Origin of the sequence: Nonomuraea sp. NPDC050680 (assembly GCF_040654555.1) — a bacterium.
In the GTDB taxonomy this organism is placed as follows: Bacteria; Actinomycetota; Actinomycetes; order Streptosporangiales; family Streptosporangiaceae; genus Nonomuraea.
This window is the reverse complement of record NZ_JBFAIF010000025.1, coordinates 24,090-128,276: the sequence shown is the minus strand read 5'-3', so window position 1 is coordinate 128,276 and position 104,187 is coordinate 24,090. Positions and strand designations below refer to the sequence as shown.

Annotated in this window: 106 protein-coding genes, 3 tRNA genes and 1 other RNA gene; 52 read left to right on the top strand and 58 right to left on the bottom strand. The window is 67.8% G+C overall.

The genetic code is table 11. The features are described 5' to 3' along the window. Both AB0H88_RS45660 and AB0H88_RS45655 read left to right on the top strand, forming a co-directional pair. Positions 1 to 178, top strand: a 178-nt coding sequence (locus AB0H88_RS45660) for a universal stress protein (protein WP_357655410.1), incomplete at its 5' end; no start/stop codon positions are given. Between the two features lie 200 nt (positions 179 to 378). Further along, positions 379 to 993, top strand: coding sequence for a DUF305 domain-containing protein (locus AB0H88_RS45655; RefSeq protein ID WP_357655391.1), 615 nt, complete (start codon positions 379 to 381; stop codon positions 991 to 993). Between the two features lie 257 nt (positions 994 to 1,250). On the opposite strand, the gene AB0H88_RS45650 is transcribed toward AB0H88_RS45655, so the two are convergent. The 9 genes from AB0H88_RS45650 to dnaA all read right to left on the bottom strand — a co-directional run bounded on the left by AB0H88_RS45650 (position 1,251) and on the right by dnaA (position 13,163). Further along, a tRNA-Ile gene (locus AB0H88_RS45650) sits at positions 1,251 to 1,324 on the bottom strand. A gap of 172 nt (positions 1,325 to 1,496) precedes the next feature. Continuing rightward, positions 1,497 to 2,153: a DUF3566 domain-containing protein gene (locus AB0H88_RS45645; RefSeq protein ID WP_357655388.1), complete on the bottom strand. Its 657-nt coding sequence runs from the start codon at positions 2,151 to 2,153 to the stop codon at positions 1,497 to 1,499. A gap of 3 nt (positions 2,154 to 2,156) precedes the next feature. Then, positions 2,157 to 4,664: a DNA gyrase subunit A gene (gyrA, locus tag AB0H88_RS45640; protein ID WP_357655385.1), complete on the bottom strand. Its 2,508-nt coding sequence runs from the start codon at positions 4,662 to 4,664 to the stop codon at positions 2,157 to 2,159. A 34-nt stretch (positions 4,665 to 4,698) separates the two neighbouring features. Further along, positions 4,699 to 6,642 (bottom strand): DNA topoisomerase (ATP-hydrolyzing) subunit B, encoded by a 1,944-nt coding sequence (gene gyrB / locus AB0H88_RS45635; RefSeq protein WP_357655383.1) that lies wholly within the window; start codon positions 6,640 to 6,642, stop codon positions 4,699 to 4,701. Positions 6,643 to 6,983: 341 nt separating this feature from the next. Next, positions 6,984 to 7,577, bottom strand: coding sequence for a DUF721 domain-containing protein (locus AB0H88_RS45630; RefSeq protein ID WP_357655380.1), 594 nt, complete (start codon positions 7,575 to 7,577; stop codon positions 6,984 to 6,986). Continuing rightward, a complete protein-coding gene (recF, locus tag AB0H88_RS45625) occupies positions 7,567 to 8,799 on the bottom strand; it encodes a DNA replication/repair protein RecF (RefSeq protein WP_357655377.1) in 1,233 nt (410 codons plus the stop codon). The genes AB0H88_RS45630 and recF overlap by 11 nt, the downstream gene beginning before the upstream one ends. A 143-nt stretch (positions 8,800 to 8,942) precedes the next feature. Next, positions 8,943 to 9,881, bottom strand: a complete 939-nt coding sequence (gene gnd, locus AB0H88_RS45620) for a phosphogluconate dehydrogenase (NAD(+)-dependent, decarboxylating) (RefSeq protein WP_357655374.1) — start codon at positions 9,879 to 9,881, stop codon at positions 8,943 to 8,945. 48 nt (positions 9,882 to 9,929) lie between these two features. Continuing rightward, positions 9,930 to 11,069 carry a DNA polymerase III subunit beta gene (gene dnaN, locus AB0H88_RS45615; protein ID WP_357655407.1) on the bottom strand — a complete coding sequence of 380 codons (1,140 nt, stop codon included), beginning with the start codon at positions 11,067 to 11,069 and terminating at the stop codon, positions 9,930 to 9,932. A gap of 522 nt (positions 11,070 to 11,591) precedes the next feature. Beyond that, positions 11,592 to 13,163 (bottom strand): chromosomal replication initiator protein DnaA, encoded by a 1,572-nt coding sequence (gene dnaA / locus AB0H88_RS45610; protein WP_357655371.1) that lies wholly within the window; start codon positions 13,161 to 13,163, stop codon positions 11,592 to 11,594. 571 nt (positions 13,164 to 13,734) lie between these two features. Between dnaA and rpmH the strand changes: the two genes are divergently transcribed. The 8 genes from rpmH (at position 13,735) to AB0H88_RS45570 (ending at position 20,514) form a co-directional block, all read left to right on the top strand. Further along, positions 13,735 to 13,872 carry a 50S ribosomal protein L34 gene (rpmH, locus tag AB0H88_RS45605; protein ID WP_093172456.1) on the top strand — a complete coding sequence of 46 codons (138 nt, stop codon included), beginning with the start codon at positions 13,735 to 13,737 and terminating at the stop codon, positions 13,870 to 13,872. A 59-nt stretch (positions 13,873 to 13,931) separates the two neighbouring features. Further along, on the top strand, positions 13,932 to 14,297 hold the full coding sequence (gene rnpA / locus AB0H88_RS45600; protein ID WP_357655368.1) for a ribonuclease P protein component: 366 nt from the start codon (positions 13,932 to 13,934) through the stop codon (positions 14,295 to 14,297). 17 nt (positions 14,298 to 14,314) lie between these two features. Then, positions 14,315 to 14,572 carry a membrane protein insertion efficiency factor YidD gene (yidD, locus tag AB0H88_RS45595; RefSeq protein WP_357655404.1) on the top strand — a complete coding sequence of 86 codons (258 nt, stop codon included), beginning with the start codon at positions 14,315 to 14,317 and terminating at the stop codon, positions 14,570 to 14,572. Positions 14,573 to 14,576: 4 nt separating this feature from the next. Then, a complete protein-coding gene (gene yidC / locus AB0H88_RS45590) occupies positions 14,577 to 15,533 on the top strand; it encodes a membrane protein insertase YidC (protein WP_357655366.1) in 957 nt (318 codons plus the stop codon). A 20-nt stretch (positions 15,534 to 15,553) separates the two neighbouring features. Further along, positions 15,554 to 16,045 (top strand): R3H domain-containing nucleic acid-binding protein, encoded by a 492-nt coding sequence (locus AB0H88_RS45585; protein ID WP_357655363.1) that lies wholly within the window; start codon positions 15,554 to 15,556, stop codon positions 16,043 to 16,045. Positions 16,046 to 16,359: 314 nt separating this feature from the next. Continuing rightward, the gene (gene rsmG, locus AB0H88_RS45580) at positions 16,360 to 17,061 is read left to right on the top strand and encodes a 16S rRNA (guanine(527)-N(7))-methyltransferase RsmG (RefSeq protein ID WP_357655361.1); all 702 of its coding nucleotides are present in this window, start codon (positions 16,360 to 16,362) and stop codon (positions 17,059 to 17,061) included. Positions 17,062 to 17,198: 137 nt separating this feature from the next. Beyond that, positions 17,199 to 18,134, top strand: a complete 936-nt coding sequence (locus AB0H88_RS45575) for a ParA family protein (RefSeq protein WP_357655359.1) — start codon at positions 17,199 to 17,201, stop codon at positions 18,132 to 18,134. Positions 18,135 to 19,551: 1,417 nt separating this feature from the next. After that, positions 19,552 to 20,514, top strand: coding sequence for a ParB/RepB/Spo0J family partition protein (locus tag AB0H88_RS45570; protein WP_357655357.1), 963 nt, complete (start codon positions 19,552 to 19,554; stop codon positions 20,512 to 20,514). Between the two features lie 1,550 nt (positions 20,515 to 22,064). Here the strand turns inward: AB0H88_RS45570 and AB0H88_RS45565 are convergent. The 3 genes from AB0H88_RS45565 to AB0H88_RS45555 all read right to left on the bottom strand — a co-directional run bounded on the left by AB0H88_RS45565 (position 22,065) and on the right by AB0H88_RS45555 (position 25,919). Next, positions 22,065 to 23,117: an aminotransferase class V-fold PLP-dependent enzyme gene (locus AB0H88_RS45565; protein ID WP_357655355.1), complete on the bottom strand. Its 1,053-nt coding sequence runs from the start codon at positions 23,115 to 23,117 to the stop codon at positions 22,065 to 22,067. Between the two features lie 433 nt (positions 23,118 to 23,550). Next, on the bottom strand, positions 23,551 to 24,507 hold the full coding sequence (locus tag AB0H88_RS45560; RefSeq protein ID WP_357655352.1) for a D-alanine--D-alanine ligase: 957 nt from the start codon (positions 24,505 to 24,507) through the stop codon (positions 23,551 to 23,553). 179 nt (positions 24,508 to 24,686) lie between these two features. Continuing rightward, positions 24,687 to 25,919: a PLP-dependent aminotransferase family protein gene (locus tag AB0H88_RS45555; protein ID WP_357655401.1), complete on the bottom strand. Its 1,233-nt coding sequence runs from the start codon at positions 25,917 to 25,919 to the stop codon at positions 24,687 to 24,689. Positions 25,920 to 26,187: 268 nt separating this feature from the next. On the opposite strand from AB0H88_RS45555, the gene AB0H88_RS45550 reads away from it, so the two are divergent. Beyond that, positions 26,188 to 26,805, top strand: a complete 618-nt coding sequence (locus AB0H88_RS45550) for a GNAT family N-acetyltransferase (RefSeq protein WP_357655351.1) — start codon at positions 26,188 to 26,190, stop codon at positions 26,803 to 26,805. 134 nt (positions 26,806 to 26,939) lie between these two features. On the opposite strand, the gene trxA is transcribed toward AB0H88_RS45550, so the two are convergent. The 8 genes from trxA to AB0H88_RS45510 all read right to left on the bottom strand — a co-directional run bounded on the left by trxA (position 26,940) and on the right by AB0H88_RS45510 (position 35,888). Continuing rightward, positions 26,940 to 27,254, bottom strand: a complete 315-nt coding sequence (gene trxA / locus AB0H88_RS45545) for a thioredoxin (RefSeq protein ID WP_357655348.1) — start codon at positions 27,252 to 27,254, stop codon at positions 26,940 to 26,942. Positions 27,255 to 27,264: 10 nt separating this feature from the next. Then, positions 27,265 to 28,197 carry a thioredoxin-disulfide reductase gene (trxB, locus tag AB0H88_RS45540; protein WP_357655399.1) on the bottom strand — a complete coding sequence of 311 codons (933 nt, stop codon included), beginning with the start codon at positions 28,195 to 28,197 and terminating at the stop codon, positions 27,265 to 27,267. A gap of 160 nt (positions 28,198 to 28,357) precedes the next feature. Continuing rightward, positions 28,358 to 29,260 carry a zf-HC2 domain-containing protein gene (locus AB0H88_RS45535; protein WP_357655346.1) on the bottom strand — a complete coding sequence of 301 codons (903 nt, stop codon included), beginning with the start codon at positions 29,258 to 29,260 and terminating at the stop codon, positions 28,358 to 28,360. Continuing rightward, a complete protein-coding gene (gene sigM / locus AB0H88_RS45530; protein ID WP_357655344.1) occupies positions 29,250 to 29,885 on the bottom strand; it encodes an RNA polymerase sigma factor SigM in 636 nt (211 codons plus the stop codon). The genes AB0H88_RS45535 and sigM overlap by 11 nt, the downstream gene beginning before the upstream one ends. A gap of 16 nt (positions 29,886 to 29,901) precedes the next feature. Further along, a complete protein-coding gene (locus AB0H88_RS45525; protein ID WP_357655341.1) occupies positions 29,902 to 31,416 on the bottom strand; it encodes a protein kinase family protein in 1,515 nt (504 codons plus the stop codon). A 166-nt stretch (positions 31,417 to 31,582) separates the two neighbouring features. Next, a complete protein-coding gene (gene murJ, locus AB0H88_RS45520) occupies positions 31,583 to 33,196 on the bottom strand; it encodes a murein biosynthesis integral membrane protein MurJ (RefSeq protein ID WP_357655338.1) in 1,614 nt (537 codons plus the stop codon). After that, positions 33,193 to 35,316, bottom strand: coding sequence for a DUF6049 family protein (locus tag AB0H88_RS45515; protein ID WP_357655335.1), 2,124 nt, complete (start codon positions 35,314 to 35,316; stop codon positions 33,193 to 33,195). The genes murJ and AB0H88_RS45515 overlap by 4 nt, the downstream gene beginning before the upstream one ends. A gap of 47 nt (positions 35,317 to 35,363) precedes the next feature. After that, positions 35,364 to 35,888: a YbaK/EbsC family protein gene (locus tag AB0H88_RS45510; protein ID WP_357655332.1), complete on the bottom strand. Its 525-nt coding sequence runs from the start codon at positions 35,886 to 35,888 to the stop codon at positions 35,364 to 35,366. 149 nt (positions 35,889 to 36,037) lie between these two features. On the opposite strand from AB0H88_RS45510, the gene AB0H88_RS45505 reads away from it, so the two are divergent. Then, positions 36,038 to 37,459, top strand: a complete 1,422-nt coding sequence (locus AB0H88_RS45505) for a CCA tRNA nucleotidyltransferase (RefSeq protein ID WP_357655396.1) — start codon at positions 36,038 to 36,040, stop codon at positions 37,457 to 37,459. A 10-nt stretch (positions 37,460 to 37,469) separates the two neighbouring features. Here AB0H88_RS45505 and AB0H88_RS45500 read toward each other — a convergent pair whose 3' ends face one another. Next, entirely contained in the window at positions 37,470 to 38,759 is a 1,290-nt protein-coding gene (locus AB0H88_RS45500) for an MFS transporter (RefSeq protein WP_357655330.1), read from the bottom strand. Positions 38,760 to 38,850: 91 nt separating this feature from the next. Here AB0H88_RS45500 and idi point away from each other — a divergent pair, with 91 nt between their 5' ends. Beyond that, positions 38,851 to 39,453 (top strand): isopentenyl-diphosphate Delta-isomerase, encoded by a 603-nt coding sequence (gene idi, locus AB0H88_RS45495; protein WP_357655329.1) that lies wholly within the window; start codon positions 38,851 to 38,853, stop codon positions 39,451 to 39,453. Between the two features lie 51 nt (positions 39,454 to 39,504). Here the strand turns inward: idi and AB0H88_RS45490 are convergent, their stop codons facing one another. Further along, positions 39,505 to 40,584 (bottom strand): inositol-3-phosphate synthase, encoded by a 1,080-nt coding sequence (locus tag AB0H88_RS45490; protein ID WP_357655327.1) that lies wholly within the window; start codon positions 40,582 to 40,584, stop codon positions 39,505 to 39,507. 13 nt (positions 40,585 to 40,597) lie between these two features. After that, positions 40,598 to 41,179 (bottom strand): PadR family transcriptional regulator, encoded by a 582-nt coding sequence (locus AB0H88_RS45485; RefSeq protein WP_357655325.1) that lies wholly within the window; start codon positions 41,177 to 41,179, stop codon positions 40,598 to 40,600. 133 nt (positions 41,180 to 41,312) lie between these two features. On the opposite strand from AB0H88_RS45485, the gene AB0H88_RS45480 reads away from it, so the two are divergent. From AB0H88_RS45480 to AB0H88_RS45465, 4 genes are all read left to right on the top strand, one after another. Further along, a complete protein-coding gene (locus tag AB0H88_RS45480; protein ID WP_357655322.1) occupies positions 41,313 to 41,699 on the top strand; it encodes a DUF5318 family protein in 387 nt (128 codons plus the stop codon). Between the two features lie 231 nt (positions 41,700 to 41,930). Further along, on the top strand, positions 41,931 to 44,480 hold the full coding sequence (locus AB0H88_RS45475) for a transglycosylase domain-containing protein (protein ID WP_357655319.1): 2,550 nt from the start codon (positions 41,931 to 41,933) through the stop codon (positions 44,478 to 44,480). Continuing rightward, positions 44,477 to 45,796 carry a glycosyltransferase 87 family protein gene (locus AB0H88_RS45470; RefSeq protein WP_357655317.1) on the top strand — a complete coding sequence of 440 codons (1,320 nt, stop codon included), beginning with the start codon at positions 44,477 to 44,479 and terminating at the stop codon, positions 45,794 to 45,796. Before AB0H88_RS45475 ends, AB0H88_RS45470 begins: the two co-directional genes overlap by 4 nt. A gap of 2 nt (positions 45,797 to 45,798) precedes the next feature. After that, on the top strand, positions 45,799 to 46,863 hold the full coding sequence (locus AB0H88_RS45465; protein WP_357655315.1) for a mannosyltransferase family protein: 1,065 nt from the start codon (positions 45,799 to 45,801) through the stop codon (positions 46,861 to 46,863). Between the two features lie 63 nt (positions 46,864 to 46,926). Here AB0H88_RS45465 and AB0H88_RS45460 read toward each other — a convergent pair whose 3' ends face one another. Then, complete coding sequence (locus AB0H88_RS45460) at positions 46,927 to 47,670, bottom strand: deoxyribonuclease IV (protein ID WP_225300942.1); 744 nt, start codon at positions 47,668 to 47,670, stop codon at positions 46,927 to 46,929. A gap of 72 nt (positions 47,671 to 47,742) precedes the next feature. Here AB0H88_RS45460 and AB0H88_RS45455 point away from each other — a divergent pair, with 72 nt between their 5' ends. Then, positions 47,743 to 47,922 (top strand): hypothetical protein, encoded by a 180-nt coding sequence (locus AB0H88_RS45455; RefSeq protein WP_357655312.1) that lies wholly within the window; start codon positions 47,743 to 47,745, stop codon positions 47,920 to 47,922. An 81-nt stretch (positions 47,923 to 48,003) separates the two neighbouring features. On the opposite strand, the gene AB0H88_RS45450 is transcribed toward AB0H88_RS45455, so the two are convergent. Then, complete coding sequence (locus tag AB0H88_RS45450; protein ID WP_357655309.1) at positions 48,004 to 48,330, bottom strand: hypothetical protein; 327 nt, start codon at positions 48,328 to 48,330, stop codon at positions 48,004 to 48,006. Between the two features lie 177 nt (positions 48,331 to 48,507). Between AB0H88_RS45450 and rpsF the strand changes: the two genes are divergently transcribed. From rpsF to AB0H88_RS45415, 7 genes are all read left to right on the top strand, one after another. Then, positions 48,508 to 48,798: a 30S ribosomal protein S6 gene (gene rpsF, locus AB0H88_RS45445; RefSeq protein WP_026214314.1), complete on the top strand. Its 291-nt coding sequence runs from the start codon at positions 48,508 to 48,510 to the stop codon at positions 48,796 to 48,798. Positions 48,799 to 48,885: 87 nt separating this feature from the next. After that, positions 48,886 to 49,464 (top strand): single-stranded DNA-binding protein, encoded by a 579-nt coding sequence (locus AB0H88_RS45440; protein ID WP_357655307.1) that lies wholly within the window; start codon positions 48,886 to 48,888, stop codon positions 49,462 to 49,464. Positions 49,465 to 49,526: 62 nt separating this feature from the next. Then, a complete protein-coding gene (gene rpsR / locus AB0H88_RS45435) occupies positions 49,527 to 49,763 on the top strand; it encodes a 30S ribosomal protein S18 (protein WP_020543048.1) in 237 nt (78 codons plus the stop codon). Between the two features lie 15 nt (positions 49,764 to 49,778). Then, the gene (gene rplI / locus AB0H88_RS45430) at positions 49,779 to 50,225 is read left to right on the top strand and encodes a 50S ribosomal protein L9 (protein ID WP_357655304.1); all 447 of its coding nucleotides are present in this window, start codon (positions 49,779 to 49,781) and stop codon (positions 50,223 to 50,225) included. A 155-nt stretch (positions 50,226 to 50,380) separates the two neighbouring features. After that, a complete protein-coding gene (locus tag AB0H88_RS45425; RefSeq protein ID WP_357655303.1) occupies positions 50,381 to 51,247 on the top strand; it encodes an ABC transporter substrate-binding protein in 867 nt (288 codons plus the stop codon). A gap of 85 nt (positions 51,248 to 51,332) precedes the next feature. Next, entirely contained in the window at positions 51,333 to 52,181 is an 849-nt protein-coding gene (locus AB0H88_RS45420) for an amino acid ABC transporter permease (protein WP_357655300.1), read from the top strand. After that, positions 52,178 to 52,921 carry an amino acid ABC transporter ATP-binding protein gene (locus tag AB0H88_RS45415; protein WP_357655298.1) on the top strand — a complete coding sequence of 248 codons (744 nt, stop codon included), beginning with the start codon at positions 52,178 to 52,180 and terminating at the stop codon, positions 52,919 to 52,921. Before AB0H88_RS45420 ends, AB0H88_RS45415 begins: the two co-directional genes overlap by 4 nt. Before the next feature lie 270 nt (positions 52,922 to 53,191). Here AB0H88_RS45415 and AB0H88_RS45410 read toward each other — a convergent pair whose 3' ends face one another. Then, positions 53,192 to 54,673, bottom strand: a complete 1,482-nt coding sequence (locus AB0H88_RS45410) for an amino acid permease (RefSeq protein ID WP_357655295.1) — start codon at positions 54,671 to 54,673, stop codon at positions 53,192 to 53,194. Positions 54,674 to 54,735: 62 nt separating this feature from the next. Then, on the bottom strand, positions 54,736 to 56,037 hold the full coding sequence (locus tag AB0H88_RS45405; RefSeq protein WP_357655293.1) for an MATE family efflux transporter: 1,302 nt from the start codon (positions 56,035 to 56,037) through the stop codon (positions 54,736 to 54,738). 282 nt (positions 56,038 to 56,319) lie between these two features. On the opposite strand from AB0H88_RS45405, the gene dnaB reads away from it, so the two are divergent. The 4 genes from dnaB (at position 56,320) to AB0H88_RS45385 (ending at position 60,512) form a co-directional block, all read left to right on the top strand. Further along, positions 56,320 to 57,675: a replicative DNA helicase gene (gene dnaB, locus AB0H88_RS45400; protein WP_357655291.1), complete on the top strand. Its 1,356-nt coding sequence runs from the start codon at positions 56,320 to 56,322 to the stop codon at positions 57,673 to 57,675. 604 nt (positions 57,676 to 58,279) lie between these two features. Next, positions 58,280 to 59,200: an alpha/beta fold hydrolase gene (locus AB0H88_RS45395; protein WP_357655288.1), complete on the top strand. Its 921-nt coding sequence runs from the start codon at positions 58,280 to 58,282 to the stop codon at positions 59,198 to 59,200. A 32-nt stretch (positions 59,201 to 59,232) separates the two neighbouring features. Beyond that, positions 59,233 to 59,688 carry a transcriptional regulator gene (locus tag AB0H88_RS45390; RefSeq protein ID WP_357655286.1) on the top strand — a complete coding sequence of 152 codons (456 nt, stop codon included), beginning with the start codon at positions 59,233 to 59,235 and terminating at the stop codon, positions 59,686 to 59,688. 11 nt (positions 59,689 to 59,699) lie between these two features. After that, positions 59,700 to 60,512, top strand: coding sequence for a class I SAM-dependent methyltransferase (locus AB0H88_RS45385; RefSeq protein ID WP_357655284.1), 813 nt, complete (start codon positions 59,700 to 59,702; stop codon positions 60,510 to 60,512). Between the two features lie 260 nt (positions 60,513 to 60,772). Here AB0H88_RS45385 and AB0H88_RS45380 read toward each other — a convergent pair whose 3' ends face one another. Then, on the bottom strand, positions 60,773 to 61,576 hold the full coding sequence (locus AB0H88_RS45380) for a phosphotransferase (RefSeq protein ID WP_357655281.1): 804 nt from the start codon (positions 61,574 to 61,576) through the stop codon (positions 60,773 to 60,775). 146 nt (positions 61,577 to 61,722) lie between these two features. Here AB0H88_RS45380 and AB0H88_RS45375 point away from each other — a divergent pair, with 146 nt between their 5' ends. Further along, complete coding sequence (locus AB0H88_RS45375) at positions 61,723 to 62,169, top strand: universal stress protein (RefSeq protein WP_357655279.1); 447 nt, start codon at positions 61,723 to 61,725, stop codon at positions 62,167 to 62,169. On the opposite strand, the gene soxR is transcribed toward AB0H88_RS45375, so the two are convergent. The 3 genes from soxR to AB0H88_RS45360 are packed head-to-tail and all read right to left on the bottom strand — an operon-like array spanning position 62,166 to position 63,843. Beyond that, positions 62,166 to 62,666: a redox-sensitive transcriptional activator SoxR gene (gene soxR, locus AB0H88_RS45370; protein ID WP_357655277.1), complete on the bottom strand. Its 501-nt coding sequence runs from the start codon at positions 62,664 to 62,666 to the stop codon at positions 62,166 to 62,168. The two genes, AB0H88_RS45375 and soxR, sit on opposite strands and share 4 nt — an antisense overlap. 10 nt (positions 62,667 to 62,676) lie before the next feature. Continuing rightward, a complete protein-coding gene (locus tag AB0H88_RS45365) occupies positions 62,677 to 63,396 on the bottom strand; it encodes a metallophosphoesterase (RefSeq protein ID WP_357655274.1) in 720 nt (239 codons plus the stop codon). Positions 63,397 to 63,405: 9 nt separating this feature from the next. Next, positions 63,406 to 63,843: an Lrp/AsnC family transcriptional regulator gene (locus tag AB0H88_RS45360; protein WP_225300965.1), complete on the bottom strand. Its 438-nt coding sequence runs from the start codon at positions 63,841 to 63,843 to the stop codon at positions 63,406 to 63,408. A 19-nt stretch (positions 63,844 to 63,862) separates the two neighbouring features. Between AB0H88_RS45360 and AB0H88_RS45355 the strand changes: the two genes are divergently transcribed. Then, positions 63,863 to 64,792 carry an SMP-30/gluconolactonase/LRE family protein gene (locus AB0H88_RS45355; protein ID WP_357655271.1) on the top strand — a complete coding sequence of 310 codons (930 nt, stop codon included), beginning with the start codon at positions 63,863 to 63,865 and terminating at the stop codon, positions 64,790 to 64,792. A gap of 65 nt (positions 64,793 to 64,857) precedes the next feature. Here AB0H88_RS45355 and AB0H88_RS45350 read toward each other — a convergent pair whose 3' ends face one another. Together AB0H88_RS45350 and AB0H88_RS45345 are read right to left on the bottom strand one after the other, a co-directional pair. Then, positions 64,858 to 65,592 (bottom strand): ABC transporter permease, encoded by a 735-nt coding sequence (locus AB0H88_RS45350; RefSeq protein WP_357655268.1) that lies wholly within the window; start codon positions 65,590 to 65,592, stop codon positions 64,858 to 64,860. Next, positions 65,589 to 66,494 (bottom strand): ABC transporter ATP-binding protein, encoded by a 906-nt coding sequence (locus AB0H88_RS45345; RefSeq protein ID WP_357655266.1) that lies wholly within the window; start codon positions 66,492 to 66,494, stop codon positions 65,589 to 65,591. Before AB0H88_RS45345 ends, AB0H88_RS45350 begins: the two co-directional genes overlap by 4 nt. 109 nt (positions 66,495 to 66,603) lie before the next feature. Here AB0H88_RS45345 and AB0H88_RS45340 point away from each other — a divergent pair, with 109 nt between their 5' ends. The 3 genes from AB0H88_RS45340 (at position 66,604) to dnaN (AB0H88_RS45330) (ending at position 69,844) form a co-directional block, all read left to right on the top strand. After that, a complete protein-coding gene (locus tag AB0H88_RS45340; RefSeq protein WP_357655263.1) occupies positions 66,604 to 68,037 on the top strand; it encodes a histidine kinase in 1,434 nt (477 codons plus the stop codon). After that, on the top strand, positions 68,034 to 68,684 hold the full coding sequence (locus AB0H88_RS45335) for a response regulator transcription factor (protein WP_225300970.1): 651 nt from the start codon (positions 68,034 to 68,036) through the stop codon (positions 68,682 to 68,684). The genes AB0H88_RS45340 and AB0H88_RS45335 overlap by 4 nt, the downstream gene beginning before the upstream one ends. A 62-nt stretch (positions 68,685 to 68,746) precedes the next feature. Continuing rightward, on the top strand, positions 68,747 to 69,844 hold the full coding sequence (gene dnaN / locus AB0H88_RS45330; protein WP_357655259.1) for a DNA polymerase III subunit beta: 1,098 nt from the start codon (positions 68,747 to 68,749) through the stop codon (positions 69,842 to 69,844). Positions 69,845 to 69,914: 70 nt separating this feature from the next. On the opposite strand, the gene AB0H88_RS45325 is transcribed toward dnaN (AB0H88_RS45330), so the two are convergent. The 5 genes from AB0H88_RS45325 to upp form a co-directional block, all read right to left on the bottom strand. Continuing rightward, the gene (locus AB0H88_RS45325) at positions 69,915 to 70,592 is read right to left on the bottom strand and encodes a FadR/GntR family transcriptional regulator (protein WP_357655257.1); all 678 of its coding nucleotides are present in this window, start codon (positions 70,590 to 70,592) and stop codon (positions 69,915 to 69,917) included. Positions 70,593 to 70,691: 99 nt separating this feature from the next. Beyond that, positions 70,692 to 72,035: a helix-turn-helix transcriptional regulator gene (locus tag AB0H88_RS45320; RefSeq protein ID WP_357655254.1), complete on the bottom strand. Its 1,344-nt coding sequence runs from the start codon at positions 72,033 to 72,035 to the stop codon at positions 70,692 to 70,694. A 96-nt stretch (positions 72,036 to 72,131) separates the two neighbouring features. Then, positions 72,132 to 72,662 carry a PH domain-containing protein gene (locus tag AB0H88_RS45315; protein ID WP_225300974.1) on the bottom strand — a complete coding sequence of 177 codons (531 nt, stop codon included), beginning with the start codon at positions 72,660 to 72,662 and terminating at the stop codon, positions 72,132 to 72,134. A gap of 252 nt (positions 72,663 to 72,914) precedes the next feature. Beyond that, the gene (locus AB0H88_RS45310; protein WP_357655252.1) at positions 72,915 to 73,139 is read right to left on the bottom strand and encodes a hypothetical protein; all 225 of its coding nucleotides are present in this window, start codon (positions 73,137 to 73,139) and stop codon (positions 72,915 to 72,917) included. 128 nt (positions 73,140 to 73,267) lie between these two features. Further along, positions 73,268 to 73,906: a uracil phosphoribosyltransferase gene (gene upp / locus AB0H88_RS45305; protein WP_357655249.1), complete on the bottom strand. Its 639-nt coding sequence runs from the start codon at positions 73,904 to 73,906 to the stop codon at positions 73,268 to 73,270. Positions 73,907 to 74,046: 140 nt separating this feature from the next. Here upp and AB0H88_RS45300 point away from each other — a divergent pair, with 140 nt between their 5' ends. The 4 genes from AB0H88_RS45300 (at position 74,047) to AB0H88_RS45285 (ending at position 75,602) form a co-directional block, all read left to right on the top strand. Further along, on the top strand, positions 74,047 to 74,556 hold the full coding sequence (locus tag AB0H88_RS45300; protein WP_357655246.1) for a tRNA adenosine deaminase-associated protein: 510 nt from the start codon (positions 74,047 to 74,049) through the stop codon (positions 74,554 to 74,556). Between the two features lie 17 nt (positions 74,557 to 74,573). Then, positions 74,574 to 75,050, top strand: coding sequence for a tRNA adenosine deaminase-associated protein (locus AB0H88_RS45295; RefSeq protein WP_357655243.1), 477 nt, complete (start codon positions 74,574 to 74,576; stop codon positions 75,048 to 75,050). After that, positions 75,047 to 75,502, top strand: a complete 456-nt coding sequence (gene tadA, locus AB0H88_RS45290) for a tRNA adenosine(34) deaminase TadA (protein ID WP_357655240.1) — start codon at positions 75,047 to 75,049, stop codon at positions 75,500 to 75,502. Before AB0H88_RS45295 ends, tadA begins: the two co-directional genes overlap by 4 nt. 10 nt (positions 75,503 to 75,512) lie before the next feature. Continuing rightward, positions 75,513 to 75,602, top strand: a tRNA-Ser gene (locus tag AB0H88_RS45285). 129 nt (positions 75,603 to 75,731) lie between these two features. Here the strand turns inward: AB0H88_RS45285 and AB0H88_RS45280 are convergent. Continuing rightward, on the bottom strand, positions 75,732 to 76,196 hold the full coding sequence (locus tag AB0H88_RS45280) for a PASTA domain-containing protein (protein ID WP_357655238.1): 465 nt from the start codon (positions 76,194 to 76,196) through the stop codon (positions 75,732 to 75,734). A gap of 289 nt (positions 76,197 to 76,485) precedes the next feature. After that, the gene (locus AB0H88_RS45275) at positions 76,486 to 76,815 is read right to left on the bottom strand and encodes a hypothetical protein (RefSeq protein ID WP_357655236.1); all 330 of its coding nucleotides are present in this window, start codon (positions 76,813 to 76,815) and stop codon (positions 76,486 to 76,488) included. Between the two features lie 210 nt (positions 76,816 to 77,025). Here AB0H88_RS45275 and AB0H88_RS45270 point away from each other — a divergent pair, with 210 nt between their 5' ends. Further along, positions 77,026 to 77,523, top strand: a complete 498-nt coding sequence (locus AB0H88_RS45270) for a SigE family RNA polymerase sigma factor (RefSeq protein WP_357655235.1) — start codon at positions 77,026 to 77,028, stop codon at positions 77,521 to 77,523. After that, the gene (locus AB0H88_RS45265) at positions 77,520 to 78,680 is read left to right on the top strand and encodes a CU044_5270 family protein (protein WP_357655232.1); all 1,161 of its coding nucleotides are present in this window, start codon (positions 77,520 to 77,522) and stop codon (positions 78,678 to 78,680) included. Before AB0H88_RS45270 ends, AB0H88_RS45265 begins: the two co-directional genes overlap by 4 nt. Positions 78,681 to 78,715: 35 nt before the next feature. On the opposite strand, the gene AB0H88_RS45260 is transcribed toward AB0H88_RS45265, so the two are convergent. From AB0H88_RS45260 to AB0H88_RS45240, 5 genes are all read right to left on the bottom strand, one after another. Then, positions 78,716 to 79,813 (bottom strand): ABC transporter substrate-binding protein, encoded by a 1,098-nt coding sequence (locus tag AB0H88_RS45260; RefSeq protein WP_357655229.1) that lies wholly within the window; start codon positions 79,811 to 79,813, stop codon positions 78,716 to 78,718. 8 nt (positions 79,814 to 79,821) lie between these two features. After that, positions 79,822 to 80,235, bottom strand: a complete 414-nt coding sequence (locus tag AB0H88_RS45255; RefSeq protein WP_357655227.1) for a TIGR03668 family PPOX class F420-dependent oxidoreductase — start codon at positions 80,233 to 80,235, stop codon at positions 79,822 to 79,824. 40 nt (positions 80,236 to 80,275) lie between these two features. After that, positions 80,276 to 80,725 carry a VOC family protein gene (locus AB0H88_RS45250; protein ID WP_357655226.1) on the bottom strand — a complete coding sequence of 150 codons (450 nt, stop codon included), beginning with the start codon at positions 80,723 to 80,725 and terminating at the stop codon, positions 80,276 to 80,278. 61 nt (positions 80,726 to 80,786) lie between these two features. Next, positions 80,787 to 81,083 (bottom strand): type II toxin-antitoxin system VapB family antitoxin, encoded by a 297-nt coding sequence (locus tag AB0H88_RS45245; RefSeq protein ID WP_357655224.1) that lies wholly within the window; start codon positions 81,081 to 81,083, stop codon positions 80,787 to 80,789. Between the two features lie 48 nt (positions 81,084 to 81,131). Continuing rightward, positions 81,132 to 81,977 (bottom strand): neutral zinc metallopeptidase, encoded by an 846-nt coding sequence (locus AB0H88_RS45240; RefSeq protein ID WP_357655222.1) that lies wholly within the window; start codon positions 81,975 to 81,977, stop codon positions 81,132 to 81,134. Positions 81,978 to 82,118: 141 nt separating this feature from the next. Here AB0H88_RS45240 and AB0H88_RS45235 point away from each other — a divergent pair, with 141 nt between their 5' ends. The 3 genes from AB0H88_RS45235 (at position 82,119) to AB0H88_RS45225 (ending at position 84,447) form a co-directional block, all read left to right on the top strand. Then, entirely contained in the window at positions 82,119 to 82,760 is a 642-nt protein-coding gene (locus AB0H88_RS45235) for a LysE family translocator (RefSeq protein WP_357655219.1), read from the top strand. 167 nt (positions 82,761 to 82,927) lie between these two features. After that, the gene (locus tag AB0H88_RS45230; RefSeq protein ID WP_357655217.1) at positions 82,928 to 83,551 is read left to right on the top strand and encodes an RNA polymerase sigma factor; all 624 of its coding nucleotides are present in this window, start codon (positions 82,928 to 82,930) and stop codon (positions 83,549 to 83,551) included. Further along, positions 83,548 to 84,447 carry a CU044_5270 family protein gene (locus AB0H88_RS45225; protein ID WP_357655215.1) on the top strand — a complete coding sequence of 300 codons (900 nt, stop codon included), beginning with the start codon at positions 83,548 to 83,550 and terminating at the stop codon, positions 84,445 to 84,447. The genes AB0H88_RS45230 and AB0H88_RS45225 overlap by 4 nt, the downstream gene beginning before the upstream one ends. Here the strand turns inward: AB0H88_RS45225 and AB0H88_RS45220 are convergent, their stop codons facing one another. The 7 genes from AB0H88_RS45220 to AB0H88_RS45190 all read right to left on the bottom strand — a co-directional run bounded on the left by AB0H88_RS45220 (position 84,448) and on the right by AB0H88_RS45190 (position 90,299). Further along, on the bottom strand, positions 84,448 to 85,206 hold the full coding sequence (locus AB0H88_RS45220) for a MauE/DoxX family redox-associated membrane protein (protein WP_357655212.1): 759 nt from the start codon (positions 85,204 to 85,206) through the stop codon (positions 84,448 to 84,450). Positions 85,207 to 85,215: 9 nt separating this feature from the next. Continuing rightward, positions 85,216 to 85,815: a cell wall protein gene (locus AB0H88_RS45215; RefSeq protein WP_357655210.1), complete on the bottom strand. Its 600-nt coding sequence runs from the start codon at positions 85,813 to 85,815 to the stop codon at positions 85,216 to 85,218. Between the two features lie 10 nt (positions 85,816 to 85,825). Next, on the bottom strand, positions 85,826 to 86,278 hold the full coding sequence (locus tag AB0H88_RS45210; RefSeq protein ID WP_357655207.1) for a hypothetical protein: 453 nt from the start codon (positions 86,276 to 86,278) through the stop codon (positions 85,826 to 85,828). Positions 86,279 to 86,412: 134 nt separating this feature from the next. Further along, positions 86,413 to 87,396, bottom strand: a complete 984-nt coding sequence (locus tag AB0H88_RS45205) for an RNA polymerase sigma-70 factor (protein ID WP_357655204.1) — start codon at positions 87,394 to 87,396, stop codon at positions 86,413 to 86,415. 73 nt (positions 87,397 to 87,469) lie between these two features. Further along, positions 87,470 to 88,213 (bottom strand): SDR family oxidoreductase, encoded by a 744-nt coding sequence (locus AB0H88_RS45200; RefSeq protein WP_357655203.1) that lies wholly within the window; start codon positions 88,211 to 88,213, stop codon positions 87,470 to 87,472. Between the two features lie 130 nt (positions 88,214 to 88,343). Continuing rightward, positions 88,344 to 88,589: a DUF6289 family protein gene (locus AB0H88_RS45195; protein WP_357655201.1), complete on the bottom strand. Its 246-nt coding sequence runs from the start codon at positions 88,587 to 88,589 to the stop codon at positions 88,344 to 88,346. Positions 88,590 to 89,063: 474 nt separating this feature from the next. Further along, a complete protein-coding gene (locus AB0H88_RS45190) occupies positions 89,064 to 90,299 on the bottom strand; it encodes an MFS transporter (RefSeq protein WP_357655199.1) in 1,236 nt (411 codons plus the stop codon). 132 nt (positions 90,300 to 90,431) lie between these two features. Between AB0H88_RS45190 and AB0H88_RS45185 the strand changes: the two genes are divergently transcribed. Beyond that, on the top strand, positions 90,432 to 91,364 hold the full coding sequence (locus AB0H88_RS45185; RefSeq protein ID WP_357655197.1) for a LysR family transcriptional regulator: 933 nt from the start codon (positions 90,432 to 90,434) through the stop codon (positions 91,362 to 91,364). A 9-nt stretch (positions 91,365 to 91,373) separates the two neighbouring features. Here the strand turns inward: AB0H88_RS45185 and AB0H88_RS45180 are convergent, their stop codons facing one another. Continuing rightward, positions 91,374 to 92,210 carry an alpha/beta hydrolase gene (locus AB0H88_RS45180; RefSeq protein ID WP_357655194.1) on the bottom strand — a complete coding sequence of 279 codons (837 nt, stop codon included), beginning with the start codon at positions 92,208 to 92,210 and terminating at the stop codon, positions 91,374 to 91,376. A gap of 77 nt (positions 92,211 to 92,287) precedes the next feature. Between AB0H88_RS45180 and AB0H88_RS45175 the strand changes: the two genes are divergently transcribed. After that, positions 92,288 to 93,184 (top strand): helix-turn-helix domain-containing protein, encoded by an 897-nt coding sequence (locus tag AB0H88_RS45175; protein ID WP_357655192.1) that lies wholly within the window; start codon positions 92,288 to 92,290, stop codon positions 93,182 to 93,184. Here AB0H88_RS45175 and AB0H88_RS45170 read toward each other — a convergent pair. The 4 genes from AB0H88_RS45170 to AB0H88_RS45155 form a co-directional block, all read right to left on the bottom strand. Beyond that, positions 93,159 to 93,617, bottom strand: a complete 459-nt coding sequence (locus tag AB0H88_RS45170) for an ArsI/CadI family heavy metal resistance metalloenzyme (protein WP_357655189.1) — start codon at positions 93,615 to 93,617, stop codon at positions 93,159 to 93,161. The genes AB0H88_RS45175 and AB0H88_RS45170 overlap by 26 nt on opposite strands. 245 nt (positions 93,618 to 93,862) lie before the next feature. Next, positions 93,863 to 94,084: a translation initiation factor IF-1 gene (gene infA / locus AB0H88_RS45165; protein WP_357655186.1), complete on the bottom strand. Its 222-nt coding sequence runs from the start codon at positions 94,082 to 94,084 to the stop codon at positions 93,863 to 93,865. A 134-nt stretch (positions 94,085 to 94,218) separates the two neighbouring features. After that, entirely contained in the window at positions 94,219 to 95,007 is a 789-nt protein-coding gene (locus AB0H88_RS45160) for a GNAT family N-acetyltransferase (protein ID WP_357655183.1), read from the bottom strand. A 441-nt stretch (positions 95,008 to 95,448) separates the two neighbouring features. Continuing rightward, positions 95,449 to 95,536, bottom strand: a tRNA-Ser gene (locus tag AB0H88_RS45155). A gap of 105 nt (positions 95,537 to 95,641) precedes the next feature. On the opposite strand from AB0H88_RS45155, the gene ffs reads away from it, so the two are divergent. Together ffs and AB0H88_RS45145 are read left to right on the top strand one after the other, a co-directional pair. Then, positions 95,642 to 95,737, top strand: an RNA gene (gene ffs / locus AB0H88_RS45150) — signal recognition particle sRNA small type. Positions 95,738 to 95,768: 31 nt separating this feature from the next. After that, the gene (locus tag AB0H88_RS45145; RefSeq protein WP_357655180.1) at positions 95,769 to 98,348 is read left to right on the top strand and encodes a DNA polymerase III subunit gamma and tau; all 2,580 of its coding nucleotides are present in this window, start codon (positions 95,769 to 95,771) and stop codon (positions 98,346 to 98,348) included. Positions 98,349 to 98,413: 65 nt separating this feature from the next. On the opposite strand, the gene AB0H88_RS45140 is transcribed toward AB0H88_RS45145, so the two are convergent. Beyond that, entirely contained in the window at positions 98,414 to 99,700 is a 1,287-nt protein-coding gene (locus AB0H88_RS45140) for a transcriptional regulator (RefSeq protein WP_357655177.1), read from the bottom strand. A gap of 410 nt (positions 99,701 to 100,110) precedes the next feature. On the opposite strand from AB0H88_RS45140, the gene AB0H88_RS45135 reads away from it, so the two are divergent. The 5 genes from AB0H88_RS45135 (at position 100,111) to AB0H88_RS45115 (ending at position 104,001) form a co-directional block, all read left to right on the top strand. Beyond that, positions 100,111 to 100,461 carry a YbaB/EbfC family nucleoid-associated protein gene (locus AB0H88_RS45135; RefSeq protein WP_225302239.1) on the top strand — a complete coding sequence of 117 codons (351 nt, stop codon included), beginning with the start codon at positions 100,111 to 100,113 and terminating at the stop codon, positions 100,459 to 100,461. Between the two features lie 3 nt (positions 100,462 to 100,464). After that, positions 100,465 to 101,064, top strand: coding sequence for a recombination mediator RecR (gene recR, locus AB0H88_RS45130; protein ID WP_225302238.1), 600 nt, complete (start codon positions 100,465 to 100,467; stop codon positions 101,062 to 101,064). Continuing rightward, a complete protein-coding gene (locus tag AB0H88_RS45125) occupies positions 101,057 to 101,587 on the top strand; it encodes a DUF5063 domain-containing protein (RefSeq protein ID WP_357655174.1) in 531 nt (176 codons plus the stop codon). Before recR ends, AB0H88_RS45125 begins: the two co-directional genes overlap by 8 nt. A gap of 84 nt (positions 101,588 to 101,671) precedes the next feature. Continuing rightward, positions 101,672 to 102,946: an aspartate kinase gene (locus AB0H88_RS45120; RefSeq protein ID WP_357655171.1), complete on the top strand. Its 1,275-nt coding sequence runs from the start codon at positions 101,672 to 101,674 to the stop codon at positions 102,944 to 102,946. After that, positions 102,943 to 104,001 carry an aspartate-semialdehyde dehydrogenase gene (locus AB0H88_RS45115; RefSeq protein ID WP_357655169.1) on the top strand — a complete coding sequence of 353 codons (1,059 nt, stop codon included), beginning with the start codon at positions 102,943 to 102,945 and terminating at the stop codon, positions 103,999 to 104,001. The genes AB0H88_RS45120 and AB0H88_RS45115 overlap by 4 nt, the downstream gene beginning before the upstream one ends. Positions 104,002 to 104,187: the final 186 nt, after the last annotated feature.

Genomic DNA, 104,187 nt, shown 5'->3' with positions numbered 1-104,187 from the left:
CCGGGCCGACCTGCTGGTCGTCGGCTCGCATGGCAGGAGCGCGATCGGGTCGATCGTCCTTGGCTCGGTCAGCCGAGGCGTCCTGCACCACGCACGCTGCACGGTGACGGTGGTGCGCGCCAAGGACGCACCATCCACCCAAGCGAGCGGCGGTGAACCGCAGAGCCGCAGTGGCTGAACCAAGACCAATGCCCTGAGTCACCATCACCTCCACGCCATCGGCGATTTCTGCGCCCAGCCCTTCCGATGACGCACCCTGGCCCAGCCCTCCCGATCGGATGGCGTTGGTCCCGGGCATGAAGGCCCAACGGCCCTGGTCCTGGCCACGGACCGAGCGCCAGGTTGGAAGCGAGACATCTGCAGGAGTGGAGGAGCGAGATGAGACCTTCGATAACGGCAGCAATCGCCGCCGGAGCGTTGCTCGCCGCCGCTGCCGTCGGCGGGGCCGCCCTCGCCACCGCCGACCGCCAGCCCTCCGCAACCGCTGCGGGATGGCAGCAGACCGGCTGGCCGATGGGTGGGATGCACCGAGTTACGGTGGACGACGAGGCCGACTACCTGGCCCAGATGGTGCCCCATCACCAAGAGGCGGTCAAGGCGGCCGGCCAGCTGCGGCGTTCCGGCCGGGCCGAGATGCGCGCTCTGGGCGCTTCCATCGTCAAGACGCAGACTGCCGAGATCGCCACCATGAAAGGATGGCTGGCCAAGTGGTACCCGGGCCGAGCGGCCGCGACGTACCAGCCGATGATGCGCGATCTGTCCAAGCTGTCGGGCGACGCACTGGATAGAACGTTTCTCGAGGACATGATCGGCCACCACATGGCAGCGGTGATGATGTCGCAGCAACTGCTCATGCACAGCCGCAACCAGCACCAGGAGATCACCGGCTTCGCCCGCACCGTACGCGACACCCAGCACGCCGAGATCTTCCAGATGCAGCAGTATCTGACCGACTGGTTCGACGGGCGCTGGCGGATGCCCTACGGATCGTGAGGACCGCTCCGAACCAGGTGATCTGGCTGGCCACGATCCCCGTCAGTATCGACCTCGTTCATGACTGTCAGCGTTGCGACCATCTGCTGACGCCGTCTCGTTCGTGATCTTTCTGTTTGGACCTTTGAGTGCGAGGCTCAGACCTTGCCGGCTCTCCTGCACCACGGCTACCCGAGACACGTCTCCTGGCTGAGGATCCAAATGATCAAGAGGCCAGATCCACAATCTCGGGATCTAGCCTCTGAGGTAAAACTCTGTGGGGCTACCAGGACTTGAACCTGGGACCTCTTCCTTATCAGGGAAGCGCTCTAACCGTCTGAGCTATAGCCCCGCGTACGCCAAACGGTATCGCATCCCCACCAGGGACGGCGAACCGGTTGTTCGGACGAGGAAAAGCTTACCGCCTCTCCCGAGTTGCTCGCGCCGCCCCCGAAAGATCGACGGCGACGCGAGCCAAAAAGCCGCAAAACCACAAGCCACAAATCACGAACCACGTATGGAAGCTACTCAGCCTCGCTGAAGGTCACCTCGACGCCGCCCACCAGGTCGGAGGCGACGTTGTAGATGACCGCCCCCAGCGTGGACAGTGCCGTGATCAGCACCACGTTCACCGCGCCGATGAGTGCGGTGTAGCCGAGGATGCGGACCGGCTCGAACCAAGAGGCGATGTCGATCGGGATCGAGTTCTGCCCCTGCTCACCCTTGCCGAGCTGGTTGACCAGGTCCACGAGCGAGTCGAACACGCCCAAGGCGGACAGTACGCCGTACAGGACGGCCACTGCCACGAACAGCACCACGAAGCAGACGAGGGAGACCACGAAGCTGAACTTCATGGCCGACCACGGCTCGACGCGACGCAGGACCAGGTGGGCCTTACGGGGGAGACGGGCCCCCGCGGAGCTGGAGGGCTTCTTCTTGGGCATCTCGACAAGCGGAGGGGCCTCGGAAGTCAGCGAGGGACGGAGGCGGACCGTCTCGTTGCCCTCCGTCGTCTGCTCCTCCCCTGGCTGACCCGTGACCGGCGGCACTACTCCTTGCGGAGGCGTCGCCTTCTCCTCGTCGACCGCTCCGTCGAAGATCTCGGTTTCATTGGGCTTCTTCGGCTGCTGGCCGTTGTCCCGGGCCGCCTTAGTCCTGGCGGAGCCACCCTGGGCGCTCATGACCTACTCTCCTCCCCCGTCTTCCTCAATCTCCACCGAAGTCTCCATGGACTCGGCGTTCCGGGCGAGGGCCACCACGCTGTCGCCTTCGGCGAGATTCATCAAACGCACTCCCATGGTCTGGCGGCCGGACTGCTTGATCTCCCCGGCACTCGTCCGGATCACCCCGCCGGCGGACGTGATCGCGAAGACCTCATCCTCTGGGTTGACCATGACTGCTCCGACCAGCTTGCCACGGGAACTGACGATTTTCGCAGTCAGCACGCCCCTACCGCCACGTCCTTGAACTGGATACTGCTCGACGGGTGTCCGCTTTGCGTACCCAGCCTTGGTGGCGATAAGCACATGTTGACCATCGGCAATTCTATTCATGGCGAGAAGTTCGTCACCATCGAGGAATCTCATGCCGATGACGCCGCTGGTCGCCCGGCCCATCGGGCGCAGCGCTTCGTCGGAGGCGGTGAAGCGGACGGACTGCGCGCCCTTGGAGACGAGCAGCAGATCGTCCTCTTCGGAGACCAGGCGGGCCCCGATGACCTCGTCGTCGTCCCGCAGGTTGATCGCGATCAGACCACCGGACCTGGGGGAGTCGTACTCGGACAGGCCGGTCTTCTTCACCAGACCGCTGCGGGTGGCGAGCACGAGGTAGGGGGCGACGCCGTAGTCACGCAGGTCGAGGACCTCCATTACTGTCTCGTCGGGCTGCATGGCCAGCAGGTTCGCCAGGTGCATGCCCCGCGCGTCGCGCGCGGCGTCGGGAAGTTCGTACGCTTTGACGCGGTAAACGCGGCCTTTGTTCGTGAAGAACAGCAACCAATGATGGGTCGTCGTGACGAAGAAGTGGTCGACGATGTCGTCCTGGCGCAACTGCGCGCCCCTGACGCCCTTGCCACCGCGCTTCTGCGCCCGGTAAAGGTCGGTACGGGTGCGCTTGGCATAGCCGCCGCGGGTGATGGTGACGACGATCTCTTCCTCGGCGATGAGGTCTTCGATCGACATGTCGCCGTCGTACGCGATGATCTCGGTCTGCCGGTCGTTGCCGAAGCGGGCCACGATCTCGGCCATCTCGTCACTGACGATCTGCCGCTGCCGGGACTCCGAGCCCAGGATGTCCTGGTAGTCGGCGATCGCCGTCATCAGCGTTTCGTACTCGTCCTGGATCGCCTGGCGCTCCAGGGCGGCGAGCTTGCGCAGCTGCATGTCGAGGATGGCCTGGGCCTGGATCTCGTCGATCTCCAGCAGCGTCATCAGGCCGCCCTGGGCCTCCGCGGCCGACGGCGAGCGCCTGATCAGCGCGATGACCTCGTCCATCCGGTCGAGCGCCTTGAGCAGCGCGCGCAGGATGTGGGCGCGCTCCTCGGCCTTGCGCAGCAGGTAGCGCGTCCGGCGGACAATGACCTCGATCTGGTGCGCAACGTAATAGGTGATGAACTGGTCGAGCCGCAGCGTACGCGGCACCCCGTCGACCAGGGCCAGCATGTTGGCGCCGAAGGTGTCCTGGAGCTGGGTGTGCTTGTACAGGTTGTTGAGCACGACCTTGGCGACGGCGTCGCGCTTGAGCACGATGACCAGCCGCTGGCCGACCCGCGACGACGACTCCTCGCGGACGTCGGCGATGCCGGTGACCTTGCCCTGCTTGACCAGCTCAGCGATCTTGTACGAGAGGTTGTCGGGGTTGACCTGGTAGGGGAGTTCGGTGACGACAAGGGCGTGCCGGCCCTTGTTGTCCTCCTCGACCTCGACGACGGCTCGCATGGTGATCGAGCCGCGGCCGGTGCGGTAGGCGTCCTCGATGCCCCGGCGGCCGACGATCAGGCCCTTGGTCGGGAAGTCGGGACCCTTGACGCGCGCGATGGCCGCCTCGAGCAGCTCCTCATCGGAGGCCTCGGGGTTGTCCAGCGACCACTTGACGGCCTCGGCCACCTCGCGCAGGTTGTGCGGCGGGATGTTGGTCGCCATGCCGACCGCGATGCCGCCCGAGCCGTTGACCAGCAGGTTGGGGAAGCGCGCCGGGAGTACGACGGGCTCCTGGGAGCGGCCGTCGTAGTTGGGCTGGAAGTCGACGGTGTCCTTGTCGATGTCGCGCAGCATCTCCATGGCGATGGGCGCGAGCTTGCACTCGGTGTAGCGCATCGCCGCGGGCGCGTCGTTGCCCGGAGAGCCGAAGTTGCCCTGCCCGTCGACCAGCGGGTGGCGCAGCGACCACGGCTGCGCCAGACGTACGAGGGCGTCGTAGATCGAGGAGTCGCCATGGGGGTGGTACGAACCCATGACGTCACCGACGACGCGCGAGCACTTGAAGTAGCCGCGGTCGGGGCGGTAGCCGCCGTCGTACATCGCGTAGAGCACGCGGCGGTGCACCGGCTTGAGACCGTCACGCACATCCGGCAGGGCACGCGAGACAATGACCGACATCGCGTAGTCCATGTAGCTGCGCTGCATCTCGGTCTGGATGTCGACCGGTTCGATGCGGTCCGAAGACGGTGGAGGCGGAGTGTTCACTTCCGTCACGTGTGAAGATCCTTTTCTACTGTACGGCCGTGCGCTACACGTCTAGGAAACGGACATCTCGCGCATTGCGGATGATGAAGGCTCTGCGTGCCTCGACGTCCTCACCCATGAGCACGCTGAACATCTCGTCGGCCTGAGCCGCGTCATCGAGCGTGGCCTGGAGCAGGACGCGGCTGTCGGGATTCATGGTGGTTTCCCACAGCTGGTTGGCGTTCATCTCGCCGAGACCCTTGAACCGCTGGACCCCGTCGTGGGCGCGGGGGTCACGCTTGCCGCGGCCGATGCCGTCCTCGATGATCGCGTCGCGCTCGCGGTCGGAGTAGGCGTAGGAGGCGTCGTCGCCCTTGCGGTCCCACTTGATCTTGTAGAGGGGCGGCTGCGACAGGTAGACGTGGCCGCCCTCGATCAGCGGGCGCATGAACCTGAACAGCAGCGTCAGCAGCAGCGTGGTGATGTGCTGGCCGTCGACGTCGGCGTCGGCCATCAGGATCAGCTTGTTGTAGCGCAGCTTGCTGATGTCGAACTCGTCGTGCACGCCGGTGCCCATGGCCGTGATCAGCGACTGGACCTCGGTGTTCTGCAGGACCTTGTCGACCCGGGCCTTCTCGACGTTGAGGATCTTGCCGCGGATCGGCAGGATCGCCTGGAAACGCGAGTCGCGGCCGCCCTTGGCCGAGCCGCCGGCCGAGTTGCCCTCGACGATGAACAGCTCGCACTTGTCGGGGTCGTTCCACTGGCAGTCGGCCAGCTTGCCCGGCAGGCCGCTGCCCGACTCCAGCAGCGACTTGCGCCGCGTCAGGTCGCGGGCCTGGCGAGCCGCGAGGCGGGCCCTGGCGGCCTGCAGCGACTTGTTGATGATGTCCTTGGCCTCGCCGGGGTTGCGCTCGAACCAGGCGCGCAGGTGGTCGTTGCAGGCCTTCTGGACGAACGACTTGGCCTCGGTGTTGCCGAGCTTCGTCTTGGTCTGCCCCTCGAACTGCGGGTCGGCCAGCTTGATCGAGACGATCGCGGTCAGGCCCTCGCGGACGTCCTCGCCGGAGAGGTTGTCGTCCTTGCCCTCCTTGAGGAACTTCTGCTCGCGCGCGTAGCGGTTGACGATCGACGTCAGCGCCGCGCGGAAGCCCTCCTCGTGGGTGCCGCCCTCAGCCGTGTTGATGGTGTTGGCGAAGGTGTAGACGGACTCGCTGTAGGAGTTGTTCCACTGCATGGCGATCTCTACGGAGACGCCGTCGCCGTGCTCCTCGAAGTCGATGACCGACGCGTGCGCGGGCTCCTTCTTCGAGTTGAGGTGCGTCACGAAGTCGGACAGACCGCCCTGGTAGCAGTAGGTGACCTCGACGGACTCGCCGTTGACGTGGTCGGGCCGCTCGTCGCGCAGCACGATCGTCAGGCCCTTGTTGAGGAAGGCCATCTCCTGGAAGCGACGCGAGAGCGTCTCGAAGTTCCAGGTGGTGGTCTCGAAGATGCCCTCGTCGGCCCAGAACGTGATCGTGGTGCCGGTCTCGGAGGTCTCCCCGTCCGTCGCCAGCGGCGCGGTCGGCTTGGAGTGCTCGTAGCGCTGCCGCCAGATGTGGCCGTTCTGCTTGACCTCCACCTCCATGGCGGTGGACAGCGCGTTGACGACGGCCGAGCCGACGCCGTGCAGACCTCCGGACACGGCGTACGACTTTCCGTCGAACTTGCCGCCCGCGTGCAGCGTGGTCAGCACGACCTCGACGGCGGAACGCTTCTCGACCGGGTGAATGCCGGTCGGGATGCCGCGGCCGTTGTCGATGACCCGCACACCGTTGTCGGCGAGCAGGGTGACGTCGATGCGGTCGGCGTGGCCGGCGAGGGCCTCGTCCACCGAGTTGTCGACGATTTCGTAGACCAGGTGATGCAGACCGCGCTCACCGGTCGAGCCGATATACATACCCGGGCGCTTGCGAACCGCCTCAAGCCCTTCGAGTACGGTGATTGAGCTAGCGTCGTAGGACAAGTGCCAAATCCTCCTGCCGCGGACACGCGGCTGGGGAGGCGACACATGTCAAGCTGCCCCTGCCGTGCCCGTCACCGTCGTGAGTGCCCCGTTGCGTTGATCACCCGGGGGAATCGGCGCTGTATGCGTGCCGGGGGTGACACGCAAACGGACGTGTCCGGAATCCAGTTTCATTCTACCGGCTCTGAGGGCCCAAGGTGGCATTGAACGCGCCTGTAACGGCCTGTCGCTTGTTTTCCCCCTCTTCGAGCATCCCCCCACAGGAAGGGGGGTCATCGCGTCTGCGGCTCTCTGATGGGTTTTCTCGCGGATCCGGCGCATGGGTTTCTCGCCGATCCGGCTCAGCCGTAGGTGTCTCCCGGGCCCTTGCTGCCGGTCACCCTCAGGCCCCCGGCCGCGCGCGGTGCGTTCTGCGGGCCTCTGACCTTCACCTTCGTCACCGTGCCATGGCCGAGCTCCTCGTTGAGCCGGCGTACGAGAGTGCGCGCGAGCAGGCGCACCTGGGTCGCCCACGCGGTGGAGTCGGCCAGGATGAGCACCTCACCGTCGTCGAACGAATCGGGCTTGGTGTGCGCGGCCAGATCGGGACCGACGATGTCGGACCAGCGGCCGAACACCCCGCCGACGGCCGCCGACCGCTCCCAGCCGCGGTCGGCCAGCAGGTCGGAGATCGCGCGTCCGAAAAGCTGCGGATCGCCGGCGTCCCTGCGCGCCCCCGCCCTGCGCCTGGGCTCGCGGCGGGGGAGCTGGCCGCGCTTGGCCGCGTCGGCCTTGGCCTGGGCCAGCTTCTCCCTGGCCATCGCCGCGCCCCTGGCCGTGGGGTTGTCATCGGCGGGCACCTTGGAGGTGCCGTCGGCGGATCCGCGGGGGTTGCCGTCGGCGGGCACCCGAGGGGTGCCGTCAGCGGATCCGCGGGGGTTGCCGTCAGCGGACACGTGTCACGCTCCCTTCGGCGACGTCGAACCTGGCCCCGATCAACTCCCCGGGCACGTCGTCGGCCACAGCCGCGGTGATGAGCACCTGCTCGGCGGGGGCGACGATCTCGGACAGGCGGCGCCTGCGCTGGCTGTCGAGCTCGGCGAAGACGTCGTCCAGGATCAGCACCGGGTCGCCGCCCTCGGCCCGGAGCAGGTCGTAGGCGGCCAGGCGCAGCGCCAGGGCGAACGACCACGACTCGCCATGGCTGGCGTAGCCGCGCGCGGGCAGCTCACCGATGCCGAGGATCAGGTCGTCGCGGTGCGGGCCGACGAGCGTGACGCCCCGCTCCAGCTCGGCCGCGCGGACTTCCAATAGCCGCTCGCGGAGTCGTTCTTCAAGGGTTTTCCCCAAGTCTGTGGATAACGTCTGTGTATCGGAAGATCCCGTCTCACCGGGGACTTCGTCCTCAGCCGCGTCGGTGCCTGTGGACAAACTGCTGCGATAGGCCAGGGTCGCGGGGGCGCTCGTGGGGGCGAGCGCGGCATAGGCTCCGGCGACCAGCGGGCGCAGCGCGTCGATGAGATCGAGCCGCGCTTGGAGGAGCTCCGCGCCGTGTCTCGCCAGATGCGCGTCCCAGACCTCCAGAGTGCTCAGGACGTCTCCAGCGCCCGCCGCCGAGAATCCTGTGTCACTCTCGGCTCTTCGGGCGCTCCTGGCCCCTCTGCGGGCCTGGGAGGCGGCACGCAGGAGCGCTCCTCGCTGCTTCAGCACACGGTCGTAGTCGGCGCGTACGCCGGCGAACCGCGGGGTGCGGCTCACCAGCAGTTCATCGAGGAAGCGCCGCCGCTCAGATGGGTCGCCCTTGACCATCGACAGGTCCTCGGGGGCGAACAGCACCGTGCGCAGCAACCCGATGACGTCGCGCGGCCTGGACACGGGGGAGCGGTTGAGCCGGGCGCGGTTGGCGCGTCCCGGGTTGATCTCCAGCTCGACCAGCGCCCGCCGGTCGTCCCTGTGGATGGCGCAGCGCACGATGGCCCGGCTCGCGCCCTGCCGTACGAGGGGCGCGTCGCTCGCCACCCGGTGGCTGGAGTGCGTCGCGACGTAGCCGAGGGCTTCGACCAGGTTGGTCTTGCCCTGGCCGTTGGGCCCCACGAACGCCGTGACGCCCGGCTCCAGGCCGAGCTCCACGGACGCGTAGGACCGGAAGTCGGTCAGCGACAGATGGGCGACGTGCACCCCAAGAAGGTTAGTGGCCCACGCAGGTCACTGGGGTCACCGGCGTGCGGCTGTGGAAAACCGGCATCGGAAAACCGGCATCGGAAGCCTCGCATCGGATCAGCGCACGTCCGGCGGGTTCGGATGAGCGTACGTCTGGCGGTTCAGCGCACGTTCGGCGGGGTCACGTCGGCGCCGGGGGAGTCGGCGCCCATCCCCGTCGAGCCCTCCGCCGAGGCGATCGGGTGGCCGCCGAACTGGTTGCGCAGCGCGGCCACCACCTTCATCGCGGGCGGGTCCTCCTGGCGCGAGGCGAACCTGGCGTACAGCGCGGCGGTGATCACCGGCAGCGGCACGGCGTGGTCCACCGCGGCCTGAACGGTCCACCGGCCCTCGCCGGAGTCCTGTGCGTAACCGCGCAGCTCCTCGAGGTGCTCGTCGCTGTCGAGCGACCGCACCAGCAGGTCGAGCAGCCAGGAGCGGATGACGGTGCCGGTGCGCCAGCTGCTGAAGCAGCCCTTGACGTCCTTGACGATGTCGGAGGCTTCCAGGAGCTCCCAGCCCTCGGCGAAGGACTGCATCATGCCGTACTCGATGCCGTTGTGGACCATCTTGGCGAAGTGTCCGGCGCCGACCTCGCCCGCGTGGACGAAGCCGTCCTCGCCCTCGGGCTTGAGCGTCTCGAAGATCGGCATCATGTGCTGCACGACGGCCTCGTCGCCGCCGCACATCAGGGCGTAGCCGTTCTGCAGGCCCCAGACGCCGCCGCTCACGCCGCAGTCGACGAAGCGGATGCCGCGCTCGGCGAGCTCGGCGGCGTGCTTCTGGTCATCCACATAGTGTGAATTACCGCCGTCGATGACGATGTCACCCTCGGAGAGGAGCTTGCCGAGCTCGTCGACCGTCTGCTGGGTGGGCTTGCCGGCCGGGACCATCACCCAGACCGCGCGCGGCGCCTCCAGCCTGTCGACCAGCTCTTTCAGGCTGCCGACGTCGCTGGCCTCCCGATTGTGGTCGTAGCCGACCACCTCGTGACCTCCGCGGCGCAGCCTTTCGGCCATGTTGCCGCCCATCCTGCCAAGTCCGACCATGCCGATCTGCATGATGTACCAACTCCCCTAGTCAGGCCTCCATAATCCCCGATGGGATTTTCAGCTCGACAAGCGGATCGGCATGATCAGGTAACGGTAGTCGGGGACTCCGCCGTCATCCACAGGCTTTCCACCGGTGAGGATGGCGGGCTTGGTGGACGTGGTCATCTGCAGCCGGGCGACGTCCGAGTCGATCGCGCCCAGCCCCTCCAGCAGGAACTGGTGGTTGAAGGCGATGTTCATCTCCTCGCCCTCGTAGTCCACCGGCAGCACCTCGACGGCTTGGGCCTCGTCGCCGCTGCCGGCCTCCAGCACGACCTCGCCGCTCTTGAACGCCAGACGTACGGGAGTGTTGCGCTCGGCGACCAGGGCCACGCGCTTGACCGCCTCGACGAACGAGCCTGTGGACAGCTCGGCGCGCGCCGAGAACTCCGTCGGCAGCAGCGAGCGGTATTTGGGGAACTCAGGGTCGAGCAGCCGCGTCGTGGTCCGCCGTCCGGCGCTGGAGAAGCCGATCATGCCCTCACCGGTGCCGCCCGCCGCGCTGAGCGCGATCTCCACCTCGGCGCCGGTCGCGCCGAGCGCCTTGGCCGAGTCGGCGAGCGTCTTGCCGGGGATCATCGCGATCGCCGCGAAGTCGGGCTGGTCGGGCTGCCATTTCAGCTCGCGTACGGCCAGGCGGTAGCGGTCGGTCGCGGCGAGGGTCACGGTGTCACCCTCGATCTCCATCCGTACGCCCGTGAGCATGGGCAGCGTGTCGTCCCTGCCCGCGGCGACGGCGACCTGGCCGACGGCGGAGGCGAAGACGTCGCTGCCCACCCGGCCGGCGGCCGGCGGCATGGCCGGTAGCGACGGGTAGTCCTCCACCGGCATGGTCAGCAGGGTGAACCGGGCGCTGCCACAAGTGACGACCGCCTTGGCCCCCTCCACGACGAAGTCCACAGGCTGTGCGGGAAGCGCGCGAGTGATCTCGGCGAGCAGCTTGCCGGAGACCAGGACGACGCCGGCCTCACCGGTGTGGAGTTCGAGCGTCACCTCGGCGGAGACCTCGTAGTCGAAGCCCGACAGCTTCAGCCGCTGGTCCTCGGTGACCTCCATCCGCATTCCGGCGAGAACGGGGACCGACGGCCGCGCGGGCAGGCTGCGTGCCGTCCATGCCACCGCCTCTGCGAGGACGTCTCGCTCGATTCGGAACATCACGGTCATCAGCCTCCTGAGTTCGTCGTTGATTCAAGTGTCGCTTCTCCCGCACCCGAGTTTCGGGAGAACCCCTCTATGGGTCTTGAGTTTCCTAGTTAGAGATATAGGTGGTCTTCACACTAGGGGCTGTGGATAGTGTGGACAACCGGCGTTTCCCCTGGTCAGCTTGCGTGGCGTCGCCCACATGCCCGGTGGATTACGCCTGGGGAAAACTTCGGCGCCTGGGGATGACCGTTCGTTGCCCACAGCTCGTCCCCAGATCATGGTGCGTTCATCCACTGGTCATCCACCGGCTTTCCACAGGTTATCCACGGGCTAAACGGCCTCGCGGGAGACCCTTTTTCGACTGTGCACAGGCCGTCCACAAGTCATCCACCGGATATCCCCAGGTTGTCCTCAGGATGTCCCCAGCTTTATCCCCAGGCGTCGCGCCGGATTTTTCAGGCGAAGATGGGGCGTACGGCCGCCGCGTTTGGACGTTTCCCCTGATCCACAGTGTTATCCACAGGCTGTGCATAACAGTCATGATCCGCGCGACGTCTGTTTGATACGCATTGTTAGCTCGTTGACCTGGTTGTACATCGACCTGCGCTCCGCGATGAGCGAGCGGATCTTGCGCTCGGCGTGCATGACGGTCGTGTGATCGCGGCCGCCGAACTGCTGCCCGATCTTCGGCAGCGACAGGTCGGTCAGCTCTCGTACCAGATACATCGCGATCTGTCGGGCATTGACCAGTGCCCTGCTGCGCGAGCTGCCGCAGAGGTCGTCGATGCTGATGCCGAAGTATTCGGCGGTCTTGGCCATGATCGTGGCGATGGTGATCTCGTGGCCGCCGTCGGAGGTGATCAGGTCCTTCAGCACCACCTCGGCCAGCTGGAGGTCGACGCCCTGCCTGTTGAGGCTGGCGAAGGCGGTGACCCTGATCAGGGCGCCCTCCAGCTCGCGGATGTTGGTGGAGATACGGCTGGCGATGTACTCCAGGACTTCGGGCGGGGCGGCCAGGCCCTCCTGGATGGCCTTCTTCCTGAGGATCGCGATGCGGGTCTCCAGCTCGGGCGGCTGGACGTCGGTGATCAGGCCCCACTCGAACCGGTTGCGCAGCCGGTCCTCCAGGGTGATCAGCTGCTTCGGCGCCCGGTCGCTGGAGATCACGATCTGCTTGTTGGCGTTGTGGAGGGTGTTGAAGGTGTGGAAGAACTCCTCCTGCGTCTGCTCCTTGCCCTCCAGGAACTGGATGTCGTCCACGAGCAGGATGTCGATCGCCCGGTAGCGGCCGCGGAAGCCGTCGGCCTTGTGGTCGCGGATGCTGTTGATGAAGTCGTTGGTGAACTCCTCCGAGCTCACGTACCTCACCCGCGCGCCGTCGTACAGGCTCTGGGCGTAATGCCCGATCGCGTGCAGGAGGTGGGTCTTCCCCAGGCCCGAGTCGCCATAAATGAAGAGGGGGTTGTACGCCTTTGCGGGGGATTCGGCTACGGCCACCGCGGCCGCGTGGGCGAATCGGTTGCTGGCCCCGATGACGAATGTCTCGAAGGTGTACTTCTGGTTGAGCCGGGCGGGTTCGCTGGGTTTGTTGCTCTTCGCTTCCCAGCGGTTCTGCGTCGGCTCCGGCAGTTTCTCCACAGGGGACTGCCCCTGTTCAAAAGAGAACGTGGGCTGTGGATATTCGGTGGATATCTGGGCCGGGTCCGGCTGTGGAGAATAGAACTGGGGAGGTTCGGAAGCCTGGTAGAGCTGGGGCGATGGGGGTTGTGCATAACGCGACTGGGGGTCTGGGCCCTGGGGATAATTTTGAGCCACAGGCTGTGGATAAAGGTCCTGCATCGGCTGTTCAGGGGCCGTCGTGTCGATCATCACGGCCAGGCGCATCGCCCGGCCGAGCTCCTGGGAGAGCGCATGGGCCACGAGGGGGCGCAGCTTCCCCTCGATGAGGTCCTTCAGGAAGTCGTTGGGGACGCCCAGCACGATCGTGTCGTCGGCCCGGGCGATGGGTCGCACCATGGAGAGCCAGGTGCGCTGCTGGATGGGGACGTTCTCGTTGAGGAAGTTGCTCAGGGCGTTCGCCCATACCGTGCCGAGGTCGACATCGTTCATGTGCGGTGCCCCTCCTTCCTCTCGCGGCCCCCCGCGATCGATCGTTTACCGCTGGCCCAGTGCGGGCATTGGCCGGTTGCGGCCTGTTTATTGGCGCTTCGCACACGTACATCACAAGTTGTCGATGCGCCGTCACTGACCGTCCACTGCGGCGAGTTATCCACAGGAGCTCCCACTCGCAAGGGCGGCCGGCGCCTTCGTCCACAGCGTGGCGGACGAGCTGGACACCCACACCATCCACAGGCCATCCACAGGTTATGCACAGGCTCTGAGCGGCTCTGGGAGGGCTGACAGTAGCTCTGTGCACAGCTGTGTACAAGCGTTGTCCACAGCCTAGTGGTACCTGAGTGCACATACTGTGGACGCGGCCGAGGCGGTGGAAAACCCGCATGTGGATTAGTGGATAACTCCTTCGCCGGGCCGCCAGTTTGACCTGGGGCATGCTTGCCCCGTAACGTGCCATGGTCGGCTTGTCACGCGACGGCTATTTCGCGTGCCCTCGCTCTCTTGGCAAGCCAGCCATGTGTGTATCAGCGCCCCTGCGGCGCACCTTCAAGCCTGGAGCCCACCCGTGAGCAAGCGTACTTTCCAGCCGAACAACCGTCGCCGCGCGAAGACCCACGGCTTCCGGCTGCGGATGCGCACCCGGGCCGGTCGCGCCATCCTGGCCGCTCGCCGCCGTAAGGGCCGCGAAACGCTGTCGGCCTGATCGGCTCGCGCCCGATAGTCCGCCCGCCGGTGAAGTCCGCCGGCGGGCGATAGGCGTATATGGTGCTTTCCCGTCAATCCCGCATGCGACGCGGGGAGGAGTTCGAGGCGGCCGTCAAGCGTGGGAAGCGCGCGGGCCGTCCTACCCTGGTAGTGCATCTAAACATTTCTGGGGATTCGACGCCTCTGGTTGGTTTCGTGGTGAGCCGAGCTGTGGGTGGCGCCGCCGTCCGGAACAAGGTCAAGCGGCGGCTCCGACACCTGATGCGGGACCGTCTCGACCGGCTCCCGCGAGGTAGCCTGCTGGTGGTACGCGCCAATCCACCGGCCGCGTCAGCGCGATACGAGCACCTTGCCGCCGAGCTCGACCTCGCGTTGGATCGTTTGTTCAGGCGGCGCGAGTCCGCGATGGATGGACACAGATGACGGAGCAGCCGCAAGGGATGCCGAGCCTCCCCGCTCGGGCATTGATCATCCCGATCCGGTTCTATCGGGCCTTCATCAGCCCGATGCTCGGTCCACGTTGCCGTTTCTATCCGTCGTGCAGTGCCTACGGGCTCGAAGCGATAGCCGTACACGGTGCATTGCGCGGCACATGGCTGACTGTCCGGCGCATCGGGCGGTGCCACCCATTCCATCCCGGAGGTATAGACCCGGTGCCCCCACGCCCGGTTCGGTCCCACGAAACGCAAGGGAGATAGCTCGGTGGAGCTGTCCTGGCTGAGCTGGCTCTATGAAGCCGTAGCCCATGTCATCATCTGGATCCATCAGGGATACAGCACATTCCTCGACCCGGACAGCGGGCTGACATGGGCCCTGACCATCATCACGCTGACCGTTTTCATGCGGGTCCTGATCTTCCCGCTCTTCCTGAAGCAGATGCGCTCGTCGAAAAAGATGCAGGAACTCGCCCCCAAGGTGGCGGAGCTCCGCAAGCGTTACAAGAACGACAAGCAGCGCATGAACCAGGAAGTCATGGCGCTTTACCAGGGAGCGGGCGCCAACCCGCTCGGTGGCTGTCTGCCGGTGGTCGCGCAGTTCCCCATCTTCATCTCGATGTTCACCGTGCTGCGGGCCATGGCCGACGGCCGCCCGGTCTACGGCATGACGCAGCAGCTCGTCGACAGCGCCCGATCCGCGCACATCTTCGGCGCGCCGCTCCCGGCCAGTTTCTGGATGTCGCAGGCCCAGGTCGAAGGTTTCGGGGCCACCGTCGTCACGACGAAGATCGTGCTGGGTGTCTTCGTGGCGATCAGCTCGCTGACCACGTTCCTCACCGTCCGGCAGAGCGTCACGCGCTCCATGGCCCAGATGCCGGACAACCCCATGGCGCAGCAGCAGAAGATCCTGATGTACATCTCTCCGCTGTTCGCCTTCTTCAGCCTCAACTTCCCGCTGGGCCTGATCATGTACTGGGTCACCACGAACCTGTGGACGCTCGGCCAGCAGCACTGGTTCTACAGCCGCCACCCGATGCCGCAGTTCGACGCCAAGGGCAACGTGGTTCCGGTCGAGCCGAAGGCCGGCCTGCTCTCGAAGCTCCGCAAGGGCGGCGCCACTCCGGAAGAGGAAGCGCCTCCCGCGCCGCCGGAGCCTAAGATCATTCGGCAGCAGCCCAGTCGTCAGCCCCGCAGCAAGCGCACCGGCAGCAAGAAGTCGTGAACACGAAGGAGAGGCCGGCCATGACCGAGGCCGAGCAGGAGAAGGCTCCTGATCTCAACGCGCTCGAGCAGGAAGGCGAGATCGCGGCAGACTACGTCGAGGGTCTCCTGGATATCGCCGACATCGACGGCGACATCGACATGGACGTCGAAGGTGACCGCGCGTTGGTCTCGGTCGTGGGCCTCAAGGAGGGCACCGGCCTGGTCGGGCCCGAGGGGGAGGTCCTGGAGGCGCTCCAGGAGCTGACTCGCCTGGCCGTGCACCGGCAGACGGGGGAGCGGTCCCGGCTGATGCTCGACGTCGCCGGCTACCGCGAGCGGCGCCGCGCCGAGCTCACCAAGCTCGGCACCGAGATCGCCAACGAGGTGAAGGAGAAGGGCGAGCCCAAGGCGCTGCACGCCATGACGCCCTTCGAGCGCAAGATCGTCCACGACGCGGTGGCGGCCGCCGGGCTCCGCAGCGAGTCCGAGGGCGAGGAGCCGCACCGCTACGTGGTGGTGCTCCCAGTCTGACGCTCCATCGCACCGCACGTACGCTCGCCGAACCGGCCGCCGTCCCGCACTCGAGGGGCGGCGGCCGGTTCGCATGAAAGCATTCTTCATGTACGTACGGCATGCCCGTTCTATAGCCCATTGCTGCTTTATTTACCCTTTGGCCTTTTTGTGAAAGTTTGAGCACTGTGGCCATTTCCAGGTCGGCGCGGAGCGCAGAGAGTGTGGCGCGCGGCCCTCATTCAGGACGGCCCGCTAGCCTTGCCAAGTGATCGCACGCCTAGCCTTTGAGTAGAGACCACCGCCCATGACCCCCGAGGAAGGGCCACCCACCAGTGACCGACGAGCTGCCGCCTCCGCCCGACGAAGCGCGTGAGCTACCGCCTCCACCCGATGTGGCGCGAGAGGTCTTCACCGGCGAGGCGTGGGGCCGCGCACAGGCGTTCGCCGAGTTCCTCGCCGGCCCTGGGGTGGTACGCGGGCTGCTGGGCCCCCGCGAGGTCCCGCGGATCTGGGATCGTCATCTGCTCAACTGCGCCGTCGTCGCCGAGGCCGTGCCACCGGAAGTGCGGCTGGTCGACATCGGCTCGGGCGCCGGGTTGCCGGGTCTCGTGCTGGCGATCGTACGGCCGGACATCACGGTGACCCTGTTGGAGCCGCTGCTTCGCCGTACCGTCTTCCTGGAGGAGTGCGTCGAAGCGCTCAAACTGGACAACGTCGAGGTGCTGCGCGGTCGCGCGGAAGAGTTGGCGGGCAAGCGCGAATTCGACGTCGCCAGCGCCCGCGCGGTCGCGCCACTTGACCGGTTGCTGAAGTGGGCCATGCCACTCCTTCGCGAAGGTGGCGAGTTGATCGCCATGAAGGGGGAGCGCGCCGCGGAGGAACTTGCCGAGGCGGAGCCCCAATTGCGGGCCTGCGGGGCGAGGACAGCCGAGCTTGTGACCGTCGGGCGCGGTAAGGTCGAGCCGCCTGCAACATTGGTTCGGGTGGTAGCAGGTCGCGCGCCGGAGCCCGGTAGGCGGCGACAAAGGAGGTGACGGTCGTGCCAATCGCGTCAAGCGGTCTTGGCTGGCCGGACAGCCCTCTGTCCGAGAGTCCCAGCGGGGTTGGCTGGCCCGAAATGGGCGTGTCGCGACAGCGAATTCCTGGCACCGGCCTGCCACTGGTTGAAAGGATGGCCAACGTGACCCAGACCCCCCTAAACCCCGGTGATTCGCCGTTGGTACGAGAGGCGCTCAGCTCAGTGGTTTCACGTGAAACATCTGCCACCCAAACAGCCACCGCCAAGGAACGCGGAGCGTCTGGGGGAGGCGACGGCGACTGGCCCAGGCCGCCCAAGTGCCGAGTGATCGCGGTGGCGAACCAGAAGGGTGGCGTCGGAAAGACCACGACCTCGGTCAACATCGCCGCCGCGCTCTCGATGCACGGCCAGCGCGTACTCGTCGTCGACCTCGACCCCCAGGGCAACGCCTCCACAGCCCTGGCCACCGAGCATCGGGGCGATGTCCCGGATGTCTATCAGGTGCTCGTTGACGACTTGCCGATGGCCGACATCGTCAAGGAGGTGCCGGACATGCCGGGCCTCTACTGCGCCCCCGCCACCATCGACCTCGCCGGCGCCGAGATCGAGCTCGTCTCACTCGTTGCCCGGGAAGCCCGCCTCCGGCGCGCACTGGGAGCCTTCGAGGCGATCGAGCTCGACTACATCATCATCGACTGCCCGCCGTCGCTCGGCCTCCTGACCGTCAACGCCCTGGTCGCCGCCGAAGAGGTCATGATCCCCATCCAGTGCGAGTACTACGCCCTGGAGGGCCTGGGCCAGCTCCTCCGCAACGTCGACCTCATCAAGGCGCACCTGAACCCCACGCTCAGCCTGTCGACGATCGTCCTCACCATGTACGACGGCCGGACCCGGCTGGCGTCCCAGGTCGCAGACGAGGTCCGCGCCCACTTCGGGGAGACGGTCCTCAGCACGGTCATCCCGCGCAGCGTCCGCCTTTCTGAGGCGCCCAGCTATGGGCAGTCGGTGATGACGTACGACCCTGGCTCGAGTGGCGCCATGGCCTACATGGACGCCGCCCGAGAAATCGCCCACCGCGCCATCGTCTGACCCTGCCGTCGTGTCGTAGGGCTGATCTTGTACGGCCGTAGGTATCTCGTACGGCATGAATGGGGCGGCCGCCCTGCGAAGCTCCTGAGTTCGCTTTCCACAGGCCGTCCACCGGTGGCCTCTTGCTGGGGGCTGGTCCCGTCTCTTGTGCTTCGCATCCGTACGGACCATCCCCTGTTGCTCGTTTCCCGCATCCACACAGACCAGCCCTTTAGCGCTCGTATTCCGGCGTCGCATGGTCTGACCGCTCGTCTCCAGCATCCGTACGGACCGCGCCCGCTCGTCTCCCCGACCCAGTGCTCGCTTTCCGCGACGTCCACAGACGGCTTCAACTCACGGGTGACCCAGAGACCGCGCCCAGTGCTTGCGGGGAACTGCCTACTGATGCTCCCGCCCGGACCACTCGGTCCACACGGTCGGCCCCGTCCACACGGTCGGCCCCGTCCGCCCGGTCCGCTCCGTCCGCCCGGTCCGCCGGGATCATTGAGACTGTGAGCGCTCGCCCCGCGGGGACCGCCCGGGTCGCCCGGTCCACTCGGTCTGTGAAACCGCTGGGACCGTCCGGTTCGCCGGGTCCGCTCGGGCCGTCTGGTCCGGTCCGATGGGTCGCTAGGTCGGTTAGAACTACTGGGATCATTGGGACCATTGGGAACCGCTGTGAGCGCTCGGTCCGCCGGGACCGCCCGGTCCACTCGGTCTGTGGGACCGCTGGGACCGTCCGGCCCAATGGGACCGCTGGGACGCTCCGGCCCAATGGGACCGCTAGGACCGCTGGGACCGGTCGAATGGCTCGCCTTCCGCAGCTGGCCTCACGGACCGACGCTATCCTCGCAATCTTCCTGGCGGGTAAGTCGGGCGTCTCGTCAGCGGTGGCTTGGCTCGGCGTCCTCAAATACGCGGCCCGTAACCCGCTCGCCTCCGCAGCCACAAGCGGAAACGACCGCCTGCGTCTCTGGCACACGCGGCACGGCGCACGCGAGCGTAGATTCAGGCCCGGCCGCGCCCCGACAGCCCCGTGGGGGCCTTGTAGGTGAGGTAAGACCCGCAGGCACCCTCATGGACCCATGGGCCGCTCACCATGCTCTCGAAGTCCGCGCAACGCACATCCACAGGGACGTGATGCGGGGTGTCGACAAGGCGGCGTGCGAGGGAGGCGTGGCACGCGGCGATGCCCACTCCCTCGGACAGGCTCCTACACTCTCGCTGCAAGATCTGAATATCGCCCAATGGTCTGTCTTCTCGGCCGAACCCATGGGGTAGAAGGCCTGCGGAGTGCATGCTGGTCGGATGTGTACGCGTGAGGTTGTGGCGGTGTAAATCCGGAGGAACCGCGCGTGGCGAGCGGGCACCCTGTTGCGTGCACGACGGTAACCTCTCCTGGAGTGACCGGAATCGGCCCGGTGGATGAGGAGAAGCAGTGAGTCAGCATCGGCGGGGACTGGGCAAGGGACTCGGGGCGCTCATCCCGACCGGTCCCATCGTTGACAACACGGGGACAGTTGCTCCCGCGAATGGCGCAACGGGGGAGACCACCGGCCTGAGGCCGATTGCCGGAGCGTACTTCAGGGAGATCGCCCTCAGCGCGATCGTCCCCAACCCACGCCAGCCCCGTGATGTCTTCGACGACGAGCGCCTGCTTGAGTTGTCCAGGTCCATCCGCGAGGTCGGCCTGCTGCAACCGATCGTCGTGCGCTCGGTGGGTGGCGGCGAGTACGAGCTGATCATGGGAGAGCGCCGTTGGCGCGCCTGCCAACTGGCTGAGCTCGACCCGATCCCCGCGATCGTCCGTAACACCCAGGACGATGAACTCCTCAGAGACGCCCTGATCGAAAACCTCCAGCGCGAGCAACTCAACGCCTTGGAAGAAGCCGCCGCGTACCAGCAGCTCCTCGACGACTTCCGGGCGACACACGAACAGCTCGCCCAGAAGGTGGGCCGATCCCGTTCGCACATCACCAACACCCTTCGCTTGCTCAACCTCCCGCCGGAGGTACAGCTCCGCGTCGCCGCCGGAACCGTCAGCGCCGGCCATGCCCGCGCCCTCCTCAGCCTCGACAGCCCGGAAGAGCAGATCCAACTGGCCAAGCGGATCGTCGCCGAACTTCTCTCCGTCAGAGCCGTGGAAGAGATCGTCTCCCTCGGCAGCTCAAAGGCGGCCCCCAAGACCACCCGCGACCGCCAGCCCAACAAGCCGTCTGCACCCGGCCTCGTCCACCTCGCAGACCGCCTCTCGGACCACTTCGAGACCAAGGTCAAAGTTGACCTCGGCCGCCGCAAGGGACGCATCGTGGTGGAGTTCGCGACGATCGACGACCTTGAGCGCATCATCGGCACCATGGCTCCCGAGGCCGTCCGCGCCATGAAGGACGCCGAAGACTGACCTCCGTTTCACGTGAAACCACTGCCTGTTTCACGTGAAACCATGGCCCCTAGGCGCCGCGTCGCCTGGGGCTGTCCGCCGGTATAGCGCCGTGTTTCACGTGAAACACCACCAGCTCCGCCTCCACCGACCGCCGTCACTCGTATCGCGGAGCCCCGGGCCTCGAGAGCCAAGGCGGGATCGCGGGCGACCTAGGGTGAGTCGCGCCGACTTGCGGGCGACCCACGGGTTGCGGGCGACTCCCGGGCGGGTCGCGGCGATGCGTGCGTTCAGTCACGGGCGGTCGCGGCGATGCGTGGACGAGTCCCAGACGGGCCGTGGACGGCCTGCAGGTGATGTCCACGGATGGCGCCGCCGGGCGAGACAGTGCGCCCAACACGGCCCCGTTGCTCTGGCTCTCTGCCCCGCCACCTATCGCCGCACAGCTCCTTCCCGCCGCCCACCGCCTCCCTCGCTCTCGGGACTACCCCGGCATATGATCACGGACCTGTCCTTGACCGCCGCGCCTGCTGAGCCGCACCTTCGGAACTATGGCGCATCTCGGAGGTCGCGCCGCCCCTTGAGGACGGGTCTCGCGTCGGGCCGGGCCGCGTTTTGGCGGCGCCCCATGTCTTGGGTTCCGGGCGGTGTCTTCGGCGCCGCGCCGTGCCTTCGAGGCGGCGCCGCGTCTGGGGTGTCCCATTGTGCCTACGAGAGGCGTTCTGGCTTTCTTCTGACCTCTCACCGAGCCATCCCCAAGTCTCTCGCGCGCTTGCGTTCGGCACCGCGGGATCAAGTGCGGTGGCGGCGTGGGGGGCTGGGCGTGGTGAAGAGGGAGAGGTTTTGGGGTCGCGGAACGCGCCGCGCCGAGGTGATGGGTCTGGACGGCAGCCATGGCGTGGGTCGTGGGCGTGGTGGAGCCATGCGTGGGTCGTGGAAGTGGTGGGCCATGCGTGCGTCGTGGGAGTAGCGCAGCCAGGTGTAGGTCATGGGCGTGGTGGGGTGGGCTGGAGGCGACAGCGGAGGCGGTGCGGGGCGGGGGAGCGTTTTCGACCCAGGGCCGTTGAGTGGCTCGTATGCACCTTCGCGCCTCTCTCTGCGGTACGTAGTGGATGGATGAAAACTAAGCGTCGACCGATTCCTGTCGGTCTTGTATATGCGGCGTTCCTTGCCGAGTGCCGCTTCCGTCGTTTGGTTCGCCATGGCAGCGCTTGCTGGGGTCGACAACGGGACTTCGAATAGAAGGCAGTGGGATGTCCCGTTCAGTGGTCGATCAACGACCTCGTTGTGCGTTTCCTACGTTGGGCAGCACGAGTGAGCGGGTGAGGCAGTACATCGCTCTGCGGGAGCAGCTATGGAGTCCACTGGAGGAGAGGGCGTGGAATGGGTTGTCGCTGTGCCGGGGGTGGATGGTTTCACGTGAAACGGCGCGTGGGTGGAGCGTCCGACTGACGGGCTAGGGAGGCTTGTTTCACGTGAAACCGTGGACCGGGCTTGCGAGGTGCGTGGCCGGGGAGCTCACGCGGATGTCAGGTCCGGAGGGTCAGGTCCGGAGGGTCAGGTCAGGAGAGTCAGGGGAGGACGAGGGACTTGCGGATGTCGTCGAGGAAGTCGTCTACGTGGTCCGGGGTGGTGTCGAAGGCGGTCATCCAGCGGACGGTGCCAGCAGTCTCGTCCCAGTAGTGGAACAGGTAGCGGGCGAGGAGGGCGGCTGTGGCTGGTTTGGGGAGGGTGGCGAAGACGGCGTTCGATTGGACGGGGTAGGCGAGGGTGATGCCGGGGAGATCGGCTATGCCGTTGGCGAGGCGGGTGGCCATGTCGTTGGCGTGGGTTGCGTTGTGGCGCCAGAGGTCGTTCGTGAGGAGGGCCGAGAGCTGGGTTGAGACGAAGCGCATTTTGGAGGCCAGTTGGAGGGACTGGCGGCGGAGGAAGGGGATGGCGTGCGTGAGGGAAGAAGAGGAGAGGACTATTACTGCTTCAGCTGCCAGTGCACCGTTCTTGGTGCCGCCGAAGCTGAAGATGTCTACGCCGACTTCCGTGGTGATGGCGCTGAGGGTGGTGTTCAGGTGGGCGGCTGCGTTTGCCAGTCTCGCGCCATCCATATGGAGGAGTAGGCCGGCGGCGTGTGCCGTATCGGCGAGGGCGGCGATTTCTTCGGGGGAGTAGCAGGTGCCGAGTTCGGTTACCTGGGAGATGGAGACCACGCGGGGCTGGGAGTTGTGGTGGCTGCCCAAGATGTCGAGCCGCGTGGTGATGTCCTGGGGGCGTAGCTTGCCGTCGGCCGTTGGGGTCGTCAGGAGCTTCGCGCCCAGTAGTCGTTCTGTCGCGCCTGTTTCGTGGGTGGCGATGTGGGCGGTGTCGGCGCAGATGATGGCGTCGTAGCGGCCGAGCATGGGGGCGAGGCCGACCATGTTCGCGCCGGCTCCGTTCAGGACGGCGAAGCCTTCAGCCCCAGGGCCGAAGACGTCTTTGACGTGATCCTCGAAGGTTGATGTCCAGCGATCGCCACCGTAGGCGGGTGCGTCCCCGTGGTTCGCCACAGCCATGGCTTCGAGGATGGTGGAGTGGACGCCTGCGTGATTGTCGCTGGCGAAGCTCTTGGGATAGGTCGAATCGATCGGCACATGCCCAGGCTACTTTCAGGACTCACAAGTCTCAGAAGACGAGGAGAGGGCTGGCTGGGTCGGGTGTCGGGTGGTCGGGGAGGTGTGCGCTACCTGAACGGCACCGGTGCTGCCTTGCTGGTTCGCGGTGATGTCCTCCCTCTGGAGAACCGCTGTGGGGGTCGCTTTGGCGAGCGGTTGTGAGAGGCGAGGAAAGAGAGCAGCTTGCGAGAGCGAGGTAGAGCCAGCGGGCGGTGCCGGCCGGGCGAGTGAAGCAGGAGCCAAGCTGTGCTAGGTGTGCGGAGGCGAGGTCAGTCCGGCACCGGGCGCTGCGAAGACCACACGGGACAGCAGCCATCCCCGCAAACCGGAGGCATGGGTCGTACCTCATGGTTGAAGGTGGCGTGAGGTCAGTGCCAAGGGAAGGGCGGGGGCGCGCGGTCAAGCGTGGACGTCAAGCGTGGACGCGTGAGGCGGCGTTCTGGAGGAGGATGCGGCACAGGTCGCCCAGGTCTTGGCCCGCGGCCTCCGCGGCCATCGGCAGCAGCGACGTCTCCGTCATCCCGGGGGCCACGTTGACCTCCAGGAAGTGAGGCTGGCCCGAGGCGTCGACGATGAGGTCGGTGCGGGAGACGTCGCGGAGGCCCAGAGCGGTGTGAGCCTTCACGGCGGTTTCGGCGCAGGCGGCGGCGGCTTCGGCGGAGAGGCGGGCGGGGGCGAAGAACTCGGTATGGCCGGCGGTGTAGCGAGCCGCGTAGTCGTAGACGCCCTCGTCCGGGACGATCTCGACGGCGGGCAGGGCGATCGGGCCGTTGCCCAGATCGACGACCGAGACCGCCACTTCGACGCCCTCCACGTAACGCTCGATCAGCGCCGTGTCGCCGTACGCGAAACAGCCGACCATCGCGGCCGGGAGCTCTTCGGCGGTGCGAACGATCGAGGCGCCCAGGGCGGAGCCGCCGCGGGCGGGCTTGACGAACAGGGGGAGGCCGAGATGTTCGACGATGCGGCCCAGGACGACCGTGGCGCCGAGGTCGTGGAAGGTCTCCTTGGGCAGGGTGACCGACTCGGGGGTGCGCAGGCCGACCGAGCGTACGACGCCCTTGGCGGTGGGCTTGTCGAAGGCGACGCGGCAGGCGTCGGGGTCGGCGCCGACATAGGGGACGTTCAGCAGTTCGAGGATGGAACGGATGGCGCCGTCCTCACCCGCGCCGCCGTGCAGCGTGACGAAGACCGCGTCCGGTGGGTCGGCCAGGATGGACGGCACGAGAGACGCGTCGGTGTCGCGGGCCTCCACGTCGATGCCCGCCGCCCGTAGCACCTCACTCACCCGGCGACCGGAGCGCAGGGACACCTCCCGTTCATAGGAGAGGCCGCCGGCCAGCACGAGCACGTGGCCCAGATCGCTCATTTGTTCTCCTCCGCTGATCGCCCGCTGTCCAACCGTACCGGGGCTGGGGTGGAATGGTGTACGGCAGGCGCTTTCTACCGTGCGGGCCGTGACCAACGGAACGCATCGGTACGAAATACGAGGGAACAGCCGACGCCCCAACGGAGACGCCGGCCGCACTTCCGCAGAGTAAAAGAGGGTTAGGCCAGGTCAGGACCAGGCGTGTCCACGCCCGCATGCCCCCGAGCCGAACCCGTCCCGAACGTGTCCCGCAGCTGGATCTCCTGCTCGATCACGCCAGCCAGCCGCCGGACCCCTTCCCGGATCCGATCCGGCTCAGGGAAACAGTAGGACAGCCGCATCTGCCGAGCCCCACTCCCATCGGAGAAGAACCCGGTCCCCGGCACGAACGCCACTCGCTCCGCCACCGCCCGCGGCAGGATGGCTTTCGAGTCCAGGCCCTCCGGCAGCGTCGCCCACACGAAGAAGCCCCCGGCCGGTCGTGTCCAGGTGACCTCGGGGGGCATGAGCGCCGAGAGCGCGTCGAGCAGCGTGTCGCGTCGCTCGCGATAGAGCTCCCTGAACGTTTTGATCTGCTCCTCCCACGGCTGCGTGGCGAGGTACTGGCCCACGGCCAGCTGGGTGAAGGACGAGTGCGACAGTACGGCCGACTCCATGGCCAGCACGAGCTTGTCGCGGACGGCATGCGGCGCCAGCGCCCAGCCGACCCGGAACCCAGGAGCGAGCGTCTTGGAGAACGATCCGAGATAGACCACGCCGTCGGGATTGTCGGCCCGCAGCGCGCGCATGGGTTCGCCGTCGAAGCCGAGCAGCCCGTACGGGTTGTCCTCGATGATCAGCACTCCGGCCCGCTGGCAGATGTCGAGCACCTGCTGTCGCCGCGCCAGGTTCAGGGTGACACCGGCGGGGTTGTGGAAGGTCGGGATCGTGTAAAGGAACTTGATCGGGGCGCCCGCGGTCTCCAGCGCGTAGATGGTCTGCGCGAGCGACTCGGGAATGAGGCCCTGATCGTCCATGGCGATATGCACCACTTTGGCCTGGTATGCGGCGAAAGTGCCGAGGGCGCCTACGTACGACGGGCCTTCGGCCAGCACCACGTCACCCGGGTCGATGAAGATCCGGGTGACCAAATCAAGCGCTTGCTGCGAACCTACGGTGACGACCACGTCGTTCGCCCCGGCCTGAATCCCCTCCAGCCGCATCACGTCGCAGATCTGCTCGCGCAGGTGCGGATCGCCCTGGCCGGAGCCGTACTGCAGCGCGACGGGACCGCGCCTGGTGACCAGATCGGACACCAGCTCGCCGACCATGTCGAGGGGGAGGGCCGTGACGTACGGCATGCCGCCGGCGAGCGAGACCACCTCGGGCCTCGACGCGACGGCGAAAAGAGCTCGGATCTCGGAGGCGACCATCCCGGTAGCTCGTGCGGCGTACCGATCGACGTAGGCATCGATGCGCGACCCTTGGGTCGCGGGCGTCTGACCGTGATCCAGCTCTCCTGTCACGGTCCACCTCCTTGGTGTCATTTGTCGCTGAACTACCAGATTACGGCAGTCGGACATGTCGGCTGTGACCGGGCTCGACCGTCGTGGTACCCGATGGCGGGACGTCACTGAGCTACGATGCCAGCTGGGGACGCGTTTTTCGCGCGCTTTTCCGGGTCAACGATTGGGGCCGTAGTTGTCGCGTCGGCTGGTCAACATCACCCTGGACAATCTGGACGATCTGCCGCGCCGCTGCCGGCGGTGCGTCTTCTGGGAGCTCGACCCGGTCAACGGGGAGCGCGCGATCGACTCCGGTGGTCCAGAGCTGGAGAAAGAGGCATGGATCTCCGGCACGCTGCTCGAATGGGGCAGTTGCGGCAAGATCGTGTACGTCGACGGGGTGCCCGCCGGATTCGTCGTCTACAGCCCGCCGCTCTACAGCCCCCGTTCGGTGGCCTTTCCCACCTCGCCGGTCAGCGCCGACGCGGTGCTGCTGATGACCGCGCACATCATTCCGGAGTTCTCGGGCGGCGGGCTGGGCCGGATGCTGATCCAGGGCGTGGCCAAGGACCTGACGCGACGCGGCGTGAAGGCCATCGAGGCGTTCGGCGACCTCAAGTGGGAGGAGCCGAGCTGCGTGGTCCCGGCTGACTACCTGCTTTCCGTGGGCTTCAAGACGGTACGCCCGCATCTGCGGTTCCCCCGGCTCCGGCTGGAGCTGAAGACAGCCGTCTCGTGGCGCGAGGACGTCGAGGTGGCCTTGGAGCGCCTACTCGGCTCCATGAGCCCGGAACGCGCCCTTCGCCCCGTCTGACGCCTTCTCAAGGACGCCACGGCCTCGAGGACGCCACGGCCTCAAGGACGCGACGGCCTCAAGGGCCAAACAGGCAGAAGCCCCCTGAGCGAACCATCGCCAGGGGGCTTCCAGCTGAAACGCTGCGGGCGTCGTCAGATGATGCCCTCGAGCTCGCGAAGCAGCATGGCCTTCGGCTTGGCGCCGATGATCTGCTTCACGACCTCTCCACCCTTGTAGACGTTCAGGGTGGGGATCTGGAGCACACCGTAGTTACGCGGGACATCCGGGTTTTCGTCGATGTTGAGCTTGACGATCTCCAGCTTGTCGCCGTGCTCCTTGGCGATCTCCTCGAGGATGGGCGATACCTGACGGCATGGGCCGCACCACTCGGCCCAGAAGTCGACGAGCACGGGCTTGTCGCTCTTGAGGACCTCGGCCTCGAAGGTGGCGTCGGTTACTGCCTTCACGGTGCGCTCCTTAGTTGTCGTTCGAGGCCAGCCAGCGCTCGGAGTCGAGTGACGCCGAGCAGCCGGTGCCGGCCGCGGTGATGGCCTGCCGGTAGATGTGGTCGACGACGTCGCCCGCGGCGAAGACGCCGTCGACGTTGGTCGCCGTGCTGGGCGCGGCGACCTTGACGTAGCCGTCGTCGTCGAGGTCGATCTGGCCCTTGACCAGCTCGCTGCGCGGGTCGTGGCCGATCGCTATGAACAGTGCGTCGGTGGCCAGCTCGGTTTCCTCGCCGGTCTTGAGGTTGCGCAGCTTGACGGCCTCGACCCTGTCGGTGCCGAGGACGTCAACGACCTCGGTGTCCCAGACGAAGCGGATCTTGTCGTTCGCGAGCGCCCGCTCCTGCATGATCTTGCTGGCCCGCAGTTCGTCACGGCGGTGCACGACGGTGACCATGCGGCCGAAGCGGGTCAGGAACGTGGCCTCCTCCATCGCGGTGTCACCACCGCCGACGACCACGATGTCCTTGTTGCGGAAGAAGAAGCCGTCGCAGGTGGCACACCAGGAGACACCCCGCCCGGACAGGCGCTTCTCGTTGGGCAGGCCCAGCTCGCGGTAGCCGGAACCCATCGCCAGGATGACCGACTTGGCGTAGTAGGTCTCGCTGTGGGTCTTGATCACCTTGGGATTGGCCTCAAGGTCCACTTCGAGTACGTCGTCCGCGACCAGCTCGGCGCCGAACCGCTCGGCCTGCTTACGCAGGTTGTCCATCAGATCGGGGCCCATGATGCCGTCGGGGAAACCGGGGAAGTTCTCGACATCGGTGGTGTTCATCAGCGCGCCGCCCGCCGTCACCGAACCCTCGAAGACCAGCGGCTTGAGCTCGGCGCGCGCGGAGTAGACGGCCGCCGTGTATCCAGCGGGGCCGGATCCAATGATGATCACGTTACGCACGTCGCTCAACGCTCTCACGCCTTCCTAGTCTGCTCTTGCCTGTCGCCTCAACAGATCCTAGGCCGCCGTGATTCCCGGCCCCGTCCTCAACGCACGCCGAAACCGAAAGAGCCCGCCGAAGCGGGCTCTGACGTGGGCGTCAACACATGCGCATCAAGGGATCAGCGAGCTACCAGCGCCCCACCGTGGGCTTACGCAGGTTCTTGCAGTTGAACGGGTCGACGATGTCGACGCGAAGCGTCTTGTTCGCCTTGTTCTTCCAGGAGGTCACGATGATGGCCTCCGACCCGTTGTACTGCCCCTGGTCGACCGCGAAGACCTTGAGCTTCGTACGGTTCGCCACCCGGCCGACGCACTTGTCGACCACGTCGATGTCCGAGGAGCCACCACCCACTATGGGCGCGGGCCCGAGGAAGCCTTCGAGTGGCTGGCGCAGCTCCTGGTCGCTGTAGTTGTGCCCGCTGTCGGTCAGCGCGTACGCCCTGGCCCGCTTGTCCACCTTGGGCGGCGACGACGCCGCACCGGTATGCGGCTGCTGCTGCCCACTGGCGATGGTGCCACCACCACCGCCCGCGAGCAGGCTGGTGGAGAGCACCGCGGTGCCCACCACAGCCACCGCGGCAGCAGCGGCGACTGCGGGCATCGCCCATCGGCGCCGTCGTGCGGTCTTGTGCTTGGCTGGGACGATGGTGCCGTCGTCGGAGACCACTCCGAGGCGTACCGGCTCCGGCTCCCAGGGGGAGTGCTCCGGCTCCCGAGGGGACTGCTCCCACGGGGAGTCTCGCATGAGCTCATCCCAGTTGGGGGGTTCCGCCAGGCCGACACCACCCCCGCGCGCGGATCCCGCCTCGGCGGCCAGCGCCTTGTCGATGCGCAGTGCGACTCCCATCGGCATGGCCGGTGTCGGAGTCGCCGCGAGCACCTCGCGAACCGCTGCCAGGTCGGCCAGTAGCTCCCCACAGGGGTCGCATACCGCGAGATGCTCGCGGACCTGGCGGGCCGTGCCAGCGTCTAGGAGACCCTCGGCCAACTCGGCCAGGATTTCCAGATCGTAGTGCGTATCACCCGTCACGAAGTTCTGCTCCCTTCGCGGATGAGACGCGACTGAGGTCCGATCGGTTCCGCAGATGCGAAAGAATCGGGGCAAGTTTCGCGCGCCCCCGCGCGCACCGGCTCTTCACCGTCCCGCTGGGCACCTCGAGCACCTGAGCTGCGTCTTCGACCGAATAGCCCATCATGTCGACGAGCACCAGCGCGGCCCGCTGGTCTGTGGGAAGCATTTTCAGAGCGGCTGAAACCTCCATCGAAACCTCACGCTCACCCGTCTGGTCGGGCATAGGCGTGTCACGCTCGGCGGCCTCGATGAGCTCGTCATCGGCGACCGGTCTGACAGATTTGCGGCGCATCCGGTCGAGGCAGGCATTCACCACGATCCGGTGCAGCCAGGTCGTGACCGCGGCCTCACCGCGGAACGTGCTCGCCTTCCGGTAGGCAGAGACGAAGGCGTCCTGCACCGCGTCGGCCGCTTCGTCGGGATCGCCCAGCGTGCGCAGGGCGACGGCCCACATGCGGTCACGGTGTCTCTTGACGATCTCGCTGAAGGCGTGAGGATCCCCATTGATGTGCGCGGTCAGCAGCTCGGCGTCGGTGACGGCGGGCCGTTCCGCGGAGGAAGGTGGCTCGGGTGGGGAGTTCACAAGAGGGATTCCTGGGTTATGCCGATCCGGGAGAATGCACCACTACTTCATAGATGGTGCCATGAAACTTGCCCGCATCTGCCGGAAGACGGGTAAACCAGATCAAAACGTACTGGCCGCTTGCGGCTTGATCAGGTTTCAAGGTGATCTTTCCGGACCCGTTCTTCTCCTTGGCGACGGTCTTCAGCGAGCCCAGCTCGGGCGAGTCGCCGACCTTCAGCTCGACGCTCGCACCCGATGTATCGGCCAGCGTAGCCACCACGTCGCCGATCGGCATGCTCTTGCCCATATCGAGCAGCAATCCCACGCCGGCCTTGAGATTGCCCAGGTCGGCGCTGTTGTAATTCTCCGTTTTCCACAACGTGCTGGGCTTGCCGTCGATGGCGAGCGGCGCCATCTCGTTCTTCTCATCCCGGTCGGCGAGCGGATCGAAGCCGGTCGCCTTCTCCGGCTTCACGACGACCATCGGCTGCGCCGACGCGGAGGTCGAGGTGCTCGGGGAGGTCTCCGCCTGCGGGGCGTTCGGACTGCCCAGGCTGCGGCCGATCGTCCAGGCCCCGACGCCGACCGCGGCGATGACGAGCAGCACGACGACGGTCATCAGCACCCGGTTGAGCATGCTGCCGCCGCTGGGCGCGCGGGGCGGCATGGGTCTGGGCTGCGTCGGCAGCGGCGGGCGCGGCGGACGCCGCTCGGTCTCGATGCCCTCGGAGTGCGAGGCCGACTGCACCGCCGGCGTCTGGGGATAAGCCATCGGGATCGGCATGGGCCGGGCCACGTTGGCGAGCGCGTCGGCGATCTCGGACGGGCTGGACAGGACGGCTTGTCCCTTGCGGGACTCGGGCAGGCAGGACCTGATGGTGACGGCGTCGAGGTATCCGGGCACTCCGGCGGTGACCTGGCGGGGCGTGCAGAAATGCCCGTCGATCATCGGCGCCGTGGGCAGGCCGCCCTCTTCCTCGTCGCCCGGCCAGTGGCCGGACAGCCCCGCGTACAGCAGGCGGCCCAGCCCCTCGGCGTCGTCGAGGGCGGGCTGGTCGGTGGTGAGACCGGACAGGGCGGCGTCGACCGCGACGCCGAGCACCTTGACCGTGTTGCCGGTCGTCCACACCAGGTGCGCGGGGCGCAGGCACAGGTGGTAGAGGTCGGCCTCATGCGCGTGGGCCAGCGCCTCGGCGGCCTCGGCGACCAGGCCGGCGGCCCGCTCCGGCTCCAGCGGGCCGGCCGCGAGCAGATCGGCCAGGGTGTCGCCGGTGACCCACTCGCTGACCACGTACGAATGATCCTCGTGCTCGGCGGCGTCGAACACCTGCGTCAGGCGCGGATCGGTGAGTCTGCTGGCGGCGCGGGCGGCCGTGACCACCTCGTGGACACGGGGAAAGTCAGGGGAGAAGGTGTGGACCGCGACGGGCCGGGCGAGGATCTCGTCGATGGCCTTCCACAGGGTGGCGCCATCGGACTCGGTCACCCTGTCCTCCAGCCGGAAGCGTTCGGCGAGACGGGTGCCGGGTTCGACCGACGACGTGCTCACTGACTGACTCCGCTCGGCCGCTCGGGGGTGCTCATGACTCGAATCACCTGCGTGGGGGTGTACCACGTAGGCACGCTATGCCAGGTGGATCCGCCCACGCCCCTCCTGCTTCCATTCGCGCCGTGTCGGCACCATGCTAGTGCCGCGCCGGTTCCACCCGCGTTCCTTACCTGCCTATCCGCCCGGCAACCATCCCAACGATCGAGTTGATCTCCGGGATGCGCATGCGATGGGCCACTCCCAGATACAACAGCATGCCCAGACCGCCGCCCACGGCCAAGGCGATCACCGAGTTGAGGAAGGTGAGCCCGCCGAACACATCCTGAACCGCCCAGACGGCCACCAGCGCCAGCACCGCCGCGGGCAGCGCGGACAGGTACATCCTCGTCAGAGCCATCCCGATCTTCCAGCCGCCCAGCCCGTTGACCCGGCGGGCGGCGAGAATCCAGGCCCCGCCGGCCCCGATCGTGTAGGCGACGGCATAGGCGAAGGCCAACCCCATCACCGTGTATCGGGCCGGCAGCAGGACGTTGAAGACTACCATCAGCAGCGCGTTGACCGCGGTCGTCGCCGCGCCCACGTAAACGGGCGTGCGGGTGTCGCCGAAGCTGTAGAAGACCCGCAGCAGCAACTGGAAGATCGAGAACGGCACCAGCGCCAGGCCGTAGACCTGCAGCACATTGCCGATGTAGACGGCCGCGTCGGCCGAGGTGACGCCGTGGGCGTACAACGGCACGGTGATCGCCGGGCCGAGCACCATCAGCAGCAGCGACACCGGGACCATCACCGAGCTGATCAGCCGCACGCTCGACCCGAACTCGGTGCGGACCTCGCCGAGCTGCCCGGCTTCGACCGCCCGGCTCATCCTGGGCAGCATGGCCGTGATCACCGAGACGCCGATGACGCCGTAGGGCAGCTGGAAGAGCTGGAAGGCCAGGGTGTACGGGCTGATGCCGTGGCCGGGCACCGCGTCGCCCGCCGCGCTGGACAGGTTGGTCGTCAGCATGAAGCCCAGCTGCGTGACCACCACGTAGCCGATGGTCCAGATCCCGGCCCGGCCCATCTCGCCGAGCCGCGCGTTGCGCACGTCGAAGCGTGGGACGAAGGAGAACCCGATCCGCTTGAGCGCGACGATCAGCACGACGGCCTGGGCCACGATGCCCGCCGTGGTGCCCAGGCCGAGCAGCGCGATCTGGCCGTTGGTGACCAGGGCGATGTCGCCGCCCGTCTTGCCGGCCACCACCATGTAGAGCACGAGCACACAGATGACCACGAGGTTGTTGATCACCGGTGCCCACATGGGGGCCGCGTAGCGGTCTCGCGTGTTGAGAATGGCCCCGGCCACCGCGCCGACGCCGAAGAAGGCCAGCTGCGGCAGGATGAACCGGGCGAGCAGCACCGCGACCTCGAACTTGCGGCTGCCGGGCAGCCAGTCGGTGGTGTAGAGGTCGATGAGCAGCGGGGCCGCCAGCACGGCGAGCACGGCGACGACCAACAGCGCGGCCGTGGCCAGCGTCATGAGACGCTGTTCGTACGCCCGGCCGCCGTCGTAGTCGCGCTGCTGCGCCTTGACGATCATCGGCACCACGACGCTGCTGAGCACGCCCAGCAGCAGCAGGTCGAGAATGCTGTACGGGATCGCGTACGCGGCGTTGTAGGCGTCACCCATGGCGAAGGTGCCGATCGCCGAGGCGAGCACCATCGTCCGCACGAACCCCGTGACCCTGGACACCATCGTGCCCGCCGCCATGATGGCGCTGGCCCGCAACATGCGGCTCATACGGTCTCACTCTCCCGGCTCTTTGCGGCCCGAGCGAGCCGTCGCTGCGATCTGCGCCTTAGCACCCGTGTCACGACCGCGGCGAGCATGACCGCCAGCGCCGCCCCGACGATGACCAGGGCGATCCCCGTGTAGCCGGTGGTGCGGATCGTCAGCTTGACGGGCTTGCCGTACGGCAGACCGTTCCTGGTCGTCAGCTGGACGCTCACTGTGGCGTCACCGCTGGTCGTCGCGCTCATCGGCACCTGGACGCCGCCGTTCTGATCGTTGAGGATCGTCAGCAGCTTCTTGGACGGCGTGGGGTCGATCTGGAGGACTCCGGGGTTGTTGCTCTTCACGTCGATGTAGAGGGCGATCGTCTCACCGATCGAATTCTTCACGCTGATGGGCACCTGGCCGTTGCTCCCGGCCAGCTGGCGCAGCTGGTCGGGGTCGGCCCCCGTGATCGAGATCTTGTTCATCTGGGTCTGGACGGCCCCGTCGACCAGCTTGGTGGCCGCGCGGCCCGCGCGCGTGTGGTTGCGCCAGGACGAGGAGGCCAGCCTGAGCACCGCGGCGTCGAAGTCGGAGTGCGGCTTGGGCTCCGCGGCGATCAGAGCGGTGAGCTGTGCCTTCTCGGCGACGTTCTTGAGCGGGCGGAGGTATTTGGCGCTGAGCTCGTCCTTGCGGTCCTGGTCGGTGTAGGTGAGCGCGGCCCTGGGCACGGACGCCTTGCTCGGCTTGAGCGAGGCGAGCGGGGTCAGCTTCAGCCACGGCAGAGTGCGCGCGGTCTTGAGCAGGGTGTTGACCAGCGTCGGGTTCGGGTCCCAGCGGCGCGAGGGTGCGATGACCAGCGACCGGGGATTGATCTGACCAGGCTCGGCGGCGACCATCGCGGTCTCGGCGATGAAGCGCTGTTTGTTCAGGAAGACCGAGTCCGGCGCGGTGGAGTCGGGCTCGAAGGTGCGCGTGAGCTGCGCGTCGGCGACCAGCGCGGTGACCGGCCCCTCGACGGCGTCGAGCGTGGTGACGGCGTCGGGCGTGAACGCGACCGGCGGCTGCGGCGGCAGGTTCGTGGAGTTGAGCAGGACCCGGTCGACCTTGGCGACGTTGAGCAGGTCGAGCGCGTCGGCATCGAGCACGCCCGCGACCGGCCAGTTCGTCGTCAGCGACACGTCGCGCTTGAGCAGCTCCGTGGCGACCTGGTGACCCATCGTGATCGCCGTGGCGGTCTGGCCGTCCAGCCCCTGATGGGCGAGCGCGGCGACGTCGGGATCGGCGTACGGGGTGGCCACGACCGGAGAGGAGGCCAGCGCGGTGCGCAGCGAGTTGAGCCACTGCGCGGCGTTGGGGTCGGCGGCCTGGTCCTTGGACTTGAGCCGGTGCTTGCGGGACAGAGTCTGCGCGTCGTCCAGGAGCGCGGGGTCCACGAACCAGGTGACGCTCTTGGGGGCCGTGGCGGCGATGCCGGCCAGCTCGGCGAGCCGGCCCTTGCCGGTCAGCTGCGAGCCCAGCTTGTCGTCGACGAAGTTGTCGTTCTCGGCGCGATGCGTCTGGTCGATGATGGGCAGCGCGATGGCCAGCCGGTTGCGCGGCAGTTTCTGCGGGGTCGGCGGCGCGTACGTCAGGTAGGTGCGCTGCGTGACGATCGGCACGTCGAACCGGGCCACGTCGACGGCTATGCGATAGACGCCGAACGACGTAAACCCCAGCTGCACGGGCGTCGCCAGAAGCTCGAAGGTCTTGGAGGCACCCGCCTCCAGCGCCGGGATGTCCAGGAAAGAGGCGGGCGTCCGCGTCGAGACCTGAGAAGGCAAGGTCGCCGGGTTCGGGTCAGTCTGGTAGGCGGACATGGTGGCCCGGTCGGTGAACTTCTGCGCCGAGTAACGCAGCCGGACCCGCAGGTTGGTCATCGCTTCGGCCGTGTCGTTGCGGACCACACCGGTGATCTTGATCTGCGTGGTCAGGCTCGATGGTGTGTCGGGTGTGATGGACGTGATCGACACGGCCATCGACTGCCTGCTCGTCTTCGCGGCGGCCGTGCCCGGCGTCTTCGTGGCAGCAGTACTCGGCGTCGTCGCGGCCATGGGCGCGAGCAACGCGGCGGACAGTACGGCGACAAGCGAGACCTTACGGATCACGCGTCCGCCCGAGCTGGAGTACGACGCACGCCCGCAATGGTACGGGCTCAGTGCCGTATCGCGACCGCCTGGCGGGATCCTCTGGGCCTCGGGATCCGCAGGTTCACCGTCTTGCCGGGCAGGAGTGTCAGCAGGTCAAGGGCGCGCATGGAGAGGGCCGTGTGGCGTTCCCCAGTGGCCGTGAAGATCGCGTCGGCATCGGCGCGGAGGCGGTCGTCCAGCGCCACGGCCAGGCCCTCGGGCAGCAGCAACGGGCTGACGAGCCCGGCCGCGTAGTCGGTGACGGAATTGACCAGAAAGTCGGGGGCGGGGCGTACCTCCCGTACGCCGAGCGCGCCGCAGACGGCCCCGGCCTGCGGTGGGTCCGAGACGGCGGAGACCACGGCGACGACGACCTCGCGGCCGATTCTCGTGGCGACCTCGAACACCGTGACCGCCACGCAGCGCTCGGGCGCGGCGGAGACCGCATCGGGCAACTCGTCCACGCAAGTCATGGGGCGCGGAAGGCGTACGATCTCATGATGGACCTGGTGTGCGAGGAGCCAGCGGTGGATCGCGAGGGCGTCCTTCATAGAAGACCTCCTGGCCTGGTTCCATGGCCCCCGACGGTCCCCTGACCGACGGTAACCCCGACTCGATATTGCTCGGGGGATATGTTCCGGAATCAAAGGACCTACCCAGCTTGTCCGACTCAAATCTGACCGAAAGCCAGCAGCGGGCCATGACCGACCTGTTCCGCAAGATCGCTCCGGTGGCCGACGAGCTCGGCCGGTTGTTCGCCACGCATGGGCATGAGCTGGCCCTCGTCGGCGGCCCGGTGCGCGACATCCTGCTCGGCCGCGTGGGCAACGATCTCGACCTGACCACCGATGCCCGGCCCGAACGGGTCCTGGAAATGGTCCGTGATTGGGCTGATTCGGTGTGGACGATCGGCATCGACTTCGGCACGGTCGGCGTGCGGAAGGGCGGCTCGCTGCTGGAGATCACCACCTACCGCAGCGAGTCGTACGACCCCAAGTCCCGCAAGCCGGAGGTCATGTACGGCGAGACGCTGGAGGCCGACCTGGAGCGGCGCGACTTCGCGGTCAACGCGATGGCCGTGCGGCTGCCGGCGCACGAGTTCGTCGACCCCTACGGCGGCCTGACCGACCTGTCGGCCAAGCTGCTGCGCACGCCGGGCACGCCCGAGCAGTCCTTCGACGACGACCCGCTGCGCATGCTGCGGGCCGCCAGGTTCGCCTCGCAGCTCGGCTTCACGGTCGACGCCAAGGCGATCGCGGCGATGACCGACATGGCGGAGCGCATCGAGATCGTCTCGGCCGAGCGCATCCGTGACGAGCTCGACAAGCTGACCTGCGGCACCTACCCGCGCGAGGGCCTGCGCCTGCTGGTCGAGACCGGCCTGGCCGCGCACGTGCTGCCCGAGCTGCCCAAGCTGCGCCTGGAGATCGACGAGCACCACCGGCACAAGGACGTCTACGAGCACACGCTGACCGTCCTCGACCAGGCCATCGCCCAGGAGGACGACGGCAAGCCCGACCGGATCCTGCGCTGGGCCGCGCTGCTGCACGACATCGGCAAGCCCAAGACGCGGCGGCACGAGGCGGGCGGGCGGGTCTCCTTCCATCACCACGAGGTGGTGGGGGCGCAGCTGGCCAAGAAGCGCATGACCGAGCTCAAGTTCCCCAAGGACGTGGTGGCCGACGTGTCGCAGCTGGTGGAGCTGCACCTGCGCTTCCACGGTTACGGCACGGGCGAGTGGACCGACAGCGCGGTGCGCCGCTACGTGCGCGACGCCGGTCATCTGCTCGACCGGCTCCACAAGCTGACCAGAGCCGACTGCACGACCCGCAACAAGCGCAAGGCGACCGCGCTGTCGCGGACGTACGACCAGCTGGAGGAGCGCATCGCCCGGCTGGCCGACGAGGAGGAGCTGGCCAAGATCCGTCCGGAGCTCGACGGCAACGAGATCCAGCGGATCCTCGGCGTGGGTCCCGGTCCTATCGTCGGGCGGGCGTACAAGTTCCTGCTGGAGCTCCGCCTGGACAAGGGGATGGTCGGCAAGGAGACGGCCACCGAGGCGCTGCTGGAGTGGGCGCGGGAGAGCGGCGTGTCACCCGCCGGGGACACGGCGCCGGCCTGATCAAGGGGAGTCAGCGGGAGGCCGCGGCGCGCGGCGTCGGGATGATCATCCGGTAGATCAGGGCGCCCGCCAGGTAACCGGCCGTCACGATCACCACGGCCGCGTACGACTTGCCGTTGGCGGGCAGGATCGCCGCGGACAGGGCGGCCGCCAGCACGTACATGCCGTTGAAGAGCATGTCGTAGATCGAGAAGGCCCGCCCCAGGTAGGCGTCCTCCACGTCGCGCTGGACCGTGACGTCGGCGCAGATCTTGACGCTCTGCCCGGCGATGCCGAGCACGAACCCGGCGATCGGCAGGCTCCACGGCTGGAACGGCACGACCAGCACCGCAGTGAGCACGCCGGCCACGACCAGTGCGATCGGCACCCACCGCTCGATCGTGAACCGCGCGGTGGCCCACGGAGTGACGATCACCGCGAGGAAGAAGCCGACACCCGAGGTGGCCACGACCAGGCTGAGCCCACGCAGCGCCACCTCGGAGTCGCCGCCGGAGAAGTAGTAGCGGTAGAGGATGATGCCGAGCGCGGTCGCCATGCCGTACATGAACCGATGTGTCGCCATCGCGCCCATCGTGGCGGCGGCCGTGCGGTGGCCCACCAGGTGCTTGGCGCCGTCGGCGAGGCCGACGAGCACGTTGCGCACGGCCTCGCGCGCCTGCGGCCGCCCGGGGTCGAAGGAGGGGCCGAGCAGCGAGCGCTCCATCGTGCGGGCGATCAGCGCGCTCAGCCCGGCGACCACGCCCGAGACGGCCAACAGCAGCGCCACGCCGAAGTCGCCGCTGCCGAACAGCTCCCGCAGCAGGAACCCCACCCCGGCGCCGAGGAAGGTGAAAACCGTGCCCGAGGTGGGCGTGACCGCGTTGGCGGCCATCAGCCGGTCCGCCGGCACCACGTGCGGCAGCGACGCGCCGAGGGCGGCCAGGAAGAACCGGTTGGCCGCGAGCACGCCGAGCGCGGCCGCGTAGAAGACCGTGTCGGGCACGTCGGCGGCGACCAGCGCCGCCGCCACGACCAGCAGCGCGCCGCGCACGAGCGGCGCGACGACGAGGATCTGCCGCCGCGACCAGCGGTCGATGAAGACGCCGACGAACGGGCCGAGGATGCTGTACGGCAGCAGCAGCACGGCCAGCCCCGCGGCCACCTGCAGAGCCGTGGTCTGCGTCTCAGGACTGAAGAAGGCGAACCCGACCACGGCGAACTGGAAGACCCCGTCGGAGAACTGGGAGACCAGCCGGGTGGCGAACAGCCGTCGGAAGTCCCTGCCCTTCAGGACCACGCGAAGATCGGCGACGAATGACACGCAGTCAGCCTACTTCCGCCCGATTCACAGGTTGGTACAGCAGGCAGTCATTCGTCGCCAGCGGGCAACATGATCACGTACGCTTCGAAGCGTGACGACGGAAGAACACGTGGTGTTGGTCGACAGTGACGGCAACGCGATCGGCACCGCACCCAAGACCACGGTGCACGGCCAGAAAACTCCGCTCCACCTGGCGTTCTCCAGTTACGTCTTCGACGAGGACAGCCGGGTCCTGCTCACCAGGCGCGCCGCGCGCAAACTGACCTGGCCGGGCGTGTGGACCAACAGCTGCTGCGGCCACCCGCTACCCGGCGAGGCGCTGGACCACGCGGTCATCCGCAGGCTGTCTCACGAGCTCGGTCTGACGGTCGAGCGGGCCGATCTCATGCTGCCGACGTTCACCTACCGCGCGGTCATGCCCAACGGCATCGTCGAACATGAGCTCTGTCCCGTCTACCGCGTGACGGTCGACGCCTCCGCCATCCCGAACCCGGACGAGGTTGACGAAATCCGGTGGATGCCCTGGAAGGAGTTCGCGGACGGTGTCCTGAGCACCCTGCTGGCGATCAGCCCATGGTGCCGCGAACAGGTCCCCATGCTGAACGAACTGGGCACCAACCCCCTGGACTGGCGCCCGGCCCCGGCGGAGGAGCTGCCTCCGGCCGCCCGAAGCGCTGCCCCTACGGGTTTGTGAGACGTTGATTCATGAGGCGCCGCGCGGAGTGCGCGGCGCCGGATCACGGACCTATCTGTCCACTTCGCCGCGGATGAACTTCTCGACGTAGTCGCGCGCGTCGTCGTCCGAGTACTGGACCGGCGGCGACTTCATGAAGTAGGAGGACGCGCTCAGGATCGGGCCCGCGATCCCCCGGTCGAGGGCGATCTTGGCGGCCCGCACCGCGTCGATGATGATCCCCGCCGAGTTGGGCGAGTCCCACACCTCCAGCTTGTACTCCAGGGTGAGCGGCGTGTCGCCGAACGAGCGCCCCTCCAGCCGTACGAAAGCCAGCTTCCGGTCGTCGAGCCACGGCACGTGGTCCGACGGGCCGATGTGCACGTCGGCCTTGGCCATCTCGTGCGGGATCTGCGAGGTGACCGACTGCGTCTTGGAGATCTTCTTCGACTGGAGGCGCTTGCGCTCCAGCATGTTCATGAAGTCCATGTTGCCGCCGACGTTGAGCTGGTACGTGCGCAGCAGCTCGACCCCGCGGTCCTCGAACAGCTTGGCCAGCACGCGGTGCGTGATGGTGGCGCCGACCTGCGACTTGATGTCGTCGCCGACGATCGGCACACCGGCCGCGGTGAACTTCTCCGCCCATTCCGGGTCAGAGGCGATGAACACCGGCAGCGCGTTGACGAACGCCACCTTGGCGTCCAGCGCGCACTGTGCGTAGAAGCGGTCGGCCGCCTCGGAGCCCACCGGGAGGTAGGACACCAGGACGTCCACCTGGCTGTCGCGGAGCGCCTGGACGACGTCGACCGGCGACTCGTCGGACTCTTCGATGATCTCGCGGTAGTACTCGCCAAGTCCGTCGTAGGTATGACCGCGCTGGACGATAACCCCAGTGGGCGGCACGTCCGCGAACTTGATCGTGTTGTTCTCGCTGGCGCCGATCGCCTCGGACAGGTCGCGGCCGACCTTCTTGGCGTCGACGTCGAACGCGGCGACGAACTCGACGTCGCCCACGTGATAGTCGCCGAACTTCACGTGCATCAGGCCCGGCACCCGTGTGGCCGGGTCGGCGTCCTTGTAATAGTGAACGCCCTGAACCAGTGACGCCGCGCAGTTGCCAACACCGACAATGGCCACGCGAACCGAACCCATCGCACTCGCTCCCTTACTCATCAGTTGATCTCTCGGGGTTCTCCTCAGAGGAGCCCCGTCTCTCTGTCGCGATCAGCTCGTTCAGCCACCGCACCTCGCGTTCGACCGATTCGAGCCCGTGACGTTGCAGTTCGAGCGTGTAGCTGTCGAGGCGCTCCCTGGTGCGGGCCAGGGCGGTGCGCACGCTGTCGAGGCGTTCCTCCAGGCGGCTGCGGCGGCCTTCGAGGATCCGCAGTCTCACCTCTGCCTCCGTGTGCCGGAAGAACGCGAAGTGGACGCCGAAACTCTCGTCCTCCCACGCGGACGGCCCTGCCTGCGTCAGCAGGTCCTGGAGCCGTTCCTTGCCCTCCGCGGTCAGCTTGTAGACGATCTTTGACCGGCCTCCGACGATCGCGGCGGGCGCCGGCTGCTCCTCCACGATGAGGCCCTGTTCCAGCAGTGAGCGCAGACAGGGGTAGAGCGACCCGTAGGAGAAGGCGCGGAACATGCCCAGCAAGGCATTGAGCCGTTTGCGCAGCTCATAGCCGTGTAGCGGCGTCTCGTGCAGCGACCCGAGCACGGCCAGCTCCAGCACTCTGCCCTGTCCGCTGGCCACTGGAACCGCCCCCTCTCACGTCGATGTATCGAGCCGATACATCCCGATGATACGTCGCGCCGCTATATCGCCGCAATTAACGACTTTGCCAAGGCGTTGGGAGGATTCGGCAAAACGCCGTAGTCTGGCGCTCATGTGGTCACAGGGAAAGGTGGTGGACTACGGCCTTGCCAAGCGGGCGGTGGTCGGCTCCCTGCACCCCAGGCGTACCTCGCCTGGGGATATTCGTGACGCACAGCCGTACCTCCTTCGCGCGGCGCGCCACTTCGGCGAACCGACCGAACACCTCTGCCCGGTGTGCGAGAGGGAGAACGTCACCAACGTGACCTACGTCTCCGGGAATTCTCCGGGACGCCATGCCGGTGAGGCAGAGGTCGCGTCGGAACTCGCCGACAGGGCCCATGATTACGATGAGTTCCGGGTGTACGTCGTCGAGGTCTGTCAAGGTTGTTCCTGGAACCACCTGACGGTGTCGTTCGTCCTCGGCAACGGACCGCCGGCCCGCGTCGGGCGACCGTAGAAGACCGAGGGCGGCGAGGAGCCCCACGCCCATCCGCCGTGCTATCCGACGACGTTGCGAGGACGTGTGAGTAACAGCAGCAATGAGGGGACGGCTCGGCCTGGAAGGCGCCGTCGCTCCAACTCATCCCGTTCTGTGCCCCAAGACAGTTCGCCGCAAACCGGCGAAGCGGGCTGGGGGGCGGCACAGCCTCAGCGTCGGCCGGAGGCCGCGTACGAGCAGACCGGAGCGATGGCCGCCCAGCCAGGCCCCCAGCAAATGGGCGCCCAGCAGCCGGGCATGCCGCAACCAGGCCCCCAGCAGCCGGGTCCGGGTGGTCCCGGCCCCCGCCAGCCGGGACGGCGCGAGGCCGCGCCGCGCGAGCCGGGGCGGCGCCAGAGCGGCCGTGAAGGCTCGCGTTCGCGCGGCGAAGGCGAATACGACACCCGCGCCCGCAGCAACCAGGAGACCATGATCAGCGACGCGCCCAGGCGGGCGCGCGGGCGAGGCTCCGGCGGACCGCAAGGGCCTGGCGGCCCCGGCGGTCCCGAGGGTCCTGAGCGGCCCGAGGACGAGCGGCCGAAGTGGCGCCGCTTCATCCCCAGCTGGAAGATCGTCATGGCCTCGACGACGGTCCTCGCGGCCGGCATCTTCGGCATGATCGCGGTGGCCTACGTCAACACTCCGGTGCCCGACGAGAATGACACGCAGGCCGGAGCGACCGCACAGGGCAGCACCGTCTACTACTCCGACGGCAAGACGGTCATCGCCAAGCTCGGCACGCCCCGGAAGATCATTAAGATCGACCAGATGTCCCCGAAGCTCAGGGACGCCACGGTGGCCATCGAGAACGATACGTTCTACGAGGACTCCGGCATCTCCATCTCCGGCATGGCCCGCTCGCTGTGGATGACCGCGACAGGCCAGCAGTTGCAGGGCGCCTCGACGATCACCCAGCAGATGGCCCGCGGATACTACGGCGGCCTCAGCTCGGAAGTCTCGATCAAGCGCAAGGTCAGCGAGATCTTCATCGCGGTCAAGATCAACCAGACGAAGACCAAAGAGGACATTCTTCAGACCTACCTCAACACCGTCAACTTCGGCCGGGCCTACGGCGTCGAGGCGGCGGCCGAGGCGTACTTCGGCAAGGGCAAGCATGCCTCGAACCTCACCCTGTCGCAGGCGGCCTACCTGGCCGCGCACATCCAGACGCCGAGCTGGGACTCCGAGGCGCCCGCGCTGAAATTCCGCTGGAAGACCGTCCTGGACTACATGGCCAAGCAGTGGCCGGACAAGTACGCCGCGGAAGCGAAGACGGCGGAGTGGCCCAAGATCAAGAAGTCCAACACGGACAGCGCCTACGCGGGTCTCAACGGCTACATGCTCGAGGCGGTGACCCGGGAGCTCGAGGCCCGCGGCATCACCGAGGATGCCATCAAGAGCAGCGGCTACGAGATCATCACCACCTTCGACAAGAGGCTCATGCAGGCCGCCAAGACCGCGGTGCTGGAGTCGACAAGGGGCAAGTCGAAGGAGTTCCACACCAGTCTCGCCGCCGTCGACCCCAAGAACGGCCGCGTGGTGGCCTTCTACGGAGGCACTGACTACCTCAAGGACCCGTGGAACGAGCCCTTCGACTCGGCCAAGCAGGCCGCCTCCGCGTTCAAGCCCTACGTCCTGGCCGCGTGGCTGAAGGCCGGATACTCGATCAACAGCTACGTGCCGGGCAGCGTCACGGTGCCGAAGGAGTTGCCGGGGCAGCAGCCCGGCGGATTCAAGAACAGCCACAACGTGGGCGCCTCGATCGACGTGGTCAAAGCGACCGCGCAGTCCGTCAACACCGCCTACGTGTCGATGGCGTTCGCGCTGCCCGAGCAGATCAAGGACGTCAAGAACCTCGTCGAGGCGGCCGGGTTCAGCAAGACGCGTATGGAGAAGGACGTCGATGACCACGGCTACGGGTTCGCCATCGGCAGCGCACCGGTGACCGCCGTGGAGCAGGCGGCCGGATACTCGATCTTCGCCAACGCCGGCAGGTACACCAAATATCACGTGGTGAAGGAGATCAAGCTGAACAAGCAGATCGCCTACCCCGAGCAGCGGGCCGTCAAGAACGTGATCAGCCCGGAGGCCGCCGCCGACGCGACGATCGCCATGCAGGAGGTGCTGCGGAGCGGCACCGCGGCGGGCAAGGGCCTGGGCAACCGCCCGGCGGCGGGCAAGACCGGCACGAACAACGACGAGAAGGAAGCCTGGTTCGTCGGTTACACCCCGCAGCTTTCTACCGCAGTGGGTATGTACCGCGAGGTGTGCAAGACGAAGAAGGGCAGGGTCGTCCAGCCCATCAACTCGAATTGCCCCATTACCCCGGGGGGCAAGCCTTCCAAGAGATACAACGTCAACAAGCCCTACACCACGGCGTTTGAGACGACGCTGGGCTTCGAGGGCGCGGATACGCCCACGACGATCTGGCGCGCGTTCATGACCGCCGCACTCCAGAACAAGCCGGTCGAGCAGTTCCCCACCAGGGCCGACATCGGGCAGCCGGAGAACATCGTGCCGAGCCCGACGCCCACGCCGAAGGCCACCGAGGACCCGTCGCTCGAGGACCCCAACGCCAACTGCGGCGTCGTCCCGCCGTGCACCGGCGACGACCCCGACCAGATCATCACGGTCGACCCCAACCAGAACGGCCAGCCGCAGGACGACGGCGGCGGTTTCGACGGGCGGGGCCACCAGGGCCGGGGATCCAATCCGGTCATCGTTCCCGGACCGATGCCGAGCAGACGCGAGGACTGGTGAACTCGAGCACCGAGGTCCGCCCACCGCTCATGAACCGGGCCGTGCCGTACCTTCCCCTGGGGCTGTTCGCGGCCCTGGGGGCCACGCTCGCCTACATCGTGCGGCTGCCCTGCCGCACGGGCGGGTGGAACGACCAGGTCTCGACGTACACGAACTTCTGCTACACCGATATCTACCCGCTCTACTTCGATCGGCAGCTGGCGACGCAGAACCCCTACTTCGCCGACGTGCCGTTCGACAAGCACGTCGAATACCCGGTGGTCCTCGGCGAGGTCATGCAGGTGATCAGCTGGATCGCCCGCTGGCTGGAGCGCGACGTGGCCGCCCAGGCGGTCAGGTTCTACGACATCACCGTCATCCTGCTCGGCGTCTGCCTGGTGGCCGGCGTGCTGCTGATGGCGGCGGTGGCGGGTCCGACCAGGCGGTGGGACGCGCTCTGGTACGCGCTCGCCCCTTCGATCGTCCTGGCCGCCTACATCAACTGGGACCTGGTCGCGGGCGCGCTGTCGATGGGCATGCTGCTGGCCTGGGCCCGGCAGCGGCAGGTGCTGGCGGGCGTGCTGCTCGGCCTGGCGATCGCGACGAAGTTCTACCCGATCATGTTCGTCGGCGCACTCCTGCTGCTCACCATGCGCACCGCGCGCTGGCGGCCGTTCCTCGTCACGATGGGCGCGACCGCCGGGTCGTGGCTGGTGGTCAACGTGCCGTTCATGGTGCTGGCCTGGGACGGCTGGCGCCGGTTCTACGTCTTCTCCGAGGAACGCGGCGTCGACTGGGGCTCGCCGTGGCTGTTCTTCCAGAACAAGGGCTGGCCGGTCCTGGGTGACACCGACGTCAGCCGCCTGGGCATGGTCTCGCTGGGCCTGCTGTGCCTGGGCATCGCGGCCCTCACGCTGATGGCGCCGCGCCGGCCGAGACTGGCGCAGATCTGTTTCCTCGCGCTGGCCGCGTTCATGATGACGAACAAGGTGTGGTCGCCGCAGTTCGTCCTGTGGCTGGTGCCCTTCGCGGTGCTGGCCAGGCCCAACTGGAAGCCGATCGCGCTCTGGCAGGTCGCCGAGATCTGGTACTTCTGCGCGATCTGGCTCTATCTGCTCTCCCAGTCTCCGGTCAGCCGTCCCGACCTGGGCATCGGCGACAACACCTACTTCACCGCCGTATGGGGACGGGTCATCACGATCGCCATCATGATGGCCTTCGTGGTACGTGACATCCTGCGTCCCGACAAGGACGTCATCCGGCAGACCGGCATCGACGACCAGGCCGGTGGGGTCTTCGACGGCGCCCCGGACCGGTTCACCCTGCGCCCGGCCTAGCGATGATCACCCGCTCGGCCGACCGCGACGCGACGCTCCTCTGGTTCGCCTCGCGCGGCGGGCTGCTGGTGGCGACACTGCTCGGAGTCGCGCTGCACGACTACGTGGGCACCTGGCGGAAGTGGGACGCCGGGCTGTTCATCACGATCGCCGAGCACGGCTACGACGGCGATCCCGGCAGGCCGCCGGACGCCGGGCTGCCCGCGTTCTTCCCCGGACTGCCGCTGGCGATGCGGGTGGTCCACCTCGTGGTGCCGGACTGGACGGCCTGCGGGCTGATCGTCTCGCTGGTCGCCGGTCTGGTGGCGGTGGTGGCGCTGGCCAGGCTGACGGAGTGGGAGGGCGGCTCGGGGTGGGCCGCGGTGGCCGGGCTGCTGCTGTTCCCGATGGCCGTCTTCCTGGTCGCCGGCTACAGCGAGGCGCTGTTCCTGGCCTTTGCGATCCCCGCCTGGCTGGCCGCCCGCCAGGGCCGATGGCCGCTCGCCACCGCCCTGGCCGCGGGCGCCTCCTGTGTACGCATCACCGGGCTGTTCCTGGCGGTCGCGTTGATCGTGGAGTTCCTCACCAGCAGACAGCCCATACGGCGGGCGCCGTGGCTGCTGGTCCCCTTCCTGCCGCTGGTGGCGTACTCCTTCTTCCACTACAGCCGTTCGGGAGACTGGCTCGCCTGGAAGCACGCACAGGAGGCCGGGTGGGGACGGCAGATGGTGTGGCCGTGGCAGGCGTGGAGCACCACGTGGCAGTCGGCCATGGGCGCGGGTGACTTCGCGATCGCCTTCCGCATGGAGCTGGCCGGTGCGGTGGTGGCCGTGGCCGCGCTCGTCTGGCTGCTGGTCATGCGCCGGTGGAGCGAACTGGTCTACACGGGGTTACAGGCGGGGGCGCTCATGACCTCGGCGTACTACCTGTCGATCCCGCGCTCGCTGCTGCTGTGGTTTCCGCTGTGGGTGGCGTTCGGCCGGCTGGTGGCCCGGCATCCATGGGTGATGGTGGTGTACGCCCTGGTGTCGGGGCCGCTCATGCTGCTCGACGTGGTCCGCTTCCTGAGCGGCGCGTGGGCAGGATGATCTCCATACCCACTTCCGGGACTCGGTAATCCAGATAAGTTATCCACAGGCTGTGTGTATTCGCTAGAGGTTCTTCCTCAGGAACGCGATGTCGTCGGCCTGACCCTCGCCGGGCGTCTCCACCACGATGGGCGCGGCGGCCGCGCGGCAGACCGCCAGGATGAGCTCGGGGTCGATCTTCCCGTTGCCCAGGTTGGCGTGCCGGTCGGCACCGGAGTCGAACTCGTCGCGCGAGTCGTTGCAGTGCACCAGGTCAATGCGCCCGGTGATCGCCTTGACCCGGTCGACCAGGTCGAGGAGCTCCTCCCCGCCCGCGTGCGCGTGGCAGGTGTCGAGGCAGAAGCCCACGTCGAAGCCGTCGAGCGCGTCCCAGAGCCGGGCGATGCGATCGAGCCGGCGGGCTATCGCGTTGTCGCCGCCCGCGGTGTTCTCGATCAGCACCGGGATCGGGCACTCCATGCGTTCGAACACCTTGCGCCAGTTGTCGAACCCGATCTGCGGGTCCTCGTTCTTGTTCAGGTGGCCGCCGTGCACGATCAGGCCCTTGGCGCCGAGCCCGGCCGCCGCCTCCAGGTGCTGGGCGAGCAGCTTGCGGCTGGGAATCCTGATGCGGTTGTTGGTGGTGGCCACGTTGATCAGGTAGGGCGCGTGGATGTAGATGTCGACGCCCTCGACCGGCTCGGCCGGCAGTACGGGCTTCTTGTAGCCCTGTGGATCGCCCAGGAAGAACTGCACCACCTCGGCCCCGATCGCGGCGGCGTGGGCGGCTGGGTCGTCCTGACCTACGTGAGCTCCGATGCGCACCATGTCACGAGCTTATCCGTTTGGAGCAGAGGGCTCAGGGAAGTCGCCAGGCGCCCCCTACGCGAGGAGAACGATATGACGCGCTGGCGCTGGCGCTCACTGATCTTCTTATTCTGGGTTCTTATCGGCATCTATGTGGCCTGGGTCTACCACTACATCACCCCGGGGATCCTGCGGAACATCGCGGAGGCGCTCCTCGCGGTCTTCCTCTGGTTCCTGGTGCTGCTCGGTGTGGATCTGCATATCGGTAAATGACCTGAGACGAACGGTCCCGGCCCGGCCGGGACCGTTTCGCGGGGCACAGGCCGCTTTACGGCACGCGGGGCACAGGCCGCTTTACGGCAGGAATCCGCCGTGCGCGATGCCGAGCGCGACGCCGACGAACGACGCCACCAGGCCGATGATGTTCAGGGAGCGCTGGGGCGTGGTCACCGAGACGTACTGGGAGTAGAGCCCCATCCCAAATCCAAGCGTGCCGAACCACGCGGAGATCGGGTGGGCGGTGACGAAGAACGTCGAGACGAAGGCCACCAGCCCGCACGCGAGTGTGGCGATGGCCAGGACGTTCTCGATCGGGTGCGGCGCCCCGTCGCTGTTGAGCGTGAGTCTGAACCGCTGGGTCTCCGGTGGTTGAAGGATGTGCGGCACTAATGTCACCCCCATGGGTTTCCTACAGGTCCTTCCCATCCGCGAGCGGCTGGTAACCTGGTCAAGCTGCGTTGTGATGGGTGATCCATCAGCCTGGGACGCCGAAAGGGGCGTCCGGGTCCTGACGTCAGCGTCCTCCTGTCACGGCAGAGTGTCGTGACCGCAAAAGTCCAGAGGAGGTTGGAGTCCCGCATGCGTCGTTACGAAGTAATGGTCATTCTGGACCCTTCGCTCGATGAGCGCACTGTGGCGCCGTCCCTCGACCAGTTCCTCACTGTCGTCCGCAACGACGGCGGCACTGTGGAGAAGGTCGACGTCTGGGGCCGTCGCCGTCTTGCCTACGACATCGACAAGAAGTCTGAAGGCATCTACGCCGTCATCGATCTGTCCGCGGAGCCCGCGACGGTCAAGGAGCTCGACCGGCAGATGAACCTCAACGAGGGCATCCTGCGCACCAAGGTTCTCCGCCCCGACGTGCACTAAGCAGCCGTTGCCCGGCTTTTTGTCGGGCGGCAGCCGTACTCTGAGCCGTAACCAAAGCGAAGGCGTGCAGGAAGGCGAGCGCAAGCCATGGCAGCAGGCGACACCGTAATCACCATCGTCGGCAATCTTGTCGACGACCCGGAGCTGCGCTTCACCCCCACGGGTCAAGCCGTGGCTCGATTCCGCATCGCGTCCACTCCGCGGTTCATGGACCGCCAGACCAACGAGTGGAAAGACGGCGAAAGCCTCTTTCTGACGTGCAACGTGTGGCGGCAGGCGGCGGAGAACGCCGCCGAGAGCCTCCAGCGCGGCATGCGGGTCATCGTGCAGGGGCGGCTCAAGCAGCGGTCTTACGAGACCAAGGAAGGCGAGAAGCGCACGGTCTACGAAGTCGAGGTCGACGAGGTCGGCCCGTCTCTGCGTAACGCCACGGCCAAGGTCAACCGCACCACCCGTCAGGGTGGCGGCGGTGGCGGCGGCGGTTTCGGTGGCGGCCCGGCCGACGACCCGTGGGCCTCCGCGTCGCCCGCTCCGCCCCAGGGCGGCGGCGGTTTCGGCGGCGGCGGTGGCGGTGGCGGCTACCAGGGCGGCGGTCAGCAGGGCGGCTCCGGCGGCTCCGGCGGCTTCGGCGGCGGCAACGACTTCAGCGACGAACCGCCTTTCTAATTCCAGTTCACCAGCTCGAGTCCATTCCCGCTTGACGGCGGGGCTCTGAAAGGAGCACCACGATGGCAAAGCCGGCACTGCGCAAGCCCAAGAAAAAGGTTTGCCTGTTCTGCCATGACAAGATCTCCTACGTCGACTACAAGGACACGGCTCTGCTGCGGAAGTTCATTTCCGACCGCGGCAAGATCCGGGCCCGCCGGGTGACGGGCAACTGCACCCAGCACCAGCGTGACGTGGCGACCGCGATCAAGAACGCCCGTGAGGTGGCTCTGCTGCCTTACACGAGCACCGCGCGCTAAGGGAGGACTGTCGATATGAAGCTCATCCTCACCAACGAGGTCTCCGGCCTCGGCACCCCTGGCGACATCGTCGAGGTCAAGGACGGCTACGGCCGTAACTTCCTTATCCCGCGCGGCTACGCCATGCGCTGGACGCGTGGCGCCGAGAAGCAGATCGAGTCGATCAAGAAGGCTCGTGACGCTCGCGAGATCCGCGACCTGGGCACGGCCAAGGAGGTCGCCGGCCAGCTCGGCGCCCTGCGCGTGCGCCTGGTCACCCGCGCGGGCGACTCCGGCCGCCTGTTCGGGTCGATCACCACGGGTGACGTCGCCGATGCCGTCAAGGCCGCCGGCGGTCCGATCCTCGACCGCCGTCGCATCGAGATCGTCAACCCGATCAAGAGCGTCGGCTCGCACAAGGTCAGCGTCAAGCTGCACCCCGAGGTCTCGGCGTCGGTCGACGTCGAGGTCGTCGCCGGCTGACGACTCTCAGCCTCGCCGCTGCCCCCTCTCGCCCGCGAGAGGGGGCAGCGGTGTCTCTATGGCCGGTATGGGTGCAGGTGGGGGACATAGTTCACGCTCCGGCAGCGTAGGATTTGCTCGTTCTTCCCGCGCCCCTTCCCTGGAGGCCCCCAGCCATGGCCCGACCCTCGATGCTGCTGGCCGTTGGCGTGCTCGCGGCGGCGGCCGTCGCCTGCGCCCCCGCCGACACTCCGCCGAGCGGCGCCACGCTCAGTCCCACGGCGTCCACCGCGTGCACCAAGGACCAGCTCAAGCTCGTCAACGCGGGCAAACTGACGATCGCCACCGACAAGCCCGCCTTCGAGCCGTGGTTCAAGGACGACGACCCGAGCAACGGCCAGGGCTTCGAGAGCGCGGTCGCGTTCGCCGTCGCGGGTGAGCTCGGCTTCGACCGCTCCGAGGTGCAGTGGAGCACGGTCAAGTTCGACTCGGCCTTCGCACCGGGGGCCAAGCAGTTCGACTTCGACATCAACGAGGTCTCGATCACCCCCGACCGGGCCAAGGCGGTCGACTTCAGCCACGGCTACTACACGGTCAAGCAGGCCATCGTGGCCATGGAGGACGGCAAGTTCGCCGGCGCGAAGAGCCTGGCCGAGCTCAAGGACGCCAAGATAGGCGTACAGGTCGGCACAACATCCCTCAACGCGGTCAAAGAGGTCATCAAGCCCGGTGCCGAGCCCAACGTCTACACCGATCAGATCGACGCCATCAACGCGCTGAAGAACAAGCAGGTCGACGCGGTCGTCGTGGACCTGCCCACGGCCTTCTACGTGACGGCCGCGCAGGTCGAGAAGTCGAAGATCGTCGGCCAGTTCAGCTCGACCGGAGGCACGCCGGAGGAGTTCGGCCTGGTCATGGAGAAGGGCGGCGCGCTCAAGCCGTGCGTCGACAAGGCCGTCGACGCGCTGAAGTCCAAGGGCGAGCTGACCAAGATCGAGCAGCAGTGGCTCAGCGCGGCCGCGGGCGCGCCCGAGCTGAAGTGAGCGAGCTTCAGGTGAGAGAGCTTGAGGTGAGTGCGCTTGAGGTGAGTGTGCTTGAGGTTAATGAGCCTGAAGTGAGTGAGCTGGAGTGAGTGAGAGCGCCGCGGGCTGGGTCAAGAGCGAGCGGCAGCTCGAACGCGAGCGGGTCCGCAAGTCGCGGGCCCGGCGCTCGACGTCCATCGCCAGTGCCTCGACGATCGTCTTCCTCGTCCTCGCCGTGGTGGTGGTCACCCACTCGCCCGGCTGGCCGCGGGTGCGGGAGTCGTTCTTCAACCCGGAGTGGTTCGTCAAGGCGTGGCCGGAGGTCCTGACCGGGTTCCTGCTCAATATCAAGATCTTCCTGATCGCGGAGCCGCTGATCCTGCTCGTCGGGGTGCTGGTGGCCCTGGCCCGCACCGTCACGGCGCCCGCCTTCTTCCCGGTCCGGGCGCTGGCCACGCTCTACACCGACATCTTCCGCGGCGTGCCGACGATCCTGGTCATCTACCTGGTCGGCTTCGGGTTGCCCGCGCTCAGGCTGCAGGGCATTCCGACGGATCTTGCCACGCTCGGCATCATCGGCCTGACGCTCTCGTACGGCGCGTACGTGGCCGAGGTGTTCCGCGCGGGCATCGAGTCGGTCCATCCCAGCCAGGTGGCGGCGGCCCGCTCGCTCGGTCTGAGCCACGTCAAGGCGATGCGCTTCGTCGTGCTCCCACAGGCCACCCGCCGGGTCGTCCCGCCGCTGCTCAACGACTTCATCTCCCTGCAGAAGGACACGGCGCTGGTGGCCACCATCGGGCCGCTGGAGGCGCTGAGGTCGGCGCAGATCATCGCGGCCAGCAAGTTCAACTACACGCCTTACCTGGTGGCGTCGCTGCTGTTCATCCTGCTCACGATCCCGCTGGCGCGCTTCACCGACCACCTGGCCGCGCGTACACGAAGGAGGCGCGGATGAGCCTGCTGACCATCGACGGGGTGTGGAAGAACTTCCGCGGCCACAGCGTCCTGCGCGGCATCGACCTGGAGGTACGCCCGCACGAGGTGGTCAGCCTGATCGGCGCCTCAGGGTCGGGCAAGTCCACGCTGCTGCGCTGCGTCAACCTGCTGGAGACCATCGACGACGGCGCGATCCACCTCGACGGGCAGGAGATCACCGACCCTCGCGCGGACGTCGACGACGTACGCAGGCGGCTGGGCATCGTGTTCCAGGCGTTCAACCTGTTCCCGCACATGACGGTGCTCGACAACATCACGCTCGCGCCCCGGCGGGTGCACGGGGTGGCCAAGGCCGCGGCGGAGGAACAGGCGGGGGAGCTGCTGGCCCGGTTCGGGCTGGCGAACAAGGCCCGCTCCTACCCCGACCAGCTCTCCGGCGGCCAGCAGCAGCGGGTGGCCATCGTCCGCGCGCTGGCCACCAAGCCACGGCTGATGCTGCTCGACGAGGTCACCTCGGCGCTCGACCCGGTGCTGGTGGTGGAGGTGCTCCAGGTCATCAGGGAGCTCAAGGACTCAGGCATGACGATGATCCTGGCGACGCACGAGATGGGTTTCTGCCGCGACATCTCCGACACGGTGTGCTTCCTGGACGGCGGGGTCATGCTGGAGAAGGGCCCACCGGAGCTGATCTTCACCGACCCGGAGCATGCCCGTACGAGGGACTTCCTACGGGCCGTGCTGGACTCCGGGCGCCTCTAGCCGGGCATCCACGAACGTTCGTCGGAGGGGGTCCCTCAGGACCTCAACCACGACGGGCCGTTTTCGTCCGCTCCCCCCGAAGGGGCCTCCCAGGGGGAATCCCCACCACGACGGGCCGTTTTCGTCCGCTTCCCCCGAAGGGGCCTCCCAGCCGCGACGGACCGTCTTCATCCACCCCCCCGAAGGGGGTATCCCTCCCAAGGGACACCAGCCACCACCGACCGTCACAGGGATGGGGACGGTCGCGACGAACCCACCCAGGCAGGGCTCTCAACGCCTATGACGGCCTCCGGAGTGGTTCAGCGAGGGCAGCTCAGGCTGGGCCAGCAGGCTGTGGCGTCGGCCGTACCCGAGGTAGACGAGCAGGCCGAAGGCCATCCACAGGGCGAACCACGCCCAGGTGAGCACCTGCAGGTTCACCATCAGCCAGAGCGTCGCCACCAGGGACAGCGCGGGCAGGAGCGGCGAGAGCGGGACCCGGAAGCCGCGGTCCAGGTGCGGCATCCGGCGCCGCATGACGATCACGCCCGCCGCGACGAACATGAACGCGAACAGCGTCCCGATCACCACCAGCTGCTGCAGCGTGAACACCGGCACGAGCTCGGCCAGCAGGATCGCGACCACTCCGATGAGCAGCGTCACCCGCGTGGGGGTGTGATACCTGCGGCTGATCGTGGCCAGACGGCGCGGCATCAGGCCGTCGCGGGCGATCGAGAACAGTACGCGCGTCTGCCCCACGATCAGCACCAGGATGACCGTGGTCAGCCCGAGCACCCCGCCGATGTCGATGACATGCGCCATCCAGTCGACACCCACCACGCGGAACGCGCTGGACAGCGGTGAGTCGGGGGAGATGCCGGTGTAGGGGATCATGCCGACCATGACCACGGCCACCGCGAGGTAGATGATCGTGGCGATCACCAGGCTGCGGATCATGCCCTTGGGGATGGCCCTGGAGGCGTTCACGGTCTCCTCGGCGGCGGTGGCGACGACGTCGAAGCCGATGTACGCGAACGCGATGGCCGAGGCCGCCGCGAACACGCCGAACCAGCCGAACGCGTGGCTCTGCCCCACGATCATGTCGAGCACGGTCGCCGCCGGGGTGGCCGGGGGCTTCGGCTCGGTGTAGAGGTCGCCGAAGTTGGCCACTTTGACGTAGCGCGCCCCGACGACGATGACCGCCCCGATGGCCAGCAGCTTGGCCGCCACCATCACCCACAGCGCCCGCAGCCCGACCCGCGCGTTGAGCGCCACGACGCTCGTCAGCACCACCAGGATGAACAGGACGAACACGTCCTCGACCACGTTCTGGTACGGCAGGCGCACCCCGAACCCGGTGATCGCCCGGACCGTGATCAGGGCCCAGGCCCTGGCCACCACGGCGACGGCCAGTTCCAGCTCCAGGATCAGCGCCCAGCCGATGATCCACGCCCATACCTCGCCGAAGATGACGTAGGTGAAGGTGTAGGCGCTGCCCGACGTCGGCATCGTGGACGACAGCTCGGCGTAACACAGGCAGGCCAGCAGGCAGGCGATCCCGGCGATCATGAACGACAGGATCACTCCGGGGCCCGCCATGGTCGCGGCCTGCTGCCCGGCGATGCTGAAGATGCCCGCGCCGATCATCACGCCGAGCCCGAGCACGACCAGATCAGCGGGCCGGTAGAGCTCGGCGAGGCTGTGGCGCGCGCCTGTGCGTAACCCGGTCGCCGCGTCGGGCGGCAGTCGCCGGAGGATTGTCGACAAAGGCACACCCCGCTCAGGGAACCCGCCCACAGTGTCGCACCACACGCGTAACAGCAAGCACGGGACGATTACGCCCCGGTCACCAGCCATGCCGTGCCGAGCGCCCGCTGTCCCAGCGTGATCAAACGTGCGATCATCCACGCTCCGAGCGCGCACCAAAGTGCGACGATGCCGAACCCCGAGGCGAGAAAGGCGCAGGGCAGGTACGCCAGCGTCGTCCACAGGGCCGCCCACGCGAGGTAACGCTGGTCACCCGCGCCGATCAGCACCCCGTCGAGCACGAACACCACGCCGCAGATCGGCTGGAACAGCGCCACCGGCCAGAGCACGGCCAGCAGCTGCTCGGTCACCTGTGGATCGGCGTCGAACAGGCCGGGCAGCAGCGGCCGGGCCGCGACGACGAGCACGCCGAGCACGAACCCGGACCAGAGGCCCCATTGCACCATGCGCCGGGTGGCGGCCCTGGTGGCGGCCACGTCGCCGGCGCCGAGCGTACGGCCGGTGATGGCCTGGCCGGCGATGGCGATGGCGTCCAGGGCGAAGGCCAGCAGTGTCCAGACCTGGGTGGCGATGGCGTACGCGGCCAGCTGGGCCTGGCCCATCCTGGTGGCCACCACGGTCGCCGCGACCAGCACGACGCGTAGGCAGAGGGTCCTGATGAGCAGCGCGACGCCGGCCGTACCTGCCTGCTTGACGCCCGCAGGGTGTGGCGTGAGCGGTATGCCGAGCCGCAGTGCGCCCCTGGCCACCACGACGAGGTAGACGGCCGCACCCAGCGTCTGAGCCAGCACGGTGCCCCAGGCCGAGCCCGCGATGCCCCAGTGCAGTCCGAGCACGAACCACGCGTTCAGCCCGGCGTTGAGCGCGAATGAGCCCACCGCCACGGTCAGCGGCGTGACCGTGTCCTGCAGGCCGCGCAGCACGCCCGTCCCGGCCAGCACGACCAGCATGCCGGGCGCGCCGAGCAGGGAGATGCGCAGGTATGTCGTGGCCTGCCCGGCCTGCTCCGGCACCGCCCCGAACAGTCCGACGATCGACGGGGCGAGCGGCCAGCAGATCGCGATGAGGGCGGCGCCGATGGCCAGCGCGAGCCAGATGCCGTCCACACCGCTGCGCATCGCCGTGGCGTGATTGCCCGCGCCGCTCTGGCGGGCGACGGACGCCGTCGTGCCGTACGCGAGGAAGACGCAGAGGTTCACCACCGTGGCCAGGATCGTGCCCGCGACGCCCAGGGCGCCCAAGGCGGTGGTGCCCAGCCCGTGTCCCACGATGGCATAGTCGGCGAGCAGGAAGAGCGGCTCGGCGACCAGCGCGCCGAACGCGGGCACGGCCAGGCGCAGAATCTCCCGGTCCTGCAGCGTAATGGGCATCTACCCATTATGGCCATTACACGGCGTGTCGGGCCAACTTTCTTTCCTCCACAGCCGGTGGACAAAGTTTCGCCAGGTCAGAAGGGGTGCTGTGGATTGTGGACAGAGTTATCCACAGCTCTGTCCACAGTTGTTTCACACCCTGAGCCGAATAGTGCACAGCTTGACCACAGGGTTGTCCACAGGCCGCGTTGCCGTCTCACCGCGAACCCGCGAAACTGTCAGACCGGTCGACTACAAGTGGGGGTGGTGCGACCGCCTGCAAGGTGTTGAGGGGGCGCGGTGAGTATTGACGAAGAGGGCGGCGGAGGCCCGGGTTTCGAGCGCACGCCGCCCAGCAACATCGAGGCGGAGCAGTCGGTGCTGGGCGGCATGCTGCTGTCCAAGGACGCGATCGCCGACGTGGTGGAGCTCATCCGCTCCGACGACTTCTACCGGCCCGCCCACCAGATGATCTATGACGTCATCACCGACCTCTACGGCCGGGGTGAGCCCGCCGACGCGGTCACCGTCTTCGACGATCTGCAGAAGCGCGGCGAGATGGCCCGGGTCGGGGGTGCCGCCTACCTCCACACGCTGACGGCCGTCGTCCCCACCGCGGCCAACGCCGGCTACTACGCGAAGATCGTCCGCGAGCAGGCCATTCTCCGCCGCCTCATCGAGGCCGGCACGCGCATCGTCTCCTTCGGCTACGGCGGCCAGAACGAAGAGGTCGACGACCTGGTCGACCGCGCGCAGGCGGAGATCTACAAGGTCACCGAGCGGCGCACGTCCGAGGACTACGCGCCGCTGGCCGACATCATGCCGGGCGCCCTCGACGAGCTGGAGGCCATCGGCAGCCGCAGCGGCCAGATGGTCGGCGTGCCGACCGGCTTCGTGGACCTCGACCAGCTCACCAACGGCCTGCACCCGGGCCAGATGATCGTCGTCGCCGCCCGCCCGGCCATCGGGAAAAGCACCCTAGGTCTAGATTTCGCCCGTTCTGCGGCTATCAAGCATGGGATGACCACCGTCATCTTCTCGCTGGAAATGTCGCGCAACGAGATCACGATGCGTCTGCTGTCGGCCGAGGCACGGGTGGCGCTGCACGCCATGCGGTCGGGCACGATGGGCGACGACGACTGGACCAGGCTGGCCCGGCGGATGAGCGAGGTGGCCGAGGCGCCGCTGTTCATCGACGACTCGCCCAACATGTCGATGATGGAGATCCGGGCCAAGTGCCGGCGCCTGAAACAGCGCAACGACCTGCGCTTCGTGGTCATCGACTATCTCCAGCTGATGAGCTCGCCGAAGAAGACCGAGAGCCGCCAGAACGAGGTCTCGGAGATCTCCCGTGCTATCAAGCTGCTGGCCAAGGAGCTGGAGGTGCCGGTCATCGCGATCTCCCAGCTCAACCGAGGCCCCGAGCAGCGCACGGACAAGCGTCCCGCGGTCAGTGACCTGCGCGAATCTGGAAGTATTGAGCAAGATGCGGATATGGTCATTTTGCTCCATCGCGAGGATGCGTACGAGCGTGAGTCGCCCAGGGCGGGTGAGGCGGACCTTATCGTTGCCAAGCATCGAAATGGGCCAACAGCCACCGTCACTGTCGCCTTCCAGGGCCACTACAGCCGCTTCGTCGACATGGCCCAGCACTAGGGCCGGCATCTTTAGGGTCCACGATTCCGTGAGCAATCTCCCCGATCATGAGCACGGTCCGAGCAAATCCGTGTGACCTGAGCGTTGGTAACGCTCTGCGATGTCGGACTTACGGGATCTTCGTGATTCCTGGGGCGGAAGTGTCGCGGATCCCTACGCTCCGGATGTGGCGGGACAAGACGTGGGCGGAGCGTCGCGGTCGCGAAGTTCCCATGGCGTTCGTCCGGTACGCAGACGAGTCCGTGCTTAGGTGGGCCGATGTCGCGGAGTCGGTGCCGTGGCGCCGTGTTCGATCCATGCATGGGAAGGCCCATCGCAACTGGTTCGCCCGCGAGTACGTCGAGCAGGCCCAACACTGGCGGATCCAGCCGACGAGACCCGCGTGAGGCAATCGACACTCGCTCGAAACGCGGCGAAGTGGGGATCCCCCTCAGATCACCCGGCATCTCCGAGGTGCTGCCCTCCCGCCGCACCGTCTGAGCAACAAGAGTTCGCCTCCTCGCAGTAGTACCGGCCAGCAGGGGGCGTTGACGGTGCTAGCTATTTCAGTCATAATTGAAATGACTAGCAACTTGGAGAATAGGCCGGGCCAACCATGGAATGCGTGAACTTCAACAGCCTCGGAACCCGCTGCGCGGGCGATCTGTACCTCCCCGAGGTCAGCGGTCCAGTCCCCGGCTTGGTGCTCGGACACAGCGGGGTCATGGTCAAGGAGGCCCTGGCATTCTTCGCGCCGTACTTCGTCAAGGCCGGGTTCGCGGTGTTGGCCATCGACTACCGCACGGTGGGTGCCAGCGACGGCGAACCACGGGGCCAGGACTATCCGGAACGGCAGGTGGAGGACTTCCGCAGCGCCGTCTCCTACCTGCGAACACGCCCAGAGGTGCAGCCGGAGCGCATCGGCGTGTGGGGGGTCAGCATCGGCGGCTCGGTGGCGGCCCAGGCTGCCGTGCTCGATCGGCGCATCAAATGTGTCGTGGTGCAGAGCCCCAGCGTGTGGAACGGATGGCGTTACCTGGACCGCCTCTTGGGCCGTGCCGGCGTCCACGCGCTACGCGACAGTCTTGACGAGGACTGGCAGCGGCGTAACGAAGGCGGGCAGAGCGCGCGGGTGCCGCACCTGACGCTGGACCACAAGAGCGTGCAGGATACCCCGGACATGTCGACTCAGCTGTTTCCCAGGTACCGCAACGAGAAGACCCTGGACTCCACCGAGCACATGCTCACCTTCGCGCCGGAGAACCTCATCCACCGTCTGGCGCCGACGCCGCTGTTGATGATCGCCAACGGCGGGTGGGACCCCTACCACATGCTCGAGGAGGCACAAAGCGCCTTCGACAAGGCTGGAGAACCCAAGCGGCTGGAGGTGCTGCCCTACGACGTGCTCGGCCTATATACCGGCCCGGGTCTGGAGGAGGCGATGGCGCTCGCGATCGACTGGTTCGACCTCTACCTGCGCAGGACCCGGCTCGCGGACATCACCCCGACACCCACCTTCGAGTCGGTGACGGCCATGACACCATGAGCCCGCACGCGATCAATGAAGGAGGATGCGACATGTCCGGCCAACTGCAGCGGGAACGACTGCTCCGGTGGGTGGAGCGAGTGGCCGCCTTCTGCGTCGAGGAATGGGGACTGCCCCCCATCACCGGGCGCATCCTCGGGTGGCTGATGATCTGCGATCCGGCCGAGCAGTCCGCCGGTCAGATCGCTGAGGTGATCGGGGCCAGTCGCGCGTCGCTCACCTCGAACATGCGGTTCCTCACGGCCATCGGACTGGTCAAGAAAGTGAGAAAGCCCGGCGATCGCACCGCCTACTACCGCATCGAAGACGACGCCTGGCAGAAGGTCATCCAGCGCAAGCTCGAAAGCTTGAGCGCGTTCGGTGAAATCGCCGACGAAGGGCTCGACATCGCAGGCGGCGAGGGCCCCCGCGCCGAGCGCATCAAGGCCGCCCATGACTCCCTGACCTGGCTGCAAAACCTCGCAGCCCGCCATCCACTACGCCGTTAAGGAAAGCGCCCATGCATCGCCGGCAACCCGAACTCGGGCTGATCCAGGAAACGCTGCTGCTCACTCTCTATGCCAGGGCCCTAGACGCCGAGCTGCCCAGCCCGATCCTTGGCGACACGCTCTCCGCCGAACTGGCCGACACTATTGACTACGATTTTCGCAGGCTGAAGGTCAAGCCCAACCTGGTCGTCACCACCGCGCTGCGCGCCAAGAAGCTCGACGACGTCGTCCGCGCGTACATCGCCACCCATCCTGAATGCGTGGTGCTGGACCTGGGATGCGGCCTGGACACTCGGATGGCCCGCTGTGATCCTCCCGCGAACGTCGACTGGTACGACATCGACTTCCCGGAGGTCGTGGATCTCCGATCCGAGTGCCTGCCCGGCCGTTCCCATCTGATCGCAGCCGACCTCACCAAACCCGGCTGGTTGGACACCATCCCCGGAGACCGCCCAGCAGTGATCATCGCCGAGGGACTACTCCCGTTCATGCCCGGCGACTCCTTCCAGCAAATGACCCGCGAGCTGGCCGGTCACTTCCCATCAGGCGAGCTCGCGCTCAACGGCTACACGCGATTCGCCGCCTGGGCCATGAAGTACCACCCGACCATCAAGGCACTCGGCATCAAGGCCGCCCAGGGCTTCGACGACCCACACGAACCCGAGGACTGGAACGCCGACCTCGAACTGGTCGAGGAGGAAATGCTGACCCGCGCACCTGAAGTAGCGCGGTTCCCGCAACCGCTGCGCGCATTCACCCGACTCACCGCCCGCAACACGGCCCTGTCACGGCAGGGAGCGCGCATACTCCGCTACCAGTTCTGACCCGCACCAGCACGCGCCATCTCCTACGGCGAGAAGAGCCAGGCGCGGGAGCACAGCTGCCGTGCTCGGCGTTGACCGTGCCGACCTGCGCTGCCTCGAACTGCGCAACCAACACGACGAGCCGACCCGAAGCCGCCTGGGGCCAGGGCTCGGCCTGACCACCGGCAGCGTGACCGCGCATGCTGAAGCTGCGCGCCATCAACCAAGCGCCTTCTGCGGAGGCTGACGCCCCAGCCGCCGCCACTTGACCACGTCTCCGGTCAGGACGGACGGAGCCGTTCGGCGATGTCGAGCCAGACGGTGACCTCGGTGGCGGTGAAGTGCCGGATCGCCCAGTCGACCATGCGCAGGCTCATGTGCGCCCAGCACGCGGGCTCCGCCTCCTCGGACACCATTCCGTCCAGGGGCCGAGCGAGCTCCGGGGCCCGGTGCGTGAGGTCGAAACGCAGCGTGAAGAGGTCGAAGTCCGCGTCACCCCGCGTGGCGCCGTCCCAGTCGATCACTCCGGTGACCGTGCCGGAGGCGTCGACCAGCACGTTCTCGGGATGGAAGTCGGTGTGGACGAGGTCGGCGCCGTCCAGCCGCTCGGGGTGGGCGGCGCCGATCTCCTCGACCTGGTCGAGCAGCCGGCGGGTGCGGCTGTCGTACGTCCGCAGCGGCTCGTGCAGGCAGAAGCCCGGCCCGTCGGTGCGCAGGAAGAGCGCGAACGCGGGCAGGTCCGTACGGCCGGCCAGCAGGCCACGGCAGCGCCGGTTGACGTCGAGCATCGACTCGATGGTGACCCGGGAGGGCTCGCGCGGGGGAGAGCCCGGCAACAGCTCCTGCACCACGACCGGCGGGCGCACCAGCTCGTACCGCGGCGCCGGGACGCCCGCCGCCCGGGCCACCTCCAGCAGCGCGCCGACATCGGGTCCGCGGGTGAGCACCGACCGGTGGCCGTCGGGCCAGCGCACGTACGCGGCTCCGACCTGGCCGCCGGGGCACGGGCCCTCATAGACGAGGGGGACGTCGAGCTCGCGCAGGACGTCGTCGATGTCGAGGCGGGGTACACGGGGGAGTGTCATGAAGACCGATCTTCACCGGTTCTCCAGCTGTGACACAAGCCGTCGCCAACAGCGGTGTGACACAACAGACAGCGGCTCCCGGAATCCCGGCTGATCGTCGCGGTGCTGCAAGGAGAGAGTGAGCTTCAACTGAAGGGAAGCACGCCATGACCATCCTCGTCGCCTACGACGGCTCAGCCGACTCGCGCGCCGCCATCGAGTTCGCGGCCAAGCACCTGGCCGCCGAGCCCACGCTCATCGTGACCGTGTGGGAGCCGCTGCTCGTGCAGCTCAAGAGGTATCCGCTGGCCGGTGTCGCGGTCCTCCCCGACTCCGGTGAGGAGTGGCGGGTCGAGGCCGAGCAGTACGCCAAGGAAGGGGCCGAGCTGGCGATCGCCGCCGGGCTCGCGGATGTGACGTATCGGGCGGTGGCCGACAACGAGTCGATCTGGCGGACGATCGTGGACGTCGCGGACGAGGTCAACGCGTCGCTGGTCGTCACGGGGTCGCGAGGACTGGCCGGCGTGCGCTCCGTGCTCCTGGGCAGCGTCTCCAACCATGTGCTGCACCACGCCCACCGGCCGACCCTGATCGTCCCACCGACCAAGCACTAGCAGGCGGCCTGTGGGGCCGAGCAGCCGTCCTTGGACGGGGTGAGCCGGGTGTCGATGCGCCTGGCGCCTGGTCCCTCGTTGCCCAGCCGGTCGTGCGGGTTGGCCAGCGCGCACCGGTCGAGCGACAGGCACCCGCACCCGATGCACTCCGTGAGGTCGTCGCGGAGCCGCTGCAGCTGCTCGATCCGGTCGTCGAGCTCGCTGCGCCAGGCCGCCGACAGCCGCGCCCAGTCGTCACGGGTGGGCGTGCGCTCCTCGGGCAGCTCGCCGAGGGCGTCCTTGATGGTCCGCAGCGGTATGCCCAGCCGCTGCGACAGCCGGACGAACGCGACCCGCCGCAGCGTGTCACGGGTGTAGCGCCGCTGGTTGCCGGCGGTGCGGCGGCTCCCGATGAGCCCCTTGGCCTCGTAGAAGTGCAGCGCCGACACGGCCACGCCGCTGCGCTCGGCGAGCTGGCCGACCGTCAGCTCCTTGGAGTTCCACGCCACCTTGGTCATAACCTCAATATTACTTGAGGATTACCGGCCGGAAGTGGGTGACCAGCTGCCGGCCGTCGAAGATGTGCAGCGCGTACGCGGGCGGCAGGTCGTACGTGATGGGGATCTCGGCTTCGGTCTCCACGCTGGTCAGGCTGGTGGAGATGACGCCGGGCGCGACGACGAGCGGCAGCCCGGCGAAACGGGCCGACACGGCGGTGTGCGCGTGGCCGGTCAGCACCCCGGCCACGTGCGGGTGCCGTGACAGCAGGTCCGCCAGCCGTTCCGGCTCGTGCAGCCGGATCCGGTCGACGTACGGGACGCCCAGCTCGATCGGCGGATGGTGCATCCCCACGAACGCCGGGACGTCGGGCCGCTCCGACAGCACCTCGTCGAGCCAGGCCAGCGTCTCGTCGGTCAGATAGCCGTGGTCGTGGCCGGGCACGCTCGAATCGGCCAGGGCGATGGTCAGGTCGTCGAGTCTGAGCGCCTGGTTGGCCGGGCCGAGCAGCTTCTCGAACTCGGGCACCGCGTCGTGGTTGCCCGGACAGACGGCCAGCGGCCGCTCGTCACGGAGCAGCTCCTCCGCGATCGCGTACTCCTCCGGCAACGCGTGGTCGGCGATGTCACCCGTGACCAGGACGGCGTCGAGGCGCAGTGTACGCAGGTGCTCCATGACCCGCCGCGTACGCTCGACGCTCTCGTCGGAGCCACCGATATGGGTATCACTGATCTGCGCAAAAATCGCCACCTGAGCACCCTATTCCACGTGTACGGGCCGCTCGAAGAACGTCTCCAGCACGACGACCGTCTGGGTCCCGGTCACGCCGTCCACCTCGAACACCTGCCGCAGCACCTGCTGTAACTCCCTGGTGTCGGCCGTACGGACCTTGAGCAGCACCGAGGCCGGCCCGGCGATGACGTGGGCCTCCTCGACCGGCGCGATCGCCGCCAGCCGGGCGGCGGCGTCCCCCATCCAGGCGCCGCCGTCGACCAGCACGTACGCCACGACCTCGCGCCCGAGCGCGGCCGGGTCCACCTCGATCGTGGTGCGCTTGATCACCCCACGCTCGCGCAGCTTGCGCACCCGCTCGTGCGCCGCCCCACCCGACAGGCCGACCGCCTTGCCGAGCACCGCGTACGACCGCGTGGCGTCTTCTTGAAGCAGGCCGATCAGCATCTTGTCGATCTCGTCCATGACAGTATGCTATTCGACTATGCAGCCATTTCACCAAACACCATATGGACACATCCCCACCGACCTAGAGGTGCTGGACGAGCGCTTTGCCACGGTCGGCGGTGACGACCTGGTCGAGCGCCTCTACTTCGGCACCCGCTGGGCCGAGGGGCCCGTCTATTTCCCGGCGGGCCGGTTCCTGGTCTGGAGCGACATCCCCAACGACCGGATGCTGCGCTGGGACGAGATGACCGGCGCCGTGGGCCCGTTCCGGCAGCCCGCCGGCTACGTCAACGGCAACACGCTGGACCGCCAGGGCCGCCTGATCTCGTGCGAGCAGGGCCGGCGGCGGGTCACCCGTACCGAGGCCGACGGCTCCATCACCGTGATCGCCGACCGGTGGCAGGGCAAGCGGCTCAACAGCCCGAACGACGTGGTGGTCCGCTCCGACGGCTCCATCTGGTTCACCGACCCCGCCTATGGCATCGACAGCGACTACGAGGGTTATCGGGCCGAGCCGGAGATCGACGGCTGTCACGTCTACCGCGTCGATCCGGTGACGGGCGAGGTGAGCCGGGTGGCCGACGACTTCGACCGGCCTAACGGCCTGGCCTTCTCGCTGGACGAGTCCCGTCTCTACATCGCCGACACGCGCCGCAGGCACGTACGCGTGCTCGACGTGCACGACAACGGCACCCTCTCGGGCGGCAAGGTCTTCGCGCAGGGCGGCGACGACGACCGCTTCGACGGGATGCGGCTGGACGACACGGGCCGGGTGTGGGCGGCGGCGGGCAAGGCGGTGCTCTGCCATGACCCCGACGGGACGCTGATCGGCCGGCTCCGCCTGCCCGACGATGTCGCCAACCTGGTGTTCGGCGGCCTCAAGCGCAACAGGCTCTTCATCGCGTCCTCGTCCTCGCTCTACTCGGTGATGCTGAACGTCACGGGTGCCCGTCCCGTCTGGTCGTAGCGCTGCTGCCGGCGGACGACCTGGCGCTGCTCCCAGCGGAACGGCCGCCCCGCCTGGTCCTGGCGCTACTCCCAGCGGAACAACCGGATCGCGATGCCGCCGAAGACCAGCAGACCGACCGCCATGACGATGAGGTGCAGCGGCTGCGGCGCGTGGCCCGCCCAGGTGTCGCGCAACGCCTGGGCGAACGGCCCCGCCACCGAGTAGTCGCTCACCACCCGCAGCGCGTCCGGCATGACCTCGCGCGGGATCCACATGCCCGCCACGAACATCAGCGGGAACATCACCCCCGACCCGATCGCCGACGCCGCCCTCCCCGACGGCGCGACCGAGGCGATCACCAGCCCCAGGGCCAGCAGCGCGGCCGAGCCGAACAGGAAGACCAGCGCGAAACCGGGGAGCTGCTTGGGTATCGCGACGCCGCGCACCAGATTCCCGACCACCACCAACAGGACGACCGACACGGTGCCGATGGCCAGGTTGATGATGAGCTGGGCGGCCAGCAGGCGCCCCGGCGGAACGGGCGTCGTCGACATCCGCCTGAGCACCCCCTGCTCGCGATAGGTGACCAGGACGGCCGGCAGCACCGAGCAGGCGAGCGTCATCACCGCGAGCAAGGTCATCTGGGCCGGCAGGTGGGTGTCGATGATCCGCTGGCCGCCCATCGCCGGATCGGGCTTGGACAGGTCGGGGATGCCGCTGAGCGCCAGCAACAGGGCGAGCGGCAGGCCGAGGGTGAAGACCATCGTGGGCCACTGCCGCAGATGCAGCTTGGTCTCGACGAGGAGGATCTTCCTCATGACAGTTTCCTTCCGGTCAGTGCGAGGAACGCGTCGTCGAGCGTGGCCTGCTCGATGCGCAGGTCGGCGGGGACGACCTCATGCCGGGCGAGCGCCAGCATGACGGAGGTGGCGAGGTCGCCGGTGCCCGTCACCGCGACCTGCTCGCCGCTCCTGGCGACCTCGGTCACCTCGGGCAGGGCCAGCAGGAGGTCGTCGGAGAAGGGCGCGGTCGGCCGGAACCGCAGCCGCTGCGCGCCGCCCACCTGGGCGATCAGCCCCGTGGGCGTGTCGGTGGCGACGACCCGGCCCGCGTCGATGAGCGCGACGCGGTCGCAGAGCCGCTCGGCCTCCTCCATGAAGTGGGTGACGAGCACGATCGTCACCCCGGAGTCGCGTACCTGCTCGACCAGCTGCCAGGTGTCCCTGCGGGCCTGCGGGTCGAGGCCGGTGGTGAGCTCGTCGAGCACCGCGACACGAGGCCGGCCCACCAACGCCAGCGCGATGGACAGGCGCTGCCGCTGACCGCCGGAGAGTTTGCCGAAGCGCTCCTCCCGCTTGCCGCCGAGCCCGACGCGCTCGATCAGCTCGGACCAGTCAGCCGGATCCGGATAGAAGGAGGCGTAGAGGTCCAGCGCCTCCCACACCTTGATCTTCTCCGGCAGTTCGGCACTCTGCAGCTGCGCGCCGAGTACCCGCCGTAACGCGTCCCTGTCCTGGTGGGGGTCGATCCCGGTCACGCGTACGGTGCCACGATCGGGAGTGCGCAACCCCGCGACGCACTCGACGGTCGTGGTCTTGCCGGCGCCGTTCGGGCCGAGGATGCCGAAGATCTCGCCTTCCGAAACCTCGAACGACACGTCATCCACCGCCACGTGGTTCGGGTACCGCTTGTGGAGGTTCCTGACCTCGATGACTTTCATGCCTTAGACGCTAGGAATTCCGGCTCTCACGGAGAATCGGGCTGGGTACCCGGCAAAGGTGTATCTAGGTGCAATATGCGCGATGCCGCTGATCGCGCACACTGGAAGCATGCTGAGAAGGTACGTCCAGGTCGCGGCGTTGCTGGCGCTGATCCTCGTCGAGGTGCCCGCCGCCGTCGTCTCCTTCAGCCTGCTCGTCCTGACCTTCGGCCTCGGCGTGGTCCCCCTCCTCCCGCTGCAGGTGCGGCTGGCCAGGCAGGTGGCGGAGCACAGGAGACGGCTGGTCGGGGAGTGGCTGGGGATCCGGATCGACTCGCCGTACCTGCCCAAGCCGCCGCCCCCGCAGCGGCAGGCCGACGGGATGTACCGCTCGCACCGCACGCTGTACAAGTCGCCGCGGGTGCCGGCCTGGAACGACAGGTGGAAGTGGCTGGTAACCGACCCGGCGACCTGGCGCGACTGCGTCTGGCTGGTCCTGGACCCGGTGGTCAAGCTGGGCCTGCTGCCGCTGTTCCTGCTGCTGCCCGACCGCGGGCTGCGCGTCTATGGCATGTGGTGCGAGCTGGTGCTGTCCGCGACGGCGGCGAGCCGCCTGGCGGGGCAGGTCAGCCATCTTCAGCGGGTACGCAACCTGGCGGCCGACACCCAGTCCGCGGAGATGCGCAGGATCGAGCGCGACCTGCATGACGGCACGCAGGCGCGGCTGGTGGCGATCGGCATGACGCTCGGCGCCGTCGAACAGCTCGTCGACACCGACCCGGCGGCGGCCAAGGCGCTGCTGTCCAAGGCCAAGGAGGCGTCCTCGGAGACGCTGACCGAGCTGCGTACGGTCATCCGCGGCATCCACCCGCCGGTGCTGGCCGAACGCGGGCTCGCCGACGCCGTGCGCGCCCTGGCCATCGACAGCCCGCTCCGGGTGAACGTGGACGTCGATCTGCCGCACCGCCCGGAGCCGCCGGTGGAGGCCGCCGCCTACTTCGCGATCAGCGAGCTGCTGTCCAACGCCGCCAGGCACGGCGGGGCCGCCACGGCCACCGTCGACCTCAGCGGCAACGGCTCCGACCTGCGGATTTCTGTGATCGACGACGGCATGGGCGGCGCCGACCCCGCCAAGGGCAGCGGCCTCATGGGCATAGAGCGGCGGCTGGCGGCCTTCGACGGGGTGCTCGCGGTGAACAGCCCGCCCGGGGGGCCGACCACGGTGACCATGAACATGCCCAAGGTTTTGCCGTACCACTGGGCGGGCAACCTGCCCAAGCTGCCGCGCTGGAAGGGCGTCCTGGTGGTCACGCTCTGGCTGACCGCCTGGTGCCCGCTGTTCCCCCAGGGCATCGTGGCGGGCATCTTCAAGGCCATCGGCTTCGAGGAGAAGGCCTGGTTCCTCGCGCTGTACATGCCCGAGCCGTGGCAGTGGCCGGTCATCCTGTTCATGATCGCGCTTGGCTGCGCCATGTACCTGACGGCCACCCTGCTCCCGGTCTGCCACAACAGGGATCGCTGGTGGGCGGAGGCGACACCTCGCCGTCTATGGTTCAGCAGATGAACCGCGTTCTCGTCGCCGAAGACCTCTACCTGCTCAGGGACGGCCTGGTCCACCTGCTCCAGGCGCACGGCTTCACGGTCGTGGCCGCCGTGGAGAGCGGTCCCGAACTGCTCAAGGGGCTGATCGAGCTGCGCCCCGACGTCTCGATCGTGGACGTACGGTTGCCGCCCACCTTCACCGACGAGGGCCTGCAGGCCGCGCTGGCCGCCCGTCAGCAGGTGCCCGGCCTGCCGATCCTGGTGCTGTCGCAGCACGTCGAGCAGCTGTACGCGCGCGAGCTGCTCGCCGACGGGTCCGGCGCGATCGGCTACCTGCTCAAGGACCGGGTGTTCAACGCCGAGCAGTTCATCGACGCCGTACGCCGGGTCGCCCAGGGCGGCACCGCGATGGACCCTGACGTGATCGCCAAGCTGCTGGCCAGCAACGCCAGGAACGAGCCGCTGGCCGCCCTCACACCACGCGAGCGGGAGGTGCTGGAGGCGATGGCCGAAGGGCGCTCCAACGCCGCCATCTCCCAGCGGCTCTACCTCAGCGAGAGCGCGGTGGCCAAGCACACGGCCGGCATCTTCGCCAAGCTGGGTCTGGCGCCTTCTGACGACGACAATCGCCGGGTCCTGGCGGTGCTCGCCTACCTCAACAGCAGATAGCCGCATTGTCGGTGACACCGGCTACCTTTCATAGGAGGCAGCAACACGAAAGGGTGGGTCAGGTGAAAATCCGGGTAAACCGCGATGTTCTGGCAGACGCGGTGGCATGGGCCGCCAGGGTGCTGCCAAGCCGCCCTGTGGTGCCCGTGCTCTCGGGCCTGCTGCTGGGGGCCGACGAGGAGCTGAGCCTGTCCGCGTTCGACTACGACGTCTCGGCTCAGGCCAGGATCGAGGCCGACGTGGCCGAGCAGGGCAGGGTGCTCATCCCCGGCCGCCTGCTCGCGGAGATCAGCCGCAGCCTGCCCGCCGAGGACGTCGAGATCGTCACCGAGGGGCAGGAGGCGGTCCTGACCTGTGGCAGCGCCGAGTTCGGCCTGATCACGATGCCCGTCGAAGACTTCCCGACCTTGCCGACGATGCCGCCGAGCATCGGCGCCATCGGCGGCGGCGTCTTCGCCTCGGCCGTGGGCCAGGTCGCGCCCGCCTCCAGCCGTGACGACACGCTGCCGATGCTCACCGGCATCAGGGTCGACATCGAGGGCGAATCGGTCACGATGGCGGCCACCGACCGCTACCGCATCGCCGCCCGCGACCTCACCTGGCGCCCGGCCACGCCCGACGTCGCGGTGTCCGCCATGGTGCCCGCCCGCGTGCTGGTCGACGTGGCCAAGACGCTGCGCGGCGGCGAGGTGGCGGTGGCGCTGGGCGACGGCGTGGCGGGCTTCGAGAGCGTCGGCCGCAGCACCACGGTCCGCCTGCTCGACGAGCAGTTCATCGACTACCGCACCAGGCTGACCGCCGACTGGTCGATCAGGGCCGACGTGCCGGTCACGGCGTTCGTCAGCGCCATCAAGCGGGTGGCGCTGGTGGCCGAGCGCAACACCGCGATCCGGCTGTCGTTCAGCCAGGGGCACGTACGCATCCAGGCCGGCGGCGGCGACATCGGCCGCGGCTCCGAGGTGGTCGAGTGCGAGCTGCGCGGCGACGACATCCAGATCGCCTTCCAGTCGCAGTTCCTCCTCGACGGCCTGACCGGTATAGAGACCGACCTGGCCCGCCTCAACATGGAGTCACCGACGAGGGCCGCCCTGATCCAGGACGTTCCTGGTGACGGGCAGCCCGGCTTCCGCTACTTGGTGATGTCGCTGCGCCTCGGGTGACCCTTTCGGGTCATGCGCCCTTGGTGAGGGCTGTTCGCCGTTGGTGAGGTTTATTCGCCCACAGTGATGGTTATTCGCCCTCGGTGAGTGCGATGAGGATGTGCTCCATGCAGGCATGCCCGGCGCGCTCGGCGGCGGTGGCGTCGCCCGAGGAGATGGCGCGCGCGATGGCGTCGTGGGGGATGTAGCTCTTGTTCAGCGACGTGCCCGCGGCCGTGATGCTGGCCCGCAGCGCCGCCGAGAAGTCCTCATAGAGGTCGATCAGCACGAGGTTGTGCGTGGCATGCGCCACGGACATGTGGAAGGCCAGGTCGGCCTCGACGAAGGCTTCCGGGTCGTCCAGCTCCCAGGCGCGGTCGCGCTCAGCCAGGGCGGCCTCGATGCGCAGGATGTCCTCGTCGGTGCGTCTGGTGGCGGCCAGGCGAGCAGATTCGACCTCCAGTGCGCGGCGCACCTCGAGGATCTCCAGCTGCTCGGCCTGGCGCAGGCGCCTCAGCATGGCGCCGGAGAGCTCGCTGGTGGCGCGGACATAGGTCCCGTCACCCTGGCGGCACTCCAGCAGCCCGGCGTGTGTAAGCGCGCGTACGGCTTCGCGAACGGTGTTGCGTCCCACTCCGAGCTGCTCAGCGAGCACCGTCTCAGTTGGGATCTTGCCGTTCATCTGCCACAACCCTGAGGTGATCTGCTCCTTGAGCTGATCGATCACCTGGTCGACGAGCGAAGCTCGCTGAGCCGTACGCAGACTCACAGTCCGCCTCCTCCGGGGGTGCCAGTCATCCCATGAGTCAATGACTGGTAGACCCTAATTATTCCAGACTCAAAAACCAAATCTGGAGCTCCCGGAGGGCTAGCGGTTCACTGAAACGTCGATCTTCACCCCTGCCAGTGCGGAATGGACTCCGGCGGCCTCCAACGCCCTGCGATAGGCGCTGGTCTGCTGGGCCTTGTCCCCGGAGCCGCCGTAGAGGTCGCCCAGCTCTCGCCAGCAGCGTGCGGCCTGCCTGTCGGAGCCGAACACCGGACGGTTGAGCGTCTCGAGCAGCTGCCGGGCCTCGCCGAGATGTCTCGACGTGTCGGCGTCCAGGGCGAGCGCGACGGTGGCGAGCACGAGGTGGGCCTCGGCCGGTGCCGTGCCCGGAGCGTCGTGCACCAGGTCGAGCGCCGAGGTGGCCAGCTCGCCCGCTCGCACGGCATCGCGCGCCCGCAGCTTTACCCTGGCGTGCGCGATGAGGCTCTCGCCGTGCTCCTGCGCGCTGCCCGCGGTGCTCGCGAACACGCGAGTCGCCGCTTCGCCCCACTGGTCGGCCTCGGCGATCGGCGAGGAGTCGAGCCTGGCCCAGTGCATGGCCACCCGGGCCAGCTGCAGCGTGAGCCTGGCCGGTCGGCCTGCCATGATCGCGTCGTCGGCCAGGCGTACGGCCAGCGCGGAGTCCTCGCCACCGGCTGCGGCCACACTGGCCTGCCAGAGGGCGTGGATCTCAGCGGAACGGTCCACAATCTCAGGCACGCCGCTGGCGTCGAGCACCCGCCGGACGAAGCCGAGCTCGGGAGAGTCGCCCTCGCGCCCGCTGCGCACCTCTACCAGCGCGGCGGCCAGGTCGATGGCGATCTCGCCTTGCGCGACCGCCAGCCGCTCCGCCTGCTCCAGTGCGTGCACGGCCAGGTCGCGGGCTCGCAGGCGGTCGCCCGCCCGCTGGTAGCAGCGGCTCAGCGCGACGGTGAGCGGCAGGTCGGCCAGCCGCTCAGGATGGGCCGCCGCCTCCCTGCGCAGCCGCTCGAACGCCTCGACCGCCTGGCCGAGCCGTCCCTGCGCTTCGAGGGCGCGGGCCCTGCCGAGGCGAGCGTGCGCGGTCAGCAGCGCGTTCTCCTCGTCGGCCGCTTTCACGATCTCCGTGAAGCGGTCGGCCGCGACGACGGGGTCGCCATGCTGTAGTTCCAGCTCAGCGTGGCGCAGGCCGAGCTCGGTATCGATGCGCTGCCGAGGTTCGATCCCATGCAGGAGGAACTCGGTGGTGCACCCCAGGCGCTCGGCCAGGAGTCTTGCTACAACCGGAGTCGGAGTCCGCTTACCCGACTCGATGAGCGAGACATAACTGTCAGATAGGTCGGGTCCGGCCAGTTGGGCCTGTGACATCCGCCTGTTTAGCCGCAGTCCTCGGACGCGGTCACCGATGGTTCCCTGACTCGGCATCTCATCTCTCAAGGCGGGGAAGGGTCAACACTCCGCAATGATTGCATGAAGTGGCGCAATCGGGTATCCCCACGTGAAGAATTCCCCACGGCAGGATTAATCGTCGCTGTCGTCCTTGCTGGGAAAAAGCATCTGGCACACTTCGAGGTACAGAGTCTCCGGATACGGAATGTACTCGACTGTTGACAGTGCCTGATCCTGACCAGCGGATTCAAGGATGAACTCACCGTAGCCGAGCATGCGCCCAAGGAGAGATCGCTGGAAGCTCATGTCGGTGACCTTGCCCAAGGGCATCATTGCGACTTTGCGCGTGATCAGGCCCGTGGTGAGCAACATCCGCTTTGAGGTAACCACAAAGTAGTCGACCGACCACTCCGCGACTTTCCATACAAAGCGGATCAAGAGCAGAAGCCAGAGCCACCAGACGACGACGAGGGCCGTGCTGCTCCCCTCGCCGCCGAAAATCTTGCTGAGCAGTCCGGCGATGATCAGGCCGCCGAAGACCTCGGCGACCGGGCGAAGCAGCACGGCTGGGTGACGCCGTACCATGATGACCTGTTGTTCGTGGGGGAGTAGGTAGCGGTTGACCGACGCCGGAGCAGAGTCCCCGTGGGTCACAAGTCTCATGCGAGGTTGTTCACAAATTGGGCCAGTGAGTCGGCCGCGTTGATCACGTTGTCGAACACTCCTCTGACCGCGGTAGCGGCGTCCGTTGGTCGCGCGAACAGGTAGTACGCCACAAAAGCCATACCACCGTATGTGAGGACCTTTTTGACCTGCACTGTCGCCTCCGTACCACTTACCTACTCCACCCGCTCTCTACATTACCCACCCCAATGCCGGGGTAAAGGTAACTTGACGGGATAGTTTTGATCTTGCTTAGCCACGCTCGCTGGCCACGAGAGCCAGGACGTGAAGGTGCTTGCGCGCGATCCGCTCGACGAGACTCGGATGGGCGTAGCCCGTGACCTCCAGCGCGCCGTAGTGCGCCGCTTCGACGCAGCGCGTTACGGTGATCGCGGAGTGAATGCCGGCGAACTCCTCGCGGAGTGCCGTCTCCACGTCCGCGTACGGACTTGGCTCCGCCTCGGTGTGGTCGCTCACGACAACACCTCGGTAGCCGGAAAAACGCTCATCGCTGCTCCCCCCACGCGCGTGCGGAAGTTGCCTTCCTCTCACCTCATACCCACGTGACAACATTATGTAACGAAGTGAGTGCGCAGCGTGACGAGTCAGACCACCCCGTACAAACGATCTCCGGCGTCGCCCAGGCCTGGAACGATGTAACCGCTCTCGTTCAGCCGCTCGTCGAGGGCGGCGGTCACGACGCGGATCGGCTTGCCGGAGTTGGCGAACACCTTGTCCATGTACGCCAGTCCTTCGGGGGCCGCGAGCAGGCAGATCGCCGTGACGTCCACCGCCCCGCGGTCGAACAGGAAGCGCACGGCCGCGGCCAGCGTGCCGCCGGTGGCCAGCATGGGGTCGACCACGTAGCACTGGCGCCCGGACAGGTCGTCGGGCAGCCGGGTGGCGTAGGTCTCGGCCTGCAGCGTCGACTCGTTGCGGATCATGCCCAGGAAACCGACCTCGGCCGTGGGCAGCAGCCTGGTCATGCCGTCGAGCATGCCGAGACCCGCCCGCAGGATCGGCACGACCAGCGGGTAGGGCTTGGCCATCCGCACGCCATGAGCCTCGGCGACCGGAGTCCGCACGCTCACGTCCACGACCCGTACATCGCGCGTCGCCTCGTAGGCCAGCAGGGTCACCAGCTCGTCCGCGAGCCGGCGGAACGTCGGCGAGTCCGTCCGGACATCGCGCAGCGTGGTGAGCTTGTGCGCTACGAGAGGATGGTCGACGACGAGGGTTTCCATAAGGGACAACGCTATCTTGTGTGCAACGAACCGGCACGTCGCGTCATGGGTTTTGATCACAATTTGGTCGGAGCAGCCCACGGGGGGTGGCCGGGTCTGGAACGATTGGATCCCGTAGTGACCACGTCGTGGGGTGGACGATGACAGAAGAAGATGCGCTCGACTTCGCCATCGTGGTCTATCGCGAGGACGAGTGCTGGGACGCCGGCCTGCTGCCGGTCGCGCTGACGTCCGATCTGCATGGGCTGATCAAGGCGCTGCGCCAGCAGCCGAGCGAGAGTGGCACGATCGGCCTGGTCGCCGTGGGCGACGAGTTCTTCGTGGCGCTGCGCGTCCTGGGTGATCGCGTGGATGTGTTCCTGTCCGACATCGCCGCGTCCTGGGACTTCCCGCTGGCCGAGCAGGTCCTCGACTACCTCGACGTGCCGATCCCGGACGAGGAGGAGCTCGACGAGATCCTCCAGGACGAGGACACGGTGCTTCCGGCAGGCGATCTGTCCATCTTCGCGGACCTGGGACTCGACGAGATGGAGCTGGGCATACTCTCCGGCGACATCGAACTCCTCCCGGAAGACGTACTCTCCAGCATCGCCGCGCGACTCGGCTTCTCCGAGCCGTTCGAGCGGGCCATCGAATCGGTCTTCGGCTGACCCCTGGAGCAACGGACATGGCGTCCAACACCTTCTCTGCGGCCTTCGTCAAGATCTCCGGCGGTTGGAGCGGCGCCGAGGTCGATCTCGGTGACGCCGAGATCGTCGACGACTTCGGCGACGCGGTGACCGAGGCCCTCGGCCTGTCCGGTGACGAGCTCGCCCTGCTCTGCGTCGAGGTGGAGGACGAGTGGTTCGCCATCGTCCGCTACCGCGGTGACGACGAGCCCCGGGTGTTCCTCTCCGACGCGCACGCCATCATGTCGGACACGCTCGGCGAGCTGTTCGCGGAGTTCGCCGGGGTGGCGCCCGACAAGAACGGCCACGGGCTGGGCGTCAAGCCCTCCGGCGACTTCGAACTGCTCAGCGACCTGGGCGTGAGCTCGGAAGAGCTGCTGGAGCTGAGCATGGAAGAGGGCGTGCTGCCGGCCGACATCCTTTCGGTGATCGCCGAGCGGCTGTCCTTCGCCGACGAGCTCGACCGGTTGCGGTGAACCACGCCAACGCGATGCGCCTGGCCCTGTCCGAGGCCGCCGCGGCCGGCGCCCGTGGCGAGGTTCCCGTCGGCGCGGTCGTGCTCGGCCCGCGAGGCGAGGTGCTCGCGTCCGCCGGCAACTCCCGCGAGTCCTCCGCCGATCCGACCGCCCACGCGGAGGTTCTGGCACTCCAGCAGGCCGCCCGGTCGCTCGGGGGGTGGCGGCTGAGCGGCTGCACGCTCGTGGTCACGCTGGAGCCGTGCACGATGTGCGCGGGGGCCGCGGTGCTGGCCCGGGTCGACCGCATCGTGTACGGGGCCGTCGACGAGAAGGCCGGGGCCGTGGGATCACTGTGGGACGTGGTCCGTGACCGCAGGCTCAACCACCGCCCCGAGGTCGTCATGGGTGTGCTGGGCGCGGAGTGCGCTGCGGTACTAAAGGAGTTCTTCGGCACTCGGCGGATCCGGTAAGCTCGTCGACGGTGGTGTCGCCTAGTGGCCGAGGGCGCACGCCTCGAAAGCGTGTGATGGGGCAACTCATCCGTGGGTTCAAATCCCACCACCACCGCCACTAAGTTGGGCCTTCGATCTGCACTGACAGGTCGGAGGCCTTTCGTTTGCCAAGATCATGGGCATTTTGGGGCAACGCCGTTGCGTTAGACCGCTGAGCTGGGCGTACGGGGTGTACGAAAAGGGGCGACTACGGGGTGCATGACCCCCTGCTGTCGGCGACTCGCAGGTCCAGCGACGTGCCGTAGTGCTGGCGCATGCTCTGGCCGGCGGGCGGGTCCTGGGTGCAGACGGTGCGTTCGAGGTGCGAATTGTCGTCGTATCCCTCGGTCACGACGGGCTGGCTGCTGACGTACGGGAAGCCGAGCCGCAAGGCGGCCTGTTCGGCCTCGTTGCCGGTCTTGCCGACGAAGTCCGGCACGACGGGCCAGCGGGTGACGCGGCCGTCGGGCGGGCAGGGCACCTGCGGGGGCAGGAGACCGAACTCCACCTTCTTCGCCTGAGAGTCCTCGACCTGCGTGCAGACGGTCCAGGTGCCGGAGTAGGACTCACCATCGAACAGGTGACCGTCCGGCAGGGCCCTGTACGCGGTGGTGTAGGCGGGCCAGGAGCGCCCCAACTCGCCGCTGACGGCGTCGAGTGTCTTTCCTTTCAAGGAGGGCAACGCAGGTGACGGACGTTGCGATCCTGCGCCGCTCCCACCGCTCGCTCCGGTGGAGGCGCTGTCCTCGCCCCCGCCCGAGCAGGCCGCCAAGCCGAGCACGGGCACTATCAACAGGCTGAGAACAAGGGGCCTGATCCCCCGCATTGCCGCTCCCGGGCGTGATCGGACATGAGTTGCTGATCTTTGCTGTCTTCGCGCCGCAGGGCAACAGCGCCGGTGCTTGTTCGGTATCAGGGTGTGAGGGTGACGATTTCGGTCACAACCGGGCCGCTGTGTACGGCTAGCGGACCATCTTGAGCCCGGTGTGCCAGACGTACCCGTGTCCCCCGCCGTGCAGGTTCCACACTTCGGTCCAGTTCCAGGCTGGCTTGTTGTCCCAGCAGTAGCCCTGGAGCTTGGTGCCCTTCTTGACCACCCGGTAGCCGGAGCTGAAGCTCTGGCGCTTGTGCACCTTGACCGCCCACTTCGCCTGGACGTCGCAGTGCCAGCGAGCGGCCGAGGCCTTGGTGGCGCCTTCGGTGGCGCTGGTGGCGTGCGCTGAGGAGACCAGCGCGCCGGAGGTGAGCGCGGCCGCCACGGCCAGCGTGGCGATCTTTCCTATGGATCTCATGTCCGGAAATGTAGGCCTACGAGGGTTGAGGATGTGTTGAGAATTTGTCGAGCTTCCTAGGCAGGGCCGGTCTACCGTACGGCCGCCAGGCTCCGCGAGCTTTCCGCCTCATCGCCCGTGAGGCCGTGCTTGGCCGCGGCCGGTGCGAGAGCGCGGAAACGATCCTGGCTTTCTGCCAACCTTTCTCCGGCACCTCCGCGTTGAGGCCATGTGAGTGACCCAACGGAAGACGCCGCGTACGCCGCCTTCGCCGAGGCGGCCTGGAACAGGCACATGGCCGTGGCCGTCCTGCTCACCGGCGACCGCCACCGGGGCGAGGAACTGCTCCAGGACTGCCTGGTGCGGTTGTACGTGCGGTGGCGACGTGTAGGCCCCACCGACCCGCATGCCTATCTGCGACGCATGCTGATCAATGGGAACGTCAGCTGGTGGCGGCGGCGTCAACGGGAACTGCCCACTGCCGAGCCGCCTGATCACGCCGATCCTCGGTCCGGGCCGTACGAGCCGCACGAGGATTTACGCCGCGCGCTGCTCTCCCTGCCGCGCAGGCAGCGCGCCATCGTCGTGCTCCGGCACTACGAGGACTTGACGGAGAAGGCGGTTGCGGCGGCCCTCGGCTGCACGGTCGGCACAGTCAAGAGTCAGCACTCCAGAGCGATGGCGCGGCTGCGCACTGCTCTGCGTGACAACCAGGAGGCAGTGCGATGAACGACATTCATGGACGGGACGATCAGGGACAGGACAACCAGGGACGGGACGATCAGGGACAGTTCGCGCAGGCCTTGCGGACCCTCGCCCATCGTGAACCGGCCTCGCCCGCGCCGGTTGCGGCTCTGGTACGCCGGGGACGCCGGGCCAGGCGGATCCGTGCCATGGTGGGCGCCGTCGCCGGAACGGCCCTTGCTTCGGCAGCCGTCGTCGTGGTTCTGGGCAGCGGCGGAGCCGTCCCGGCCACCACGCCATCGATTGCCAGTGCGCCGCTCTCCGGAGACGGTTCACGGCCTTCGCATTACCCCCGTACACGATCTCTGGACGCCCGGTCCGTCCTGCTGGCCGCAGCCGAGACCGCCGCCCGCGAGCCGGCCACGTCGGGCCCCTACTGGTACACCCGTCAACGCACCTCCCGGCCGGCGCAGTATGTGAAGAAATTCAAGAAGCCGCAGCAGAAATTCGACAAGCCGCAGCGGCAGAAGATCCCCTTCTCGGCAACCGTGGCGAGTACCCAGGACAGCTGGTACGCGGGCAAAAAGGGCGCGCCCAGCCGAACCGTGACGGATCAGGACCCGAAGGTCGCTTTCGCTTCCTCGGCGGACGAGGCGAAGTGGAAGCAACTGGGCTCGCCCGCTCTGACCGAAGAGAAGCCGTCGACCAACGACTACGACATGGAACTCCACTTTCAGATCGGCAACCACGACTTCACAGTTCGGCAACTGCTCAAGCTGCCGACCAGCAAGGACGAACTGGAGAGCCAGGTACGGCGGCTGTTCGACGAGGAGTCCGCAAGCGACTGGTGGCCCGCCAAGCCAGAGTTCACCGACTACGTGTGGTCGGCGGCGCAGGACCTGCTGTCCGGTCCGATCAGCCCCGGAACCCGCTCCGCCCTCTACCGGCTGCTTGCCGAACAGCCCGCGATCAAGTCGCTGGGAGAGGTCACCGATTCGCTGGGGCGCACCGGCGTTGCCCTGGCGTGGACCATAGCGGGGAATGGGGACGGGTCGGGCGAGGCTCGACTGATCGTGGACGACGCCACGGCCGAACTGCTCTCCTACGAGTTCCGCGAACAAGGGCAATCAGCGCCGACACTGCAGGTCACCTACGAGGACATGGGCTGGGCCGAGGCCTTGGGTGAGCGCCCGCAAAGCTGACCCCGTCCGAGGCGCGGGCCCGAACGGGGTAGGGATCAGTCGCAAGGGGCGGGGGACTCATTGGGGCCTCTGACCTGTCTGACCGAGTCAGGGGCCTTTCCCTCCTGCCGTTGGTTTGCTACGGCGGGACCTCCGGTGCCCCACCTGGTGAGTGCCGTCTGGTGCCCGGTCTGGGCTCCTGTGCGGGGATCCACCTTGAAGGCACCGAACAGGGTGGTGGTCTCCAACGTCGTGGCGGCGGACCACAGCGCCTCACGGGCCGTGCTGCCGGCTTGCCGGGCACAATAGGTCGCGATGGCCGCGGCGGCGACGGCCTGTACGGCTGGATAGTCCGGGAGCGAACCGGTGCGCTCCCGGTAGGCGGTCAGGAGGTCGGCCTCGGCGATGGACGACAGCTCGACCTGACCGCCTCCGCCGGGAAACCACTGCCCGACCCCGTAGACGCCCAGAGGATCGTCGGCGGCTTGGCCGAACTCGCGTACGCCCGCGGCCACGGCGCACACGGTCCGCGGGGTCGTCGGCAGGGACCTGGCGCGGTTGACGGTCTCCACGTCCTCTTCGAACGAGCCGGCGCAGAAGAGGTCCCAGTCCTCTTCGAATGAGCAGAGGTCCCAGGCTTCCGGTGTGCTTGGGCGGTGGCGGACGGGGTGCACCCCGAGGGCGCGTGCCAGGCGCTCGGCGCCGTCGGCGACCTGACGGCCGAAGCGGCCCTTGCCGGAGAGGATATGGAGCGGGCGGGGATCCGCGCGGGCGGCGAGGTGCCGGACGAAGGGCTCCGCGTAGCGGCTCGCCGGCGTCGGCACGGACACGACGTGGCCGGGGTGGGCGGTCTCCACGTCATCGCCTGATCCGCCGTGGTTCCAGACCAGGCGATCCAGGGCCTTGGCGATGGCTCCCGCGCTTCGCATGAGCAGGGTGGAGTAGGGGCCGAGCAGGAGGTCGCATTCGGCCGACACCCTGGGGAGGAGGGCCGCCAGCCGCTCGGGATCGCTGCCGTCGTCCTCGACGAGCAGGTCCGCCGCGCCGGTCGTGGACCGCCAGATGTCCAGGGCGAGTCCGGCCTGCCTGCCGAATCTGGCGTACTCGCCCGACAGGGACAGGCAGGCGCCGATCCGCAGGCGGCTGCCGGACATCGTCCCTCCTACTCGTCGTAGGCCCAGCCGCTCCACCGCTCGACGGTGATCGCGACCACCGGGCCCTCGGGGCGTCGCTCCACGTATTGGTCGTAGCGTGCGGCCAGCCGGTCGAGCCACTGGCCGCGTGTGGTGTCGTCGTCGACGATCGCGGCCGTGCCGTCGGCTCGGGCCCACCACAGTCGCCGCCAGTCGTCGGCGTAGTGGTCGACCAGGACGCAGACTCGGTCATTGCCCGCGATGTTCCGAAGCCTGCGGAGGTCTGTCGTCCGCTTCGGTTTGTCGTCCACGGCGAAGGCGATCACGTCGTCCGCCACGGCGAAGACGATGGGCACCAGGTGCGGCGCCCCTTGCCCGTCCACGGTGGCCAGCCTGGCGCTGCGTGCTGCCAGGAACTTCGCTCGGGCAGTGGCCTCGTCCATCCATCGCACCAACCCTCAGCCGACCTCTGAGGCCGACCCCTCAGACGACGTCGAACTCGTTGCCCTCCGGGTCCGCCATCGCCACGGCGTAGTGGTCCACCCCGGGCTCGGCGAGCACGCGTACGACGGAGGCGCCCGCGCGGACCAGCCGCGCCACCTCGGCGTCCACGCGCTCTCTGCGGGTCGCCAGCGGGACCTCCTCCCGCTTGCCGCCCACCTTGATGTCGAGGTGGAAGCGGTTTTTCACCACCTTGCCCTCAGGCACCTGCTGGAACCAGATCCGCGGGCCCCCGCCCGCCGGATCGACGATGCTGTCGGAGCAGTCTCCGTCGCCGAGCTCCTCATCCGGCACGCCGATGCTCTGCCAGTAGTCTCGCCAGGTGTCGAAGTGGCCCGGCGGCTCCTCCAACTCATAGCGCAAGCCGTCGGCCCAGAAGCGCGCCAGCCGCCCGGGGTCGGCGCAGTCGATCACCAGCTGAAAAGAGACCATGGGGGCATCCTGCCGGAGGGGTCCGACAATTTCTTTCTCAGCGGAGCACCTCCAGGACCCTTCAGCGGGGCATCTCCAGCACTCGGGCGTGCAGGATCGATCGCTGGTGCAGAGCCGCCCGGAGCGCCCGGTGCAACCCGTCCTCCAGATAGAACTCGCCCTGCCACTGCACCACGTGCGGAAAGAGGTCGCCGTAGAACGTCGAGTCGGCGGCGAGCAGGGAATGCAGGTCCAGCATGGCCTTCGTGGTGATCAACGAGTCGAGCCGGACCTGCCGTGGGGGGATCTGCGCCCACTCTCTGGGCGTCAGACCATGGTCGGGATAAGGACGTCCGTCACCGACGAGCTTAAAGATCACCCCAACGATTTTAGGAGAGAATCCGATTACTCGCGTTCTACGCCGCCCTTATACAAGATCGGCCTGCGCGCATTTGGCCGGATCGCCGATCTTGTAACCGCGATTCAGGGCGTTGACGCGTTGCTCGGAGCTGCCGTGCGTGAACGACTCCGGGTCGATCCTGCCCTGCGTACGCTGCTGGATCCGGTCGTCGCCGACGGCCGCCGCCGCGTCGAGCGCCTCGGCCATCTCCGCGGTGGTGAACGGCTTGTCGTAGAAGCCGGTCTCGACGGCGTGCTTGGCCCATACGCCGGCGTAACAGTCGGCCTGCAACTCCGTCGCCACCGAGTTGCCCTGGGAGAGCTCGCCTAGGAGGTCCTGAGCGTGGTGTCCGTACTCGTGGGCGATTACATAAGCCTGTGCGAATGGGCCGCCTTTTGCGCCAAATTGGCTTTGCAACTGGTCGAAGAAGCTCAGGTCCAGGTAAACGCGCTGGTCGCCGGGGCAGTAGAAGGGGCCGACCGCGGAGCTGGCCGCGCCGCAGGCGGTGCGCAGGCTGCCGGAGTACAGGACGGTCTTCGCCGAGCGATAGTCGGAAATCTGAGTCTTCCAGTAGTCCTGGATGCTGTTGACCACGCCGACGACCCGGCATTTCTCCGACTGGTCGGCGTCCTTGCCGGTCCGGCACTGTTGCGACAGGTTCGAGGACGGCTGCCGCTGCTGTGCCGGCTGGTCGGTTCCGCCGTTCAGGTTGTTCAGGACGAAGACTATGACGAGCACGACCAGGCTGACGATTCCGCCGCCGCCGATGACCATGCCGCCCGGGAACCCACCGCCGCCGCCCCCACCCCCTCCACTACCGCCAACGTCCTCCACCTGTGAGGAATCGAGGTTGACGTCGTCCCTGAAGTCCATCGCTGAGGTCCCTTCTCGGGTGCTGCTCGGAGGACAGCTTCCCGAAAGGGGCGTTTAGATGCCACCGGTGAACCTCTCATACCGTCCGCTTACCCAGAGTATTCACCGGCGTCTGGGTGCAATGTCCGCTAATCTGCCCATATGACGGGTGGGCTGCTGGGAATCGCGTTGGTGTCGCTGGGCATGGTTCTCACCCCCGGGCCGAACATGATCTATCTGGTGTCGCGCTCCATCACCCAGGGACGCCGGGCCGGCCTGATCTCCCTCATCGGGGTGGCGCTCGGGTTCACCGTCTATCTGACGGCCACCTGCCTGGGCCTGACGGCGATCTTCGCGTACGTACCCGCCGCCTACACGGTGCTCAAACTCGCCGGCGCCGCCTACCTGCTCTCGCTGGCCTGGAACGCCGTCAGGCCCGGCGGCACCTCCGCCTTCGAGCCGCGCGAACTGGCGATCGAGCCGCCGCGCAAGCTCTTCGCCATGGGCCTGCTCACCTGCCTGCTGAATCCGAAGATCGCGATCCTGTACCTCTCGCTGCTGCCGCAGTTCATCGACCCGGCCATGGGGCACGTGCTGCTGCAGAGCCTCGCGCTCGGCTCGGTCCAGATCCTGATCGGTACCCTGGTCAACGCCCTGATCGCGGTGTCGGCGGGCACGCTGGCGGCCTTCCTGGCCGGCCGCCCGCTCTGGCTGCGGATCCAGCGCTACCTCATGGGCACCGTGCTCGCCGGCATCGCCGTCCACCTCATCGCCGACCGCTCCAAGGCCCTGGCACCCGCATAGGCACGCGCCGCCTCAGAGCCCGTCGCCTCAGGGCCTGTCCGCCTCAGGCGCGGCTTCAGGCGAGGCCGCCGATCGGCTCGGTTCGGCTCGGTGGGCGATATTTCGGGAACCGCGTGGCCTCTTGGTGGCAATTACTCGTGTCATGACAGACACCCGAGAGGCACGAGATGCGACACGAGAGCCGGACGGGCACACCGCCCTGGCCCGAGGCCGTGGACACGGCCGAGGACGCCGTGGTGATCGCACGATCCCGGCATGAGCCCGAACACTTCACCACGTTGTTCACCCGGCACGCCCCGGCCCTGAAGCACTACGTCATCAGGCGGCTGGGCCCGGATCCGGCCGAGGACATCGTGGCCGAGACGTTCGCGCGGGCGTTCCAGCACCGGGAGACGTACGACCTGACGCGCGCCGATGCGCGGCCATGGCTGTACGGAATCGCCACGAATCTCATCGGGCGGCACCGGCGTCACGAGATCAGCCTGTATCGGGCGCTGAGCCGCACGGGGGCGGACTCGGTGACCGAATCGTTCACGGACGAGGTCGACCAGCGGGTGGCCGCCGACGGCGTGCGACGACGTCTGGCGGGCGCCTTGGCCGGGCTCCCCCGGGGGCACCGCGACACGTTGCTGCTGGTGACGTGGGCGGAGCTCACGTACGAGCAGGCTGCTCAGGCGCTGGGTGTTCCGGTGGGGACGGTGCGTTCGCGGGTCAATCGGGCTCGAAGCAAGCTACGACGGGTGCTCGGTGGCATCGATCCAACCGACGCGGACGAAGGAATGAACCGATGAACGAGCTCGAACTTCTCAACAGGTTGCGCGACGAGGTTCCGCCACGGCCCGATGTGCGAGCCGAGGAACACCGGCTGCTCGCCGTGATCCAGGGCCGCTCCCCGGCGCCTCGCAAACGGCCGGTGCTCCGCCCACGCTGGGGCCTGGCCCTGGTCGCCTGTGGCGTGGCCGCCGCCGTGGTGACGGTGACCCAGCTCGGCGGAGCCGAGCAACCGGTCAAGGTGCGGCAGCCCGACCCGGTCGGGTTGCTGGAGAACGCGGCCCTCGTCGCCGCGCGCACCAAGGCCATCGAGATCCGCTCCGACCAGTGGTTCTACCTCAAAGAGTCACAGCACATGGGTGGTGACCTCCCGGACTTCGAGCTCTGGAGCCGGATGGACGGGGCGAAGGAGGCCGTACGGGTCAAGGGCAAGCTGAAGATCGGGAATGGAGAGAAGGGACCGACGAATCCGGGCAGGACCGCACAGGAACTGGAGGCTCTGCCCGCCGATGCCGACGAGCTGCTCGCGCACTTCCGCGGGCTCAAGGAGGAGCGGTCTCCGCTGTCCATCTGCCAGCCCGCCTGCCCGCAAGGCTCGCTCCCGGACGTCAATGCCTTCGGGGCGATCGGGTGGTACCTGAAGTTCGGGCCGATGATCCCGCCGGACAAGGCGGCGGCGATGTACCGGGCCCTGGCGAAGATCCCGAACGTCACCGTCCAGGAGAACATCTCGGACGGTGACGGTCGCAAGGGGATAGGTGTCGTCCTGGACCTGGGTGAGGCGGGCAAGGGCACGTACATCCTCGACCCGGAGGACTACCACTACATGGGAATCAGGGTCGAGCAGGACGGCGAGACCCGCTCCATGTCCGTACTGGGCTCGGGGATCGTCGATCAGCCCGGCCAGACGCCCTGATCAGGTGAGCGCGACGCGGATGGCCGCGGGGTCGGCTCCGGCAAGGGGGATGGAGAAGACGGCCGTCCGCTCGCGCGCCCCGTACACCACGAACCGCAGGCCGTCCTCGTCCCACACGTCCTGGACGTCCGAGGTGAGCTGCGCGGACGCCGAGCAGTACGCGGGGCTGAGGTAGAGCAGGTGCAGCGAGACCTCCAGCGGGATCTCCGCCGGCGAGCGCACGGCCAGCGGCCGGCGGAGCCGTACGAGGAGCTGGCGCAGTGGGCTCAGCCAGAGGCGGTCCAGCTCCGCCGAGAGGCCCAGCAGGGCGACGACCTCCACCAGGCCCAGCGCGACGAGCGGGGGATCCAGCGGGTACGGCCGCGCCCAGACCGCCGCGACGCCCGCGGCGCACAGCAGTCCGGCGCGGGCGAAGGCACGCCAGTCCACGGGATGGGAGTGCGCGCCCAGGCAGCCGCACGACGAGGTGGGCGCGGCCGCGTACGCATAGGCGAGATAGGCGACGAACCCCGCCGAGAGTACGGCGGCGGCCGCGCCCTCCTCAGGGGTGACGGGCGGCAGCAGCAGTGCGGCCGCCACCGCGAGCTCCACCACCCCGACGAGGCGGAGCGTGGGGATCGCGCGCGCCGAGCCGACCAGCCGGGCCAGTGCGGTCCGTCCGGCTTCGGCCCGCATTCGACGGCTGAACAGTTTCATCAGGGCCGCCCAGAGGAGGAAGAGGGCGATCACGTACGGCTGAAGCGCGGCGATCCCTTGCATGTGTCGCTCCTAGTGGGGGGAGAAGACGGTGGCGATGTCGACCTCGTTGGTGTCCGGTCGCCACGCGCCGAGGATCTGCACGTGCTGGCTCACCCGCAGCATCGACAGGTCCGCGGACGGCGGTGACTCGGAGTGGACGGCGACCGACTTGCCCGACACGACGTGGCAGAGGACCTCTTGGCCGTTGTGGTCGAGGTGGATCTTGTCGCTGGTGATGTTCTTGATGTGGCCCTTGATGTTGACGATGTTGAGCCACACCGACTCGGCGGCGAGCACCCCGTCGGGCATCCGCACGCCCCGGGCGTACAGGCCGTCACCCGGCTTGGCCTGGTCGAAGGGGACGGGCCCCAGCTTCCAGAGGCTCGTGCCGTCCACGACCCGGATGTTGTGGAAGACCATGTTCGAGCCCAGGACGAGGAGCGTGTTGTCCTTGATGGAGCGGATCCGGCCCTCGGCGAAGTTGGGGTCGACGGTGCCGGGCTCCACCTCGGGTGCCCTGGCCGTGGCGAACGCCGCCTCGGGGCCGAGCGAGCCCAGCGCGGTCGCGGCGACCACGCTGGCCCCGCCCCCGAGCAGGGCGGACTTGAGCATCTGCCGTCTACTGGTCATCGTCAGCTCCCTAGGGGGTCGAGATCTCGCAGGGCCTCAGGCCGGCGGAGAGGCTGGCGATCTTGCTGTAGGCGGCCGGGGTGAGGTCGATCAGGCGGTTGCTGGCGCAGGTCGCGCCGCAGCAACTCTTCTCACCGCAGAACAGGTCCGTCTGCGGGCCGCAGTCGGCGATGGCGGTGACGACGCTGGTACCGCTGCACAGCGCCGTGATCCGGTGCTGGAACCCGCAGGTCCGCCGGGAGAGGCTGACGCCGCAGGTGTCGGGGTGGGTGATGGCCAAGCAGGCGTCGGAGGTGTTGGGCCAGGCGTGCTGGAGGCTGCCCGAGTTGCAGGTGCCGCAGGCTCCCTTGCCGGTGGTGCTGCACGGTCCCCAGGCTGTGCCGCAGCAGAACCAGGAGACCTCTCCTTGAACGGAGGCGAGTAAGTCGATGGGTGGGGGGTCAGTGGGCTGGCGGCGCACCATGCGCTTCCTCCTTGGGGTGGGCTCTGCAGGGTCCCCCGACGAGGTGGTGAAACTTTCCGACTTGACCCATCAAAACATGTAAGAATTTTTCGTCAATGCCCAATTTGTCCGGGCATGTCAGCTCGGACGCGAGCTCAATTCTTCTTCGGCAGTCGCGCTACATCGGATACTGGTCCGAGATGGCCAAGCTTGTCGGGATTCGACACCGAGTGGATCGCCTGGACCACGCCGTCGGCGATGTCGAGTTCGACCACGCTGGCCACGCGCCCTTCGGCGTCGTACATCACCGCGCCGGGCCGGTCGTTGACCCAGGCCGGCCGGAAGGAGACGCCGAGTATCCGGACCCGGCGGAACCCGCCGACGAGCAGCTGTGCGACGCGCCGCAGCCCGGTCGCCGGCTTCCCGATCGCCTGCGCCTTGCCGCCGCCGTCCCCGAGGAACACGACGTCGGGGGCGAGCATGCCGAGCAGCGCGTCCATGTCGCCGCCCGCGGCGGCCTCGAAGAACCTGCGGGCGAGCTTCTCGCCTTCCGCCCGCCGCGCCGGGGGCGGCACGCTGTCGCGCTCCCGCCTCCCGGCGGCGATGCGCTGCCTGGCGCGCGTGAAGATCTGCCGGCAGTTCGCCTCGGTCTTGCCGGTGATCCTGGCCACGTCCGGGTAGCCGTACCCGAACACCTCGCGCAGCATGAACACCGCCCGCTCCACCGGCGAAAGGGACTCCAGCAGTACGAGGAACGCCATCGACAGCGAGTCGGCCAGTTCGGCGTGCTCGACCGGCCCCGGCCCATCCGCGGTCACGACGACCGGCTCGGGGAGCCAGTCGCCCACGTACGTCTCCCGTCGCACCCGCGCCGACCGCAGGTAGTCGATGCCCAGTCGCGTCACCGTCGTCGCCAGGTACGCCTTCAGGTCGGCGATCGTGGTTCCGGCCTGGCGCGCCCGGGTCAGGCCGAGGAAGGCGTCCTGCACGATGTCCTCGGCGTCGCCCACCGACCCGGTCATACCGTAGGCGATGGAGAACAGCAGCGGCCGGTACGCGACCGCGCCCGTCTCCTCCGCCGGTCCAGGCACGGGATCCCGCCCGCCGCTCATCTCCTTGGCCTTCTCCTTCGAGGACACTTCCGCACGACGTCCAGCAGGGTATCCCTCGGCTCGTCGAGCATGCCCCACCGCGGCGCGAGTTCCGCCGCGGTCACCACGCGATGGGGCCGAGACGATCGATGAAGATCCCGGTCGGCCCGTCGGCGCCGATCGTCGCGAGTTTCACGATGGAGTCGGTGCCCTCGGTGACCGTCAGCTGACCGGTGTGATGGTTCATGTCGGTGGCGGCGAATTTGTGATTGACGACTTCTCCGGGAGTGGCGACGTTGAACTTGATCTCCGGGAGCGCCTGGGCGTACCGGACGGTGATCATGTTCAGCGCCGCTTTCGACGAGCTGTAGGCGAGCTCGTGCATTTTCGAGACGGGCTGCTCTGGATCCGTCACGACCGCGAAGGAACCGCCACCGCTGGACACCATCACCACGCGCGGATGGTCCGCCGCCCGCAGCAAGGGAAGGAACGCCTGCGTGACCCTGACCGGTCCGTACACGTTGGTGTCGTAGACGGAATGAATGTCGTCGGCCGTCGCGTCTGCCGGTGCGATGATCTTTCCTGGCGCGCCGGCGTTGTTGATCAGCACATCCAGCCGATTGGTGTGCTCCTGGACGAGCCGCACGGCGGCGGTGACCGACTCGTCCGAGGTCACGTCCAGGGGAACCATGACCACGTTCGCGCCACCGGCGGTCAGCTTGTCGGCGGCTGCCTGTCCTCGGCCCTCGTCACGCGAGCCGAGAAAGATCGTCCAACCCAGTTCGCCGAGCCGCCGGGCCGCCTCGAGGCCGAGCCCCTTGTTGGCTCCGGTGATCAATACCGAGGTCTGTTCCGAGTTTGTCATGGCCTCTAAGACGGCATGCCCTGCTCGGCTGTGACACAGTGTGAGCGAGCTCACAACGGAACGCGGCCGCTTCGGTGGGACGGAAATCCGGCGGGGCCGCCGGCGCGCGACCCCGGCCGGAGGCCTTCGCTCAGCCGCAGGGGCTCGAGGTCCAGTCGCTGTAGCGGGTGACGGTGCCCCAGCTCGAGACCTCACCGTCGCAGAATTCCGTCTTGACTCCGACCAAGTTGGTGTACGCGGAGTCGGAGTAGTAGGCCGTGTTGCACTGATAGCCGGCCGGGCAGCGGAAACCCAGCGTGCCGGCCTGCGCGGTGGTCGGTATGACAGCGAGTGCGGCGGCGGCCAAGGCTACGACCCCGAGTACGCGACGGATCATGAATCGTCCTTCCTGAGCACGAACGATGTGGACTCACCTCCTGGGCGGCGCCGCAACCCATGATCGAAATGATCGGTCCCGTCCGAAGGAAACGCAACACTTACAAACATGGATGACGATCTGTAGAACGACAGGTGCATTCGCACCCCGCGTCATAAGGTGCGGTCATTATCGGACCATTGATGGCGCGTATCGACGTGCTCACCTGGCGTCATGTCCGCTGTTCATGCCACCGCACCTGCGCTTACCAGATAATTCGGACGCAGGTTTTATGATTTACGGATGGAGCAAGGTCGTCGGCTCCGGCCTGGCCCGCTCTGCGAGGCCCCGGCCTATCTCGAACCGCAGATGCTCTTGACGAATTCCTGGTACCACTGATCCTCCTTGCCCACGATGGAGCGATCGGGATAAATGATTTCCTCGCCCTTCGGCCTCACTCTGGAGGGACGGCAGCGACACCGACTCCGGCGTGGCCTACGCCGACGGCTTGGCGCCGGCTTGCTCACGTGCGAGAGGGCGGCGGGGCAGCAGCAGCGGGCTGGCGAGGATGAGCAGTCCCGCGATCGCGATGGCCGTGCGTGGGCTGGTGGCGTCGGCGAGCAGCCCGCCGAGCGCGCTCAAGAGGGCGATGGCGGCGCTGCTGCTGATCGACCAGGCCGACAGGGTGCGGGCGACGCGGTCTTGGGGAGTGTGTTCGAGGCGATAGGTGGCGAGTACCGGGTTGTACAGGCTCATGCTGATGATGATCGCGAACTCGACGGCCATCACGATCGCGAGGCCGGCGACACCGGGACGGACGAAGGCGAGGCCGATCAGCCAGAGCGCGCGCAGCGTGCCGACCGTACGGAGGATCTGGTGCTGCCCGTACCGCGCCACGACGCGGCGGGCAAGACGTGAGCCGATGAGCCCGCCGACGCAGGGAGCGGCGAAGGCGAGGCCGTACTCCCAGGGGGAGAACCCGAGCTCGCGGAGCAGGAGCACGGCCAGCAGCGGCTCGGTGGCCATGATCAGTCCGCCGACGAGCAGGTTGTTGAAATACAGCGCCCGCAGGCCGGGATGGGTCAGGATGTGCCGCCAGCCGTCGAGCAACTCGCCGGCCCGGGCCCGGCTCTTGCCGGTTCGCCGCGGGAGTTCTTCTCGGCCGCGTACGGCGCTGATCCCCAGTGCGGAGAGCAGGTAGCTGAGCGCGTCGGCCACCACGGTGCTCACCGGCCCGAACAGGCCGATCGCCGCCCCGCCCAGCGGCGGCCCGACCGCGATCGAACTCCACGTCGTCGACTCGAACCGCGCGTTGGCCACGAGCAGATCATCCGGCCGGACGAGGGCTCTGAGGTAGGCGCCGCCGGCCGCGTTGAAGGCGATCTTGGCCGCGGCTATCAGCGCCGAGACGACCAGCAACTGGACGAAAGTGAGCCGGTTGACGGCGTAGGCGAGCGGGATCGTCAGCATGGCCGCGAACCGCGCCAGGTCCATCGCGATCATGACCGGCCGCTTGCGACGGAACTCCACCCACGGCCCGAGCGGCAACGCGATCAGCGCGCCCACTGCCGGCCCGACAGCGGACAGCGCGGACACCTGGGCCGGGCTGGAATCCAGCACCAGCACGGCTATCAGCGGCAATGCCCCGAATCCCAAGCCAGAGCCGTAGGCGCTGACCGCGTACGCCGCCCACAGCCATCCGAACTGCCGGCCCAAGGATCGTCTAGCCACGAAGCTCCGCATCTTCTCACTTCGAACAACTTGCCGTTGACCGCTCTGATCAAAGCAAGGCCGAGAAGGCGGATCAAACAACCGAATTGGCCGCAAGCCACAACCTCATGTTGTGCGAGTAGCGTTTGGCACGTGGATCTCAACGCCGTACGCACCTTCGTCGCCGTCGCGGACACCGGCCAGTTCCAGGAAGCCGCCGCTGAGCTGTCGATCACCCAGCAGGCCGTCTCCAAGCGCATCGCCACGCTGGAGAAAGACCTCGGTGTGCGCCTGTTCACCCGTACGGCGCGCGGAGCCCAGCTCACCATCGACGGCCAGGCATTCCTGCCCCACGCCCGTGAACTCCTCCGGGTGGAGGAGCGGGCAGACGCGTCCGTACGTCCTGGTCGGCGTGCTCTACGCGTCGACGTCGTCAACCGGCGGGTCGCGGCTGGGGTGCTTCTGCAGGACTTCTACCGTACGCATCCCGAGATCGAGCTCGATGTCGTGACTCTGAAGGGCGACGTCGATGCCGCGATCGCCGCCGTCGAGGCTGGGACGATCGATGCCACGTTCCACGCTGTCACGGTTCCCGCGCAGCATCTGCCGGACCCGATCAAGGCTGCCCGAGTGATCGACGAGCCGCACCAGCTACTCGTCGGACCCCGCCACTCGCTCGCCAAAGCTCACGCTGTCACGCCCGCGCAGCTTGCCGGGCACCGAATCTGGATGCCCGGCATGGCGCCCGAGACCGAATGGGCCGGCTACTACGACGAACTCGCCGCCGCGTTCGGTCTCACGATCGACATGGTCGGACCCAGCTTCGGCATCGAGGCTCTGCTGGCCGAGATCGCTGACTCCGCCGAACTGGCGACCCTTGTCGGCGAAGGCTCGCGGTATCTGTGGCCGGACAGCTACGACCTGCGGCGCATACCGGTACGTGACCCGGCACCGGTCTACCCGATGTCACTGATCTGGCGCGAGGACAACCCGCACCCGGCGCTCGTCGAACTCCGCGGCTACCTCGACTCCAGACGAGTGGACGTACCCGACGCTGATGTCTGGCTGCCGACATGGGGACGATGATCAGCTCGTTCAGCTCGCCCGCGTGGTGAAGGCCAGGAGGAGTGCGGCGGTCCGCGGCGGATCCTCGAGCATGGGTGAGTGTCCGAGACCGGGCAGCAACTCGACTCTCGCGCCCGGAACGGCGCGGTAGTCGGCGGCGGATGAGGATCGCCATCGCCGGTCGTCCTCGCCGAAAATCACCAGCAGCGGCTTGCCCAGGGGCGTCAGCCGGTCCGGGAGCGCCTGCTGCTCCAGATACTCGCGGATACCCTGCATCGTGGCGGTGAGCGTGTGGTACGTCATAGCGCGCACCTCGTTCAGGAGCTCTTGGGGGATCTGGTAGCCCGCGCGGCTGAAACCGGTGCTCGCGAACTGGCGGAGCTGCTTGTCGGTCGGCGGCCACTGTGAGGGTCCGATCGCGGCGGACTCCGACGCGATGAAGGCGTACAGGCTGGGCCCGGTGTTGATGAGCGCGAGCGCGTTCACCAGGTCGGGTCGCTGTTCGGCGAGGGCGGTGGCGACCGCGCCGCCGCTGGAATGGCCGACGACGATGGCGTGCTCGACGCCGAGCCGGTCCAGCGCCGCGCCCACCCGGCGTCCCTGCTCCGAGGTCGCGTAGCTGCGGTCGGCCGGTTTGGCTGATCGGCCGTGCCCGAGCAGATCGATCCGGATGACGCGATGGGACTGGGTCAGCATCGGAACCAGCGTGTCCCACGAGCGGGTCGAGGATGCGGACCCGTGGATGAGCAGGAGTACGGGGGCGTCGTGGGGGCCGTCCTGGCACACGTAGATGTCGTCGCCGTCCAGGGACAGGGTCGAATTCTCGGTCGTCTCGGTGTCGTCGTTCACGCCGTCGGAAATGGTCATGAGGCCACTGTCGTCGCCGGTACGCGCCGGCGGATTGGACGAATGTTCCCCTCAGCCGGCGCGCGTAGCATGGGACGGTGCGGACGTTCGTACATGGCGCGGCGGTGTGGGAGGTCGCATCCCCGCAGCGGCGCAGCCGGGTGGCCGGTATCACCATGGCCGGGTTCCGTGTCCGTGACCTGGACGCGCTCCGGATGGTCCCGCATCCGGCCGTGACGCTGCTGCTGGACTTCGGCGCCGGTTCGCCCGTCCTGGACGACGCCGCCGGGCGGCAGCAGCTGGGAAGCGTCGTCGCCGGGCCCGGCATCGGGTCCGGGGGTGCGGTCTGGGCGCGGGGGGAGAACGTCGAGTGCGTACAGGTACGGCTGTCCCCGGTGATCGCACGCGCGGTTCTGGGCGCTTCCCCCGCCGAACTCGACGGCGCCATGGTGGCCCTCGACGACCTGTGGGGCCGGGAGGCGTCACGGATCCGTGAGCGACTGGGCGATGTCTCGTCGTGGGAGGAACGCTTCGCGTTGACGGACGCACTGCTCGCCCGCCGCTACGAGGCGGGGTCGCCGCCGGTGGACCCGGAGGTGGTCTGGGCCTGGGACCGGATCGTCGGCAGCCGTGGTCTGGCCCGGGTCGACGGACTCGCGGCCGAAGTCGGATGGAGCCGTAAGCGGCTGTGGTCCCGGTTCCGCTCGCAGCTCGGCCTGCCGCCCAAGCGTGCCGTGAAGCTGGTCCGCTTCGACCACGCCGCCCACCGCCTGGTCGCGGGTGAAGGGGCGGCCCGGGTCGCGGCCGACGCCGGCTACGCCGACCAGTCCCACCTGCATCGGGACGTCGTGGCGTTCACCGGGGTAACCCCCGCGACCGTGGCCGACGAGCCGTTTCTGGCGGTTGACGACATCGCCTGGCCCAGCCACTCACCCGCCAACCCGCGGACCACAGCGAGATCGATCGCGCTCAGCAGCAGCTCTCCGACGTGTTGACCGATTCGTCGCCCGATGCGGTGGCCGGGGTGCGGCAGGCTGAGTCGGTTTCCTTGGTCAGGGTGTCGGCGTCGCCCTTGACCACGTACACCTCCCATGGCTCGGCCCCCGGGCCGTGCACCCACACCTTGTCCTGGAGGGCGTAGCAGCAGGAGGTGTCGTTCTCCTCGAAGGTGGCCAGGCCGGCGTCCTTGAGCCGCTGGGTGGCGGCGTCGACCTGGGCGGTGTCCTCGACCTCGACGCCGAGGTGGTCGATGCGGGTCTCTTCGCCCTTGTCGCCCTCGATCAGTACGAGCTTGAGCGGAGGCTCGGCGATGGCGAAGTTGGCGTAGCCGGGGCGAAGCTTGGCCGGTTCGGTGCCGAACAGCTTGGAGTAGAAAGCGATCGAACTCTCCAGGTCGGCGACGCGCAGGGCGAGCTGGACGCGTGACATGACGATCTCCCACCTTGTTGTTTCGATGAATGTCTAAACAGTTACGAGTTTGCGCTCTTGCTTAGAAGTTTGTCAAATTAGGGGCATGTCGAAGCAGGAGCTGCCTCAAGCCGAACGACGGCTGACACGAGCAGGTGCTTGCAATGCCGGGGACGCCGGCCCCGGAGTGTCACAGCCGGTCTTCCGCGCTTGGCGCGCGGCGAACCGCGGCGCAAGACCTGGCTGTAACACTCCGGGGCCCGCCGCTACCTGTATCGGTAGAGGATTCGGCCGCGGTTGAGGTCGTAGGGGCTGAGCTCCACGAGCACCCGGTCATACGGCAAGATCTTTATGTAGTTCTTCCGTATCTTCCCGCTGATGTGCGCCAGCACCTTGTGCCCGTTCTCGAGCTCTACCTTGAAGGTGGCGTTGCGTAGGCACTCGACGACGGTGCCCTCCACTTCGATGCCGCCCGCTTTTCTTGCCATGATTTCTCCGGAGTGGCTGTGAGGTCGGTGCGGAAACGGATTCTGTTGCCGCGACCGTGATCGAGGCGCCTCGGCGGGCGCGGTTGTCGCGGACGGCGGCTGCGACCCGACCGTCCCGCGTGCTGGGTGGAGCGTCAGCGGAGCACCAGCTCCAGGTTGCTGCTCGCACGTCGGGCGCCGACGCCCTCGAAGAGCGCCATAGCCGCCCCGTTGGACTCGTTCACCTCGGCCGATGCTGTTTCGATCCCGCGGCGGTGCAGCGAATCCAGCACATGGGCGAGCAGCGCCCGGGCGATGCCGCGGCGGTGCCGGTCGGACCGGACCGCGATCAGACCGATCCGTGGCCGCCGGGTCACCGGCGCCACCCGGACCAGTCCCACATATCCGTCGGACTGTGCTGCCACCGCGTACTTCGACGGGTCCGCCAGAGTGACGCCGGCCGGGCGGGGCAACACCTCAGCCGGCATCTCCTGCCATCCGACGGTGGCTTCGACCTCTTCGCGGATCACGCGGTCCAGCTCACGCAGGGGGCCCTCCTGCGCCTCGCCGACGCCCACGATCGTCACGTCCGCCGGCGGTGGCGCTGAGCCGAGTCCCGTGACCTGCGGGTCGGTGGGCACGACGTACTCCCACTCGCGGCGTCGGATGGTGAAGCCGGCTCGTTCCCAGTGGGACCTCAAGTCGAGTTCGGCCTCGTCGACCACCGTGTACAGCGGCTTCGGCAGGTCCGCCAGCATGGCTTCGGCGAGCCGGTCGAAGACCGCGCCGTGCCACGCGTCGATGCTGACGAAGATCCGTCCGTCGGGCCGGCGCGAAGTGTCGCCGCGGCCGACCACCCGGTCGTCCGCCACGGCGTGCCATTGATTGTCCGCGACCCGCGCGATGACTACGGCATGCTCGTCCATGCCCGAAGTGACATGCATAGGGTTCATAGGTTGTTGCCTTTCGGGATCGCCTTGTCGAGGCGCTCCCGGCGACACCTACGTCAATCGCCCGACCGTGACGACGAAGGGGAGCACCCACATCGATACAGCGTTCATGGGTCTCACCTCCTCGTGGTCTGTCACGGTTTCCGCACGCTATCAACCCGAACGCGATCCCGTACAACCGTTTTCCGCCGGCCAACTCGGCGGGCCGCCAATGTGCTCATCAGCCGCGAGTCGCACGGCTCTCCCAAGGTCCAGGCGCCCGCCCGTCGCGTCGTTGATCCTTGAGGATCGCCAACTCTGACAAGACCGGTATGAGCGACACGAACGATCTCCTTGTTGCCTCGCTTGTGACACGTCCGAGGTGCCGCGATGATGTCAACTGAGACTGGAAAGCCAGAAGGGGTGTGCCGTCGTGACGGCACACCCCTTCTGAGCTGGCGGAGGATAGGGGATTTGAACCCCTGAAAGGTTGCCCTTTACACGCTTTCCAAGCGTGCGCCCTCGGCCACTAGGCGAATCCTCCGCCGAGTAGCTTACCGGACTCCCGTACGTCACGAGACCATGATTTACGTCCGGCGAGACCACGATTTGGCTGCAGCGAGCACTGCTGGATGTGGCTAGACTGTCCAAGGACCCCTCGCGCGGCGTCATCCTGTGAACCTCCCCAGGGCCGGAAGGCAGCAAGGATAAGCGGGCTCTGGCGGGTGTGCGGGGGGTCTCTTCGTTGAGAGCCCCCTCGCAGGCGGGATGGTCGTATGAGCCTTGCGCTTTATCGCAGGTACCGACCCGGGACCTTCGCCGAGGTCAAGGGTCAGGAACACGTCACAGATCCGCTCCGACAGGCGCTGCGTACGGGCCGTATCAACCACGCCTACCTCTTCAGCGGGCCGCGCGGCTGCGGCAAGACCTCCAGCGCCCGCATCCTGGCGCGTTCGCTCAACTGTGAGAAGGGCCCGACCCCCGACCCGTGCGGTGTCTGCGAGTCGTGTGTCGCGCTCGCCCCCACCGGGCCGGGCCACCTCGACGTCATCGAGATCGACGCCGCCTCCCACGGTGGCGTGGACGACGCGCGTGACCTGCGTGAGCGGGCCTTCTTCGCGCCCGTCTCCGCGCGCTTCAAGATCTACATCATCGACGAGGCGCACATGGTGACCCGCGAGGGTTTCAACGCGCTGCTCAAGCTCGTCGAGGAGCCCCCGCCGCACCTGAAGTTCATTTTCGCGACCACCGAGCCGGAAAAGGTCATCGGGACCATCAAGTCGCGGACCCACCACTATCCCTTCCGGCTGATGCCGCCGGCGACGCTGCGCGCGCTGCTCGAAGAGATCCTGGTCGCGGAGGACGTGCCGTTCGAGCCGACCGCCCTGCCGCTCGTCGTACGCGCCGGGGCCGGGTCCGCGCGTGACTCGCTGTCCATCCTCGACCAGCTGCTCGCCGGGGCCGAGGATGACGGCATCACCTATGCCAAGGCCGTCTCGCTGCTCGGCTACACCGATGGCGACCTGCTCGACGAGGTCGTCCAGGCGTTCGCCTCCCGTGACGGGGCGCAGATCTTCCACACCGTCAACCGGGTGATCGAGGGCGGCCACGATCCTCGCCGGTTCGCCTCCGACCTGCTCGAACGCTTCCGCGACCTGGTGATCCTGGCGAACGTCCCCGAGGCCGCCGGCAGTGGTCTGCTCGACCGCCCGGCCGATGAGCTGGAGCGCCTCGTCCAGCAGGCCGGCTCCATGGGGCCGGCCGAGCTCACGCGGGCCGCCGAGATCTTCAACGCCGGCCTCACCGAGATGCGCGGTGCGACCTCGCCGCGGCTCCTGCTCGAGTTGATGTGCGCCCGTGTTCTGCTGCCCGGCGCGTCGCAGGGCGAGGACGCCCTGCTCGCCCGCCTTGAGCGCCTCGAACGCGGTGGCGCCGTCGCCCAGATGGCCTCCCGGGCCGCGTCTGTCCAGGCCGCGCCTGCCCAGCCCATGCCTGTCGGTGGTGCTGTGCATGGTGGGGGTGCCTCGCACGCGAGTGGTCCCGCGCAGGGTGGTGGGCCCGCGTACGCGAGTGGTGTTCCGCAGGCTGGGGACAGCGCTCATGCGGGTGGAGGTGCGCAGGCCGACGGGCCGGCGGTGGGTGGTTCGGCGGGTGGTGTGTCCGCGAGCCCGGGATCCCAGGCGAACAGTGCCGACGACTGGCCGGAGCCGGCTCGTCCAGGTCGGCCCGCGCAGTCAGCCGCCGGATCCCAGGCAGCGTCGTCGCCCGGCGCCGGGGCCCAGGGGCCGGCGTCGCATGCGGCCGTGCCTCAGGGGTCATCCCAAGGCCAGGCGTCCCAGGGGCAGGGGGCGTCGTCCCACCAAGGTGCGGCTCCAGTTGGTGGCGGGGCGGTAGCCGGGGGTGGCGCTGGGGGGGTCCAGCAGCAGTGGCCCGCCGTGCTGGCCGCGCTCAAGCAGCGCAGCATCGTCGTCTGGGCCAATGTGAGCACCAATGCCCAGGTGGTGGGCATCGAGGGCAATCTGGTCACGCTCGGCTTCGGTCAGGTCGGCGCGATGAAGAACTTCACGGGGGGCGGCAAGGACGCCGTGGTGGCCGGCGCGCTGGGCGATGTGCTCGGCGGCACCTGGCGGGTTGAGGCGGTCGTAGGCGGCTCCCCGGTTTCCCAGGGCTTCGGGGGCTCGCGGCCAGGGCCTCAGCCCGGCCCGCAGCCGGGTTCGAACGCGGGTCCGCAGTCGGGCTCGCACACAGGGCCGCACCCGGGCTCGCACGCGGGTCCGCAAACGGATCCGTCGCAGTCGAGCGTTTCCCGGTACAACCAGCCGGGCGCTGCGGCGGCTCCGCAGAGCGGTGCTCAGTCGGGGCACGGCCGTGCTCATTCGCACGGCTCGTCGAACGACGACTCCGGCTCCCAGGAGGCGGGCCAACCACCCGGACCGGCCGATCACGCGTCCCAGAGCGGTGTCCGTCCGACGACGGACGAGTCATGGCCGGACGCACCTGACGATCCGAGTCCCGGCTCTCCGCCCACCCCGGACCCCACCGACTCGACGACCGGTGCCCGGCCCCAGGGTGCGGGACGAGCCGTAAGCGTCGGCGCGGGTACGGGCTCGCCCGGGACGGGACTGGCCGCCGCGAGGTCGGCCGCGAAGGCAGCCGCCCAAGCGGGTCCCAGGGCCCCCGGCTCCAGGCAACAGGCAGGCTCTGCCGCCTGGCCCGAGGCTGTCCCCAACCGCCGGAAGGGTCCGGAGGCCGACGAGGTCGACCCGCTGAACGACGCCGACGCGGACGTGGACGCGCGCTCCGGGATGGCTCTGCTCCAGAGCGAGCTCGGCGCCCAGGTGATCGGCGAGATCTGAGGCCACGCCCGCCCAGGCGTCAGCGACCATGGACCCGTGTTCGGGCGTGCGGTGAGCCGGCGGTCTCAGGCGCGCAGGCGGGCTTGGGCGGCGGCGGCGCGGTGGTCGGTGGCGGGGAGAGAGGTCGCGAGACGCTGCAGGACCTCGAAGTCCTCCCGCCCGCCGGAGGTCTGCGCGTACGCCCACAGGTCGTCGGGTGAGCCGCGCAGCAGCAGGCACGTACGTACCTGGACCTCGAATTCGTCCCTTTCGCGGCGGATCTCGGGCGACTCCGAGCGCGGCAGCAGCGGTCCGGCGTAGACGCGGGCCAGTGAGGCGGGGTCCGAGTTTGCCAGCAGGCCGCGGAGCTCCAGGAAGTCGGCCTCGATGGGTGAGGTCAGACGGTACGGCCGGGCGCCTATCGTGTCGCCGAGCTCGGCGCGGAGGCGGTGGATCTCGACCCGGATGGTCACCGGATTGCCGGCGTCGCCGTACAGATGGAAAGAGAGCTGTTCGGCGTTGAGGCCGCTGGGGTGCAGGGCCAGGAGGGCGAGGATCTCGGCGTGCCGGAGGGAGAGTGGCAGACGGTGCTCGCCCACCAGGGCGGTCGGCGAGCCTTCGCCGAGGAAGCCGTGCAGGCGGAGGTGGGTGGGGGCGGATGCTGGGGCGGATGTGGGGGGTGCGGCGCGCAGGAGGTAGCCGTCGGAGAAGGGTTCGAGGAGGACGAAACGGCCGTCTCGGAGAATCATGCGCTCGCCGGGGGCGGGCAGCGGGAGCCGTTCGCCGAGCGTGCCCAGCGGGTCTCCGGAGAGTACGCGTCCGGTCTGGGAGAGCAGGATACCGGGGTGGCCGCCCAGCGCCTCGTAGCGGCGGCGCAGGCGCTCGTCGCGTTCGTGCATGCGCAGGGCGAGTTGGGTCTCGGCGAGCTTGGCCGTGGCGCAGACCAGCGCGACCGTGGCCGGGTGCGGGGAGCGCGCGGTGCCGCTGAGGTCGACAGCGCTGATGTCGACGCAGCCGAGCACCCGGTCGGTGTCGGGGTCGATGATCGGGGCGGCGCTGCGTGACTGGACGTGCAGCACGCGCATGAGGCTTTCTTCCGAGTAGACGTGCACCTCCCGGCGGGTGGCCGCGTCAGGGTTGCCTTCGCGCCACAGGACCCAGCCGTCGGCGTCCGTGACGACCATCATGTGGGCTGATTCGTCGGCTATGTGGGCGAGCGGCTGGGCGAGTAGGGGGAGCAGTGGCTGCAACGGGTGCACTTCGTGGAGGTCGTAGGCGTTCCCGATCTCGTTCGTGTGCTCCCGGCCGACGCTCATGTCCTCCGGGCCGACGCTCATGTCCTCCGGGCCGATGCGCAGCCCTGTGATGGCCATCCCGTACGGTCCCTCCGACGCCGCCTCCTCCGTAACCGCCGCCGCTGCGCGCGCCCCGCGAGAGTAGCGGGAGTACGCGTCCGGATGTGTGTGACACATGGGCCACTCCAAGTAGTCAACCCCTTACGGTGAGCATCCGCTTCGCGGTTGGTGGCCGCAACCGGTTCGGGGGGATTGCAAGGGGTGATTGAACGATCGCAACGTGTGTGCAACGTTGCCGCGGCTAGCGTGCGGCAACGCGTCGGCGTGGTGCGGCCGCTCCGGCCGACGTGTTGGCCGGGTCTCGGACACTGGAGGGGGGCCGGGATCCGGCCAAGGCGAAACGCGGGGGATGCCGCAGTACATGACGACGCCCAAACACCGTAGGCTCGTGGCAGTCAAGAACGCGGAGCCACGAGGAGCGCACGACGGTGAACCCAGGGGATGTCAACCTGCAGCAGCTGCTGGAGCAGGCACAGCTCATGCAGCAGCAGCTTGTGAGCGCCCAGCAGGAGCTCAACGACGCGCAGATCGAGGGCTCGGCCGGCGGCGGCATGGTCACAGCCGTGGTCAACGGTTCGGGAGAGCTGCTCGAGCTGAAGATCAACCCGAGCGTCATAGACGCCGACGACCCGCAGGATACGGCCGACACGATCGCCGACCTGGTGATCGCCGCCGTACGTGACGCCGTACGCGCGGCGGCCGACCTGCAGCAGGAGAAACTGGGCCCGCTGGCCCAGGGACTCGGCGGCGGCGGTCTCGGACAGTTGCCAGGGTTCTAGGCCATGTACGAAGGGGTCGTCCAGAACCTGATCGACGAGCTCGGCATGCTGCCCGGCGTCGGTCCCAAGAGCGCACAGCGGATCGCGTTCCACCTGCTGGCGGCCGACCCGGCCGACGTGAAGCGGCTGGCCCACGCCCTGCTGGAGGTCAAGGAGAAGGTCAGGTTCTGCCGGGTCTGCGGCAACGTGGCCGCGGAGGAAGAGTGCCGCATCTGCCGCGACCAGCGGCGCGACACTCATGTGATCTGCGTGGTCGAGGAGTCCAAGGACGTCGTCGCGATCGAGAAGACGCGCGAGTTCCGCGGGACCTATCACGTGCTCGGCGGCGCGATCAGCCCGATCGACGGCGTCGGCCCTGACGATCTGCGCATCCGGGAGCTCATGACGCGCCTGGCCGATGGCCGGGTCACGGAGCTCATCCTCGCCACGGACCCCAATCTCGAGGGGGAGGCGACGGCTACCTACCTTGCCCGTCTGGTCAAGCCGATGGGTCTGAAAGTGACACGACTGGCCAGCGGTCTGCCTGTGGGCGGTGACCTCGAGTACGCCGACGAGGTGACCTTGGGCCGCGCGTTCGAAGGACGGAGGCTGCTGGATGTCTGACCAGTGGAGCGCGCTGGCGGAGGAGATAGCCGCTCACGCGCAGAACTATGTGGACGGCCTGACCAGGGTTGCCGGCGGCGAGGGCGGCGACGCCATCTGGTCGCTACTGCTGGTCGAAGTGGCGCAGGTAAGTCTCGCGGGCGCCAAGCTCGGCGCCAACGAGGATGTGATCCTCTCGGGCAACTACGAGCCGCCGCTGAGTGAGGATCCCGACATCGACGGCGTACGCACCGCGATGTCGGAGTTGCTGGAGGCGGTCGACGACTATGCCGAGGTGTTCGACCCGTACAAGGACACGGGTGTCACCGCATACCGGCTCTCCGACGATCTGACGGCGGTCGCCGCCGACCTCATCCACGGACTGCGGCATTTTCAGGCCGGGCGGCCGCACGAGGCGCTGTGGTGGTGGCAATACTCCTATTTCAATACGTGGGGCAACCACGCGGGCGCGGCCATGCGGGCTCTTCAGGCACTCGCCGCCCACTCGCGGCTTGACGTGGCGGAGGAAGCCACGACGGTGTGATCATCCACATAGTGGTATGAGCCATCAGGCCCACGAGAAGCCCCCAGTAGACTGGCACCTCACAGTCCGAACCGGGAGACTCTCGTGGCGCTCGTTGTGCAAAAGTACGGTGGTTCGTCCGTCGCCGACGCGTCCTGCATCAAGCGGGTCGCGCAGCGGATCGTGGCGACGAAAAAAGCCGGCAACGACGTGGTCGTGATCGTCTCCGCGATGGGCGACACGACGGACGAGCTGCTCGACCTGGCCGAGCAGGTGTCGCCGCTGCCTCCGGGCCGCGAGCTCGACATGCTGCTGACCTCCGGCGAGCGCATCTCGATGGCCCTGCTGGCGATGGCGATCGCCAATCTGGGGCACGAGGCCCGTTCGTTCACCGGCTCGCAGGCGGGTGTGATCACCGACTCCACGCACGGCAAGGCGCGCATCATCGATGTGACGCCGAGCCGCATCCGCGAGGCGCTCGACCGGGGCCATATCGCGATCGTGGCCGGGTTCCAGGGCGTCTCGCAGGACACCAAGGACATCACCACGCTGGGCCGTGGCGGCTCCGACACGACCGCCGTGGCGCTGGCCGCCGCGCTGGAGGCGGATGTCTGCGAGATCTACACCGACGTCGACGGCATCTTCACCGCCGACCCTCGCATCGTGCGCGCGGCCCGGCAGATCCCCAAGATCTCCTACGACGAGATGATGGAGATGGCGGCCTGCGGCGCGAAGATCCTGCACCTGCGCTGTGTCGAGTACGCTCGGCGCTTCCATGTGCCGATCCATGTACGCAGTTCGTTCAGCACCAAAGAAGGCACCTGGGTCGTTTCCGATCCTTATACCGAAGGAACCGAGATGGAGCAGCCGATCATCTCCGGCGTCGCGCACGACCGGAGCGAGGCCAAGATCACCGTTGTCGGGGTGCCCGACAAGGTCGGCGAGGCTGCCGCGATCTTCAAAACTCTGGCGGACGCCGGGATCAACATTGACATGATCGTGCAGAACGTCTCGGCCGCGGCCACGGGCCGCACCGACATCTCCTTCACGCTGCCCACGACCGACAGCTCGACGGCGCTGACGGCGTTGAAGAAGATCCAGGGAGACATCGCCTACGAGTCGCTGCTCTTCGACGACCAGATCGGGAAGGTGTCGCTGATCGGCGCGGGCATGCGCTCGCACCCGGGCGTCACGGCGACGTTCTTCGCGGCCCTCGCCGACGCGGGGGTCAACATCGAGATGATCTCCACCTCGGAGATCCGCATCTCGGTGGTCGTCGGGCAGGACGGTGTCGACACGGCCGTGGCGGCCGCCCACCGGGCCTTCGATCTCGACGCGGACCAGGTCTCAGCAGTGGTGTACGGAGGTTCAGGACGATGAGCAGGCCCAATCTGGCGTTGATCGGCGCGACCGGGGCCGTGGGCACCGTCATGCGCGACCTCGTCTCCACCCGCGCCGACATCTGGGGCGAGGTACGCCTCGTCGCCTCGGCGCGTTCGGCCGGCAAGCTGCTCAGGGTGCGCGGCGAGGACGTCGTCGTGCAGGCCCTGGCGCCCGAGGTGTTCGACGGCATCGACATCGCCATCTTCGACGTACCCGACGAGGTGTCGGCCGTGTGGGTGCCGATCGCGGCCGAGCGTGGCGCCATCGCGATCGACAAGTCGGGCACGTTCCGCATGGAGCCCGATGTCCCGCTGGTCGTGCCGGAGGTCAACCCGCTCGACGCCCGCCGGCGGCCGCGCAACATCATCTCGACCCCCAACTGCACCACGCTGTCGATGATGGCGGCGATGGGCGCGCTGCACGCCGAATACGTGCTCAAGGAGCTCGTCGTCGCCTCCTACCAGGCGGTCTCCGGCGCGGGCGTGGCCGGTTCCGCGCGGCTGTACGACGAGGTCGAGGCACTGGCCGGTGACCGGTCGATCGGCCAGGTGACGGGCGACGTACGCAAGGTGCTGGCCAACAAGCTGCCCGAGGAGTCGCCGTTCCCGGCGCCGATCGCGTTCAACGTGGTGCCTTGGGCGGGCTCGTACAAGGAGGGTGGCTGGGCCTCCGAGGAGCTCAAGCTGCGCAACGAGTCGCGCAAGATCCTCGGCATCCCCGACCTGAAGGTCTCCGCGACCTGTGTCCGGGTGCCGGTGATCACCACGCATTCGCTCGCGGTGCACGCGCGGTTCGAGCGTGACATCACGGTGGCGGACGCGCACCGGGTGCTTGAAGCGGCGCCGACGGTGGTGCTGATGGACGACCCGGCCAACGGGGTCTACCCGATGCCGATCGACGTCGTGGGCACCGACCCGACGTATGTCGGGCGGGTCCGGCAGGCGGTGGACTTCCCGAACACGCTGGATCTGTTCGTGTGTGGTGACAACCTGCGTAAGGGCGCGGCGCTCAACGCCGCCGAGATCGCTGAGCTGGTGGCGGGCGAGCTGTAGTCGCTCCTCCGGATCTCCCGGTAAGCGGCGCGTCGTGCGTGTTCGCACGGCGCGCCGCCTGCTGGGCTGTTGGCCGTCACCGGGCCGTGTCACCGGGCCGTGTCACCGGGCCGTGTCACCGGGCCGTGTCACCGGGCCGTGTCACCGGGCCGTGTCACCGGGCCGTGTCACCGGGCCGTGTCACCG

Excerpts from the sequence above, each read along its gene's own strand:
- AB0H88_RS45555 (WP_357655401.1), bottom strand. The coding sequence starts at position 25,919 with ATGGTCGCCTCCGAGATCCGAGCTCTTTTCGCCGTCGCGTCGAGGCCC.
- AB0H88_RS45115 (WP_357655169.1), top strand. The coding sequence starts at position 102,943 with ATGAGCAGGCCCAATCTGGCGTTGATCGGCGCGACCGGGGCCGTGGGC.
- AB0H88_RS45585 (WP_357655363.1), top strand. The coding sequence starts at position 15,554 with ATGACCGAGGCCGAGCAGGAGAAGGCTCCTGATCTCAACGCGCTCGAG.
- AB0H88_RS45180 (WP_357655194.1), bottom strand. The coding sequence starts at position 92,210 with ATGACCATTTCCGACGGCGTGAACGACGACACCGAGACGACCGAGAAT.
- AB0H88_RS45460 (WP_225300942.1), bottom strand. The coding sequence starts at position 47,670 with ATGGTGCGCATCGGAGCTCACGTAGGTCAGGACGACCCAGCCGCCCAC.
- infA (WP_357655186.1), bottom strand. The coding sequence starts at position 94,084 with ATGGCAAGAAAAGCGGGCGGCATCGAAGTGGAGGGCACCGTCGTCGAG.
- AB0H88_RS45480 (WP_357655322.1), top strand. The coding sequence starts at position 41,313 with ATGTGGTCACAGGGAAAGGTGGTGGACTACGGCCTTGCCAAGCGGGCG.
- AB0H88_RS45455 (WP_357655312.1), top strand. The coding sequence starts at position 47,743 with ATGACGCGCTGGCGCTGGCGCTCACTGATCTTCTTATTCTGGGTTCTT.
- AB0H88_RS45320 (WP_357655254.1), bottom strand. The coding sequence starts at position 72,035 with ATGCCGAGTCAGGGAACCATCGGTGACCGCGTCCGAGGACTGCGGCTA.
- AB0H88_RS45390 (WP_357655286.1), top strand. The coding sequence starts at position 59,233 with ATGTCCGGCCAACTGCAGCGGGAACGACTGCTCCGGTGGGTGGAGCGA.
- AB0H88_RS45575 (WP_357655359.1), top strand. The coding sequence starts at position 17,199 with ATGGCCAACGTGACCCAGACCCCCCTAAACCCCGGTGATTCGCCGTTG.
- AB0H88_RS45215 (WP_357655210.1), bottom strand. The coding sequence starts at position 85,815 with ATGACCAGTAGACGGCAGATGCTCAAGTCCGCCCTGCTCGGGGGCGGG.
- upp (WP_357655249.1), bottom strand. The coding sequence starts at position 73,906 with ATGGAAACCCTCGTCGTCGACCATCCTCTCGTAGCGCACAAGCTCACC.
- AB0H88_RS45125 (WP_357655174.1), top strand. The coding sequence starts at position 101,057 with ATGTCTGACCAGTGGAGCGCGCTGGCGGAGGAGATAGCCGCTCACGCG.
- AB0H88_RS45200 (WP_357655203.1), bottom strand. The coding sequence starts at position 88,213 with ATGACAAACTCGGAACAGACCTCGGTATTGATCACCGGAGCCAACAAG.
- yidD (WP_357655404.1), top strand. The coding sequence starts at position 14,315 with ATGCCGAGCCTCCCCGCTCGGGCATTGATCATCCCGATCCGGTTCTAT.
- AB0H88_RS45265 (WP_357655232.1), top strand. The coding sequence starts at position 77,520 with ATGAACGACATTCATGGACGGGACGATCAGGGACAGGACAACCAGGGA.
- AB0H88_RS45645 (WP_357655388.1), bottom strand. The coding sequence starts at position 2,153 with ATGAGCGCCCAGGGTGGCTCCGCCAGGACTAAGGCGGCCCGGGACAAC.
- AB0H88_RS45140 (WP_357655177.1), bottom strand. The coding sequence starts at position 99,700 with ATGGCCATCACAGGGCTGCGCATCGGCCCGGAGGACATGAGCGTCGGC.
- gnd (WP_357655374.1), bottom strand. The coding sequence starts at position 9,881 with ATGCAGATCGGCATGGTCGGACTTGGCAGGATGGGCGGCAACATGGCC.
- AB0H88_RS45415 (WP_357655298.1), top strand. The coding sequence starts at position 52,178 with ATGAGCCTGCTGACCATCGACGGGGTGTGGAAGAACTTCCGCGGCCAC.
- AB0H88_RS45380 (WP_357655281.1), bottom strand. The coding sequence starts at position 61,576 with ATGACACTCCCCCGTGTACCCCGCCTCGACATCGACGACGTCCTGCGC.
- AB0H88_RS45225 (WP_357655215.1), top strand. The coding sequence starts at position 83,548 with ATGAACGAGCTCGAACTTCTCAACAGGTTGCGCGACGAGGTTCCGCCA.
- AB0H88_RS45490 (WP_357655327.1), bottom strand. The coding sequence starts at position 40,584 with ATGGGTTCGGTTCGCGTGGCCATTGTCGGTGTTGGCAACTGCGCGGCG.
- rplI (WP_357655304.1), top strand. The coding sequence starts at position 49,779 with ATGAAGCTCATCCTCACCAACGAGGTCTCCGGCCTCGGCACCCCTGGC.
- recR (WP_225302238.1), top strand. The coding sequence starts at position 100,465 with ATGTACGAAGGGGTCGTCCAGAACCTGATCGACGAGCTCGGCATGCTG.
- AB0H88_RS45560 (WP_357655352.1), bottom strand. The coding sequence starts at position 24,507 with ATGAGCGATCTGGGCCACGTGCTCGTGCTGGCCGGCGGCCTCTCCTAT.
- AB0H88_RS45425 (WP_357655303.1), top strand. The coding sequence starts at position 50,381 with ATGGCCCGACCCTCGATGCTGCTGGCCGTTGGCGTGCTCGCGGCGGCG.
- AB0H88_RS45315 (WP_225300974.1), bottom strand. The coding sequence starts at position 72,662 with ATGAGACTTGTGACCCACGGGGACTCTGCTCCGGCGTCGGTCAACCGC.
- dnaA (WP_357655371.1), bottom strand. The coding sequence starts at position 13,163 with ATGAACGATGTCGACCTCGGCACGGTATGGGCGAACGCCCTGAGCAAC.
- AB0H88_RS45300 (WP_357655246.1), top strand. The coding sequence starts at position 74,047 with ATGACAGAAGAAGATGCGCTCGACTTCGCCATCGTGGTCTATCGCGAG.
- AB0H88_RS45475 (WP_357655319.1), top strand. The coding sequence starts at position 41,931 with ATGGCCGCCCAGCCAGGCCCCCAGCAAATGGGCGCCCAGCAGCCGGGC.
- AB0H88_RS45250 (WP_357655226.1), bottom strand. The coding sequence starts at position 80,725 with ATGGTCTCTTTTCAGCTGGTGATCGACTGCGCCGACCCCGGGCGGCTG.
- AB0H88_RS45360 (WP_225300965.1), bottom strand. The coding sequence starts at position 63,843 with ATGGACGAGATCGACAAGATGCTGATCGGCCTGCTTCAAGAAGACGCC.
- AB0H88_RS45345 (WP_357655266.1), bottom strand. The coding sequence starts at position 66,494 with ATGAAAGTCATCGAGGTCAGGAACCTCCACAAGCGGTACCCGAACCAC.
- AB0H88_RS45295 (WP_357655243.1), top strand. The coding sequence starts at position 74,574 with ATGGCGTCCAACACCTTCTCTGCGGCCTTCGTCAAGATCTCCGGCGGT.
- AB0H88_RS45505 (WP_357655396.1), top strand. The coding sequence starts at position 36,038 with ATGACCGACCTGTTCCGCAAGATCGCTCCGGTGGCCGACGAGCTCGGC.
- AB0H88_RS45160 (WP_357655183.1), bottom strand. The coding sequence starts at position 95,007 with ATGCATGTCACTTCGGGCATGGACGAGCATGCCGTAGTCATCGCGCGG.
- AB0H88_RS45335 (WP_225300970.1), top strand. The coding sequence starts at position 68,034 with ATGAACCGCGTTCTCGTCGCCGAAGACCTCTACCTGCTCAGGGACGGC.
- murJ (WP_357655338.1), bottom strand. The coding sequence starts at position 33,196 with ATGAGCCGCATGTTGCGGGCCAGCGCCATCATGGCGGCGGGCACGATG.
- AB0H88_RS45510 (WP_357655332.1), bottom strand. The coding sequence starts at position 35,888 with ATGAAGGACGCCCTCGCGATCCACCGCTGGCTCCTCGCACACCAGGTC.
- AB0H88_RS45220 (WP_357655212.1), bottom strand. The coding sequence starts at position 85,206 with ATGCAAGGGATCGCCGCGCTTCAGCCGTACGTGATCGCCCTCTTCCTC.
- rnpA (WP_357655368.1), top strand. The coding sequence starts at position 13,932 with ATGGTGCTTTCCCGTCAATCCCGCATGCGACGCGGGGAGGAGTTCGAG.
- AB0H88_RS45340 (WP_357655263.1), top strand. The coding sequence starts at position 66,604 with ATGCTGAGAAGGTACGTCCAGGTCGCGGCGTTGCTGGCGCTGATCCTC.
- AB0H88_RS45195 (WP_357655201.1), bottom strand. The coding sequence starts at position 88,589 with ATGATCCGTCGCGTACTCGGGGTCGTAGCCTTGGCCGCCGCCGCACTC.
- rpsR (WP_020543048.1), top strand. The coding sequence starts at position 49,527 with ATGGCAAAGCCGGCACTGCGCAAGCCCAAGAAAAAGGTTTGCCTGTTC.
- AB0H88_RS45255 (WP_357655227.1), bottom strand. The coding sequence starts at position 80,235 with ATGGACGAGGCCACTGCCCGAGCGAAGTTCCTGGCAGCACGCAGCGCC.
- AB0H88_RS45465 (WP_357655315.1), top strand. The coding sequence starts at position 45,799 with ATGATCACCCGCTCGGCCGACCGCGACGCGACGCTCCTCTGGTTCGCC.
- AB0H88_RS45375 (WP_357655279.1), top strand. The coding sequence starts at position 61,723 with ATGACCATCCTCGTCGCCTACGACGGCTCAGCCGACTCGCGCGCCGCC.
- AB0H88_RS45440 (WP_357655307.1), top strand. The coding sequence starts at position 48,886 with ATGGCAGCAGGCGACACCGTAATCACCATCGTCGGCAATCTTGTCGAC.
- AB0H88_RS45145 (WP_357655180.1), top strand. The coding sequence starts at position 95,769 with ATGAGCCTTGCGCTTTATCGCAGGTACCGACCCGGGACCTTCGCCGAG.
- AB0H88_RS45385 (WP_357655284.1), top strand. The coding sequence starts at position 59,700 with ATGCATCGCCGGCAACCCGAACTCGGGCTGATCCAGGAAACGCTGCTG.
- AB0H88_RS45355 (WP_357655271.1), top strand. The coding sequence starts at position 63,863 with ATGCAGCCATTTCACCAAACACCATATGGACACATCCCCACCGACCTA.
- AB0H88_RS45235 (WP_357655219.1), top strand. The coding sequence starts at position 82,119 with ATGACGGGTGGGCTGCTGGGAATCGCGTTGGTGTCGCTGGGCATGGTT.
- AB0H88_RS45260 (WP_357655229.1), bottom strand. The coding sequence starts at position 79,813 with ATGTCCGGCAGCCGCCTGCGGATCGGCGCCTGCCTGTCCCTGTCGGGC.
- AB0H88_RS45230 (WP_357655217.1), top strand. The coding sequence starts at position 82,928 with ATGCGACACGAGAGCCGGACGGGCACACCGCCCTGGCCCGAGGCCGTG.
- rpsF (WP_026214314.1), top strand. The coding sequence starts at position 48,508 with ATGCGTCGTTACGAAGTAATGGTCATTCTGGACCCTTCGCTCGATGAG.
- AB0H88_RS45405 (WP_357655293.1), bottom strand. The coding sequence starts at position 56,037 with ATGCCCATTACGCTGCAGGACCGGGAGATTCTGCGCCTGGCCGTGCCC.
- AB0H88_RS45170 (WP_357655189.1), bottom strand. The coding sequence starts at position 93,617 with ATGTCACGCGTCCAGCTCGCCCTGCGCGTCGCCGACCTGGAGAGTTCG.
- AB0H88_RS45240 (WP_357655222.1), bottom strand. The coding sequence starts at position 81,977 with ATGGACTTCAGGGACGACGTCAACCTCGATTCCTCACAGGTGGAGGAC.
- AB0H88_RS45655 (WP_357655391.1), top strand. The coding sequence starts at position 379 with ATGAGACCTTCGATAACGGCAGCAATCGCCGCCGGAGCGTTGCTCGCC.
- soxR (WP_357655277.1), bottom strand. The coding sequence starts at position 62,666 with ATGACCAAGGTGGCGTGGAACTCCAAGGAGCTGACGGTCGGCCAGCTC.
- AB0H88_RS45450 (WP_357655309.1), bottom strand. The coding sequence starts at position 48,330 with ATGGGGGTGACATTAGTGCCGCACATCCTTCAACCACCGGAGACCCAG.
- AB0H88_RS45210 (WP_357655207.1), bottom strand. The coding sequence starts at position 86,278 with ATGGTGCGCCGCCAGCCCACTGACCCCCCACCCATCGACTTACTCGCC.
- AB0H88_RS45275 (WP_357655236.1), bottom strand. The coding sequence starts at position 76,815 with ATGAGATCCATAGGAAAGATCGCCACGCTGGCCGTGGCGGCCGCGCTC.
- AB0H88_RS45350 (WP_357655268.1), bottom strand. The coding sequence starts at position 65,592 with ATGAGGAAGATCCTCCTCGTCGAGACCAAGCTGCATCTGCGGCAGTGG.